This window comes from Chryseobacterium sp. Bi04 (genome assembly GCF_918698085.1).
Taxonomy (GTDB): Bacteria; Bacteroidota; Bacteroidia; order Flavobacteriales; family Weeksellaceae; genus Chryseobacterium.
In genome coordinates this window covers 1-115343 of the sequence record NZ_CAKKLP010000005.1, presented here as the reverse complement: position 1 = coordinate 115343, position 115343 = coordinate 1, and the positions used below count along the sequence as shown (strand labels likewise).

Annotated in this window: 111 protein-coding genes and 1 pseudogene (1 of these 112 running past the window's edge); 64 read left to right on the top strand and 48 right to left on the bottom strand. The window is 36.5% G+C overall.

The window, feature by feature from the left end; all coding sequences use genetic code 11:
- Positions 1–2, top strand: partial view of a hypothetical protein gene (locus LQV47_RS10105; protein WP_230036469.1) — a 2-nt sliver only. Its footprint begins 562 nt before the window's first position; just 2 of its 564 coding nucleotides fall inside the window; its start codon lies off the left edge, out of view; only part of the stop codon is in view: it crosses the left edge, with 2 bases visible at positions 1–2.
- A 391-nt stretch (positions 3–393) separates the two neighbouring features.
- On the opposite strand, the gene infC is transcribed toward LQV47_RS10105, so the two are convergent.
- Positions 394–954, bottom strand: coding sequence for a translation initiation factor IF-3 (gene infC / locus LQV47_RS10100; RefSeq protein ID WP_076352026.1), 561 nt, complete (start codon positions 952–954; stop codon positions 394–396).
- Between the two features lie 105 nt (positions 955–1059).
- Positions 1060–2979, bottom strand: a complete 1920-nt coding sequence (thrS, locus tag LQV47_RS10095; protein WP_230036467.1) for a threonine--tRNA ligase — start codon at positions 2977–2979, stop codon at positions 1060–1062.
- A 382-nt stretch (positions 2980–3361) separates the two neighbouring features.
- On the opposite strand from thrS, the gene LQV47_RS10090 reads away from it, so the two are divergent.
- Positions 3362–4336 (top strand): membrane dipeptidase, encoded by a 975-nt coding sequence (locus LQV47_RS10090; protein WP_230036465.1) that lies wholly within the window; start codon positions 3362–3364, stop codon positions 4334–4336.
- A 534-nt stretch (positions 4337–4870) separates the two neighbouring features.
- Here LQV47_RS10090 and LQV47_RS10085 read toward each other — a convergent pair.
- Positions 4871–6418: a hypothetical protein gene (locus LQV47_RS10085; RefSeq protein ID WP_230036463.1), complete on the bottom strand. Its 1548-nt coding sequence runs from the start codon at positions 6416–6418 to the stop codon at positions 4871–4873.
- Positions 6419–6566: 148 nt separating this feature from the next.
- Between LQV47_RS10085 and LQV47_RS10080 the strand changes: the two genes are divergently transcribed.
- The 4 genes from LQV47_RS10080 to leuB are packed head-to-tail and all read left to right on the top strand — an operon-like array spanning position 6567 to position 10878.
- Positions 6567–7730, top strand: coding sequence for a 2-isopropylmalate synthase (locus tag LQV47_RS10080; RefSeq protein WP_230036461.1), 1164 nt, complete (start codon positions 6567–6569; stop codon positions 7728–7730).
- Positions 7731–7759: 29 nt separating this feature from the next.
- On the top strand, positions 7760–9148 hold the full coding sequence (gene leuC, locus LQV47_RS10075) for a 3-isopropylmalate dehydratase large subunit (RefSeq protein ID WP_230036459.1): 1389 nt from the start codon (positions 7760–7762) through the stop codon (positions 9146–9148).
- A gap of 16 nt (positions 9149–9164) precedes the next feature.
- The gene (gene leuD / locus LQV47_RS10070; protein WP_230036457.1) at positions 9165–9773 is read left to right on the top strand and encodes a 3-isopropylmalate dehydratase small subunit; all 609 of its coding nucleotides are present in this window, start codon (positions 9165–9167) and stop codon (positions 9771–9773) included.
- Complete coding sequence (leuB, locus tag LQV47_RS10065; protein WP_230036455.1) at positions 9754–10878, top strand: 3-isopropylmalate dehydrogenase; 1125 nt, start codon at positions 9754–9756, stop codon at positions 10876–10878. The genes leuD and leuB overlap by 20 nt, the downstream gene beginning before the upstream one ends.
- A gap of 108 nt (positions 10879–10986) precedes the next feature.
- Here leuB and LQV47_RS10060 read toward each other — a convergent pair whose 3' ends face one another.
- From LQV47_RS10060 to LQV47_RS10015, 10 genes are all read right to left on the bottom strand, one after another.
- A complete protein-coding gene (locus LQV47_RS10060) occupies positions 10987–11172 on the bottom strand; it encodes a hypothetical protein (protein ID WP_230036453.1) in 186 nt (61 codons plus the stop codon).
- An 11-nt stretch (positions 11173–11183) separates the two neighbouring features.
- Positions 11184–11789: a DUF4230 domain-containing protein gene (locus LQV47_RS10055; RefSeq protein ID WP_230036451.1), complete on the bottom strand. Its 606-nt coding sequence runs from the start codon at positions 11787–11789 to the stop codon at positions 11184–11186.
- 4 nt (positions 11790–11793) lie between these two features.
- A complete protein-coding gene (locus LQV47_RS10050) occupies positions 11794–12357 on the bottom strand; it encodes a thioredoxin family protein (RefSeq protein ID WP_230036449.1) in 564 nt (187 codons plus the stop codon).
- Positions 12358–12360: 3 nt separating this feature from the next.
- Positions 12361–12828, bottom strand: a complete 468-nt coding sequence (locus tag LQV47_RS10045) for a nucleoside triphosphate pyrophosphohydrolase family protein (RefSeq protein WP_230036447.1) — start codon at positions 12826–12828, stop codon at positions 12361–12363.
- A 199-nt stretch (positions 12829–13027) separates the two neighbouring features.
- On the bottom strand, positions 13028–13447 hold the full coding sequence (locus tag LQV47_RS10040; RefSeq protein ID WP_230036445.1) for a hypothetical protein: 420 nt from the start codon (positions 13445–13447) through the stop codon (positions 13028–13030).
- Between the two features lie 13 nt (positions 13448–13460).
- On the bottom strand, positions 13461–14168 hold the full coding sequence (locus tag LQV47_RS10035) for a TNT domain-containing protein (RefSeq protein WP_230036444.1): 708 nt from the start codon (positions 14166–14168) through the stop codon (positions 13461–13463).
- A 487-nt stretch (positions 14169–14655) separates the two neighbouring features.
- Positions 14656–16896 carry a zinc-dependent metalloprotease gene (locus LQV47_RS10030; protein WP_230036442.1) on the bottom strand — a complete coding sequence of 747 codons (2241 nt, stop codon included), beginning with the start codon at positions 16894–16896 and terminating at the stop codon, positions 14656–14658.
- 193 nt (positions 16897–17089) lie between these two features.
- Complete coding sequence (locus LQV47_RS10025; RefSeq protein WP_230036440.1) at positions 17090–20020, bottom strand: reprolysin-like metallopeptidase; 2931 nt, start codon at positions 20018–20020, stop codon at positions 17090–17092.
- A gap of 215 nt (positions 20021–20235) precedes the next feature.
- Positions 20236–20733 (bottom strand): DinB family protein, encoded by a 498-nt coding sequence (locus LQV47_RS10020; protein ID WP_230036438.1) that lies wholly within the window; start codon positions 20731–20733, stop codon positions 20236–20238.
- Positions 20734–20752: 19 nt separating this feature from the next.
- Positions 20753–21892: an acyl-CoA dehydrogenase family protein gene (locus LQV47_RS10015; protein ID WP_047492802.1), complete on the bottom strand. Its 1140-nt coding sequence runs from the start codon at positions 21890–21892 to the stop codon at positions 20753–20755.
- Between the two features lie 190 nt (positions 21893–22082).
- Here LQV47_RS10015 and LQV47_RS10010 point away from each other — a divergent pair, with 190 nt between their 5' ends.
- The 7 genes and pseudogenes from LQV47_RS10010 (at position 22083) to LQV47_RS09980 (ending at position 29262) form a co-directional block, all read left to right on the top strand.
- Complete coding sequence (locus tag LQV47_RS10010; protein WP_230036436.1) at positions 22083–23963, top strand: endonuclease; 1881 nt, start codon at positions 22083–22085, stop codon at positions 23961–23963.
- A gap of 185 nt (positions 23964–24148) precedes the next feature.
- A complete protein-coding gene (locus LQV47_RS10005; protein WP_230036434.1) occupies positions 24149–24754 on the top strand; it encodes a SatD family protein in 606 nt (201 codons plus the stop codon).
- Between the two features lies 1 nt (position 24755).
- Positions 24756–25451, top strand: a complete 696-nt coding sequence (locus LQV47_RS10000; protein WP_230036432.1) for a DUF3307 domain-containing protein — start codon at positions 24756–24758, stop codon at positions 25449–25451.
- Positions 25452–25487: 36 nt separating this feature from the next.
- Complete coding sequence (purC, locus tag LQV47_RS09995; RefSeq protein ID WP_230036430.1) at positions 25488–26210, top strand: phosphoribosylaminoimidazolesuccinocarboxamide synthase; 723 nt, start codon at positions 25488–25490, stop codon at positions 26208–26210.
- A 32-nt stretch (positions 26211–26242) separates the two neighbouring features.
- Positions 26243–26601, top strand: a pseudogene (locus LQV47_RS09990) (four helix bundle protein).
- A 69-nt stretch (positions 26602–26670) separates the two neighbouring features.
- Complete coding sequence (purF, locus tag LQV47_RS09985; RefSeq protein ID WP_230036428.1) at positions 26671–28170, top strand: amidophosphoribosyltransferase; 1500 nt, start codon at positions 26671–26673, stop codon at positions 28168–28170.
- A gap of 144 nt (positions 28171–28314) precedes the next feature.
- A complete protein-coding gene (locus LQV47_RS09980; RefSeq protein ID WP_230036426.1) occupies positions 28315–29262 on the top strand; it encodes a glycerophosphodiester phosphodiesterase family protein in 948 nt (315 codons plus the stop codon).
- A gap of 109 nt (positions 29263–29371) precedes the next feature.
- Here LQV47_RS09980 and LQV47_RS09975 read toward each other — a convergent pair whose 3' ends face one another.
- The 4 genes from LQV47_RS09975 to aroB form a co-directional block, all read right to left on the bottom strand.
- Positions 29372–30085, bottom strand: coding sequence for a porin family protein (locus LQV47_RS09975; RefSeq protein WP_230036424.1), 714 nt, complete (start codon positions 30083–30085; stop codon positions 29372–29374).
- A gap of 1037 nt (positions 30086–31122) precedes the next feature.
- Positions 31123–31713, bottom strand: coding sequence for a porin family protein (locus LQV47_RS09970; RefSeq protein ID WP_230036422.1), 591 nt, complete (start codon positions 31711–31713; stop codon positions 31123–31125).
- A 258-nt stretch (positions 31714–31971) separates the two neighbouring features.
- Positions 31972–32619 carry a porin family protein gene (locus tag LQV47_RS09965; RefSeq protein WP_230036420.1) on the bottom strand — a complete coding sequence of 216 codons (648 nt, stop codon included), beginning with the start codon at positions 32617–32619 and terminating at the stop codon, positions 31972–31974.
- A gap of 280 nt (positions 32620–32899) precedes the next feature.
- On the bottom strand, positions 32900–33946 hold the full coding sequence (aroB, locus tag LQV47_RS09960; protein WP_230036418.1) for a 3-dehydroquinate synthase: 1047 nt from the start codon (positions 33944–33946) through the stop codon (positions 32900–32902).
- A 101-nt stretch (positions 33947–34047) separates the two neighbouring features.
- On the opposite strand from aroB, the gene LQV47_RS09955 reads away from it, so the two are divergent.
- On the top strand, positions 34048–35235 hold the full coding sequence (locus LQV47_RS09955; protein ID WP_230036416.1) for a pseudouridine synthase: 1188 nt from the start codon (positions 34048–34050) through the stop codon (positions 35233–35235).
- 165 nt (positions 35236–35400) lie between these two features.
- Here LQV47_RS09955 and pncA read toward each other — a convergent pair whose 3' ends face one another.
- On the bottom strand, positions 35401–36006 hold the full coding sequence (gene pncA, locus LQV47_RS09950) for a bifunctional nicotinamidase/pyrazinamidase (RefSeq protein ID WP_230036414.1): 606 nt from the start codon (positions 36004–36006) through the stop codon (positions 35401–35403).
- 215 nt (positions 36007–36221) lie between these two features.
- Between pncA and LQV47_RS09945 the strand changes: the two genes are divergently transcribed.
- The 5 genes from LQV47_RS09945 to LQV47_RS09925 all read left to right on the top strand — a co-directional run bounded on the left by LQV47_RS09945 (position 36222) and on the right by LQV47_RS09925 (position 39533).
- The gene (locus LQV47_RS09945; protein ID WP_230036412.1) at positions 36222–37364 is read left to right on the top strand and encodes a DEAD/DEAH box helicase; all 1143 of its coding nucleotides are present in this window, start codon (positions 36222–36224) and stop codon (positions 37362–37364) included.
- Between the two features lie 207 nt (positions 37365–37571).
- Positions 37572–38108: a YfiT family bacillithiol transferase gene (locus LQV47_RS09940; protein WP_230036410.1), complete on the top strand. Its 537-nt coding sequence runs from the start codon at positions 37572–37574 to the stop codon at positions 38106–38108.
- A complete protein-coding gene (locus LQV47_RS09935; protein ID WP_230036408.1) occupies positions 38105–38563 on the top strand; it encodes a DUF1569 domain-containing protein in 459 nt (152 codons plus the stop codon). Before LQV47_RS09940 ends, LQV47_RS09935 begins: the two co-directional genes overlap by 4 nt.
- Complete coding sequence (gene ytxJ, locus LQV47_RS09930; protein WP_230036406.1) at positions 38560–38937, top strand: bacillithiol system redox-active protein YtxJ; 378 nt, start codon at positions 38560–38562, stop codon at positions 38935–38937. The genes LQV47_RS09935 and ytxJ overlap by 4 nt, the downstream gene beginning before the upstream one ends.
- On the top strand, positions 38937–39533 hold the full coding sequence (locus tag LQV47_RS09925; protein WP_230036404.1) for a Crp/Fnr family transcriptional regulator: 597 nt from the start codon (positions 38937–38939) through the stop codon (positions 39531–39533). The genes ytxJ and LQV47_RS09925 overlap by 1 nt, the downstream gene beginning before the upstream one ends.
- Before the next feature lie 6 nt (positions 39534–39539).
- Here the strand turns inward: LQV47_RS09925 and LQV47_RS09920 are convergent, their stop codons facing one another.
- Positions 39540–40952: a PLP-dependent aminotransferase family protein gene (locus LQV47_RS09920; RefSeq protein WP_230036402.1), complete on the bottom strand. Its 1413-nt coding sequence runs from the start codon at positions 40950–40952 to the stop codon at positions 39540–39542.
- A 95-nt stretch (positions 40953–41047) separates the two neighbouring features.
- Here LQV47_RS09920 and LQV47_RS09915 point away from each other — a divergent pair, with 95 nt between their 5' ends.
- The 12 genes from LQV47_RS09915 (at position 41048) to LQV47_RS09860 (ending at position 51538) form a co-directional block, all read left to right on the top strand.
- Positions 41048–41932 (top strand): DMT family transporter, encoded by an 885-nt coding sequence (locus LQV47_RS09915; protein ID WP_230036400.1) that lies wholly within the window; start codon positions 41048–41050, stop codon positions 41930–41932.
- 97 nt (positions 41933–42029) lie between these two features.
- Positions 42030–42233: a hypothetical protein gene (locus LQV47_RS09910; protein ID WP_230036398.1), complete on the top strand. Its 204-nt coding sequence runs from the start codon at positions 42030–42032 to the stop codon at positions 42231–42233.
- 272 nt (positions 42234–42505) lie between these two features.
- Entirely contained in the window at positions 42506–43102 is a 597-nt protein-coding gene (locus tag LQV47_RS09905; RefSeq protein WP_230036396.1) for a Crp/Fnr family transcriptional regulator, read from the top strand.
- A gap of 412 nt (positions 43103–43514) precedes the next feature.
- Positions 43515–44102 (top strand): ferritin-like domain-containing protein, encoded by a 588-nt coding sequence (locus LQV47_RS09900; RefSeq protein ID WP_230036394.1) that lies wholly within the window; start codon positions 43515–43517, stop codon positions 44100–44102.
- Positions 44103–44168: 66 nt separating this feature from the next.
- Positions 44169–44471: a hypothetical protein gene (locus LQV47_RS09895; RefSeq protein WP_230036392.1), complete on the top strand. Its 303-nt coding sequence runs from the start codon at positions 44169–44171 to the stop codon at positions 44469–44471.
- 13 nt (positions 44472–44484) lie between these two features.
- On the top strand, positions 44485–44865 hold the full coding sequence (locus tag LQV47_RS09890) for a hypothetical protein (protein WP_230036390.1): 381 nt from the start codon (positions 44485–44487) through the stop codon (positions 44863–44865).
- Positions 44866–44920: 55 nt separating this feature from the next.
- Positions 44921–47062 carry a catalase gene (locus tag LQV47_RS09885; protein ID WP_230036388.1) on the top strand — a complete coding sequence of 714 codons (2142 nt, stop codon included), beginning with the start codon at positions 44921–44923 and terminating at the stop codon, positions 47060–47062.
- A gap of 96 nt (positions 47063–47158) precedes the next feature.
- Positions 47159–47659, top strand: coding sequence for a nicotinamide-nucleotide amidohydrolase family protein (locus LQV47_RS09880; RefSeq protein ID WP_230036386.1), 501 nt, complete (start codon positions 47159–47161; stop codon positions 47657–47659).
- 5 nt (positions 47660–47664) lie between these two features.
- On the top strand, positions 47665–48462 hold the full coding sequence (locus LQV47_RS09875; protein ID WP_230036384.1) for an SDR family oxidoreductase: 798 nt from the start codon (positions 47665–47667) through the stop codon (positions 48460–48462).
- A 10-nt stretch (positions 48463–48472) separates the two neighbouring features.
- A complete protein-coding gene (locus LQV47_RS09870) occupies positions 48473–49219 on the top strand; it encodes an SDR family oxidoreductase (RefSeq protein WP_230036382.1) in 747 nt (248 codons plus the stop codon).
- Between the two features lie 101 nt (positions 49220–49320).
- Positions 49321–50844: an FAD-dependent oxidoreductase gene (locus tag LQV47_RS09865; protein WP_230036380.1), complete on the top strand. Its 1524-nt coding sequence runs from the start codon at positions 49321–49323 to the stop codon at positions 50842–50844.
- A 37-nt stretch (positions 50845–50881) separates the two neighbouring features.
- Complete coding sequence (locus LQV47_RS09860) at positions 50882–51538, top strand: DUF6766 family protein (protein ID WP_230036378.1); 657 nt, start codon at positions 50882–50884, stop codon at positions 51536–51538.
- Here the strand turns inward: LQV47_RS09860 and LQV47_RS09855 are convergent.
- Positions 51520–52323, bottom strand: coding sequence for an AraC family transcriptional regulator (locus tag LQV47_RS09855; RefSeq protein ID WP_230036376.1), 804 nt, complete (start codon positions 52321–52323; stop codon positions 51520–51522). The two genes, LQV47_RS09860 and LQV47_RS09855, sit on opposite strands and share 19 nt — an antisense overlap.
- Before the next feature lie 84 nt (positions 52324–52407).
- Here LQV47_RS09855 and LQV47_RS09850 point away from each other — a divergent pair, with 84 nt between their 5' ends.
- Entirely contained in the window at positions 52408–53544 is a 1137-nt protein-coding gene (locus LQV47_RS09850; protein ID WP_230036374.1) for an Atu1372/SO_1960 family protein, read from the top strand.
- 29 nt (positions 53545–53573) lie between these two features.
- Positions 53574–53669: a T9SS type A sorting domain-containing protein gene (locus LQV47_RS09845; RefSeq protein ID WP_230036372.1), complete on the top strand. Its 96-nt coding sequence runs from the start codon at positions 53574–53576 to the stop codon at positions 53667–53669.
- Positions 53670–54005: 336 nt separating this feature from the next.
- On the opposite strand, the gene LQV47_RS09840 is transcribed toward LQV47_RS09845, so the two are convergent.
- Positions 54006–55445, bottom strand: coding sequence for a PLP-dependent aminotransferase family protein (locus LQV47_RS09840; RefSeq protein ID WP_230036370.1), 1440 nt, complete (start codon positions 55443–55445; stop codon positions 54006–54008).
- Between the two features lie 101 nt (positions 55446–55546).
- Between LQV47_RS09840 and LQV47_RS09835 the strand changes: the two genes are divergently transcribed.
- Positions 55547–56002 (top strand): cupin domain-containing protein, encoded by a 456-nt coding sequence (locus tag LQV47_RS09835; protein ID WP_115917919.1) that lies wholly within the window; start codon positions 55547–55549, stop codon positions 56000–56002.
- Positions 56003–56041: 39 nt separating this feature from the next.
- Complete coding sequence (locus LQV47_RS09830; RefSeq protein WP_230036368.1) at positions 56042–56932, top strand: dihydrodipicolinate synthase family protein; 891 nt, start codon at positions 56042–56044, stop codon at positions 56930–56932.
- A 170-nt stretch (positions 56933–57102) separates the two neighbouring features.
- Here LQV47_RS09830 and LQV47_RS09825 read toward each other — a convergent pair whose 3' ends face one another.
- Together LQV47_RS09825 and LQV47_RS09820 are read right to left on the bottom strand one after the other, a co-directional pair.
- Complete coding sequence (locus LQV47_RS09825) at positions 57103–57612, bottom strand: pyridoxamine 5'-phosphate oxidase family protein (protein ID WP_230036366.1); 510 nt, start codon at positions 57610–57612, stop codon at positions 57103–57105.
- A gap of 546 nt (positions 57613–58158) precedes the next feature.
- Positions 58159–58884 carry an IS5 family transposase gene (locus LQV47_RS09820; protein WP_230036364.1) on the bottom strand — a complete coding sequence of 242 codons (726 nt, stop codon included), beginning with the start codon at positions 58882–58884 and terminating at the stop codon, positions 58159–58161.
- A gap of 309 nt (positions 58885–59193) precedes the next feature.
- Between LQV47_RS09820 and LQV47_RS09815 the strand changes: the two genes are divergently transcribed.
- Both LQV47_RS09815 and LQV47_RS09810 read left to right on the top strand, forming a co-directional pair.
- Complete coding sequence (locus LQV47_RS09815; protein WP_230036362.1) at positions 59194–59991, top strand: AraC family transcriptional regulator; 798 nt, start codon at positions 59194–59196, stop codon at positions 59989–59991.
- A 64-nt stretch (positions 59992–60055) separates the two neighbouring features.
- A complete protein-coding gene (locus LQV47_RS09810) occupies positions 60056–61009 on the top strand; it encodes a nitrilase family protein (RefSeq protein ID WP_230036360.1) in 954 nt (317 codons plus the stop codon).
- Positions 61010–61133: 124 nt separating this feature from the next.
- On the opposite strand, the gene LQV47_RS09805 is transcribed toward LQV47_RS09810, so the two are convergent.
- The 9 genes from LQV47_RS09805 to LQV47_RS09765 form a co-directional block, all read right to left on the bottom strand.
- Positions 61134–61550 carry an EamA family transporter gene (locus tag LQV47_RS09805; RefSeq protein ID WP_185204575.1) on the bottom strand — a complete coding sequence of 139 codons (417 nt, stop codon included), beginning with the start codon at positions 61548–61550 and terminating at the stop codon, positions 61134–61136.
- 13 nt (positions 61551–61563) lie between these two features.
- Positions 61564–62361 carry a phosphatase PAP2 family protein gene (locus tag LQV47_RS09800; RefSeq protein WP_230036358.1) on the bottom strand — a complete coding sequence of 266 codons (798 nt, stop codon included), beginning with the start codon at positions 62359–62361 and terminating at the stop codon, positions 61564–61566.
- Between the two features lie 29 nt (positions 62362–62390).
- The gene (locus LQV47_RS09795; RefSeq protein ID WP_185204573.1) at positions 62391–62975 is read right to left on the bottom strand and encodes an HD domain-containing protein; all 585 of its coding nucleotides are present in this window, start codon (positions 62973–62975) and stop codon (positions 62391–62393) included.
- A gap of 20 nt (positions 62976–62995) precedes the next feature.
- On the bottom strand, positions 62996–65419 hold the full coding sequence (locus LQV47_RS09790) for a TonB-dependent receptor (protein WP_230036356.1): 2424 nt from the start codon (positions 65417–65419) through the stop codon (positions 62996–62998).
- A 10-nt stretch (positions 65420–65429) separates the two neighbouring features.
- On the bottom strand, positions 65430–65858 hold the full coding sequence (locus LQV47_RS09785; RefSeq protein ID WP_230036354.1) for a PepSY-like domain-containing protein: 429 nt from the start codon (positions 65856–65858) through the stop codon (positions 65430–65432).
- A 63-nt stretch (positions 65859–65921) separates the two neighbouring features.
- Complete coding sequence (locus LQV47_RS09780) at positions 65922–66674, bottom strand: hypothetical protein (protein ID WP_230036352.1); 753 nt, start codon at positions 66672–66674, stop codon at positions 65922–65924.
- 148 nt (positions 66675–66822) lie between these two features.
- Complete coding sequence (locus LQV47_RS09775; RefSeq protein ID WP_230036350.1) at positions 66823–68109, bottom strand: HAMP domain-containing sensor histidine kinase; 1287 nt, start codon at positions 68107–68109, stop codon at positions 66823–66825.
- A gap of 6 nt (positions 68110–68115) precedes the next feature.
- Entirely contained in the window at positions 68116–68793 is a 678-nt protein-coding gene (locus tag LQV47_RS09770; RefSeq protein WP_230036349.1) for a response regulator transcription factor, read from the bottom strand.
- A gap of 77 nt (positions 68794–68870) precedes the next feature.
- On the bottom strand, positions 68871–69473 hold the full coding sequence (locus LQV47_RS09765; protein WP_185204567.1) for a recombinase family protein: 603 nt from the start codon (positions 69471–69473) through the stop codon (positions 68871–68873).
- A 147-nt stretch (positions 69474–69620) separates the two neighbouring features.
- Between LQV47_RS09765 and LQV47_RS09760 the strand changes: the two genes are divergently transcribed.
- Positions 69621–70949, top strand: a complete 1329-nt coding sequence (locus tag LQV47_RS09760) for a transposase (protein ID WP_230036347.1) — start codon at positions 69621–69623, stop codon at positions 70947–70949.
- 46 nt (positions 70950–70995) lie between these two features.
- On the opposite strand, the gene LQV47_RS09755 is transcribed toward LQV47_RS09760, so the two are convergent.
- From LQV47_RS09755 to LQV47_RS09715, 9 genes are all read right to left on the bottom strand, one after another.
- Positions 70996–71307 carry a rhodanese-like domain-containing protein gene (locus LQV47_RS09755; RefSeq protein ID WP_230036345.1) on the bottom strand — a complete coding sequence of 104 codons (312 nt, stop codon included), beginning with the start codon at positions 71305–71307 and terminating at the stop codon, positions 70996–70998.
- Positions 71308–71348: 41 nt separating this feature from the next.
- Positions 71349–71651, bottom strand: a complete 303-nt coding sequence (locus tag LQV47_RS09750; protein WP_230036343.1) for a DUF3817 domain-containing protein — start codon at positions 71649–71651, stop codon at positions 71349–71351.
- A gap of 2 nt (positions 71652–71653) precedes the next feature.
- Positions 71654–72112, bottom strand: coding sequence for a hypothetical protein (locus LQV47_RS09745; protein WP_230036341.1), 459 nt, complete (start codon positions 72110–72112; stop codon positions 71654–71656).
- Between the two features lie 71 nt (positions 72113–72183).
- Entirely contained in the window at positions 72184–72774 is a 591-nt protein-coding gene (locus tag LQV47_RS09740; protein ID WP_230036339.1) for a TetR/AcrR family transcriptional regulator, read from the bottom strand.
- A 90-nt stretch (positions 72775–72864) separates the two neighbouring features.
- The gene (gene pdeM / locus LQV47_RS09735) at positions 72865–73509 is read right to left on the bottom strand and encodes a ligase-associated DNA damage response endonuclease PdeM (RefSeq protein WP_230036337.1); all 645 of its coding nucleotides are present in this window, start codon (positions 73507–73509) and stop codon (positions 72865–72867) included.
- Positions 73510–73609: 100 nt separating this feature from the next.
- Positions 73610–74212, bottom strand: coding sequence for a 2,3-diphosphoglycerate-dependent phosphoglycerate mutase (locus LQV47_RS09730; protein WP_230036335.1), 603 nt, complete (start codon positions 74210–74212; stop codon positions 73610–73612).
- 148 nt (positions 74213–74360) lie between these two features.
- Positions 74361–76793 carry a ligase-associated DNA damage response DEXH box helicase gene (locus LQV47_RS09725; protein WP_230036333.1) on the bottom strand — a complete coding sequence of 811 codons (2433 nt, stop codon included), beginning with the start codon at positions 76791–76793 and terminating at the stop codon, positions 74361–74363.
- Between the two features lies 1 nt (position 76794).
- A complete protein-coding gene (locus tag LQV47_RS09720; protein ID WP_230036331.1) occupies positions 76795–78375 on the bottom strand; it encodes an ATP-dependent DNA ligase in 1581 nt (526 codons plus the stop codon).
- Positions 78372–79394, bottom strand: coding sequence for a ligase-associated DNA damage response exonuclease (locus LQV47_RS09715; RefSeq protein ID WP_230036329.1), 1023 nt, complete (start codon positions 79392–79394; stop codon positions 78372–78374). Before LQV47_RS09715 ends, LQV47_RS09720 begins: the two co-directional genes overlap by 4 nt.
- Before the next feature lie 201 nt (positions 79395–79595).
- Here LQV47_RS09715 and LQV47_RS09710 point away from each other — a divergent pair, with 201 nt between their 5' ends.
- Genes LQV47_RS09710 through LQV47_RS09700 form a run of 3 tightly spaced genes read left to right on the top strand, consistent with a single transcriptional unit; the run spans position 79596 to position 81615 of the window.
- A complete protein-coding gene (locus tag LQV47_RS09710; protein ID WP_230036327.1) occupies positions 79596–80387 on the top strand; it encodes an SDR family oxidoreductase in 792 nt (263 codons plus the stop codon).
- 4 nt (positions 80388–80391) lie between these two features.
- Positions 80392–80793, top strand: a complete 402-nt coding sequence (locus tag LQV47_RS09705) for a heme-binding protein (protein WP_230036325.1) — start codon at positions 80392–80394, stop codon at positions 80791–80793.
- An 18-nt stretch (positions 80794–80811) separates the two neighbouring features.
- Entirely contained in the window at positions 80812–81615 is an 804-nt protein-coding gene (locus LQV47_RS09700; protein WP_230036323.1) for an AraC family transcriptional regulator, read from the top strand.
- A gap of 243 nt (positions 81616–81858) precedes the next feature.
- Here LQV47_RS09700 and LQV47_RS09695 read toward each other — a convergent pair whose 3' ends face one another.
- Positions 81859–82314, bottom strand: coding sequence for a PPC domain-containing DNA-binding protein (locus LQV47_RS09695; RefSeq protein ID WP_230036321.1), 456 nt, complete (start codon positions 82312–82314; stop codon positions 81859–81861).
- A 135-nt stretch (positions 82315–82449) separates the two neighbouring features.
- Here LQV47_RS09695 and LQV47_RS09690 point away from each other — a divergent pair, with 135 nt between their 5' ends.
- Positions 82450–83076: a chloramphenicol acetyltransferase gene (locus LQV47_RS09690; RefSeq protein ID WP_230036319.1), complete on the top strand. Its 627-nt coding sequence runs from the start codon at positions 82450–82452 to the stop codon at positions 83074–83076.
- Between the two features lie 70 nt (positions 83077–83146).
- Here the strand turns inward: LQV47_RS09690 and LQV47_RS09685 are convergent, their stop codons facing one another.
- Positions 83147–83740 (bottom strand): Crp/Fnr family transcriptional regulator, encoded by a 594-nt coding sequence (locus LQV47_RS09685; protein ID WP_230036317.1) that lies wholly within the window; start codon positions 83738–83740, stop codon positions 83147–83149.
- Between the two features lie 598 nt (positions 83741–84338).
- Between LQV47_RS09685 and LQV47_RS09680 the strand changes: the two genes are divergently transcribed.
- Entirely contained in the window at positions 84339–84680 is a 342-nt protein-coding gene (locus LQV47_RS09680) for a hypothetical protein (protein WP_230036315.1), read from the top strand.
- Between the two features lie 18 nt (positions 84681–84698).
- Here the strand turns inward: LQV47_RS09680 and LQV47_RS09675 are convergent, their stop codons facing one another.
- Together LQV47_RS09675 and LQV47_RS09670 are read right to left on the bottom strand one after the other, a co-directional pair.
- Positions 84699–85430 carry an MBL fold metallo-hydrolase gene (locus LQV47_RS09675; protein ID WP_230036313.1) on the bottom strand — a complete coding sequence of 244 codons (732 nt, stop codon included), beginning with the start codon at positions 85428–85430 and terminating at the stop codon, positions 84699–84701.
- Between the two features lie 83 nt (positions 85431–85513).
- On the bottom strand, positions 85514–86272 hold the full coding sequence (locus LQV47_RS09670) for an NUDIX domain-containing protein (protein ID WP_230036311.1): 759 nt from the start codon (positions 86270–86272) through the stop codon (positions 85514–85516).
- 128 nt (positions 86273–86400) lie between these two features.
- On the opposite strand from LQV47_RS09670, the gene LQV47_RS09665 reads away from it, so the two are divergent.
- Positions 86401–87687 (top strand): MFS transporter, encoded by a 1287-nt coding sequence (locus LQV47_RS09665; protein ID WP_230036309.1) that lies wholly within the window; start codon positions 86401–86403, stop codon positions 87685–87687.
- Between the two features lie 102 nt (positions 87688–87789).
- Here LQV47_RS09665 and LQV47_RS09660 read toward each other — a convergent pair whose 3' ends face one another.
- Positions 87790–88161: a winged helix-turn-helix transcriptional regulator gene (locus LQV47_RS09660; protein ID WP_230036307.1), complete on the bottom strand. Its 372-nt coding sequence runs from the start codon at positions 88159–88161 to the stop codon at positions 87790–87792.
- A 158-nt stretch (positions 88162–88319) separates the two neighbouring features.
- Between LQV47_RS09660 and LQV47_RS09655 the strand changes: the two genes are divergently transcribed.
- From LQV47_RS09655 to LQV47_RS09615, 9 genes are all read left to right on the top strand, one after another.
- On the top strand, positions 88320–89261 hold the full coding sequence (locus tag LQV47_RS09655) for an alpha/beta hydrolase (protein ID WP_230036305.1): 942 nt from the start codon (positions 88320–88322) through the stop codon (positions 89259–89261).
- Positions 89258–90424 carry an MFS transporter gene (locus tag LQV47_RS09650; RefSeq protein ID WP_230036303.1) on the top strand — a complete coding sequence of 389 codons (1167 nt, stop codon included), beginning with the start codon at positions 89258–89260 and terminating at the stop codon, positions 90422–90424. The genes LQV47_RS09655 and LQV47_RS09650 overlap by 4 nt, the downstream gene beginning before the upstream one ends.
- 71 nt (positions 90425–90495) lie before the next feature.
- On the top strand, positions 90496–91197 hold the full coding sequence (locus tag LQV47_RS09645; RefSeq protein ID WP_230036301.1) for a DsbA family oxidoreductase: 702 nt from the start codon (positions 90496–90498) through the stop codon (positions 91195–91197).
- A gap of 619 nt (positions 91198–91816) precedes the next feature.
- Positions 91817–92398, top strand: a complete 582-nt coding sequence (locus LQV47_RS09640; protein WP_230036299.1) for a nucleosidase — start codon at positions 91817–91819, stop codon at positions 92396–92398.
- Between the two features lie 55 nt (positions 92399–92453).
- Entirely contained in the window at positions 92454–93248 is a 795-nt protein-coding gene (locus LQV47_RS09635; RefSeq protein WP_230036297.1) for a helix-turn-helix domain-containing protein, read from the top strand.
- Positions 93249–93316: 68 nt separating this feature from the next.
- A complete protein-coding gene (locus tag LQV47_RS09630; protein WP_230036295.1) occupies positions 93317–94327 on the top strand; it encodes a S41 family peptidase in 1011 nt (336 codons plus the stop codon).
- Between the two features lie 9 nt (positions 94328–94336).
- Positions 94337–94858, top strand: coding sequence for a GNAT family N-acetyltransferase (locus LQV47_RS09625; protein WP_230036293.1), 522 nt, complete (start codon positions 94337–94339; stop codon positions 94856–94858).
- A 6-nt stretch (positions 94859–94864) separates the two neighbouring features.
- Complete coding sequence (locus tag LQV47_RS09620) at positions 94865–95440, top strand: Crp/Fnr family transcriptional regulator (protein WP_230036291.1); 576 nt, start codon at positions 94865–94867, stop codon at positions 95438–95440.
- A 175-nt stretch (positions 95441–95615) separates the two neighbouring features.
- Complete coding sequence (locus LQV47_RS09615) at positions 95616–96425, top strand: alpha/beta hydrolase-fold protein (protein WP_230036289.1); 810 nt, start codon at positions 95616–95618, stop codon at positions 96423–96425.
- Positions 96426–96587: 162 nt separating this feature from the next.
- Here LQV47_RS09615 and LQV47_RS09610 read toward each other — a convergent pair whose 3' ends face one another.
- On the bottom strand, positions 96588–97685 hold the full coding sequence (locus tag LQV47_RS09610; protein WP_230036287.1) for a TauD/TfdA family dioxygenase: 1098 nt from the start codon (positions 97683–97685) through the stop codon (positions 96588–96590).
- Between the two features lie 217 nt (positions 97686–97902).
- Here LQV47_RS09610 and LQV47_RS09605 point away from each other — a divergent pair, with 217 nt between their 5' ends.
- From LQV47_RS09605 to LQV47_RS09565, 9 genes are read left to right on the top strand one after another with little or no spacing between them, the layout of a single operon-like run.
- Positions 97903–99429 (top strand): aspartate aminotransferase family protein, encoded by a 1527-nt coding sequence (locus LQV47_RS09605; RefSeq protein ID WP_230036286.1) that lies wholly within the window; start codon positions 97903–97905, stop codon positions 99427–99429.
- Positions 99401–101809, top strand: coding sequence for a GNAT family N-acetyltransferase (locus tag LQV47_RS09600; protein WP_230036284.1), 2409 nt, complete (start codon positions 99401–99403; stop codon positions 101807–101809). Before LQV47_RS09605 ends, LQV47_RS09600 begins: the two co-directional genes overlap by 29 nt.
- A complete protein-coding gene (locus tag LQV47_RS09595; RefSeq protein WP_230036282.1) occupies positions 101802–103118 on the top strand; it encodes a SidA/IucD/PvdA family monooxygenase in 1317 nt (438 codons plus the stop codon). Before LQV47_RS09600 ends, LQV47_RS09595 begins: the two co-directional genes overlap by 8 nt.
- 9 nt (positions 103119–103127) lie before the next feature.
- Positions 103128–104933, top strand: coding sequence for an IucA/IucC family siderophore biosynthesis protein (locus LQV47_RS09590; RefSeq protein ID WP_230036280.1), 1806 nt, complete (start codon positions 103128–103130; stop codon positions 104931–104933).
- Complete coding sequence (locus LQV47_RS09585) at positions 104930–106336, top strand: MATE family efflux transporter (RefSeq protein ID WP_230036278.1); 1407 nt, start codon at positions 104930–104932, stop codon at positions 106334–106336. The genes LQV47_RS09590 and LQV47_RS09585 overlap by 4 nt, the downstream gene beginning before the upstream one ends.
- Before the next feature lies 1 nt (position 106337).
- Positions 106338–106583, top strand: a complete 246-nt coding sequence (locus tag LQV47_RS09580) for an acyl carrier protein (RefSeq protein ID WP_084084248.1) — start codon at positions 106338–106340, stop codon at positions 106581–106583.
- 4 nt (positions 106584–106587) lie between these two features.
- On the top strand, positions 106588–107976 hold the full coding sequence (locus LQV47_RS09575) for an AMP-binding protein (protein ID WP_230036276.1): 1389 nt from the start codon (positions 106588–106590) through the stop codon (positions 107974–107976).
- Complete coding sequence (locus tag LQV47_RS09570) at positions 107963–110407, top strand: TonB-dependent receptor (RefSeq protein WP_230036274.1); 2445 nt, start codon at positions 107963–107965, stop codon at positions 110405–110407. Before LQV47_RS09575 ends, LQV47_RS09570 begins: the two co-directional genes overlap by 14 nt.
- A 2-nt stretch (positions 110408–110409) precedes the next feature.
- The gene (locus LQV47_RS09565; protein WP_230036272.1) at positions 110410–111597 is read left to right on the top strand and encodes a PepSY-associated TM helix domain-containing protein; all 1188 of its coding nucleotides are present in this window, start codon (positions 110410–110412) and stop codon (positions 111595–111597) included.
- A gap of 477 nt (positions 111598–112074) precedes the next feature.
- Here the strand turns inward: LQV47_RS09565 and LQV47_RS09560 are convergent, their stop codons facing one another.
- A complete protein-coding gene (locus LQV47_RS09560; protein ID WP_230036271.1) occupies positions 112075–113562 on the bottom strand; it encodes a PLP-dependent aminotransferase family protein in 1488 nt (495 codons plus the stop codon).
- A 66-nt stretch (positions 113563–113628) separates the two neighbouring features.
- Between LQV47_RS09560 and LQV47_RS09555 the strand changes: the two genes are divergently transcribed.
- Both LQV47_RS09555 and LQV47_RS09550 read left to right on the top strand, forming a co-directional pair.
- Positions 113629–114252: a hypothetical protein gene (locus tag LQV47_RS09555; RefSeq protein WP_230036269.1), complete on the top strand. Its 624-nt coding sequence runs from the start codon at positions 113629–113631 to the stop codon at positions 114250–114252.
- A partial coding sequence (locus tag LQV47_RS09550; RefSeq protein WP_230036267.1) for an aminotransferase class I/II-fold pyridoxal phosphate-dependent enzyme occupies positions 114245–115343 on the top strand: 1099 nt, incomplete at its 3' end. The genes LQV47_RS09555 and LQV47_RS09550, both read left to right, overlap by 8 nt.

Below are 115343 nucleotides of genomic sequence, written 5' to 3'. Positions count from 1 at the left end.
AATAAACCATCAATTTATTTTGAAGATGAGCAGTGGATCAACGGATCAGTCTTAAAAGTTGGGGGAGAATCTTTAGTGATTCAAAAACTTACCTTTAAAATGATTTACTTGTATAAAAACACAAAATAATATAGGATCATTTTATTCGTAAGAAAGCTATACAGTTATGCATATGCTAACAAAGAATCAATGGGATTGATTTTTACCTTTGAATCCTTAAAAAATACAGCATCAAATACCGTGAAATTTAAATTGCATGAGCTTTCCCAACTTTGACGATTGATCCCGATCAGCTGCCTTTTTCTATATCTCATAAAACTTTTCCCTGAAAACTTTACTATAAAAAAAACCTCAAAGTAATTTGAGGTTTTTATATTAAGATAAATGACTTAATTATTTTGCTGGTTTTTTAGGACTCATCATCATAATCATCCTTTTTCCTTCAAGCTTAGGTAACTGATCTACTTTACCAACATGCTCCAGTTCCTGGGCAAGTTTTAAAAGTAAGATTTCTCCCTGATCCTTAAAGATAATCGAACGTCCTTTAAAAAATACGTAGGTTTTCAATTTTGAACCTTCTTCAAGAAACTTTTCAGCATGCTTTTTCTTAAATTCATAATCGTGATCATCCGTCTGTGGTCCAAAACGGATTTCTTTCACAACTACTTTTACTTGCTTAGCTTTTAGTTCCTTTTGTTTTTTCTTTTGCTCATATAGAAACTTCTTGTATTCTAATATTCTTGCAATGAAAGGTTCAGCCTTATCAGAAATTACTACTAAATCCAATTCCTGTTCCGCAGCAATTTGTCTTGCTTTGTCAATTGGATAAATTCCCGGCTCTACGTTATCGCCCACCAAACGAAGCTCTCTCACACGAATTTTATCGTTGATTAAGTGTAAGTCCTCTTGTACAGGACGTCTTTGTGGGCCCCTGTTGTTAAATCTTTGTGCTATTGTATTATAATTTTATTGGTTAATTACTTAATTTAATTGATTTAAATATTTAAAAACTGAAAGACCCCATTTATTTTTGAATCCTTCCATCTTTTAATTTTAAATTTATATTGCGGCTTCTTTTTTGAAGTAAGAAACGAAATCTTCCATTTTCATTACTCCAAGATCTCCTTCACCACGTCTTCTTACAGAAATTGTACCTTCATTTTCTTCATTCTCTCCTATAACAAGCATGAATGGGATCTTTTTCAATTCAGCATCACGGATCTTTTTACCCGTCTTCTCATTTCTGTCGTCAATCTGACCGCTAATATCGTGATTTTCCAAAAATTGTGAAACTTTTTTTGCATAATCTACATATTTTTCACTGATCGGTAGAATAATAAACTGATCAGGGCTTAACCATAACGGGAAGTCTCCTGCAGTATTTTCTAATAAAATCGCAATAAAACGTTCCATAGAACCGAAAGGAGCTCTGTGAATCATTACCGGTCTGTGCTTTTCATTATCATTTCCAATGTAGTGAAGGTCAAATCTTTCCGGCAAGTTATAATCTACCTGGATCGTTCCCAGCTGCCATTTTCTTCCTAAAGCATCCTTAACCATGAAGTCAAGTTTAGGACCGTAGAATGCTGCCTCACCATATTCAACAACAGTTTTCAGACCTTTTTTCTGAGCAGCATTGATGATGGCATTTTCTGCCTTTTCCCAGTTCTCATCAGAACCGATATATTTCTCTTTGTTCTCAGGATCTCTTAATGAAACCTGGGTTACAAAATCTTCAAATCCTAAAGATTTAAATACATAAAGAGTTAAATCAATTACTTTTTCAAATTCTTCAGAAAGCTGATCCGGAGTACAGAAAAGGTGAGCATCATCCTGAGTAAATCCACGAACTCTTGTCAATCCGTGAAGCTCTCCACTTTGCTCATATCTGTAAACAGTTCCGAATTCTGCATATCTTTTAGGAAGATCTCTATAGCTCCATTGTGAAGTTTTATAAATCTCACAGTGGTGCGGGCAGTTCATAGGCTTTAATAAAAATTCTTCTCCTTCGTTAGGCGTTTTGATCGGCTGGAAGCTATCTGCGCCATATTTATCCCAGTGTCCCGAAGTTACATATAATTCTTTGGCCCCGATATGTGGAGACATTACAAATTCATAACCTCCTTTTTTCTGAGCATCACTAAGGAAGTTTTCTAATTTTCTTCTTAAAGCAGTACCTTTTGGTAACCATAACGGAAGACCGGCTCCTACTTTTTCAGAAAATGCAAAAATTCCAAGTTCTTTACCTAATTTTCTGTGATCTCTTCTTTTAGCTTCTTCTAACCTTTCAAGATATTCAGTAAGTTCTTTCTGTTTAGGGAAAGAAATTCCGTATACCCTTGTCAGCTGAGGGTTCTTTTCATTTCCTCTCCAGTATGCGCCGGCTGCATTTAAAATCTTAACAGCTTTTACAATTCCTGTGTTGGGAATGTGCCCACCACGACATAGATCCGTAAAGTTATCATGAGTCACAAAAGTGATTTCTCCATCATTAAGATTAGAGATCAATTCTACTTTATAAGGATTGTCTGCATAGATTTTTAAAGCTTCATCTTTAGAAACCGGGTATAAAGAGAATGTAGAACCTTTCTTGGCATTTTCAAGAACTTTCTTTTCAATCTTCTCAAAATCCTTTTCAGATAAGCTCTCATCTCCGAAATCTACATCATAATAGAATCCGCTTTCAATAGCCGGACCGATCGTCAACTTAGCATTAGGATAAAACTCAAGGATAGCCTGCGCCAAAAGGTGGGCAGAAGAATGCCAGAAAGCTTTCTTTCCAAGATCATCATTCCAGGTCAATAGCTGTATCGTAGAATCCGTGGTTATAGGTGTGGTTATTTCTACTTGTTTGTCATTAACAATTGCGGAAATGGTATTTCTAGCCAATCCCTCGCTTATAGATTTTGCCACATCTAGGGGAGTAACTGCTCCCTCGAATTCTTTGACACTACTGTCTGGAAGTGTAATTTTTATCATTGTTTACTAAGAAATTTTAAGATGCAAAAATACGCATTTTTTAGATAAAATACTACATCAGTACCTATTTAGATTGATAATTAATATAAAAATATAAAAGATTTCAGCCGTTTTGGATGGGCTTAGTTTTACTTTCAGCAGTTCTTTGAGAGAAATTCTGCTGTTTCATGCCTGTAAACGGTATATTGAGCTTTCTTGCCTGCAAAAATATTTTTAATTAAACTATTAACATAATAGATAATGTAAATGTTGCGAACTCATTTAAAATATGACTTCCTGGTGATTATTAATAGTATTTTTAAAGGTCCGGAAATAAGAAAAAGAAGGATGGGGTATTAGTCCTCACAATGAATACATGAAAATCAAGATATAAATTTCTACTATGAATACTATAAATATCGATCTGCACTGTGATCTGTTGTATTATCTGCTCAATTCAAATGTGAGCCTTGATGATAAGGAAATTGGCTGTTCACTGCCTTATCTGAAGCAGGGAAATGTAAAACTTCAGGTGATGGCCATATATGCCGGAACCGGAGCAGGCAGTACTGGTTATGGATTACAGCAGAGTCAGTTGTTTTCGGAGCTCATTAAAAATGAGAACTTTTTCCTTTTTAATAATAACAATTATCAATCGTCTGAAAATAAAGATCGGATAGGAGTTATTGCTTCCATTGAAAATGCATCCGCTTTCTGTGATGAAAATGAAAGCCTGGATTCCGGGTTTAAAAAGCTTGAAAATATAATCCAAAATACACAGAAAATATTGTATATAGGGATTACTCACCATTCAGAAAACCGTTTTGGAGGGGGAAACAATGCAGAAGCAGGGCTAAAAGAAGATGGAAAAGTTTTAATCGACTATATTGCTGACAGAAAAATTGCAATAGATCTGGCCCACACAAGCGATCAGCTGGCTTATGACATTTTTACCTATATAGATCAGAAGAATTATTCCATTCCTATCCTGGCAAGCCATTCCAACTACAGAAGTATTTATGAGAATAAAAGAAATCTTCCCGATGAACTGGCTAAAGAAGTGATCAGAAGAAAAGGACTTATTGGGCTTAACTTTATCAAAGATTATGTCGATCTGGAGCAGCCGGAAAGATTATATGAACACATTCAATATGGGCTTGATCTTGGCGGAGCAAACAGTATTGCTTATGGAGCAGACTATTTCTATTGGAAAGATCATCCGGATACACCCCGCCACCCATTTTTCTTTCCTGAACATTCTAATGCTTCAGTATATCCATCCATCAATAAAGAAATTGAAGAAAGATTCTCTGCCGGATTGGTAGAAAAAATAAGCCATAAGAATGCTTTACATTTTATAGAAAGTATGTATAAATAATCCTGCTTTAACTAAATAACATGGATTTAGCCCACTTAAGTAAGTACAAAAATTACTGAATACAAGTAAGTTCACTTTAGAAGAAAATCAAAGATTTTCATAAAACTCATGTGTACTTCTCAGCAGTTTGATATTAACTAAAAAAACTCTTAAGTGTCTAAATCTTTTGTGACTTTGTGGTTATATTTCTTTCACAGATTGAGCAGATTTTTATTATGCCTGGATTCCTGCGGAATGACAAGTACTGTTACTCTAATTGAATAAGATAATACCTGCAAAAATTGTCATTCCGCAGGAATCCAGCTACTTAAAATTAGCTTTACAAAACGTAAATAATAGCTATGCTCAGATTCCTGTGATGACAAATATGCCGTTCTAAAGACTGCATATTTTTTAAACACTTAGCTCACTTAAGTAAGTACAATCAGAATCTTAAGTGTCTAAATCTTTTGTGACTTTGTGGTTATATTTTTTCGCAGATTGGAATCCAAACTCTCAAAGATTGTCTTCATAAAGCTGTCTATACCATTTATTCTACTGGTTTTTCCTTTTGTATTTCACTTTTTGCTTAATAATCTCAATGACATCTACATGCTGAACTTTAGATTTTATCCATCCGTGAATATCAATGTAAAATAATGACCTTCTATAATACTCGTTGTTAGAAAACTCTTCCAGTTTTTTATCAAAAGCTTTAAAAGCTTTTTGCTGTTGATCTAAAACCTGATTATTCAGATTTTTAAAAAATTCAATGCTTTCAAAATGGAAAACTTCAGGTTTCTTCATTTTTCTAGCAAATTTAGATGTAGAAGCAATAAATTCATCATAGTCTTCATCATTTCCTGATTCATGTTTGGCCATCAGTATTAGAATCCGGGTGTGGAATAATAAATCTTCCTGCACATTTCCTTTTGATTCTATTACCCTCATAGCGTAATCAATGGATTTTTTAAACATTTTACTTCCAAAAAACATCGCTGCCATCTTAAGATAAAGAATCATAAAGTGATGTTCATCAATTCTTTCTCTAAGTTTATCCATTTTTAATTCAATCTCAGGAATAAGTTTGGTCCCGGTGAAAAACTCGCCCTTTACAAAGTGAATATTCATCAGCGTATTATAGTGAGTCAGGAAAATAAGGGACTGAAGATTTTCGTTTTGGGCGAAGTTTTCAGCATTGACCATTCTGTTAAAGCTTTTAAAATGTTCTTCCAGGATGTCTATATTTCCATAGAGAAACAGAATTTTAAGCAGATACGTATTTCCTTTAATATACCAGACTGGATGGCTATAGATCATTTCAGGGTTTTTATGAAATAAATCTACCCATTGATAGGCATACTTCAAGGTGTATTTATAATCCTGTAAAAGCTGATTTTTCCAGACATGCGCTTTAAAGTACCAGAGTTTTTCAGTGAAATTCAGTTTTTCAAGGCTAATGTTTTTGATCTGGGAATTGAAAAATTCAAGAACCTCCTTCCTGTCCGTATCATTTTTTACATAGCCATGAGTAAGCATTTCACTGTACAGTTTCAGTGAAAGATTGGATAATTTTGTTGTATAACGATTCTGCCTGCTTATTTCCTGAGACTGCCGGATGAGCTCGTCGGCACGTCCTTCAATACTCCTTGTAATAAATTGAGATTCAATCACTTTTTCAAGGTCTATGATTTCTGAAGCTATGCTTTTTTCATCCAGTTCCAGGGCAGTTTGCTTCGTTTTGTCCAGTATTTTCAAGGCTTGTTTATAAAGCCCTTTCTGATAGAGAATATTGGCAAAATCAAGCTGTTCCCTGAGCTGAATTCTATAGTTCTGGTGGCTGGGGTTCATGCGGAGACTCACGAGGATCTGTTTGTAAAGGTGAGCCTTAAGATTGGAAAGCTGCTGTTTCGTTGAAATTTTTTTCTCAATAATAATGCTTTCATCATACTCTTTCATCTTATCCATTTCTGAAAACAAAAGGAGAAATTTGGCATCTACATTAATACCGAGACGGTTGACATACAACTTAAACTGACGTTTTTCGGAGGTGGTCAATGACTTTACCAAGACAAACAAGAAATCTTTCTGCAATTCTGCCATTGTAAATTTTTATAATTTAAAACTTTAATTATCAAATACATACACTTGTTTATTTCATTATTGAGTATTGTAGTTTTTACAAAATATAAACGTCTGAAAATATTTCAAGCTGTAGTTTTGAACCAAAATTAAGTAAAAAACTTCATTTATGAATTCCGAAAAAATTGAAATTTTTGATACCACACTGAGAGATGGAGAGCAGGTTCCGGGGTGTAAACTGAATACGGAACAGAAACTGATTATTGCTGAAAGGCTTGATAAGCTAGGGATTGATATCATTGAAGCGGGGTTTCCAATTTCCAGTCCCGGAGATTTTGAATCTGTTTCAGAAATTTCAAAACTCGTAAAAAATGCTAAAGTATGTGGACTCACTAGAGCCAATAAAAAAGACATTGAGGTGGCAGCTGAAGCACTGAAATTTGCTAAAAGACCGAGAATCCATACGGGAATCGGAACTTCCGAATCTCACATCAGATATAAATTCAACTCCACAAAAGATGATATTCTGGAACGTGCTGCTGAAGCGGTAAGATATGCTAAAACTTATGTGGAAGATGTTGAATTTTATGCAGAAGACGCCGGGAGAACTGATAACGAATATCTGGCGCAGGTATGTGAAGCAGTGATTAAGGCCGGGGCTACAGTTTTAAATATTCCTGATACAACAGGGTATTGTCTGCCTGAAGAATATGGTCAGAAAATAAAATATTTGCGTGAAAATGTAAAAGGAATCGAAAAGGCAGTATTGTCATGCCATTGTCACAATGACTTAGGATTGGCAACCGCTAATTCTATTGCAGGAGTAATGAACGGAGCACGTCAGATAGAATGTACAATCAACGGATTGGGAGAAAGAGCAGGAAATACGGCTTTGGAAGAAGTGGTGATGATTTTAAAACAGCATAAAGATCTTAATCTTCATACCGATGTCAACTCCAGAATGCTGAATGAGATGAGCCTGATGGTTTCGGACCTTATGGGCATGTCTGTACAGCCCAATAAAGCCATTGTGGGAGCTAATGCATTTGCCCACAGCTCAGGAATTCACCAGGACGGCGTGATCAAAAACAGAGAAACTTACGAAATCATTGATCCTGAGGAAGTAGGAGTGAGTACATCTTCTATTATTCTTACAGCAAGAAGCGGACGTTCGGCATTGGCTTACCGTTTTAAGCATATTGGCTTTGATGTCACTAAAAATGAACTCGATTATCTGTATCAGGAGTTTTTAAAAGTGGCAGATCTTAAAAAAGAGATTGGTAATGACGATTTAAGCCGGATTATAGAGACTTTCAACCGAAAAATAGGATAGGATTGATTTAAAATCAAGATAAAATAAAAATGAAGAACGATAAAAAGACACTTTTTGATAAAGTTTGGGATGCCCACGTGGTGGAAACCATTCCGAACGGACCTCAGATTATTTATATTGACAAACACCTTATTCATGAAGTAACCAGCCCTCAGGCTTTTGCAGAACTGGAATCCAGAAATCTTGAAGTTTTCCGACCGGAACAGATTGTAGCAACCGCGGACCACAACGTACCCACTCTTCATCAGGAAGAGCCGATACGGGATGAATTGTCCAGAAACCAGGTTCAGCAGCTTACCGAAAATTGCGAGAAAAATAATATAAAACTGTTCGGTCTTGGACATGAATACCAGGGAATTGTTCACATCATTGCCCCCGAATTGGGAATTACCCAGCCGGGGATGAGTATTGTTTGCGGAGACAGCCATACTTCCACGCATGGTGCTTTTGGCGCTATTGCTTTTGGAATAGGAACAAGCCAGGTTGCCCAGGTTTTTGCAAGCCAATGTCTGCTGCTTAACAAGCCCAAATCGATGAGAATTACCGTAAACGGCAGATTGAATGAAAATGTTCAGCCTAAAGATGTGATTCTTTATATTATTTCAAAAATAGGAACAGATGGGGGAACAGGATATTTCTGTGAATATGCCGGAAACGTATTTGAAGAAATGTCTATGGAGGGAAGAATGACTGTTTGCAATATGAGCATTGAAATGGGGGCCAGAGGAGGAATGATTGCCCCTGATGAAACTACCTTTGAGTATATAAAGGGAAAGGTTTTTGCTCCGGAAGGTGAAGAATGGCAAGAAAAAGTAGCGTATTGGAGAGGTTTAAAAACAGATGAAGAAGCTGTTTTTGATAAAGAACTGACATTTGAAGCTTCAGAAATCTATCCAATGATCACGTATGGAACGAATCCCGGAATGGGGATCTCAATCCGTGAGCTTATTCCTGTTCCTCAGAATGAGTCGGAAGAAAAAGCGTTACGCTATATGGGATTAAAGGCAGGGCAGGCTCCTTCCCATATTAAGGTCAGTTATGTATTCATCGGAAGCTGTACCAATGCAAGGATAGAGGATTTCCGTTCTGCAGCTCAATATATCAAAGGAAAAAGCAAATCTGAAACAGTACAGGCATTAATTGTTCCGGGTTCTCAGCAGGTGGTAAAACAGATCTATGAAGAAGGATTGGATAAAATTTTCAATGAGGCCGGATTTCAGATTCGTCAACCCGGATGTTCAGCTTGTCTGGCCATGAATGATGATAAGATCCCGGAAGGAGAATATTGTGTATCCACTTCAAACAGAAACTTTGAAGGCAGGCAGGGACAAGGTTCCAGAACCATTCTTGCAAGCCCGCTTACAGCAGCTAAAGCTGCCATAGAAGGCAGGATCACTGCTTTTGAAAGTTTAAATTAAACAGATTAACAAGTACATGCAAAAATTAGTTGTTTTAAAATCCCGCGCAGTACCATTGCCGGCAGAAAATATAGATACCGATCAGATTATTCCGGCCAGATTCCTAAAAAGTATAGACAGAAAAGGTTTTGGTGAAAATCTGTTCAGAGATTGGAGGTACAATATGCATTCAGGAGAACCTAATCCTGATTTTGTACTGAATAATCCAAAATTCGAAGGAGAAATTTTAGTGGCAGGAAATAATTTCGGATGCGGAAGCAGCAGGGAACACGCAGCATGGTCTTTAACGGACTATGGTTTTAAAGTCATTGTTTCTAGTTATTTTGCCGACATTTTTAAAGGAAATGCTTTAAATAACGGACTTCTTCCGGTAAAAGTTTCTGAAGACTTTTTAAAAGAAATTTTAGAAGGAATCACTGAAAATCCAAATAATGAAATTGCCATTGATGTAGAACTGCAGTCCATCAGTTTCAAAGATACAACCGAAACTTTTGAGATTGATTCTTACAAAAAAATATGCCTGTTGAACGGCTATGATGATATTGATTTTTTAATCAGCAGAAAACAGGTGATACAAGAGTTTGAACTAAAAACACAAAAGAAAAATGAGCGACAAGTATTTTAAAATTGCGGTTCTTCCCGGAGACGGAATAGGACCTGAGATCATCAAAGAAAGTATAAAAATACTGGATGTCATAGCTGAAGTCTTTCAGTATGAATTTCAGTTCGAACACGGATTGATTGGTGCTGAAGCTATTTTTAAGACCGGAGACCCTTTACCCGAAGAAACGTTGAAGATCTGCAAAAATTCTGATGCCGTTCTTTTTGGAGCGATAGGTGATCCTGTTTTCGATAATAATCCTGAAGCAAAAGTAAGACCTGAACAGGGGCTTCTAAAACTTCGTAAGGAGCTGGGTTTATTTGCCAATATCAGGCCTTTGAAAACCTATTCTTCACTGATTGACAAAAGCCCGCTTAAAAGAGAAATCATTGAAGGGGCAGATATTCAGATCTTCAGAGAATTGGTAAGCGGAATCTATTTTGGTGAAAAGTTTACAGATCCTGAAGGAGCGTATGCCTATGACGTATGCAAATATAGCCGTGAAGATATTCTTCCTATTGCCCATATGGCGTTTCAGGAAGCTCAGAAGAGAAATAAAAAACTGACGCTTATTGACAAAGCCAATGTATTGGATACATCAAGATTATGGAGGAAGATCTGTCAGGAGATTGCTTCAGAATATCCGGACGTGCAGCTGGATTATATGTTTGTAGATAATGCAGCAATGCAGCTGATTCTTAACCCTAAACAGTTTGATGTTATTGTAACTGAAAATATGTTCGGGGATATTATTTCTGATGAAGCCAGTGTGATCGGAGGATCTATCGGATTGCTTCCGTCAGCTTCCATTGGTGAGAAAAATGCATTGTTCGAACCTATCCACGGTTCTTATCCGCAGGCAAAAGGTAAGGGTATTGCCAATCCTATTGCTTCTATTCTTAGCGTTGCCATGATGTTGGATCACCTTAATTTACAGACGGCTGCAGATAAACTGAGGCAATCTGTAGAGCATGCTATTGAAAATAAGTATGTTACCATCGATCTTAATACCAAACAGTATTATTCCACAAGTGAAGTAGGAAGCTTTATTGCAGATCATATAAAATATTCCGAAAAATCTTATTACAATTTTGAAAATGTAAAAATCGGAAAGTCCACCATCGTATAGGTACAAAAAGTTCATTTAGATAGTTAGAAGAAAGGTCCTGCCTCATTAGAGACGGGACCTTTCAATTGTATTCTGTAAAAGAAGTGATAAGACCTTAATGGTTTTACTTTACTCCTTTGTATTATCCGTTTTTCCTGATTTACCTTTAGACGATTTTTGAATATCCTCTTTATCAATCTCAGGTGGATTGCTCTTTTTCGATGATGCAGGAATGTTTTGGAAATCCTCATTCTGCTTTTTGGTTTCTGCGATATTGGCAGGTTCTTTCTTATTGCTTTTTCCTTTTGAGTCCATAGCTTGAATTTTTAGAGTCCTAGAAGACCGATCTTTCCGGTTTTATCTTCTATGGTATAATTCAAAGCCTTTGCCAAAACAAAAACATTATTAAGATTTTCCATTAATTGTTTGCGTCCCTCACTTCTCAATTGATTTTCATCAATAGATTTCATCGCAGTTTGCTTAGCTTTTTCCGTTACATTCTTAATGTCTTTTTCCGTAATCCTATTAAAAAAGGAATCGTCCAAAGATTGGATTTCAACACTGGGAGTAATTCTTATGTCTGCATCAGGAAGTTCGGTGATCACCAGCTTTTTGTTGATGGAATCTACCTCAATCTTCATCTTATTAAGATCATAAGAAACCTGTGCCGTGGTTTTGGTATAGGTAATGATGCTGTTATTTGAAACCTCTTTTCCGAATACTTCATAACCCATTTTGGTCTTCTGCATACTGGACGTATTCTGCTCCATTACCACCATCTTATTCATCTTGGAAATCTGGTTGGTCAGAATATAATAATCCGACTTCTCAGTTTTATTAGTGAGAGTAAGACAGGACTTAAGCCCGAAAAACAGAAGCACCATGACCCCTGCGCCTGCTACAAATGATAAAATTGTTTTATAATTTCTCACAAATCTATTTAAAAATTTCTTTTATTACAGATGTATCATTCTTTTTCAAAATCTCTGCCAGATCTCTTTCAATATATCCTGAAGTAGGCATTTCTACAATTCTTCCAATTTCTTTTCCATATTTTTTCAAAATAATGGTAGGCACTTTCTGGATATTGTAAAGACTTTCGTCTCCCGTAGGAGATTCTTTTTTACGGTTTACCGCAATAATGGTAAGCTTAGAGTCCGGATAACTTACTTCTTCCAATATTTTCATCAGCCTTGGGATATCTCTGTGGCTGTCTTCACACCATGTTCCCATGAAAACAATAATGTCACAAGAACCCAGTCTTTCTTTTTTAAGCTCACTGATGGCTTTTGCGTCAAGAGCATATTCATCATGTTCCTTTACATACCAGTCGGCATAAGGAGCTTTCAGAAACTGTTCTTTCAGCTGATGTCCCAAAAGCATTTTACCGTCATTCTGAGTTTCAACCTCCCGGTTAACCACTACTTTTTGAGCGCTAAATTGCTGGACAGCTAAAAAGATGCTTGAAAAGGCAACAATATTCGTAATAAATTTTTTCATATGTTATTTCTCAATGATTGATTTTAAATCAGCAGGAGAGTAGTATTTGTTTTTTAATACTTTATGATCAGCCTGTCTGTAAACATTGAATTTTTCTCCAGATTTTTCATAAAAAGAGGCTACTTCCTTTTCTTTATAAAACTCAACCGTTTCCTTTGCCTGTTCTTCATTATCGCAAGCTTTAGACATATTGGAACGCTGAACTTCGTTGAATAGCTCTACAAATTTGTTGCCAAGTCCGAATTCAAGCACGGCACCACTTAAAACATACTGAAGATCACAAAGTGCATCTGCAATTTCTACAATGTCATTATCTGCAATCGCTTGTTTCAGCTCATTTAACTCTTCCTGAAGAAGCTCTACTCTAAGGTTGCATCTTTCCGGAGAAGGAATTTGTGGGGTATCTAAAATAGGGGCTTTGAAAGTAGTATGGAATTCTGCTACTTGGTTCAGACTATCAATTTTATCCATGAATTTTTTTATTTATGGCAAAGATAGAAAACGATTTGGAGATTGTAAAATGTACAGCGTAAAATGTATTAATGAAGGGGTAGGAAGAGCAATATTCCTGATCATCCTTTTAAAAATATAATTTCCCAAACAAAACAGAAAAACCCACAATTTTAGTTGTGGATTTTGTTTTAAATTCATGGTCTGTATTCAGATGTGGTTATTTTAATTCTTCATATTTCCAGATTCCTGAGATACTTAAGATCGTTAATCCCGGCTGTTTTTCACCATAGCCAAATACACAGAGGTATTTTGAATAACATGTCTGGCAGCTGGTTCCAAAATATAGGGTTGGCAGATTGTTTACCGTTAAAGGACCGAAATGTGACATTCCGGGTAAAGTTTCCTGTACCATCCCGTTTTTTAATAATTCATTTCCGGATAGTATCTGCTCATCGTGATAAAGCTGAAGGATAGGGAATCCTGATTGGTAAGGAATAATTTCCACTGTATTTTCATGATTGCAGTTACAGCATATGAATTTTACGACAGCGGAAGGAACGGTTTCATTATTAGTGAAAATATCCTTTTGAATGATGGCTTTTTTACCAATATTTATTTTTTTTGATATTGAATACATCTGAATTTATTTATTACTGAATAACGGTACCTACCAGGTTATTGTATTTCCCGCTTGGACTTTTTTTAATAGTTACTTTTATATATCCCTCTTCAGCTAATTTATTCCATGTTTTTGGATATCCTGTGGCAATATCAATGGGAATTTTCCACATGGTTTGTTTTCCATTGCCAGCCTGATTAAACCAGGGAATAATATCTGCCGTTTGGGATTTGAAAGATAGTAAATTATTCAAAACATCTATCTCATAATAGAAATCATATTTGTTTTCAGGTTGGTTTAATGCTCTTTGCGTGAAAGTATATACATATCCATTGATAATAGGGCTTGTAAAGCTGCCGCCTAAAGTAGGAACTCCCGTTCCGTCATAATTTCCTACAGCTCCGCTGTATCGGTCGAATTTTTGTCCTGCCAAAATAGGAACATTATCAACGATATTATAACCACCATTGGCAGGAGGCCATCCTCCGTTCAGACTATTAGCTTTAAACAACGCTTCCAGTTCATTCCATTTACCCTGTTTGTACAGGTCAAATGCCTGGTTTCTTATCGTTTGGTTTACAGCTCCCGGAGCATCATAAGTTAATGCAAAATCATCAGCGTTTTTGTAGAATACAATTTTAACGGGATTAGTGTCTATTACTTCATCATTGTCTGAGCTACAGGCAACCGAAAAGAAAGTAAATGATAAAAGAAAGATGTACTTCAATAAATGTTTCATATAAATAATTTTAATTATGTAAAAATTTAATAAAGTATTATTGGGATTGTATCAATGTTTCTCTGGTAAAAAATGCCTGCTTGAATGTGTCGGTAAGATCGGTGTTTTTCTAAAGGATATTTTCATGAAAAGCATTTGCTGTTAGGCTGGCTTTTAAAGATATGACAATCAGTTCCCATCAAAGAAGTGGCATTAAAGAAGCAGTATGATGAATCGTTGAAACGATTTCTCAGCTCCCTCAAATACTGGCTGGACAAACGGTACAATAATAAACAGTATTGAGTGATAAATTTAAATTAAAAAACCTGAATATTAATTATTTTATTTAATAAAAATTAATTATATGTAAATTAAATATATTGATAAATGGATTATTGAAGGATGTTTTTATTCGAATAAGATTATGGATATGTACTTAAAGAATAAAAAAAAGGCTACTCCTGTGCAGAGCAGCCTTTTCCATCGCGTTATTTTAAAATTAAGGTGATTAATCCTTAATGAATCGTTTTGTTGTTTCTCCTATCTGAATCATATAGGCTCCTTTTATAAGGTTGCTTATATTGGCAGAACCTCTTTGAAGTTTTCCTGTATGTACTAATTTTCCAGACATATCGAAGATTTTATATTCTTCTGTATCCGTATTGGAAACCGTCAGAACATCTTTCACCGGATTAGGGTATAGTCTCATATCGGCTGATGTTTCTTTTGGTGCTTCAGTCACGGATTTTGCTGCCGTAGCAGTTACCGAAATATTGGCATTATTCACATCAAAGAAAATATGATTGGTTCCTTTTACCATAATTCTTCCTGAAGTAGTAGAAGCATTGGGAATCGTCACGGCCTGTGAACCATCATTTGGAGTTCCTGCCAATAGGGTAGTCCAGGTATTTCCGCTGTTGGTTGACCAAAGGATATCTACATTAGCAGTGTTTACACCATTTGCGGTAGTTCCTGCCACATTCCAGGTGATGGTTTGTGTACTTCCTCCGGCATAAGAGGCTGCAGTATTCTGTGAAGTAATATTGAAAGGACCTGCAGTAGCATTAACGGTGATTTTTGCATCATCTGAATTATTCCCTGAACCTCCAGCTCTGTTATCACGAACGGTAAATCTGAAATTCAGGGTTCTTGCTACTGAAGAAAGTGCTTCGACAGTAATTTCCGAACTTGCGGTAGTGGTTGCTCCTGCTAATACGGAAGCCATTCTTGGAAAGTATCTTACCGGGGAGGCTGTGGGTGTCCATGATCTAAAATTAGGACCTGATGTTTTAGTAGCTTTGGCTGCAGAACTGGCTCCTGTCTGACTAGATGTAGCGCTATCCATCTGCTCCCAAATATAGGTAAGGATATCTCCGTTAGCATCAGTTCCTGTTCCTGTCAGCATAAACGGTGTGCTTTTAGGAATGGTATAATCTAATCCCGCGTTAGCTGTAGGAATTGTGTTTCCTGTAAGGGTATTTACAGAGCAGGTTTTAGTTTTAATATTATTGGTGATCTGTTGAATGCTTATGGCATGGAAAAAAGCATCAGAGTTCATTTGGACATCCTGGTCGGTAATTCCTGCGTATCCCATAATAGTAGAACCTGAGCCCGGTTCCATATTATTACCCGTTCTTTCACTATCATGAGACCAGGTATGGTTTCCACCAAACTGATGTCCCATTTCATGAGCTACATAATCGATATCAAAAGTATCACCTGATGGTACGCCATTCGAAGGGGAAGTATAACCGCTTCCTTTATACGCACTAGGATAGGTTGTTCCCAGGTATACATAAGTAGACATATCATTACTGCATATACAGCCGATGCAGCCTGCATTACCACCTCCGCCATCTCTTCCGAACAAATGGCCTACGTCAAAATTAGCATTACCAATAGTGGAACTTAAAGTATTCATTAATTGCAGATTCCAGTTATTCATTGCTGAAGAGGGAGAATAAGGATCTGTAGAAGCATTGGTATAAATAACTGCATCAGTATTGGCAATAAGGACCATTCTTGCTGCAAAATCTTTCTCGAAAACACCATTTACACGGGTCATGGTATTGTTCATTGCTGCTAAAGCCTGTGCTTTTGTTCCTCCAAAATAGGAAGTGTATTCTCCTGTGGTAGACAGCGCCAGTCTAAATGTTCGCAGTGTGGAGTCATTAGCATTTCTGGCAGCAATAGTTGAAGAAGTGCCTTTTTGAGCTGCATCTAATACAGTACATTCAAATTTATTTAAGTTGTCTTTTCTGTCAGACTTCTTATAGATCACATAGGAAGATAAATCTTTAGTATAGGGCTCTATAAAAGTAGCCGATTTATCCCCATAAATTTCCATAAAAGAAAGTCCTAAGGAAGAGATGCTAAAGTAAACTGTTGAAGCAGAATCATCTATGCCCTCTCCAATATAAGACTTGATGTCCGGATACTTTGCTGCCAGTTCAGGCTCAAAGTTTGAATTTTCTGTTACCTTAAACTTTTCCATCTTTCCTTCCGCATTGGGAAAAGAAATAATAATTTGAGATTTTTCATCGGCTGCCAGCCTTTTAGGGGCGCTTGCCAGTGCATTTTTCAAACCATTGATATTTAATTGGTAAATTTTCGGACCATCTATATTGGTCATGTTTTCGAAAACTGGTGAGGCGTTTTTTTGAGATCCCTGAGTCCATAGACGATCTGTCTGTGCGAAGGAAAAACCTGATAATACAAGCATTCCCATCATCAATAATTGTTTTTTCATATAAAAGTGTAATTTTTTACGTTATGTCAAATCTAACGAAAAAACCTTTGTTAAAAATTTAATATTATCATAGAATACATCGATTATTACCAATAGAAATTATAATTAAATGAAAATTTTCAAATAAAATACTAAAAAAAAATAAAGACTGTCCTATACAGAACAGTCTTCACATTAATTTAATTTTAAATTACTAATTCTTAACGAATTTTTTCGTGATCTCTCCAATCTGGATCATATAAGTACCCTTGATAAGGCCGCTTACATTTACAGAGCCTCTTTGAAGCTTTCCGGAATCAACTATTTTCCCTCCCATGTCAAAGATTTTATAATCTTCAGATGCTGTATTTGAAACATACAGTATATCTCTTGCAGGGTTAGGATAGAGCTTAATATCGGTGATCAGATCTTTTGTATTGGATAAGTCTCCTTTTCCGGAAGAAACAATATGCAATGTATAATCTTCAACCTGTCCATACGTGTAAGCTTCACAAGATGAAGTAGGAATAGAGCTGTATTTCATCATGACTCTCATTCTTGTTGATCCAATACCAGCTGTAGCCGGAATAGTAATGGATCCGGTAACAGGAGTTGTAGTAGAGCCAGCTTTAGACCATGCTAATTCTCCACTGTCTGTAAAATCCCCATCACCGTTATAGTCTATGTACACCGCATAAGCTTCGCTGTATTTTGTAGAAGTCCAAACCGGAGTTATAGAAATGGTATAAGCGCTTCCTCTTGTAACATTGGTAGAAACAGAAGTGAAGTTTTCATAACCGGCAGTTCCTGTTGATGTGTTGTTAATGGTTCCGAATTTCACATTTCCGATTCTCTCGTCAGCAGTATTGGATGCAGAAGAAGAACAGTAAGTAACCGTTCCGCCGCCTAATGTTGTAACACTCACTGTATTACTTGAAACAGAAGCATTTCCTGCTGCGTCTTTAGCTTTAACAGAGAAAGAATATGTTGTGGATGGTGTTAATCCTGTAACTGTATACGTGGTAGAAGCAGAAGAACCAATTAATGAAGCACCCTGATATACATCATAACCTGTAACACCCACATTGTCTGTAGCTCCGGACCATGAAAGGTTTGTAGTGGTAGAAGTAGTTCCAGAAGCCGCAAGGGTAGGTGCAGTAGGCGCTACAGTATCAGGAGTACCTGAACCTGCATTTACTGTGATGTTTGCATTATTTACATCAAAGAAAATATGATTGGAACCTTTTACCATAATTCTTCCTGTACTGGTAGAAGCATTAGGAATTGTTACAGCCTGAGAACCGTCATTAGGAGTTCCTGCCAGCAGAGTAGTCCAGGTGCTTCCGCTGTTGGTTGACCAAAGGATATCTACATTGGCGGTGTTTACACCGTTTGCAGTAGTTCCTGCAACATCCCATGTTATCGTCTGGGAGCTGCCTCCTGTATAGGTAGTGGCTGAGTTTTGTGAAGTCACAACAAATGGCCCTGCAGTACTGTTCACAGTAATTACAGCGTCGTCTGAATTGTTTCCTGAACCTCCGGCTCTGTTGTCACGGGCTGTAAATCTGAAGTTTAATGTTCTGGCGACTGATGAAAGGGCCTCAACCGTAATCTCTGAACCGGCTGTAGTCGTTGCTCCTGTTAAGACAGAGGCCATTCTGGGAAAATATCTCACAGGTGCCGTTGTAGGTGCCCATGATCTGAAATTAGGACCTGATGACTTTGTGGCACTGGCTGCAGAGCTTGCTCCGGTTTGGGAAGAGGAAGCATTATCCATCTGTTCCCAGATATAAGTTAAAGCGTCTCCATCAGCATCAGTACTGGTACCTGTAAGCACAAAAGGTGTTCCTTTTGGAATGGTATAATCCAGTCCTGCATTGGCAGTAGGAATTGAATTCCCAGTGCTTGTGTTTACAGAGCAGGTTTTAGCTTTAATATTATTGGTGATCTGCTGAATGCTTATGGCATGGAAGAAAGCATCGGAATGTGGCTGGATATCCTGGCTCGTAATTCCTGCATACCCCATAATGGTTGATCCCGATCCGGGTTCCATATTAGCTCCTGTTCCTTCATTGCTCATAGAGAACGTGTGATTTCCTCCGAACTGATGTCCCATTTCATGAGCTACATAATCAATATCGAAATTATCACCTGAGGGAATAGCATCTGCCGGAGAAGTATAACCGCTTCCTTTAGAACCGTTAACACAGATACAGCCGATACAGCCTGCATTTCCTCCACCTCCGGAAGCTCCGAACAAGTGTCCGATATCATAATTGGCTTCACCAATTACAGATGTTAAGGTGCTTTGTAGTTGAGAATTCCAGCTGCTCATTCCTGAGGCTGCAGAATAAGGGTCTGTAGAAGCGTTGGTGTATACTACGGCATCATTGTTGGCTATTAAAACCATTCTTGCTGCAAAATCTTTTTCAAAGACACCGTTTACACGGGTCATTGTGTTGTTCATGGCTGCTATGGCCAGAGCTTTTGTTCCTCCGAAATAGGTGGTGTATTCCCCTGTACAGGATAATGCCAGTCTGAATGTTCTTAGCTTGGCATCATCGGCATTAGGTCTTGCCGCAAGACCTGCATTGGCAGCGCCTTTTTGTGCAACATCAATTACTGAGCATTCGAACTTGCTGAGATCATCCTTTTTGTCAGATTTTCTATACACTACATAAGTGGAAAGATCTTTGGAGTACGGCTCAATGAATACCGCAGACTTGTCACCGTAAACTTCCATTGAGGATAATCCGAGTGGAGAGATGCTGAAGTATACTGTGGATGCAGAATCGCCAAGCCCTTCTCCCACATAAGATTTAATGTCCGGATATTTTGCAGCAAGCTCAAGTGCAAAATTGGAATTTTCCCTCACTTTAAAATTTTCCATTTTCCCTTCAGAATTTGGAAAAGAAATAATGAGTTCTGATTTTTCGCCGACAGCCAGTCTTTTGGGTGCTTTTGCAAGTGCGTTCTTTAATCCGTTAATATCCAGGCTGTATACCTTTGGGTTGCTGATGCTGGATTTGTTCTCAAAAATCTCAGATGGATTTTTTCTTGAATTTTCGGACCAAAGACGATCTGTCTGTGCGAAAGAAACACCCGTAATCAGGAGCATTCCAATCAGTGTTAATTGTTTTTTCATATTAAATATTAATTTTAATTGTGGAATATCAAAGCTAATAAAAATTATATTACGAAAAATAAAAATATTTAAGAAAAATTTAGAATATCTGTTCAAAATATTATGCAATACATTAAATATGATTTAAAATTATTCGCCAATAGTGTATGAATAAAGAAAAATGACATGTACGATCGTACATGTCATTTTATTTATAAAGGTAAATTAAGTTTTACTTACATTTTATCATCAGCAGTAGGTCCGTACAGTCCGGGAACCTTATTACCGGTTGATCTTAAATAAACAACCAGTTCACCTCTGTGATGGTACAAATGATTATACAAAAAGCCTCTCACTACCTGGATTTTCGGTGAAGGAGGAAAGAGAACATTGCCGTTCATTTCCATTTTCCATTCGTTGAAATAGGTATTTTCATCAGAACCTTCCAATACTTTTTGCGCGTTAGCAACATTTTCTTCAAATTTAGCGAGAATATTTTCAGCTTTGGAAATATCCCCTTTATCATACTTATACTTGCCCATATCAAACGTATCCTGATTGAAAGTAGGGTGGTACCAGTTATAGACTTCCGCAATATGAGAGGCCAACTGACCGGTTGTCCAGTTTTTTTCAGACGGTTTCCAGTCTAAAGCGCTGTCAGGAATTGCTTTTAAAATTTTTCTAGTGTTTTCAGCTTCATGTAGAAACTCACCTAAAAGAGCCTGTTTAATCATTTGTATTGAGAGTTTAGGGTTATCTTGTAATATCTCTTCCGATAACCAGTCTCTGGATCTCAGAAGTACCTTCACCTATAGTACAAAGCTTTGAATCTCTGTAGAATTTTTCAACAGGGAAATCCTTGGTATATCCATATCCTCCAAAGATCTGCACAGCATTATTAGAAATTCTTACACAAGCTTCAGAAGCATAGAGTTTTGCCATAGCCCCTTCTTTAGTCATTTTTTGCTTGGCATTTTTAAGAGTAGATGCTCTCTGGATAAGAAGTTCAGCAGCATCAATTTCTGTAGCCATATCAGCAAGCATAAAGTTGACAGCCTGGAAATCTGAAATAGGTTTTCCGAACTGGTGTCTTTCTTTAGCATATTTTAAAGCCGCTTTATAAGCTCCTCTTGCCGTACCTAAACTCAGCGCGGCAATAGAAATTCTACCACCATCCAAAATTTTCATCGCCTGTTTGAAACCTTCACCCACTTCGCCTAAACGGTGAGAATCCGGTACACGTACGTTATCAAAAATGAGCTCTGCCGTTTCAGAGGCACGCATTCCTAATTTATTTTCTTTTTTTCCGGAACTAAAACCCGGCATGCCTTTTTCTAAAACAAAAGCTGTAGAATTGTTTTTAGCCCCTTTTTCACCTGTTCTTGTCATTACCACAGCAATATCTCCTGAAATAGCATGGGTAATAAAGTTTTTTGCTCCACTGATAATCCACTCATCGCCGTCTTTTACAGCAGTAGTAGACATACCTCCTGAGTCTGAACCTGTATTATGTTCTGTTAATCCCCAAGCTCCGATTACTTTTCCGGAAGCCAGTTGAGGAAGCCATTTGTGTCTTTGCTCTTCATTTCCAAATTCGTAAATATGGTTGGTACAAAGAGAGTTGTGCGCCGCTACAGAAAGACCAATCGATGGATCTACCTGGGAAATTTCGTCCAGAATAGTAACATACTCATGATAACCTAAACCGGAACCGCCATACTGCTCAGGAACTACAACCCCCATAAATCCCATTTCTCCAAGTTGGTGGAATAAGTCTTTAGGGAATGTCTGGCTTTCATCCCACTCCATAATATTCGGTCGGATATTCTTCTCTGCAAATTCTCTAGCTGTCTCCGCTATCATTTTGATGTTGTCAATAGTCTCTGTATTCATATAGATAATAGTTAGTTCCCAAAGATAAATAAATTGACGGAAAGCCAAAGAAATTATTTTAACCGTGCCGCTTTAGCTTCAACCTTTTAATTTTCAAATTTTTATGAATTGAAAATTAATGTTTTCGTAATAAAATATCCCCTCTTTTACGTATTTTATTTTACTATTTTAGCTTCCCAATTTTTATGGTATGAAAAAACTTCTACTTCCTATTATTTTAATTTCCTCTTATATTTCGGCACAGGCTCCCGCCGGATATTACAATGGAACCACCGGATTAACGGGCTATGCTCTGAAATCTAAGCTTCATGATATAATTTCTGAAAAGAATATCAATTGGCATTATGGTGATCTTCCAGGATATTATAATCAGACCGATCTTGATACATATTATGATCATGATGCTTCCAATACTCAGTATATGCTGGATATCTATTCGGAAATACCTTCGGGACCGGATGCCTATGAATATACATCTGGTCAGCTGATCGCATCGTCCAGTGCAGAAGGAATGGGGTATAATAGAGAACATATGATGCCTCAGAGTACATTTAACAGTAATTATCCAATGTATTCCGATTTGTTTTATGTAATTCCAACCGATGCGAAAATTAATCAGTTAAGAAGTAATTATCCTTATGGGATTTCTACCACAGTACCGGCTAATATACTTTATACATTCACGAATACTTCTAAAATCGGACGAAGTGCTATACCCAACCTACCTTATACAGGCTATGTATATGAACCTATTGACGAATTTAAAGGAGATGTGGCCAGATCTTTATTGTATTTTGCAGTAAGGTATGAAGGCAAGCTGGGAACTTTTAAATATAATACCAATGCTAATCCTGCTTCGGACGCTAATGCACTTGACGGTACGGAAGAGAGGGCATTCGAACCTGCTTATATGGCTATGCTTCTTCAATGGAATCAGCAGGATCCTGTATCGCCAAGAGAAATTGACAGGAATAATGCGGTATATGCTATTCAGAAAAACAGAAACCCGTTTATAGATAATCCTGGTTGGGCGAATGTAATCTGGAACCAAACGCCGGACACTGTAGTGCCTCAGGCTCCATCCAATTTAACAACTACACAAACGAGTGCCTATTTTGTAAATTTAAGCTGGTCACCTAGTCCTGATGCTGATGTACTCGGCTATAAAGTATATCAAAACGGTACTTTGGTGGCTGCCACAAAAGGAACATCGGTCATCATTGATCATCTTACACCTTCTACTGTTTATAACTATACGGTAAAAGCATATGATAGTGGTTATCTTATTTCTCCGGATACTAATGTTGTTTCTGTAACAACATTGGCTTCAGATTCTTATGCTAAAGATCTTTTTGTTTCAAAATATATTGAAGGATCAACGAATAGTAATAAAGCTCTTGAAATCACCAATAAAACCGGACATCCCGTGAATTTGAGTGATTACAGATTATCCATTCAGCTTCAGGGGAACAATAATAGCCTGTATTTTCCAGCTCCTTTTGAAATGGAAGGAACCGTTCAGGATAACGAAACATTTGTTGTTTTAAACCCTTCAGCTACTTTTTCCTGCTATACAAAAGAGCAGGCAAAACTTGTAACTGCTGCTCCCCAGCTGACTTTTTATGGATATAACTATATTGAGCTGAGATATAAGTTTTCCACAGTAGATGCATTGGGAGTTGTTGGACAGAATAACTCTTCAGTATTAAAAGATGTTTCTTTATATAGAAAAGCTTCCATCAATCAGCCAACAAATACATTTAATACCACTGAGTGGGATTCTTATCCGATTGATTACTGCCAGAATTTAGGTGGAACATTATCTGCCACAGAACTTATCACTGCAAATAAAGAATTTAAAATATATCCCAACCCGGTATATGATAATCTTTTTGTAAGCGGTGAAGCTGAGAAGGTGAAAACAGCTCAGATTATAGATCGTTCAGGAAAAGTGATTTATACTGAGCAACACCCCTTCAGAAATAAGAAGAATATTTCCGTACAGACTCTTCCAACGGGTTCTTATTTTCTGAGACTTGATGATCAGGTGCATCACTTTATTAAAAAATAAAGTGCAAGAAAATTTTTATGTAAAAGGTTTTTTTTCGTTTTTGTAATTTTTTAATAGGACTTAAAACGTTTAAAAGTCTTATGTTTACTATATAATTGATATAAGCAGATTCACTAATAATCAATATCTATAAGTGTTTCTGCTTATATTTTTTATTTATAAGTAATTATGCTTATATTTGCAGTATGATAGCGGTCATTACCGGAGATATTATAAATTCACAGCATGCGGATACCGAAGTTTGGATTACCAAGCTTAAGAATCTTCTCGACAATTGGGGAAGCGCTCCTCAAGTATGGGAAATCTACAGAGGTGATGAATTTCAATTCAAATGCAATATCGATGACGTTTTCTGGCATTTTCTAGCCATAAAATCTATTATTAAAAGTCAGGAAAATTTAGATGTAAGAATGGCCATAGGGATTGGTGAAGAGAGTTTCTCATCCGAGAAAATCACCGAATCTAATGGTTCAGCTTATGTGAATTCCGGAAGACTGCTTAATGATCTGAAGAGTGACGGCCACACCGTTGCTATTAAAACTTCCAATGATGCTGTAGACAGAGACCTGAATATTCTTTTAAAATGGTCATCAAAAGATTTTGATAACTGGACTATGGCTACCTCAGAGATCATCCACGAAATGATCATGAACCAGGATATTACCCAGGAAGATCTTGCCCGGAAGTTTGCTATTTCACAGTCTTCGGTAAGCCAGAGACTGAAACGAGCCAATTATGAGCTTATCGTAGAAACGAACCAGTATTTCAGAAAGAAAATCTCAGAACTATAGCATGATCTTTATAAAACTCATATTGGCACATCTACTCGGAGATTTTGTTCTTCAGCCAGATTCATGGGTTGCAGATAAGGAAAACTATAAACTGAAAAGTAAATTTTTATACTTCCATGTTCTGATTCACACGGTGTTAAGCTTTGTTTTTCTTTGGGATTTAAAACTTTGGTGGGTAGCCCTTCTGATTGGGGTTTCTCATTTCGTAATTGATGCTGCAAAACTTAGCTTTCAAACAATTAAAACAAAGAAAACCTGGTTTTTTATAGACCAGTTGCTGCATATTATAGTGATTGCAGGAGCTTCTTTTTATTTCCGGGAATTTGATTTCAGCTTTTTAGGAAACCAGGAGTTTTTAAAAATCATTATGGCGGCTCTGTTCTTAACAACCCCAGCTTCTATTTTTATCAAAATATTATTGTCATCATGGACTCCCGTTCCTGATGCACAGAATGCTATACAAACCGAATCTTTATCAAGTGCCGGAAAATATATCGGAATTTTAGAACGCCTGCTGGTTTTCACTTTTATTATGGTGAATCACTGGGAAGGTGTGGGCTTCATGGTTGCTGCCAAGTCTGTTTTCAGATTCAGTGACCTTGCACAGGCAAAACAGAGAAAACTGACAGAATATGTGCTTATAGGTACACTCCTAAGTTTTGGACTGGCTGTCTTAACAGGAATAATAATTAAATAAATCAATAAATCTAACTACAATTTAGAAAGTAAAATTATGAGTCAAAAGAAAGAAATGTTGTACGAGGGTAAAGCGAAACAAGTATTTGCTACTGATAATCCTGAAGAAGTAGTAGTACGTTTTAAAGACGATGCTACAGCATTTAACGCTCAAAAGAAAGGCCAGGTTGACCTGAAAGGGGAGATGAATAATGCTATCACAACCCTTATCTTTGAATATTTAAATGAAAAAGGGATTAAAACTCATTTCATCAAACAATTAGACGAAAGAGAGCAATTAGTAAGAAAAGTGTCTATTATTCCATTGGAAATGGTGGTAAGAAACTACTCTGCAGGAAGTATGGCACAGAGATTAGGAGTGGAAGAAGGAATCAAGTCTCCGGTAACAATTTTTGATATCTGCTACAAAAAAGACGAATTGGGAGATCCGCTTATCAATGATCACCACGCAGTTTTCTTAGGTGCAGCTACTTATGAGGAGCTTGACGAAATGTATGAACTGACTTCAGATATTAACGAAATCCTGATTGACCTGTTTGACAAAATAAATATCATCCTTGTTGATTTCAAAATCGAATTAGGTAAAACTTCAGACGGTGAAATTATCTTAGCTGACGAAATTTCTCCTGATACATGCAGACTTTGGGATAAAGACACGATGAAGAAACTGGATAAAGACAGATTCAGAAGAGATTTGGGCGAAGTTACTGAAGCTTATGTTGAGATCTATAACAGATTGAAAAATTTACTTAGTAAATAAGAGATGTTAGAAGTTAGATATTAGAAGTTAGTATGAAATCGCACAGAATAGAGGATCTAAAAGTTTGGAGTAAATCTATGGCTTTGGTAAAAGAAGTTTATTTAATTTCTACTGAATTACCCATAGAAGAAAAATTTGGACTACAATCTCAAATCAGAAGATGTGCTGTATCAATACCATCTAATATTGCTGAAGGAGCGGGAAGGAATAACAAAAATGAGTTTTATCAATTTCTTGGAATTGCATTTGGTTCTACTTATGAACTACAAACTCAGCTCCAGTTATTAATTGATTTGAACTTTATTTCTGAACAGAAATAGTTCCTTTAAAAGAACTTTTAGCAGAAATTCAAAAAATGATATATTCATTAAAGTCAAGTTTAAAATTATAATTTGAAGTTAACTTAGACTAGATTCTAACATCTAATATCTAACTTCTAAAATAATTAGAAAAAATAGAAATGAAAAGTTTAGACATTCATAAAAGTGAATATTTAAAACAGTTTAAAGACCAAACCTACGGTAGAAATCTTTTCAGAACACAGGAAGAGGAAAGACTGGATGCTCCAAATGAGGAGTGCGGCATCTTTGGAATGTATTCAGATACTGACCTGGATACGTTTTCTCTTTCACAGTTCGGGCTTTTTGCATTACAGCACAGAGGCCAGGAAGCTTGTGGTATTTCCGTCCTTAAAGATGGAAAAATTACCAATATGAAAGATGAAGGCTTGGTTTTGGACGTTTATAAAGACATTCAGGAACCTGAAGCTTTTATGGGAAATTCTGCAATCGGACATACCCGTTATACGACAGCAGGAGATAAAAAGAAATATAATTTTCAGCCATTTTTCGCAAAAAACGAATATGACCAGATTATACTTTCTATAGCACACAACGGGAACCTTACCAATGCCCGAGAATTGAAAAATGAACTGGAGGCTGAAGGGGTGGTTTTCAGAGCTACTTCAGATTCTGAGGTCATCCTGAGACTGATCCAGAAAAACCTTGATTTAGGACTTCGTGGAGCGATAAAAGCTACGATGGAAAAAATTAAAGGAGCTTATTCTGTGGTAGGGATGACCAGAAATAAATTCTTTGCCTTCAGGGATTTCAACGGTATCCGTCCTTTGGTTCTGGGAGCTATTGACGAGAGATCCTATGTGGTGGCTTCAGAATCTGTAGCATTAGATGCAGTGGGAGCTCAATATGTACGTGATATTCTTCCGGGAGAAATTATCTATACCAATGAAAACGAACCTGGAAAACTTCATTCTTATATGATGGATGAGGCTAAAGGAAAACAAAGGATATGTTCTTTCGAATATATTTATTTTGCAAGACCCGATTCTACGTTAGAAAATATCAATGTTTACGAAATCAGAGAGAAATCCGGTGAGAAAATCTGGGAACAGGCTCCTGTAGATGCTGATATTGTAATTGGAGTTCCGGATTCCGGAGTTCCGGCTGCTATTGGATTCTCAAAAGCTTCAGGAATACCTTTCCGTCCTGTATTGATTAAAAACAGATACATTGGAAGAAGTTTTATCGTTCCTACCCAGGAAATGAGAGAAAGAGTAGTTAATCTGAAGCTAAACCCGATTATTTCTGAAATTAAGGATAAAAGGGTTGTTATTATTGATGACTCTATCGTTCGTGGAACAACCTCTAAAAGGTTGGTTAAAATTTTGAAAGATGCAGGCGTGAAAGAGATTCATTTCAGAAGTGTTTCTCCACCTATTATTGCCCCATGTTATTTAGGAATTGATACCCCTTCAAAGGATGATTTAATTTCAGCTAATATGACTACGGAAGAACTTAAAAATTATTTAGGAGTAGATTCTTTAGAGTTTTTAAGCACCGAAAACCTGAAAGAAATTTTAGGATCTTCTAACCACTGTTTTGGATGTTTTACAGAAGAATATCCGGTAGGAAAAGGAGAGGAGATAGAATTATTCAATTAATTAGATTAATAATAAAAAATAAAAGGGTCAGGTATCATAATTACCTGGCCCTTTTTATTGATATAAATGTAGCAAAAGCTTAATATTCCTGTATCATATACTCTGTAAGCAAGTTTTAATTTTGTCAGATTAAAATTTGAAGATATGAAAAGCACCTTGTGTACGTTTTTTTTTCTTGTAATGGCCCAGCTGTCTTGCGCCCAGTCTTTTGATAAGCAGGCACACCGTGGAGGAAAATCGTTGTTTCCGGAAAATACAATTCCGGCTATGAAAAATGCTTTACAAATGAATGTTACCACGTTGGAAATGGATTTGGCTATCACAAAGGATAAAAAAGTAATTCTTTCCCATGATGCTTTTCTTTCCCCAGAATTGGTAACAAAGCCTGATGGAACTTATATACCCAAAGACTCCAGCTTTTATTATAAAATCTATGAGATGCCTTATGCAAAGATTCAGACATTTGATGTAGGCCTGAAAACACTGAGCAATTATCCTGACCAGAAGAAAATGGAGGCCCGGAAACCTCTTTTCTCAGAGGTTATAGAGACATGTGAAAGCTATGCCCGGGAATTGAAGAGACCTTTGCCTTTTTACAATATAGAAACTAAAACACGCCCTTTCTCAGATCATATCTTTCATCCGGAACCAAAAGAATTTGTAGCATTAATGATGAAAATTATTACAGAGAAAAAGATCGGGGACCGGGTTATTATTCAGTCTTTTGATCCCAGAACTCTGGAGATTATTCATAAAGAATATCCTAAAATAATGACTGCCTTACTGGTAGAAAAAGTAGATGACAAAAAGCTGGAACAACAAAGATATTATTTCAAAAATATACCTGTAGAAAAATTCAGACTCTATCCCGATCATTTGAGTGGTGTAGCAGGAGATATGAAGTTTTTAAGCTTTACCCCTACCATTTACAGCCCGGATCAGAGTCTTGTTACCGCTGAGTTGGTGAAAGAATGTCATGCACTCGGCATGAAGGTAATCCCATGGACTGTTAATACCAAAGAAAGACTGCAGGAACTAAAAAGTATGGGAATAGATGGAGTGATCAGTGATGATCCCCGGATATTTGAATAAATACTTATTTTACTTTTAATTTTTCAATAGAAATGGCCGGAAAAATTCCGGCCATTTTTACAATGCAGAAAACTGCATCTGGGAGTTAAAAAATTGGTTTATTTTTTAATTAAAATTTATAGTTCACACCTAACTGGAAAACCCTGTTGTTGTTTTCAGCTGCCGGTCTGCTTTTATCAATCTTAGTTAAGCTGTTTACGTATCTTGCGTTGATACCGATATTAGAAGTAATATCATATCCCAGACCAAGACCTAACCCAAAGTTGAATTTGTTGATATAATCTTTATTTACATCTTCAGAGTGAGTTTCTGTTTTAGTGGTAGTAACACCTCCTGTAGTACTTGAAACTGTAGACTCTCCTTTGTTTTTTCCATTGATGAAATAACTGAATTCCGGTCCTGCTTCAATATAAAACTTATCAGTGGGTCTCATTTGAACCATTAATGGAACTGAAATATAATTCATTGTTAATTTATCCTGTCCCTTTGTCTTAATAGTAGTTGATCCTATAGTATTTTCTGTTGAATAAGCTACATCTCTTGCACCCATTTGGTTGTACAATACCTCCGGTTGGAAGCTGAATTGCTTAGAGATTGGAATATTAGCAAATACACCTGCATGGAAACCGATTTTTTGGCTATTGGCACCAAAACTTTGTTGGCTATAGTATGCTGAGTTTCCACCTGCTTTAATACCAAACCTAATAGGTTGAACATCTGTTTTAAGTGGGGAGGTTGTGCTTGCAGTAGTTACAGGTTGTGTTTCTTGAGCAAAAGCCAATGTCCCGGCTGTTAACGCCAGTCCTAAAAATAACTTCTTCATAATTTTATTTTTTAATTTTACTATTTGCTTCATTATTTTGCAAAATGCTTGCCAAACTTATGGGACCCTGATTAACAAGCAGATGCATGATGTTTTTATACTTTAAAAATACCATTTATATCCTCTTTTATGTGAAATATTTTCATGTATATTCAATATTTGTGATAAATTTTAAGTTAAAATTCAGACATACGTAAAATGACCCTTTACTATGAATAATATGTATGATATGAAACAGGAAGCTGAATGTATGTCTATTTAATAAAGCCTTATTTGAATATACAAGTTTTTAGGTCGGGAGAGTCAGACTGTGACGTAACGGGATGTTCATGCAAATCTATGTGGATAGGGTTATAAACTTGGGTGCCAAGCAAATTAGATTAAATCTAAAACCTTTTGTTTGGATGATACTCAGGAATTAGGCTGCATTTATTCACGCAAAGGAAAAATAATTCGGATGCTCTATTTTAAGAAAGCAAAGAAAGGCGACTTTGTCGCTGAATAAGCGATATAAAAAGCTAGCTTCATCAAAATCGATTTCTAATCGATTCATTCTTGGCTCACTTAAAAATCAAGCGTAATAAAAATAGAACTTTGCGTCAAAGAAAGGTGTATTGAGGTAAATTTATATTATCCCAAACTTTTGCACCTGATCCATTTATGATGTTATACGTGGTAAGGAGAAGAATTATAAAAGTGAAAAGGTCAGACTTAAAATAAAGTCCGACCTTTTCTATTGAAATCAAAATGTATTACTAATGAGTGTATAGAAATGTATTTCCGAATATTCCTGACAATATTTGTTCAATATTGTTTTTTTAAAGTTGATACTTAAATAATATTGGGATTTTTAGTTATCAGGTTGAAAAACGTGTTTTCAAATGAAATAATTATAATTCAGAAATAGTATAATGGTACAAGTGTTAAGTCTATTTGCAAATTCCTTGCCAAAGAATACTGAAAATAAAAAGTCAGGTTAAATAAATAACCTGACTTCTTTATTGAATATAAAAATTTGTTAGCTATGCTGGTGCTTATTAGAATTTATAAGCTAATCCTACCTGGAATACTCCATTTTTAGAAGAATCAGCACCGCTAGGTCTGTCTTTTGCGATATCAGATAAACCTGCAACATATCTTACGTTAACTCCGATGTTAGGAGTGAAGTAATACCCTGCTCCAAGTCCAAGTCCAAAATCAAAAGATTTAGTGCTGTCTTTAACATCTAAAGAATTTGAGTTTGCTTTAATTTTTGAACTTACTAAGAAGCTAAATTGAGGACCTGCTTCTAAATATAGGTTAGGAAGTGCATTGTACTGGAACATTACCGGTACAGAAATATAATCTAAGTTAAGCTTAACATCGCTGTTATAATCATCTTTTGCACCCATACCGCTGTATAAAACTTCCGGTTGAACCGAGAAATCCTGAGCTACAGGAATATTGGCAAATACACCACCATAGAATCCAGCTTTAGCTTTCATACCATCTCCGGAAAGAGTAGATACATTAAGACCTGCTTTTAAACCAAATCTAACTGGTGAAGAAGCTGAAGTATTAGTAGATGTTTTTTGTGCGAAAGTGAAAGTACCTGCTACAAGGGCTAGGCCTAAAAGAATCTTTTTCATAAGTATTTATTTAATAGTTTTTAAGTTTTGTTTAACATTTTGTTTACTATCAAATAGTATGCCAAAGAATTTAAAATATTGTCAAATTATTAATAATCGTTGGTATAGAATGGATATCCTCACTACTTTTTTATTCTTTAAAAAAGGAAGAAATTATTTTTTTAACAAAATTTTAGAATTTTAAATAAAAAAAAGATCAGATTACTTATAACCTGATCTTTTTATTGATACAAAATTTGTTGAATGTGAAACTACTGCTTATCTAAATTTATAAGCTAACCCTACCTGGAATACATTATTTTTAACAGCATCACCAGAGTTATTTTTATAAATATCTGTAAGACCTGCTGTATACCTTGCTGTAAGTCCTAAGTTAGGTGTAAAATAATAACCTGCACCGATACCAATTCCAAAGTTAAATGTCTGGAAGTCATCTTTATCAAGCGTAGCTACCTGAGTGTTGGTATTATTATTTGTTGAATTTTTAAATTTATCCTTAGCACTTACTAAGAATCCGAATTCAGGACCTGCTTCAAGGAAAAATTCCGGAGTCGCATTATACTGGAACATTACAGGTACTGCAATGTATCCTAAATTTCTTGAATACTCATTTTTGAAAGTATTTCCTCCTGCTGAAATTTCTCTTGTTACTTTTGAGCCCAAATCATTATATATAACCTCCGGCTGTACACTGAATGAACTTGCTAACGGAATATTAGCAAAAACACCTGCATTAAAACCAATTTTGGATTTTGAATCACTTAAGTCTGCTCCATTAGAAAGCGATGATACGTTCATCCCACCTTTTACCCCGAATGTTACCGGATTTGTGCTGGTAGAAGGTTGCTGTTGTGCGAACGCTAATGTACTTGCAGTTACTGCTAATCCTAAAACTAACTTTTTCATAACTTTAATTTTTTAATATTTACTCTTTCTTAATTTTAAATTTTACTACTGTCAACGTTTTCAGTTGAACGCAGAGTATCTTCCAAATTGCTTGCCAAAAATAATTTTCACTTCCAAAATACACATGAAAACCACCTGTTTTATAGGTGGTTCTAAAATCTATATATTTGATTTATAGTTGGTTAAAAAATTAAATAAACATTTGTTTGAATAGTCCTTTTTTTATTGAAAAACTGACTCAAAATAAGAGCTTTTTTTGTAAAAATGGTTAAAGAATGGATTATGCATCGTTCAATTTTCTATAAAAATCTAATGATTTAAGGATGTTTTTCTGACTGCATTGATAGTCATAATTGCATGCTCCAATCTCGGAAAGCAGAGAAAAATTGATTTTACTGTCTGTATTCTTTTTGTCGTTCATTAGTAATGCAGTAATATCATTGTCTTTAAAATCACTGATATCTAAATAAGGATAGTATCTCTGGATATTTTCAATAATGGCCTGGGAGTCTTCTTTAGAAATAAGATTTTCAAGATAAGCTAAATAGGATTCACAAATCATTCCCATAGCTACTGCTTCTCCATGAAGGATGGGGTTTTTCTGCTGCAGACACAGGCTTTCAACAGCATGACCTATAGTATGGCCGAAATTAAGGGTTTTTCTGATGTTTTTTTCATGAAAATCTTTCTCTACCACGTCCTGTTTAATATCCATTGAAGTCTGGATATGTGGAATTACCGTTTCTACCTCAAGCTTATGAATCTGGATCAGTTGTTCCCAATGTGCTTTATCAGCAATCAACCCGTGTTTTAGCATTTCTGCAAATCCGCTTCTTAATTCTTTGAACGGTAATGTTTCTAAAAATTTTGGGAAGATAAAAATCTGTTCCGGAAAAGCAAAAGTGCCTACCATATTTTTATAATGCATCAGATCAATTCCTGTTTTTCCACCAATAGAAGCATCACACATCGATAAAAGGGTAGTAGGGATATTAATAAACTGTATTCCTCTTTTATAAGTAGAAGCCACAAATCCACCCATATCAGTGATTACACCACCACCAAGATTAATGACCAGTGCTTTTCTGTCCGCCTGCATTTCCGTGAGAATTTCCCAAAGCTGGTTAGCCGTCTGAATATTTTTCATCTCTTCACCAGCCTCAATTTCCAGAATTTCAAATCCCAGATCTGTTTCCATATTTCCTAAGAGGATGGGAAGACAGTATTCATGGGTATTTTCATCTACTAAAATAAAAATTTTACTAAAAGATTTTTCATGCAGAAATTCGTTTAACTGAGAGAAATTATCATTTAATATTGTTATCATCTTCAAATTTTTGTAAAGTTAAAAAGTAAACTATATTGCAAAGTTATGATTCTTAATTTTTAACTCGTAACTAAATTACTATCTTTGCAGAAATTTTTAGAATGAGCAGAGATAACAATAATTCAGACAGACCAAAAAGACCAAGAGTTTCAACACGAAAAAGCTCTGATGATTCTCGTGCTTCTAGATCTGGAAATTCCTCAGGATCAAAACCTTTTAAGAAATCTTTCTCTAAAGACGGAGATAAGAGAGGTCCGGAACATAAAGGGTCCAATTCAAAATTTGATAAAAAACCTTTCAAGAAAAATACAGAAAGCTTTGAAGGCTCAGGTGATGAGAATAGCTCAAAATCCGAGAAAAGAGCTTACATTACTAATAAAAGCGAGAGCTTTGAAAGAAAATCTTTTGGAAAATCTGCCCCTAAAAGAGGAAGCAGAAGTTTTGATGCAAGAGATAAGTATGAAAGAGGCAGTTTAAAGTATGGAAGAAGGCCATCTGGTGGTGATGAAAGAAATGAAGACCGAGCAAAATCTTTTGTACAGAAGAGAAGACTGAATAAAATTGAAAAAGACGTCCATAAAGACAGCATCCGTCTTAATAAATATATTGCTAATTCCGGAATATGCAGCAGGAGAGAGGCTGATGAACTGATCACTCAAGGATTGGTGGAAGTGAACGGAAAGGTAGTAACGGAAATGGGATATCAGGTAGAGAAAACCGACAGAGTAGTTTTTGACGGACAAAACATTACTCCTGAAAAACCTGTATATGTACTTTTGAATAAACCTAAAGGCTATATTTCTACTACGAAAGATGATAAAGCAAGAAAAACTGTAATGGATCTTGTAGCTAATGCATCGCCTTACAGAGTTTTTCCGGTGGGAAGATTGGACCGTTCAACAACCGGGGTTATTTTGTTGACTAATGACGGACACATGACTAAAAAATTGACGCATCCATCTTTTGATGCTAAAAAGATTTATCATGTAACACTTGATAAGAAATTAACAGGTGAAGATTTACGTCTTATTGCAGAAGGAATCCGTCTTGATGAAGGGATAGCCGTTGTGGACCAAATTTCATATATTGAAGGTAAGCCGAAAAATGAAATCGGAATTGAAATTCATATTGGATGGAACCGTGTGATCAGAAGAATATTCCAAAGGTTAGGATATGAAGTAGAGGCTCTGGACAGAGTAATGTTTGCAGGATTAACGAAAAAGAATATCAAGAGAGGACACTGGAGAATTCTTACAGAACTGGAAGTAAATAACCTTAAAATGCTTTAAATGATAAATAATAAGCGCTCATGCTTGAGATTTATTTATTAATTGTAATTTAAGTTTTACATAAAAAGCGCAGAATTTTTTCTGCGCTTTTCTTATTGAATCAGGTAATGAATTCTACTATTTAAACATGCCTAAAACTCATAACCTATAAATCACAACTCCTCACTATCCCAATACGGTTACCCCTTTCTGGATCATTTCATAAATGGCATCTTTACCGTTATCCGGTTTTACATTTACAGCACGGGTTCCGTTGAAGTGTAAGCAGGTAACATATCCATTGGCAACGGCATCCAGGCTGGTGAATTTCACACAATAGTCCATGGCCAGTCCAACGATTTCTACCAGTTGGATATCATGATATTTCAAGAAATCATCCAACCCGGTTTTCATAAAATGATTGTTATCCTGAAAGCCGCTGTAACTGTCTATTTCAATATTTTTTCCCTTTTGTATGATATGAGTTACTTTGTCTCTGTTCAGGTCTTTATGGAACTCTGCTCCGAAAGTTCCCTGGATACAGTGATCCGGCCACATAAACTGGGGAACACCATTTAAAATGATACTTTCTCCAACCTTTCTATTGTTGCTGCTTGCAAAACTTTTATGGCCTACAGGATGCCAGTCCTGTGTCAAAACAATCTGGTCATATTCATTTTCTTCCATCAAAAGGTTGATATAAGGAATAATTTCTCCAGATCCAGGTACTGCAAGTGATCCGCCTTCACAAAAATCATTCTGTACGTCGACTATTATTAGCGCTTTTTTCATATTTAGATTTCTCGAATTTTTGATAAATTTACAAAACTAAGAGGCAAAAATTTATCCAAAATAGAATTATCGGACAAATAGGCAAAATATTTTTTTTATACTGATAGAATGGAGCGGTAAAAATTTGGAATCATTAAACTTTATCTCCGGGGTATTCTGTTTGAAGGCGTAAACCAAATTTCAATAGCTTATCTTTGCAGTAAATAAGTATTTTTATGTCATTTGAGTCTTTAGGATTATCACACAATATTATTCGTTCTGTTAACAAACTGGGGTATTTAAAACCGTTTCCCATTCAGGAGCAGGCTGTTCCTGTTATTTTACAAGGTAAAGATCTGATGGGAATTGCACAGACAGGTTCCGGGAAAACAGCTTGTTTTGTAATGCCAATTTTAGAAAAATTGCAGAATGCAGAAGTAAAAAAAGACCGTAATGTTCAGGTTTTAATACTGGTTCCTACGCGTGAATTAGCTATTCAGATTGATGAAGTTTTCAGAGCTTTTACAGAAAACCTGAAACGGGAAATCCGTACAATGGCTGTGTATGGTGGTGTTTCTATCAATCCACAGATGAAAGGAATGTTTGGAGTGGAAGTCCTGATTGCAACTCCGGGACGTTTATTAGACTTAATTGATCATAATGCATTGAGTATTTCGGGTATTCAGCATTTGGTGATTGATGAAGCAGACAAAATGTTTCAGCTGGGTTTTGGAGAAGAAATGAATAAACTTTTCGCTCTGATGCCTGTAGTAAAGCAGACCATTTTGTTCTCAGCGACTTTAAATGACAAGGTTTCTGAAATGAAAGAACGTTTGTCAATTAATCCTATTCTAATTGAAATAAAAAAAGAGGAAGTTGAAATTGATCATATTGAGCAACTGGCCTATCATGTTTCTCCGGAAAATAAAGGTCCTTTTTTGCGGTATTTAATTAAAGAAAAGAAAGTGGAAAAAGCTTTGATTTTTGTTTCCTCTACAAGATCTGCTGATAATTTAGTTGAAAAGCTTAAAAAAAATAAAATTAAAGCGGTGGCTGTTCACAGTCAGAAGTCACAAGGTGCCCGTAGAAATAATTTAGAGGAATTTAAAGTAAACGGCGCCCAGATTTTAGTGGCTACAGATTTAATTGGCCGTGGGATTCATATTGAGTCTCTGCCTTGTGTGATCAATTATGAGTTGCCACGTTCGCCTTTAGATTACATTCATCGTATTGGTAGGACAGGCCGTGCCAATGAAAAAGGAACAGCTATTACTATTCTGACGGATGATGAGCTTCAGCATTTCAGAGTAATTCAAAAGAAAATGGGTAAAAAAGTAACCCTACAACGAACAGAAGGTATTGATCTGCATGGTTATTAGTACATCAATTAAATAAAATGGGCTTCAATTTTAGAATTGAAGCTTTTTTATTCACTGAAAGTATCTTTGTAATACGTACAATTAATGCTTTTTTCATATTTAGATTTCTCTATTTTTGATAAATTTACAAACCTAACAGATAGAAATTAGTCCAGAACCGGACAGTCAGACAAATAAGCAATATTTAAAAAATTAAAACTATGAATAATGAGTGATTTAGAGAATAAGAAATTTCCAATAGGGCAGTTTGAAGTTCCCGAAAACATTTGTGATACAACTTTGGATACTTATATCAAAGTGATTAAAGATTTTCCTGGCAGGCTGAAAAACCTTATCGAAGACTTTACAGATGATCAGTTGGATACTCCGTACAGAGAAGGAGGCTGGACGGTAAGGCAGCTTGTAAATCATCTTTCAGACAGTCATATGAATAGTTTTATCCGGTTTAAACTGGCACTAACAGAAGATAATCCAACCATTAAACCTTATAATGAGGCTCAGTGGGCAGAGCTTCAGGACAGCTTTCATATGCCTGTAAAACCGGCAATGAGAATGTTGAAAGGAACTCATCAAAGATGGGTTGTTCTTCTTAAAAGTCTTACCAATAAACAGTTTGAGAGAACTTTTCATCATCCGGAGCATCATAGAAATTATGACCTAAGAAGCAGCCTTGCCCTGTATGCCTGGCATTGTAATCATCATTTTGCTCATATAGAAAATCTGAAGAAAGAAAAAGGCTGGTGAAAAAAAGCTTTAATAATCCCCTTTATTTTGAGGAAATTATAGAAAGGATTTCCAAATTATCCGAAAATTCCCCTGCAAAATGGGGAAAAATGAATGTGTGTCAAATGTTCAGGCACTGCGATCTGGTTCTTCAGGTAGCTTTAAAAAGAGTTGAGCTTCCGCGCATTAATCCTTTTTTCAGGGTAATTGGGATCGTTACTAAAATAGAAATGTATGTTTTCAATAATGGAATTCCCAGAAACATGCCTACTTTTCAAAAACTAATCGTTAATTTTGAGTGTGATTTTGATGAATCAAAAACCAATCTGCTGAAGACGCTGGAGGAATTCCGGAAGGCCTGTACAAATAAAGAGCTGCCGGACTATCACAGACTATTTGGCAACATGACTGAAAAAGACTGGAAATTTTTAGAATATAAACATCTTGATCATCATTTAAAACAATTTAATGTATGAGTTTTTTTGATAAAATATTCGGTGGAAAAAGCGAAACCCCTGATCAAAAATCTTTCTGGAAAAAGATAGAATCTGCAGAAGATCTGGCGAAAGCCATTGAGCGTTCTCACCACCATAAAATAGCTGTATTCAAACATTCAACAGGCTGCTTTATCAGCAGGACTGTTTTGAAGAATTTTGAAAAGGAAGTTGAAAATTCAGATCCGAAAGTAGACTTATACTACCTGGATCTGTTAGCTCACAGAGATCTTTCAAATAAAATTGCGAAAGATCTTGAGGTAAGACATGAAAGCCCACAGTTAATTGTTATAGAGAACGGAAAGTCCGTTAAAAGTGCTTCGCACGAGGATATTTCTTTAAGCCAGATTATATAATGAAGAATATTAATAATTATTTAGCCAAAGTATTAAACGTTCCTCTTCAGAACGTAAACACCTGCAGTCTGCATTATGAAGCAAAGAAAATTCCTAAGAATCAGTTTCTCCTTCAGTATGGTGAAATATGCAGGCATATATTCTTTGTGGAAAAAGGACTTATTAAAATGTATTCCATTGATAAAAACGGAAAGGAACATATTATACAGTTCGCCCCTGAAAGTTGGTTGATCTCTGACCGGAGCAGTTTATATTTCAATGAAAAATCCAATTATTATATAGAAGCAGTGGAAGATTCGGAAATACTGTTTTTGCATCCCGATTTCTTCAATAAGCTGGTAGAGCAATTTCCGAACAGTATTGAAAGAAGTGATTTTTTATTACAGAAGCATATCCGAAGTTTACAGAACAGGATCAATTCTTTACTGGGTGAAACAGCAGAAGAAAGATACATGAAATTCATCAAAATGTATCCGGATTTACTGCTGAGGGTCCCTCAATGGATGATCGCTTCTTATCTGGGAATTACCCCTGAGAGTTTAAGCCGTGTAAGAAAAGAACTGGCGAGAAAAAATTTTGTTCCGGATAATAAATAACAGGTATTAAATTTTTTTTGCAAGATTTCCGACCTGCCTGAGTTTGGCCTGGGTTTCTTCTGACCATGGAAGACCTATACACAGTCTCATACAGTTTTCAAACTGCTCCTGAAAGGTAAACATCCTGCCGGGAGCAATACTTATGTTCTGTTTGATGGCGAGATCATACAGTTCTGTAGTGCGGATTTTCTTATCAAATTCTACCCATAGAGACAATCCTCCCTGTGGACGGCTTGTTTTGGTGCCTTCGGGAAAAGATTCTGCAATGGTCTGCACATAATTCTGGTAATTAGTCTGCAGTGTTTTGCGAAGCTGCTGAAGATGTTTTTCATACCTTCCGGATTTCAGGAAATTGGCTACGGCTTCATTGACAATAGAGATGGAAGAGGTAGAGTGCAGAAGTTTAAGCTTAAGTATTTTATCTTTATATCTTCCGGGAGCAATCCACCCCACACGATAGCCCGGAGCCAATGTTTTGGAAATAGAGCTGCAGTAGAGAACATTTCCGTCTTTATCAAAAGATTTACAGCATTTTGGTCGGGAAGCCCCAAAATAAAGATCTCCATACACGTCATCTTCAATGAGTGGAATATTGTTTTCTGACAGAATTCTTACGACTTCTTTTTTGTTTTCATCAGGCATACAGCTTCCCAGAGGAGAATTAAAGTTGGGAATTAACAGGCACAGATCAATTTTGGGAATGAGTTTTTTTAAGGCTTCAATTTCTATTCCTGTTGTAGGGTGAGTGGGAAGTTCCAGCACTTTTAACCCTAATCCGTTGGCTAATTGCAAAATCCCGGGATAACAAGGACTTTCAATGGCAATAGTATCCCCGGGTTTTCCCAAGGCCATGAGACAGAATGATAACGCATTCATTCCACCGTTTGTGGTAATAAGATCTTTTTCATTAAGGTTTCCGCCCCATTGTAAAGAGCGTATAGCAATCATCCTTCTGAGTTTAAGATTTCCCTGAAGTTCCTCGTATTCTGTTCCTCCGTCTTTTAATTCCCGTGTTGCATTAATGATTTCCTTTTTCAGTTTCGCCTGGGGAAGAAGTCCTCCGGATGGAATACCGATCGAAAAGAAGGTAAGATCTTTCCTTCCCATATTTTCATATACTTTACTGATCAGCTCATCCGGTTCATCATTATTAGCCATTAAAGAAGGGCGGCTTACTTCAGGTAAAGGGAGTTTTACAGATAGCAGCTGACTGACAAAATAACCGGATTGAGGCTTGGATTCAACCAGTGACTGTGATTCAAGTTCCAGGAAAACCCTTTTTGCAGTATTCATGCTTACCTGATGTTCACTGCATAGCATTCTTACGGAAGGAAGCTTGTCTCCAGCTTTTAAAACACCATTCCTGATTTGATTGGCTATACCGTCTGCAATTTCTGTATATAAAAATTCTCTGCTCATTTTTTTAAACTGTGTTCATGCAAATATACAAAACTGAGACTGTGTTTATTGAATTTACCTTTCTAATTTTGAACCATCAATTAAAACGTATTATAATGATGACAGATACAATTTCAAAAGACCAGGCAGTAAGTGGCTGGATTAATGGTTTTATAGGAGTTTTGCTTTTCAGTGGCTCTATGCCCGGAACCAAACTTGCAGTAATGGAGATGGATCCTATATTTGTAACTATTGCCCGTGCGGTTATTGCAGGAATTCTGGCTCTTTCGGTTCTGCTTATTTATAAAGAAAAACGCCCTGCCAAAAATCAGATCTTTTCCCTTGTGTTGGTGGCAATAGGTTGTGTAATAGGATTTCCGCTGCTTTCTTCGTTGGCATTGCAATATCTTACTTCTGCACATTCTATTGTATTTTTAGGAATGCTGCCCATGGCTACGGCTATTTTTGGAGTATTCCGTGGCGGAGAAAGACCGCATCCTATATTTTGGTTCTTTTCAGTGGTTGGCAGTCTCTTGGTAATCGGCTATGCTTTTTCTCAGGGCATTTCAGCCTCCCCAATTGGAGATATTCTAATGCTTCTGGCGGTTATTTTATGTGGAATGGGTTATGCTGAAGGAGCTAAACTTTCCAAAACCCTGGGCGGATGGCAGGTTATTTCATGGGCATTGGTATTATCCTTACCAATAATGATTCCTTTATTTTTCTTCTATTTACCAAATAATCTTGAAACGGTAAGTTTTAAAGGCTGGTTTGGATTGGGGTATATTTCTTTGTTCAGCATGTTTATCGGCTTTATATTTTGGTATAAAGGGCTGGCGCAGGGTGGTATTACCTCTGTAGGGCAGCTTCAGCTACTTCAGCCTTTTTTTGGACTTGCTCTGGCAGCCTATCTTCTTCATGAGCAGGTGAGCATAGGAATGCTGGGAGTTACTGTTGGGGTCATTTTATGTGTAGTTGGGACTAAGAAATTTGCGAAATAATTAAAAATAAATGATTATGACCTAAATCATAAAAAATTATTTCATAATAATCTACTTTTGTAAATACACACCATCTAATATTATTATTATGAAATTTATGATGTCACTAATGCTCATCGGATTCCTCATGAGCTGCAAAAAAGAAACCCGGACAGAAACTACAGTTACAGATACTGTAAGTGTAGATACTACAACGAATATTGCACCTATGCCATCTGATACTGTACGTGCAGATACTGTTATTTCGCCAAATAATAAGGATACTGCTAAAACAATACAGAATAAAACTATTAAAAAATAGCAGTATTTACATACCCTAACAAAACCCGTTTCATCAATGGAACGGGTTGTGAAATTTATCTCCACTTGTTAATTTTTAAAATAAATTGCTTCAAATTTTTATAAATCACACTAATTTATACAATATGAATTTAATAAAAATTAATATCATTTTAACGTAATTTAACAATTTTAACAAGTGATAAGGTTTAATATTTGTATCTATAAAGGTAACTTTCCAATGAATATTTTACTTAGATAAATTTTAAAATTAACATTTTAAAAAAGAGTATTATGGTTATTGACGAAAATATTTTGTACTCAGCAGGTGCAGAAATCAAAAATTATAATCCTTCTGAAAATTTATTTATTCAGGGAGATATACCCAATTATTATTATCAGATTATTAAGGGTAAAGTAAAGCTTAATAATTATAATGAAGACGGGAAAGAGTTTATACAAAATCTCCTATATGAAGGACAAAGCTGCGGAGAATCCATACTTTTTATAAACAAACCTTACCCGATGAATGCTGAAGCCATTACAGAATGTAGTGTTTTAAAACTTCATAAATCAATATTTTTCAATTTATTGACCCAGTCTCCGGACTTATGCATGGAAGTGAATAATTTCCTTTCCCAGCGTCTGTATTATAAATTTATTATGATGCAGAATATTTCATCTCAAAATCCTTCTATAAGACTTAAGGGGCTTATGGATTATCTTAAAAGCTCCCAAAATGATGAAAGGCCGTACTCATTTACCGTTCCATTAACGAGACAGCAGATGGCTAGTCTTACCGGTTTATGTGTAGAGACAGCTATAAGAACTATTAAACACATGGAAAGGGAAAAAATAGTTAAAATTCAAAACCGTAAAATTTTATATTAATATTTGCAACATGACTCAAGTCATAAAAAAGTGAGTTATTCTATTGTACATTTGAAATATAGCGTTTCAGTACAATTCTCAAAACCCCAGGAACAAAGCATATGCTTTTATGTTCAAGTGAAATTATCACGAGTCCGTTGCCGTCTGATACTAGTGAATGAAGCAATGCATCACTTAATAGTAATTATATAAAATTCAGTTATGGACACTAGAAGTGTAAGAAAAAATATAACGTAAGGATACTCATCTGAAAACCTTTTGCCAAAATAGGCAGACAGGCATCTCACGGAGGTGGAAGGTCTTAAAAAAAACGGGATTCGGAGGCAGACATAATTCATAATTCTTTTTCCAAGATTGCCTCTTTGATTTGATGAAGAGGCAATCTTTTCAACACTAAACACCACTTTATATCATGGCAAATAAAATATTAAAACCTACTGATCCTGAACCGATAGCAAAAAAGACTATCGTAAAAAATGGCAGTATAATAACTGAGGAGATGAAGAATTCACCCCTTCACCAATTTTTTGTAAATGCTCTTAAGGATATTTATTATGCTGAAAATACTATCCTTGAAGCATTAGATAAAATGCAGGAAGCCGCTACAGCCGAAGAGCTTAAAGAAGCTTTTGAGGATCACCATCTTCAAACCCAAAAGCATGTAAAACGTCTGGAAAAAGTATTTCAGCTTATTGAGGAAAAGCCTGAAAAGAAAGAATGTAAGGCTATAAAAGGGATTATTGAAGAAGGTGAAGAAGTAATCAAAACAACCGAAGAGGGTACTGCAACAAGAGATGCTGCATTAATTATTGCTGCACAAAAGGTAGAGCATTATGAAATTGCTACCTATGGAGGGCTTGCTCAGCTTGCCATTACTATGGGACATGATAAGGCCGCAGATCTGCTTGAAAGAACCCTTCAGGAAGAGGAAGATACTGATTATCAGCTTACAGAAATTGCAGAAACATCCATCAATTTTGATGCTGAACAAGAAGATTAAGCTGCTATATAATAAGCCATATAGCTTGTTTTACAGGGCTTATTTTAACCACGAACACTTACCATTATGGACTGTCAGAAAATAATAAAAACGCTGAAGCACAAAGATTTTGTAAAAGTCACCAACAAAGGTAAATGGTTTGAGAATGGAGCAGCTGTCTACGCAAAAGAGATCAAAGAGAATATCTTTTTGTTATTTATAATCCTGAAAGATATAGATATTGAAAATATTCAGGCATTAATCGCCCATTTCGACTGTTTCAACAGTATAGGGCTGAAAGAACCGGAACAGATCATGTTTTATCTTTCCATTAAGGATAAGGATGACCTCCATTATTTTGAGCAATATTTAAAAGCTTCTAACAACTAATAACTCTTTACATATGATATTTGAAAATGATGTTTTAAAATATTCCGAACTGAATAATAAAAATAATGCCCTGGAAAATGAGTCATTATTTCCGGTTGTTATTAATTCTTACGGAGTTACCGCTTTTCTGATTAAGTCTCTGGAAAAGATTAAAAAAAATGCTAAATGTGAGATCCTGAAAAAAGTAATTGACAATTATATACAGGAATATTTACTTCATATCCGTGAATTTCATAATCAAAGTACACTGGATACTTCAGCTCTGGATTCTGAGATCAGAATTGAAACCCCATCCTTCACTTTATATGCAAAAACAGCCTATTATAAAGTAGTAAAGGAGGAAGAGTATATCAACAGGATTCTCAATATGTTTGAGAGTGACAATACAGAATGATTGTACCAAAATAGCTATTAAAGTACCTTAAAACCTATCATCAACCATAAATCCTATGAATATGAATACCAATGAACAAAACAATAAAAAAGCAGAACAACTGGACGTACACAGTACTTCTAATGCAAACGAAAAGCTTACTACAAATCAGGGTTTAAAGATCAATAACAATCAGGATTCTTTAAAAGCGGGAGAAAGGGGACCTTCTTTATTGGAAGATTTTATTCTGAGAGAAAAAATTACCCATTTTGATCATGAAAGAATTCCCGAGAGAGTGGTTCATGCACGAGGTTCAGGAGCACATGGCGTTTTTAAACTTACTAAAAGTCTGGCAGCCTATACAAAGGCCGGTTTTTTATCTGAAGTAGGAAAGGAAACGCCAGTTTTTGTGAGGTTTTCAACGGTTGCCGGAAGCAAAGGCAGTACTGACCTGGCAAGAGATGTACGGGGTTTTGCGATAAAATTTTATACTGAAGAGGGTAATTATGATATGGTGTGCAATAACATGCCTGTATTCTTTATTCAGGATGCGATTAAGTTTCCGGATCTTGTTCATGCTGTAAAACCTGAGCCAGACAATGAGATTCCTCAAGCGGCTTCTGCTCATGATACCTTCTGGGATTTTATTTCGCTGATGCCCGAAAGTATGCATATGATCATGTGGCTGATGAGTGACCGTGCTATTCCCAGAAGTCTTAGAATGATGGAAGGCTTTGGCGTACATTCTTTCAAATTCATCAATAAAGAAGGGAAAGTACACTTTGTAAAGTTTCATTTTAAACCAAAACTGGGAGTGCATTCCGTAGCCTGGGATGAAGCTCAGAAAATCTCCGGAGTTGATTCTGACTTTCATAAAAGAGACCTTTGGGAAGCCATTGAAAACGGAGACTATCCGGAGTGGGACCTGGGAGTACAGCTGATTCCTGAAGATAAAGAAGACCAGTTTGATTTTGACCTTCTGGATCCCACGAAAATTGTTCCTGAAGAAGAAGTTCCTGTAGAAATTGTAGGAACGCTGACACTGAACAGAAATCCGGAGAATTTTTTTGCGGAGACAGAGCAGGTGGCTTTCCATCCAGGCCATATTATTCCGGGAATAGATTTTAGTAACGACCCTCTTCTGCAGGGCAGGTTATTTTCATATACAGATACCCAATTATCCCGATTAGGATCTCCGAATTTTCATGAAATTCCGATTAACAGATCTGTGAATACTGTTCATAACAATCAGAGGGACGGACATATGAGACAGCAGATTGTTAAAGGAAAAAGTAGTTATGATCCCAATTCTATTGGCAGCGGATGCCCTTTCCAGGCTATGATGTCTGAAGGTGGTTTTACCTCTCACGGGGAAAGGATATCAGGCTCAAAAATCAGGGAAAGAAGTAAAAGTTTTGTAGATCATTATTCTCAGGCAAAATTATTCTATAACAGCCAGTCGAATCCTGAAAAAACTCACCTTCAAAATGCACTGATCTTTGAACTGTCAAAAGTAACAATTCCGGAAGTCAGGGAAAGACTGGTGGGACAGCTTGCTTATATCGATATGTTTTTGGCACAGAAAGTAGCTGAAAAATTAGGTGTTGAGGTTAAAAAACTTGAATGGCCCAATCAAAGCCTACCCGCAGACAGCAATATTGTAGAGCTACAGAGTGAGGAAAAAGAACCGAGAACAAAAATATCGGAAGCACTTAGTATGGAAAATACGGTCAAAAATACTATTAAAAGCAGAAAAATAGGCTTTATACTGGCTAACGGTGCAGATAGTGGAGCAGTAGATAACCTTAAAACCCAACTGGAGGAAAAAGGAGCAAAAGTGGAGCTGATAGCACCAAGTTTGGCCAAAGTAATAACTAATGATGGGAAAGAACTGACTCCTAAACATTCTTTTACTAGCACTGCAAGTGTTTGTTTTGATGCCCTTTTTATCTGCTCCGGCGAGGATTCTGCAAAAGAACTGATGACAGCAGTAAACAAACATCTTGTCCTGCATTTCATCAATGAAGCCTATAAGCACTGTAAGGCAATTTATTTCGGATCAGGTACAGACCTGGTGTATCACAATTCTAATGTTGCTGCGAAGCAACACCAGGATCCGGGAATCATTACCGGAGAAGATGATTCTCCGGCAGAAAATTTCATAAATGCTATTGCCAAACACAGAGTCTGGAATCTGGAAATAGAGAGAAACTCTTAATCATAAAAACCTTTCACACCACACATCATCTATCTAAAGCTGCTGAATGTAAAGACAGCAGCTTTTTAAACCTTCAATCATTCAAAATATAATGCTATGGAATTTCAGAAAAGTCTTCTTGAATATATAAGCCAGTCTCTGATAACCACAGATGAAACCATTTCAATTGCGGAAAGTGTTACATCAGGATGTTTACAATTAGCTTTTTCACAGATGCCGAATGCTTCTCTGTCTTACAAAGGAGGAATAACAGCCTATACCTTACCGGAGAAAGTGAGATTATTGAAAGTAAACAGACAGGAAGCTGAAGAATGTGACTGCGTTTCAGAAAATATTGCTGAAACAATGGCATTAAACGTTGCCAGTCTATTTGAATCCGACTGGTCTATTGCTACCACAGGTTATTGTACTCCGATCCGTAATTCTTCATATAAAATTTTTGCCTACTTCTCATTCTCATACAAAGGAGAAATCATTCTTACCAAAAAATTGGAACTGCATCCTAAAACACAGGCCCTCAATGCACAGCTGTATTACACGGAATTTATTCTGGGATGCTTTAAAAGTGAAATCAACAGGCTTTTAATTTTAAAATAGAACCTATGGAACATAAGAATCAATATGTACTGATCACAGGGGGTACCAGTGGAATAGGGTATGAACTGGCGAAGCAGTTTGCTAAGAATAAATATGACCTTGTTATCGTTGCCAGAAACCATGAAGAGTTGAAAAAAAGAGCGGATGAGTTTAAAGGGTATGGAGTAAACGTCATTACGATATCGAAGAATTTATTTCTTCACGAAGAAGTTTATTCTCTTTATTCGGAATTAAAATTAAACGGAATAAGCCCTGAAATTTTAATTAATGATGCAGGGCAAGGTGTTTATGGTAAATTTCAGGAAACCGATATCCATCGGGAAATTGACATTGTCAATTTAAATATTGTTTCCATTATCATATTAACCAAATTATTTTTAAAGGACCGGTTACCGCTGGGATCAGGAAAAATTTTGAATCTGGCTTCTGTAGCCAGTAAGGTGCCGGGTCCCTGGCATTCGGTATATCATGGTACCAAAGCATTTGTCTTATCATGGTCTGAAGCAATTCGTGAGGAACTTAAAGATTCTGGGATCACTGTAACAACACTTTTACCAGGTCCTACAAATACGGATTTCTTTAATAAAGCCGGAATGAATAGGAGTAAAATTGCTGAAGATAAAGATCATTTTGCTTCTCCTGAAGAAGTAGCGATTGACGGATATAATGCTTTGATGAATGGGGATGGCAAAATTGTATCAGGATTGAAAAATAAATTATCTGTAGCTATGGCCAATCTCTCTACAGACAGTATGGCTGCTCACAGAATGGCTGAAATGCAGAAACCTGCAGATAACAAATAAAAAGATAAAGATGGGAAAGCTAGAAAACAAATCCGTTCTGATCACTGGTGCTGATAGTGGTATAGGCAAAGCGGTGGCTCTTCTTTTTGCATCGGAAGGGGCAGATATTGCCATTATCTTTCATTCCAATGACAGGGATGCTGAAAATACTAAAAAGGAGATCAGAAACCTGGGCCGGAGATGCTCCATTTTTCAGGGGGATATCAATGACTATGATTTCTGTGAGGAAGTGACACAGAAAATAATTTCTACATTCGGTAAAATTGATATACTGATTAATAATGCAGGTGTGCAGTTTCCTTCTGACAATATTGAAGAACTGGAAGAAAAAAATATCAGAAAGACATTTGACTCCAATATCGTTGGAATGATTTTATTAACAAAAATTGTTTTTCCTTACCTGAAAGAAGGAAGCTGTATTATCAATACAACATCTGCTGCAGCCTATCAGGGACATCCTGAGCTATTGGATTATTCTGCAACCAAAGGCGCTATTGTTTCTTTTACACGATCTCTGGCCTTGCAGGCAAAGCCAAAAGGAATACGGATCAATGCTGTAGCTCCGGGACCTGTGGCTACACCGCTTACCAAGAAAACTTTTGATGAAAAAGAGGAGAATCCTGATCAGCCGCCTTTGGAAAGAAACGCTACTCCTGAAGAGATAGCCACCAGCTTTCTTTTTTTAGCAAGTGACGATGCAGTACAGATTACAGGGCAGGTTCTTCACCCTAACGGAGGAATGATTGTCAATGGATAAATGTGATACAGTCAATTGATTATAAAAGAAATCAATATGGATATTACATTATTTTCAAAACCTGATACCATGAAATATGTTTAACTTTAAATATTCTGATCATGTATAGAGACGGAGCAAGAAAAAGTATATGGCAGGAGGAAATCAGAAAATTTTCTACCGGAGCTGATCTTTACCAGCTATTTGACGTTGCCATCATAGGAGGAGGAATTACCGGGGTATCCACTGCTTTAAAATTACAGGAATCCGGAAAGAATTGTATTATTCTGGAAGCTGCTAATATCGGATTTGGAACAACAGGAGGAACAACAGCCCATTTAAATGATTTCTTTGATACAACCTTTGCTCAGGTTATTGAAGATTTTGGGCTGGACTATGCCCAACAATATGCTGAATCCGGCAAAGATGCAATCAGCATTATTGAGAATAACATTGAGAAGTATAGCATCAGTTGTGATTTTACCAGAAAGTCTGCCTATCTTTTTGCATTGGATGAAAAACAGGAGAAACAGCTGAGGACCATTGTAGAAGGTGCCGCTAAAGTAGGACATGAAATGTCTTATGTGAATGAAATTCCTTTCCCCATACCATTTAAGGAAGCTGTACTAATTCCCGGACAGGGTCATTTTCATCCTGTAAAATATATCAAAGGGCTTTGTGATGCTTTTATAGAAATGGGAGGTTCAATTCAGGAGAACTGTGTTTGTGAAAGCCATGATGAGCAGGAAAATTATGTCATCTTAAAAACTTCAGAGGGAGAAATAAAAGCAAAAAATGTTATCTATGCCACACACATTCCGCCAGGAATCAATCTCCTTCATTTTACCAATGCTCCTTACCGAAGCTACGTAATGGCTTTTACCCTTAAGGATAATAAATATCCTTGGGAAATGGGTTATGATCTCAATGATCCATATCATTATTACAGAATTCAGGAAATTGATGGTGAAAATGTACTGATTGCCGGAGGTGAAGATCATAAAACAGGGCATGCTGAAGATACAGGAATATGTTTTTCAAATCTTGAGAACTATGTCCGTCAGTATTTTAATGTCGAAACAGTATTTTGTAGCTGGTCCAGTCAGTATTATGAACCTGTTGACGGGCTGCCTTATATTGGAAAGCTTCCGGGCAGTAAAGAAAAGATATTTGTGGCTACCGGTTTCAGGGGTAACGGAATGATCTTTGGAACACTTTCTTCACAGATTTTGCATGACTTAATTGTTACAGGAGCCAATAAATATCAGGATATATTCAATCCATTAAGAATAAAGCCAATTGCGGGATTTTCAGACTTTGTCAAAGAAAATGCAACGGTTGCATTTGATTTTATAAAGGATAAGATTTTCATAGAGAAAATTGATTCTTATTCAGAAATCAAAGAGGGAGAAGCAAAAGTGATCCGTTATGAATCTGAATCTTATGCACTTTACAAAGAAACCGGCGGCATATTACATCTTTTGAAAAGTACGTGCCCGCATGCAGCGTGTGAAGTACGCTGGAACAGTGCAGAATTGAGTTGGGACTGCCCTTGTCATGGATCAAGATTTAATGTTAACGGAAAGATGCTGACGGGTCCCACTACAAAGAATCTGCAGAAAATATTTCCTTTTCAAAAACAGTAAAGAGTAGATCTTTTTTATCATTTTAAATTAAGAAAATATGTCTCGATCAAGTTTCTTTTATCGTAACAGCCTGAGTATTGTTTTGATAGCTTTAATGTTATGCTCTCTTCTCGGTCAGTTTTTTACGGGATGGAGCGTTGAAAATAAAGAATTGGCTGAAAATGGGCAAAAAGCTTTGACACTCACTCAATATATATACAGCGGTCATTTTATACAGGCAACTTTCGAAAACTGGGAAAGTGAATTTCTGCAGATGATGTTATATGTTTTGTTAACAATATCCCTGAGACAGAAAGGTTCCAGTGAATCAAAATCAATGGAGGGAAAGGAAGATGTGGACCGAGAGCCCATCGTACATCCCAAAGCTCCATGGCCTGTTAAAAAAGGAGGGATATGGCTGAAAATTTACAAACATTCTTTGTCATTGGCTTTTGGGATTTTGTTCCTTGCCAGCTTTATACTGCACTTCTATGGAAGCTTAAAAGATTTTAATAATGAGCAGATTATGAATGATAAACCTCCGGTAAGCACAAGCCAGTATCTCACAGAATCCCGGTTTTGGTTTGAATCTTTTCAAAACTGGCAAAGCGAATTTTTAGCTGTTGCCTCTTTAGTGATCCTGTCTATTTGGTTTCGTGAAAAAGGGTCTCCGGAATCTAAGCCTGTAGATATGCCCTATGATGAAACCCCCTGATTTTTATTCAGTTTAGGCTTTACTTTCATTACCGCAAAGTAAGAGGTGGTAAATGCAGAAAGACTTTGATAACCTACTTTATAGGCCACTTCACTCAACGTAAACTGTCTGGTATCTATAAGTTCAATACTTTTAAGAATCCTTGTCAGCTGAAGGTATTTCTGTAATGTTATTCCAGTTTCATTTTTAAAGATTCTCTGCAGGCTTCTTACTGACATCTGTGCTTTTTCTGCCAAAGCGTCAATATCCAGATTGTATTTAAAATGAGAATTGATTTCATTACAAACAGGGATTAGTCTGGTATCCATTGGAACGGGAATTTCCAACCCATTGCTCTCCCTGCAGAAATTGGGAAGACTTTTTAAAATAGCTTTGAAAAAAATGTCCTGTTCTTCATTTTCTACTAATAACTGGTTCCATTTGGAGGCATAGAGGAGCATTTCTTTGAGAACGGGAGGAACTGCAAATACCTGAACATGCTGGTAAAATTCATCCTCAAAAACAGATTTAAATAAAAACAGCATCAGGTTAACCGTTTTTGCTTCGGAAGTTATTTTGTGTGCTTTTCCGGAAGGAACCCAGATCACATGATACTGAGGAACAAGATAGATTTTCCGGTCAATATGAAAATACTGATAGCCTTCCTCTACAAAAGTAAGCTGGGCACGGCTATGTACATGTTCATATTCATCATGCTTCCAGTTTTTTTCACACCATACATAAGCTTCTTTTTCGATGGTATCTACAAACTGGCTTTCTGTTTTTTCAATCAGTCCACATTTCATATTGACGTTTTGTATATATTTTTTGGCAAATTTAATAAAAACGACAATACTAAATTTGTATCATAAACTTATATCTTATTCAGAATGAAAAAAATATGTTCTTTTTTTATTTTAATTTTACTATTTAACACCGTCAACATCATGGCACAGAATAAAGCTAAAGTATTGGTTCTCATCCATTCGGATAATGGGGGAACTTACGAGCTGGCTAAGGAAATAGCTAAAGGAATTGAAAGTGAAAACAATGCAGTTCCCTATATTAAACTGGTGAAAGCCTCTCAAAACCCGATTTTAAAAAATATACCGGTAGCAACAGTAGATGAGCTTAGTGCTTATGACGGAATTGCTTTTGGTTCTCCTGTTTATTTTGGAAACATAAGCACCGGAATGAGTGAATTTTTATCTAAAACCGTTCAGCTCTGGACCAGCCATGCTTTGGAAGGAGTTCCAGCAACTGTTTTTATGTCCGCAGGAAGTGGTGCCGGAAAAGAGCTTGCCCTTCAGGCATTCTGGAACAGTCTTGCCGTACATGGAATGATTTTGGTCTCCAACGGAATCCGTGGTACCGAAGAACTTAACAAAGCAATCCCACAGGGAAATACAGTCTTAGGAGTAACCAGTATGGCTTCTTTAAAAGATGTGGAAAGACCTACAAAAGGGGAGCGCCATCTGGCAGAGCTGCAAGGGCAAAATTTTGCAAAAGTAGCTTTGGCGTTGAAAGATACCCATTCAAAAAAAGGTATGCCTGTTGTTGAAAACCACCAGGATTTCAATGAAATTTTAAAACAAAAAAATATTGTTCTTCCTCAGGTTCCCAAACCTGCCGGAAATTATCAGCCATTCGTACGTTCCGGAAACCTTGTATTTATCAATCAGGTGGCTTTAAAAGACGGAAAAATAGTTAATCCCGGGAAACTGGGTGTTGAGGTGAACGAACAGCAGGTAAAAGAGGCTACCAAAGTTACCATGCTTAACGTACTGTCTGTCCTGAGAGAAGCTGTAGGAGGAGATTTAAGCAGGGTGAAACAGTGTGTTCAGCTTACGGGAATCTTTAATACGAAAGATGATTATACCAAACATGCTGACCTGATGAATATTGCTTCGGATCTTAGTGTTGAGGTTTTTGGAGAAAAAGGAAAACATGCCAGAGGTACATTGGGAGCTTCCTCTATTCCAGTAAACTCTTCCGTTGAAATTCAGGCTATTTTTGAAGTAGAATAACCACTTGTGATGAACAAATCTTCGGTTCTATGGAAAACCTTATTTCTATTGATGTCGAAGGGCTTCCTAAAGGGACTTATTTTTATAAAATAGGGGCGCTCAATGCTAAATTTATCAAAAACTAAATATAAAAATCCCGTTTTAAGCGGGATTTTATTTTTTACGGGTATATGTTTGTCATACCGTAGGAATTCAAGCGTAGTAGGTTAGGATTTTTTTGTAACCACAAATCGAAGATTCGACATAGTCAAAAGTTACAAAATTTTTTAAACACTTAAATTATTAAAGTTTCCAGCTTTGCGCATATAAAGTACACTAAAGTTTTAAAAAGATCTTGATTTTCATCTTAAATGCACTTACTTATGCGCTATTATTTTAAACTTGCTAAAATGTTCTAATGTGTTTTAAATATTTGAAATGTTGAGATTCATATAGACTGATGTAGGATAGCATTCTACGTATCATGTTTTTTGAGAAAGCGAGGTCAGGATCTCCGAAATAATCTGTATACTTTGCTCCAATTGCTCTTCTGTAAGCGTACCATAGCTCAATCTAAAGCCATTGACGTCATTTTGACTGTATTGCTTAGGATGAATAATTCTGATATTTTTTTCAAGCAATAAAGTGGTGGCCAAATCCCAGTTCAACGTTGTTTTAGGGACAATCCAAAATGCCAGGCCGCCTTCAGGCAATGTAAAGTCGGCAACTTCAGTCATGTACTTTTTCAAAATCCTAAACGTAAAATCTCTTTTATTTTTATAATGAACGGTTGCTTTTTTAATGTGTTTTTTTACGGCTCCTTCTTTGATGAGCTGAAGCACTGCCTGTTCCATGATCACATCTCCATGAACATCGATAATCTTTCTAAGATCACCAATTTTTTGTAATAAATCCTGATTTTTAGTCGCCAGATAGCCAATCCTTAATGCCGGCGCTACGACTTTACTTAATGTTCCGATATATACATACTGCCGGAGTTCCGGGAAGCTTGAAATAGGCAGGATGGGGCGGTAGCCAAAATGAAATTCATTGTCATAATCATCTTCAATGATCGTAATGTCATATTGATTAGAGAGTTCTATTAACCTTAGTCTTCTGGATAAACTTAAAGTAACCGTGGTGGGATATTGCCTATGGGGCGTAATATAGATCGCTTTTATATTTTTATGTTGAACCAAGAGTTTCTCAATAGTTTCAACATTAATTCCTTCCTTATCTACAGATACGGGTAATAACGTGGCTCCTGAATATTCAAAAGCCCGCCATGCAGGGTTGTAGCCCGGATCTTCTACAATCACATGGTCACCTGAGATAAAAAGACTCTGAGCCGTTAAAAACATGGCCATCTGACTGCCTCTGGTAATGGATATTTCATGGTCATGGATCTGCATTCCACGCTGATGGTTCAGCATTTTGGCAATCATATTCCGGAACTCTATATCTCCGTGTTCATCTCCATATCCCATCATCTGCCATTTGGCCTTTATACTGAATATCTGTCTGTATGCTCTGGCTAATTCCGTTACAGGAGCAATTTTACTGTCCGGATGACCGTCATCAAAATTAATAAGTATGCCTCCTGACTTCATGGGCTGATCCTGATTATCGGTGCTTTTATTTATCCTTTTATGATGTAAAGCAGGCAGTTGATCCGATACAAAAATTCCTTTTCTTTCTTTGGAAATAACCCATTCTTCATTAATCAGCACCTGATAAGCTTCTACCACAGTATTTCTGTTTATTTTTAAGGTTGTAGCCAAGTTCCTGCTGCCGGGAAGAGCATCTCCGGGTTTCAGCCGTCCTGAGCGTATATCAGTTATAATACTATCTGCAATCTGCAGATATACTGCTTTATCAAGCTTTCTGTCAATTTCAAACTCTAATTTCCAAGGTCGTAGCATCTGGACTATCTGTTTATGTAAAAACTGAATCATTTAAACAGTCCAAATATAGAATAATTTTGTCATGCAATAAAGCACAAAACCATTATAATTTTAAAATCATGAACAAAAAAGAATTCAGTTCTAAAGATTTTCACGAAACATTTGCAAGACCAAAATATGCAAAGCCAAGCCATTTAATCCATAAAAATGTAGAAAATGCAGGTGAACACAATCAGTTTTCAACCGAAAGAAAACATCCTGTTTTTTTTGTTGATCTTCCCAGTAAGAATGTGAGTATGACTATTGGAGGGTTATTACCCGGTCAACAGACCAACAGACACCGTCATACTTACGAAACGGTATTGTATGTGATTGAAGGAAAGGGATGGACAGAAGTGGAAGATGAAAGAGTACATTGGGAGGCCGGAGATGCTGTTTATATTCCTTCATGGGCATGGCATAAACATCAGAATCTAAGCGACACAGAACCGGCTAAATATATTGCCTGTGAAAATGCACCCCAACTACAGAATTTAGGAGTTGCATTAAGAGAGGAAGAGGGTAGAGACCTGTAACTGTATCATCAACCATTATTAATTTTAAATAAAATAAATATGAAAAATGTTCCGTTTAAAGGGATCATCGCTTATCCGATTACTCCTTTTGATGACCATGAAAAAGTGAATGTTCCTCTTTTTAAGCACTTGGTAGAAAGACTGATTACATCCGGAAGCCACGGAGTTGCTCCTTTAGGAAGTACAGGTGTAATGCCTTATTTATCTGATGAGGAAAAGGAAGCAATTACGGAAGCTACTATAGAACAGGTAAAAGGAAGAGTTCCTACGCTGGTAGGAGTATCCAATCTTACTACAGAAAAAACAATTCACCATGCCCGGTTTGCAGAGAAGGCCGGAGCAGATGCGGTGATGATTATTCCCATGAGTTACTGGAAACTTACCGATGATGAAATTGTAGCTCATTATGATGCTGTAGCCAAGAAAATCTCTATTCCGATTATGGCTTATAATAATCCGGCAACCAGTGGAGTAGATATGTCTCCGGCTCTTTTGAAAAGATTGCTTGAAATTCCTAATGTGACCATGATCAAGGAAAGTTCAGGGGACATTCAGAGAATGCATTATTTAAGAAGGGAACTAGGGGAAGATGTAGCCTTTTACAATGGTTCAAATCCTTTGGCATTGGCTGCCTTTTCTGCGGGTGCCAGAGGTTGGTGTACTGCCGCGCCTAATCTTATTCCTGAATTGAATGTCAGTTTGTATAATGCTGTTGAAGAAGGAAATTTAGGAAAAGCTAAAGATATTTTCTATCAGCAGTTTGATCTTCTTAGATTTATTGTCAGTAAAGGCTTACCAAGAGCGGTTAAGGCCGGACTCAGTATTCTGGGTGAAGAAGGGGGCAATCTGAGAAGCCCTTTACAACCTTTAACAGAAAATGAGTCTGAAGAATTGAAAAAGATTCTTTCGGAGCTAAAAAATCAGAATTGATAGTTATTCATTCTTTTCATACCGGATAAACCGGGTTCAAATAATTTGTATCATTTGTAAGCCAATTCCCACAGATTCCACCGATTTTTCTGCTCTGTGAAATTCGTGAGATCTGTGGGAATTTTAATTTAAGATGCTTCGGACTTATATTTTCCGGCTTTTATATACAATTATATAACTGCATTTCCTTCTACACCGTCAGAATTATCTGTTTTGTTTCCTGTAATCGCTGAGCTTACAAATTTAAAAAGACTGACAAGCTTGCCTGCTTTTGTATCCCAATAATAAGTTTCCTTAGGCTCTACACGAATGATGGTAACGTTCGGGTCATCTTTTCCGTCAAACCATGCTTTTGCCAAAGGAGACCATTTGTCTTCAATGGTTGCCTTGTCTTTGTAAACAGAAGCCTCCCCGTAAACAGAAAGATATTGAGTATCGCTGTTATTCATGAAAAATAACTGTACTCTGCGGTCTTCTTTTATTTCAAAATTTTTATTACTGGTTCCACTGCTGATAAACCACAGATTACCGCTGTCATCCGTTTCCTGAAGTGTCATTGGCCGTGAATTGACAGGAATGGTATCCAATTCTGTACAGAACATACATATTTTTGCATTTTCCGACAGTTCCTTGATCTTTTTGATTGCTTCGAGATGGGTAAGATTTTGTGTTGACATCATATTATATTTTAGTGATTGGTTGATTGTTAAAAAGAAAATTCTTTTACAGAATTATCATGAATAATATTCAGTAAAACATTCAAATACCTGACCAAACCTAAATGAAATGTGGTATCATAGGTTAAAAATATATTTTTAGTAAGAGCCTGTTTAAATTTTATTCAGGAATTCTTATATATTTTGTTATCAGTTGTATTTTGTTGACAAGACTCAATAGTCAGTTTGAAATTATTTTTTGATTAAAAAGATTAATACAAAGCTTATGAATAATTCCGCTTTATTTTAAGCGGGCAAAGTGATGCGGCTTCGTCACTGATGAAGATATATGCTTATCCATACGCTTCGACGAATCAACGAAGTTGATTCTACCCTTTGCTCTCTGAAAATATGGATAATGAGCTACAGCTTTGCATTAGAAACACCTCATCAGTACATTATCTTTTTAATCAAAAAAATCCTTAAAGAATGTGATTTGGATAAAGATTTGAATGGTATACAAAAAATCAAATTTAGAAATTTAAACAGGCAAGTATATGAAGAACTTGTCTAAAGTTTCCTGATTAGAATAAGGCAAAAAGCAATGATGTGAATACATTTCCAATGTAAAGCTCTAGTTTCAAACCGCATTAATAAGGCTTTGAATCCGTCTAACCATGCATTCATACGCTCAATAACAAACCTTCTTGTGTATAATTTTTCATCAAAAATAACATTCCTGTCAGCGATATTTCCATTTCTTTTATTAAAGGCAATATTGGGCACTAACTCCTTTTTTGTACAAAATTTTCTAAAGTGCTCACTGTCGAAGCCTGCATCTGCATTGATAAACAAATAATCAGTCTTTATGGATGATCTTTTGAGACTGGATAAAATTTCATCTACATGATTTTCAATTTCAAAAAGGTCATTGTGGTTCCCATCAATAGCTTGGCTACATCCCAATGGAATACCTTGATTATCACATAAGAACAACATATTGGTGGTTTTGCACCTTTTTCGACCTTGGTAGCCAACTCTTTCTCCACCTTGCTTTGCCGGGGTATGAGAACCATCAAGCTGAACACAGGATAAATCCAAATACGTTTTGTATTTCTCAAAAAGACCCTCCTTTAACCGTTCCCAATTCCCGTTTCTGCACCATTTTCTGAAATGATAATATACACTTTTCCAGGAATAAGTCGAATGGAAAAATTGCTTTATTGGAAGTTCTCGCCATTGGCACCCTGTCTTTAAACGATACAAAATTGCACTTACAACCGCTTCTAATGGCACTTTACAATTATTTTTTGAGTGCCCTAAATCCAAATAAGAGCTAAACTCTTTTTTATTATATCTTTGTCTAACACAACTTTTTTGAAAGAATGATACAACTTTTTAGGAAATATCATTCTTTCTTTTACTTTAGACAAGTTCGAAATTAATATGATGAATTGTTGCATGATAAAAGTGTCTTTTTTTATACATTTTGGCTGAAGCCACGCTTCTAGTGAATAGGCAGATTTTTACAATCTATGAAGTTTCAGAAATGCTGTGATTTTAAGAATTTAAGGAGTTGAAAAAGATTTTATGTACATTTGAAAGATGCAGATTTCGCCACCTACACATTTGGCGCCTTTCATCAGGCATTATATCTTTTTGGAGAATTCTGAAGAGGATAGTAAGAATGTAAGGCTATTTACCGATGGCAGTACAGGCCTTATCCTGTCGGGTGATATGAATTTGCATTCCAATAGTTCGGTCGAGCGGATGCCTCTTTCTTTTTTTTATGGAGCTTTACACAGCTACAGGGACTTTTATTCGAAAGGGAGCTTTTCTTTAATGGCTGTGGTGTTTCAGCCCTATTTTTTCAATATTCTTTTAAAGATTTCTGCAAAGGAGATCCAAAATCAAATTATTTCCGCAGAAGATATATTACAACATCAGTTACATCCATTTCAGGAAAGGCTTTTCAATAAAGCAGATCCTTTATCAGTAATCAGCAGCCTTAATATCTTTTTTACTGAATTTTTGTCTGCAGAAATAGGCCCTGACTATCATTTTATAAGAGGAGTACAGCACTATATTCTTCAGAATAGAGGTTCTGTCTCATCCAAAGAACTGGAAAAATTTACAGGATATTCAGAGCGCCATCTGGAAAGGAAATTTGAAAATTATATGGGAATATCTCCTAAAAAATACAGTGGCATTACCAGGCTTCATTATTTCTTAAGTCTTATCAATAAAGGAATTGGGGATGAGAATATGACAAGCCTATCTTATGATGCAGGATATGCAGATCAGTCTCACCTGATCCGGGATTTCAAAATAAATACAGGGCTCACTCCCAAACAGTATGTGAAGACAGAAAATAAAATGGCTGTTAATTTCATTGAGCTCTAAATCAAAATGTCGGTTTTATACAATTTTTCAGTTATGCTGTGATCTAGTTTTGCTGAAAAAAATAATGAATATTAAAATTTCTACCGCACAATTTGAAAATAAAAGTGGAGATAAGGAATACAACCTTTCCATTATAGAAAAATTAGCTGCTCAGGCCGCTGCCAAGGGATCACATGTAATTGCTTTCCATGAATGTTCTGTTACGGGATATACCTTTGCCCGGAAACTTTCCCGGGAACAGCTTCTTGATATTGCTGAATTCATTCCCAACGGAGAAAGTATTCAAAAGCTGCAGCATATTGCAGGCCTATATAATATTACCATCCTGGCCGGCCTTTTTGAAAAGGACGAAAATAACAACCTTTTTAAAGCTTATGTCTGTGTGGATAAAACGGGATTAAAAGCCAAATACAGAAAGCTGCATCCTTTTATCAATCCTCACCTTACGCCAGGCAGTGAATATTGTGTATTTGATATATTAGGATGGAAGTGCGGGATTCTAATCTGCTACGATAATAATATTATTGAAAATGTGAGAGCGACCAAACTTCTTGGTGCCGATATTATTTTCATGCCTCACGTTACCATGTGTACACCTTCTACAAGGCCAGGGGCAGGGTTTGTGGACCCTGAACTTTGGTATGAAAGGGAAAATGACCCCACCTCATTACGGTTAGAATTTAATGGGATGAAAGGCAGAGACTGGCTGATGAAATGGCTTCCGGCAAGAGCCTACGATAACGGAGCTTATATTGTTTTCTCAAATCCTATTGGTATGGATGATGATCAGTTGAAAAACGGATGTTCAATGATTATAGATCCTTTCGGGGATATTATTGCAGAATGCCATTCATTTGAAGATAGTTTTGAATCAGCTGTGATTACTCATGAAAAACTTACCCAGGCTGGAGGTTTCAGATATATGAAAGCCCGCAGACCTGAGCTGTACAGAGATATTATAGGAATGGATCATGAATCTCAACAGAAAGTGGTCTGGCTGCCGGAAAAGAATAGCTGAATACTACAAATCTCCCGCAGGTCAACGGGATCTGTGGGAGATGATGTTTCCTTTTTTATTGGGTTCAAACCAAAAATGGGGCAAAATGTCCACTTCGTTAAATAATTTGATGATGAGAACCCAACTATTTCATTGCAAACAAAATAGTTCCGCCAATGATTAACAAAGCTCCGATTGCTGTTTTTAACGTTAATGTTTCTTTGAAAAATAATACAGATAAAATAATGGCAATAGCCACACTTAATTTATCTACAGCGGCTACTTGCGACACTTTTCCTATTTGCAATGCTTTAAAATAAAACAGCCACGATAATCCGGTTGCAATCCCGGAAAGAACAAGAAAAATAATATTAAATTTTGACAGCGAACCTATATCTTTCGCTTCACCTTTTATGAACACGATACTCCATACCAACACAAGGATAATCACAGTCCTTATCCCGGTTGCGAGGTTAGAATTGACATTGGAAACTCCCATTTTGGCAAAAACAGCTGTAAATGCCGCAAATAATGCCGACAACAGCGCATAATAGAACCACATATTTCTTATTAATTTAAAAAGTTTTAACCAAACCTATTCCCATACTTTTATCCTGATAAAATGGCATTACCATCGTCGCTGTACTTTTATTTTTACCTCCCAACAGATTATTAACTTTAGGACATAACCAATAGGCTAATTCTGTAGAAAGTATCCCAAAACCAGCACCTGCAACGACATCCCCTACCCAATGTTTATCATTTAACATTCTGTAAACTCCTGTAAAAACGGCAAATGAATATCCTGAAACTCCCAGCCAGAAGTTGGTATCCTTATATTCCCTGAACATAAATTGAGCAGAAGCAAATGCTATAGCCGTATGCCCCGAAGGAAATGATAGATTATTGGATCCATCCGGTCTTTCTTCTTTAACAATATGTTTTAAAGGAACTATAATTGCTGATGTAATTAACATTGAAGTTCCGTAGATGATACTTCTGTCTTTAAAATTATGTTTTCCCTTCAGTCCGATTGCATTTAATCCGTACACCAAAACTGCAGGGGCAAACTGTGTATAATTATCCAATCTGATATGATCGGGTTTATGCTCATTAATTTCGTCTCTGGTGGAGAAGTTTAATTGCTTAAGACCATTCACAGACAAACTGGCGACTCCGTAACCAATAAGTGCGGTAGGAATGATTAAGCTTTTATAATTTAAATGACTTTTTTCAGTGCTTAATGCAATAATACTGTTTTTATTTGGTTCCTGAACCTGAATGGTATCATTGCTTGTTTGTGCAGACATTTTTCCACAAGCAAAAATTAATACGAAAAGGCGGAATGCTGTTTTTTTAGTAAACTTTGACATCTTAGTAAGTTATTAATTGATTTTAAAATTTATTCGGAATACTTCTTTAATTGAATATTCACTTCTTTAAACTTTGTAAGAACTTTTTGACCGTAGTCTGTGTAATATTCATGATCCGTTAAGAATTTGCAGTTCTTTACCAGCCATTCTTCATCTGTATAAGCCAGTCCAAGATATTTTTCAAACTCTTGTCGTATTGCTTTTTCATACTTTGGATAGTTCGGACATGCCAAATGATATAGATCTGCATCACACAGCACTTTTTCAATTAAAGAAGAAGGTTTTGGAGGATATTTTGTAGAATCAATACAGCTTAAAACAGTATAAATAAAATCTTTTTCGCATCCGAAATTTTCTAAAAAATTCTGTGCTATTTTTTTACTTTCCTCTTCATGACCAATATAAAGATTCACATATCCGCAATCATGAAACCAGGCTGCCACCTGTAAGACAAGCATTTCCTCCTCCGAAAGGTTACTTTGTGCACCAATTTCCCGTACCGCATTTACTACATCATAGGTATGCCCCATACAGTGAAAAGAAAAATCCTCTGAAAGATTTTCTGAAAGAAATAATGTTACATAACTGCTTACAGCTTCTACTAAATTATCCATGATCACTGTTGAGTTTTTTATTAAAATTTATAACTATAGCCTAATCTTACAACTTGAGTTTCATAATAATCATCACTTGTATAAGTAAATCCATTCCCCTGTATTTTCTTCTTAATTACCATTGTATTCAGCAAATCTGTGGCGTTTAAGAATATTTCTCCTTTTCCGTTTTGGATCGATTTTTTCGCTCCCAAGTCCATTGAAAACCTTGAGCCTATTTTCCCTTGCGGAATAATATCTGGAGCCAGATAAACAGCTGTCAATTGAGCGTCAAAACCTTTAGAAAGCTTAAAAGTGTTATTCAATTTTACATTTCCTGAAATGGCCGTTTTCCGATTAGCAGAAAATATATTGGGTTTTGGATAAAGGTTTTCTACCGAAAATGCATCAATCTGATTTCTGTATATATTTCCATTAATATTAAAAGAATATGTTTTCGAAACTTTCTGATTCCAGATCATTTCCAGCCCTGAATTATAACTTTTCCCTGCATTTTGAAATACAGCATAAATCAGTGTACTTTCAGGAACAATACTTGAAATTCTAGTAATTGTTCCATTAGCAAAACGGTGGTATAAAGCTGAATACAAATATCCTTTATCCCAATTATATTTGTGTCCAAACTCAATCGAATTGGTAAACTGAGGTCTTAACTGTGGGTTTCCGACTTTAATGATTTCAGCATCATCATATTTTGGGAAAATACGGATATCAACTTCATTTGGCCTATCAACTCTCCTATTATAAAATACAGATAACTTGTTTTGATCGTTTAATTTATAAGCCAGTCTCAGGTTTGGAAATGGTTGTGTATAATTATAGCTGTCACTTTTGTACGTCGGATGATTGGGATTCACATCATACTGAATTTTCACATATTCCAGTCTTACACCAAGTTCCGCTTCCCACTTTTCGTTTTCGAAAATATAATTACCATAAACAGCAGGAATCAACTCTTTATAAGTTGCCCAACCTCCTGCATTGGCATCCAAAACAGAATTTGTACCAGGAATAAAATTCATATCCGTAGGAATACTTCTGTTTCTCAGTTTAATTCCTGTCTCAATGCGTCCGTATTTCAGAGGTTTCACATAATCAATATTAAAATCATAAACCTGTTCGTCAGACAATAATTTAAAGGCATCTGTTCCGGTTGAAGCCGGCAAATAATTGTCGTAAAAATATTTCTCGTCTTCTCTGTGGAATGTATAATTGAATCCGACATTCAATACATGTCCTACATCTTTGAATTTATGCTGATAAGAAGCAGTTCCCATAATCGTGGTTTTCAACTCATCTTCTAAAAACTGCCAAAGTCGAAGACGTTGAGAGAGATCTCCATTGAAAAATGGCTGGTCTCCACGATCTATAATTTTCTCACTTCCATACAATCCTGAGATTGTTATTGTATTTTGAGCATCTATATTCCAGTCGATTCCGGCTTTTGTGGTAAGATAATTTGTGTTTCTATTTCTTTTTAATTGTGAATTAATGATTGTTCCATCGTCGTAAGTTCTGGTTACAAATTCATTTTTATTCAATGTTTCCGTGTATAAATTATCAGCCTGAAGGAAAATATTAACCTTATCTTTTCTATAGTTAAGCGAAACCGAAGGATTTATTTTTGGTGTAATCGTATATTGAGGTCTTATCGTTGGCAAGTTTTCTTTTCTTACCCAATAGGAACCTGTACCATAAATAAAACCAACTTTCCCGTTCCAGCCGTTCTGTTTATTTTTCTTCATAATAATATTAATGATTCCGGCATTTCCGTTGGCATCATATTTTGATGAAGGATTGTTGATGATTTCAATTTTATCAATTGCAGAAGACGGAATATTATCCAGTCCGCTTTGGCTTCCAAAACCAGTCAATGCCGTTTGTTTACCATCAATTAAAACAGTTACTTTATCGTTACCGCGCAGCTGCACTTTTCCGTCCTGGATAGTTACTCCGGGAAGATTTTGCATACTTTGTAAAACCGAACCTCCGCTTTGGCTGATATTATCGGCAACAGAATATGTTTTTTTATCAAGCTGATTGCTGATTTCATTCTTTTTAGAACCAGTTAAAACAATTTCTTCAATTTTTGATTCTTTTTCTTCCTGCGGTTCAAGTTCTACAACAGAAATTTCCAAAAATTCTGAAAGGCTTCCCACAAAAAGAGATTGAGCTTGCTTTCTAAATCCTGAATGTGAAAACTCCAGCTGATAGTGTCCAGGTTTGATTCCGGTTAATGAAAACTTGCCTTCTTCATCAGTTATCGTTCCGGCAACAAATGTGGAATCTTTTGCATTTTTTGCCATTATATTAACATAAGACAACCCTAACAATTTCATCTTATTTTTTACATTTCCGGAAATGGTAACAACAGCCACCTGTGCAAAAGCTATGGAAGAAAATAGCAGCATTACTAAAAACGCTAAGAGCTTGATTCTATTCATATTATTAAGTTTAGTCTTTGTTTTCCTTTAAAAATTTTCCATTTTTGTCGAAAATCAGATCTTTTCCACTTATTTCTGCCTCATAGGTAATAATATCTTTTGCATCTTTAATTTTCGCGGCTTCTTTTATTTTCTGATTGGGGTAATTTTTAGTGATATATGCTTTGATTGGTGCAGAAAGAGAATTGATACTCATTTCTGTTTCTGTTTCAAGAATGTTGCCTGAAGGAGTGATCACAACAGAAGTTTCCGTTCCTTTTACTTTAAAACCTGCTTCATAATTACCATCTTCTTTTACCCATTTTACCTCTTTAATAGTTGGAAATTGTTTTTGAAAACCTTTCTGGGCAGATGTAGGAACATCTTTCTGCTGAACTTTTTGAGCATTAACAAAAGCTACAGCTGAAATCACTGTCAATAGGAATGCTAACTTTTTCATTTTAATTAAATTTTTAATTTGTAAGGCAATATTCAGGAATGATTTAGAAGAAATTTTGAATTTTTAGTTTTGAAGATCTAATTCTTTCTTTTGCTTTTGATGTGATATAATAATCATCAGAAATAATAGACCTAAAGAAATCAATGAAGCGTATAGTGTACTTAGATTTAATCCACCTTTTAAAATAGATTTAGTAAGAAAATCTCCGAAAGTTGCTCCAAAAGGCCTTGTAAAAACAAAAGCGACCCAAAACAGCAGAACATGATTAAGCTTTGTAAAATAATGAAGCAGAACAACAATAAGTATGATAACACCCGTAATTACAGCTCCTGCTAAATAGCTATATCCTAAATTATCACTCAGGTAATCTCCAAACGCTGTTCCCAGACTGTTGGAGAAAAGAATAGCAACCCAGTAAAAAATTTCTTTATTTCTTTCAAAAACCGGATATACTTCAAGAGTATTATATTTTTTATACCATAGAAAAAGCGTCGTCAAAAGACCGCTTACCAGCATTAAACTACCCAATAAATATCCGGTTTTCAGGGTTCTGTCTATAAAATCTGAAATTTCCGTTCCTAATGTGGTTGTTCCTATAATTACCAGCCAGTAAATGACCGGAATGTATTTTTTTACATTCAGCTGTATTGTAATAATAATGATGAAAAATAAGAGGGTGATTCCTATTCCAACAGTGTAACCAAGGTTGAGCGTCATAGAAATAAAATCTCCCAAAGTTTCTCCCAGTGTGGTTGCTGTTATTTTCATCAGCCAGAAGAGAAGGGTTACAGCTGCTACCTTATTTAGCGTTTTCATATTTTTCTTACAAATTTGATATACAATTTTGTAGAAATTTAGAATGCTTATTTTTTGTAAAAGTATTTAGCTTTCATTTTGCCATTTTTTTAACTATGGTTTTCTCTTGGTGTTCGAAATGAATTTTCCTAAATCATAATTTAAATTTTTATAATACGATAGAAAAAATATGCATACTATTTTCAAATTTATAGCTGATTTTCCATTGATGAAATTTGCAAATTTCACTAATTATAGCCAATCCTAAACCACTACCTTTATGATCCGATGAAAGCTTTGAAAACCTCTTGAATAAAAACTCTGTATTCAATTTTTCTGTTCCGGAATTAGCAACCTCAAGCACAGAACTTGTTAGTTTAACCGAGATTGATCCGTTAGGTGAAGTATGCCGAATTGCATTTAGTATCAGATTATTAATAAGAACTTCCGTTAAACCGCTGTTTCCGTTTACTTTTATATCAGAAGAAATATTTTTATCAACAGAAATATTTTTATGATCGAAATGTTCCTGTAATATTTCCATACTTTGATCTAATAAGCCATCAAATTGAATAATTTCAGCGTTATCAAACTGACTATTGTCGATTTTGGCCAGCAACAAAAGGTTTTTATTAATTCTGGAAATTCTTGTTAAAGCCCTGTACATTTCTTCAGCAATCTGATATTGTCTTTCTGTAAGATCTTCGCTTTGCAGTAAAATATCCAACTTGTTTTTCAAAATTGCTAAAGGAGTCTGTAATTCGTGTGAAGCGTTTTCGGTGAATTCTTTTTGAGTTTTAAAAACCGAAATATTGTGGTCTATTAATTTTCTTAAAGATTGGTTGAGTTCTTCAAATTCTGTTATGTCAGTTTTATCAAATTCGATTTTTGTCTGGCTGTTAAGATTAAATCTTTTAAGCTTATCCAAAGTATTTCGGAATGGCTCCCAGACTGAAGCTGAAAGCCTTTTGTTTAAAAACAATAAACCAACAACGATAAGAATAAAGAAGAAAATGGTTACTAAAGCAATGGCAGCAACGGTTTCCTGAGATTCTTCAATATTGGTTTCAACGGTAAAAAGGAAAGGCTTATTATTAATATAAATCACTTTCATTAAGCATCTATATCGTTCTATCTCAGGTTGCGATATAAACGTTTTCTGCTTTTCTACAGTAAAAAACACATCTTTTTTTGTACTATTGGATAATGCTTTTTTAATATCGGTTCCCGGCTGGATCTGATTCCAAAGCACTAAACTTTTTTCTAACTCCTGATCAGAAAGCTTTAGACTATTAAATTCATAAGCAGTTTTTTCCGCGATTGTTCCATTATGTTCGTCCAATTCACCTTTCCAAATAGTATCAATTACAACATAATATACAGGAATACTAATGACCAGAATGATAAGGACATAAATAATAAATGGCTTTGTAGTCTTGCTTAATAATGGTTTCATAGATATTTAGTTACTTTCCCATTTATATCCTGTTCCATACACTGTTTTCAGATAATGATCGCATCCGGCATCATATAATTTCTTTTTCAGATTCTTTACGTGTGCATATACAAAATCATGATTGTCAAGCATATCTGCAAAATCACCAGACAAATGTTCTGCTAAAGTGCTTTTGGAAATTACCTTATTTTTATTTCCTATAAAATAGAGCAACAGATCGAACTCTTTTTTGGTAAGAGTAATGGTCTGATTATTAATTGAAACAGTTTTTGCTAAAAGATCAATCTCTACTTCATTCTGCCTTACAACATTTGAATTATTAAATTGTTTTCTGCGGATGATAGAATAGATCCTGGCCATTAATTCGGAAAGATGAAAAGGTTTGGTAAGATAATCATCTGCACCTAATTGTAAACCTTTTACTTTATCATTTAAAGCATTTTTCGCAGAAATAATGATAACACCATCTTGTTTATTTTGCTTTTTCAATTCTTCTAAAATAGTAAGTCCGTTTCCATCTGGAAGCATGATATCAAGCAGAATACAATCATAATTAAAAGTCTCTATTTTGTCCATTGCGTCACCAAATGTCGTTGCAAACTCACATAAATAGTTTTCTCCAGAAAGATATTCGGAGATACTTTTTGCCAATTCTGTTTCGTCTTCTATTATTAAGATCTTCATATTACAAATCTATATCTCCAATTCTGAAGAAATTTTGAATTAATTGTTTACTGTATAATGGTAGGCAGTTATAGAAATTATTTGTAATGGATATATTTTTTAACTTTTTGTACTGTATTTTTAGAGCAATCTGTGAGTTTAGCAATTTCTATAATGGTTGGTGGATTTTTTTTGTTTAAATAATGAATAACATTCGGGTACTTGGCTAGAAATTCGTCCACAGATTCTGTTGTATTTTTTAATCTCCCTTTATAGGTTCCTTTAGCTTTTGCAATTGCAATTCCTTCTTTTTGTCTCTCTAATAAAGAGTTCCTTTCCATTTCACTGATATTGGCTAAAACACTTATGATCAATTTGAATGTTGGATTTTCTTTTCCATTAACCCAACTTTCCAGCCCTAAATTATCTACCTTCAAACAAATATTATTTTTGTGCAATTTCTCAATAGTCTGTAATACATCCAATGTATTTCTTCCTAATCTGTCAATACTTGAAACACTCATGTAATGTATCTTATTTTCTTCAACGGCTTTTAGAAGCTCTTTTGCATGGACTCTCTCACTAAATGGAATTGAGCCACTAAGTTTATCTATATATATTTTTTCATCAGGATATTGTTTTTCTAACTGCCGTTCAATTTTTTGGTTTAATGTAGATACTCTTATATATCTTGCCTTCATGTTAGAATTTTTTTGTTAATAAATATAAATAAATTTTACCAATTTTAGAGTGGGTGTTTTTGGTATGTGATTAATACTGTTAATTTGTCTGAAATTATTGTATTCTACTACCAATGTTAAACTATAGTCTAAGTAACCACCCCAAAATTGACCGAAGTAACAAGTCATTTTGTTCATGAGGCTATTGGAGAAAATGTTTATATTCCTCTTACAAAAATATTATCAGACATAAATTATTCGACAGATTTTACTTCATCTTTTTTACACTACAGCCGAAAATCAAGTAAAGATTCTCCTGCAGGAAGTATTATTTATGCAGCAGTTATAGCTTTAGGATGCAATATTGGTGTAAGGAAAATGGGTAAAATATCTACAGGTATCGGAGCTGATAAATTAGAATATGTAGTAAGGTGGTTTTTTAGTAGGGATAATATTGATGAAGCGAATCAAATGATTTTAGAAATTACGGACAAACTTTCACTACCCAAAATATACCTTCAGAAAAAAAATTCATTACACACTTCAAGTGATGGACAAAAATTTAACGTAACTGTTCCTTCAATCAATGCAACACATTCTTTTAAATATTTTGGAACCGGAAAAGGTATTTCCGCTTATAGTTTTATTGATGAAAAAAGTAAACTTTTTTATAACAGTGTAATTAGTGCTTCTGAAAGAGAAGCTGGATATATACTTGATGGACTTCTCCATAACAAAGATATAGAGAGTGACATGCATTCTACAGACACCCATGGATATAGTGAAATCATATTTGGGGTATGCAATTCTTTAGGAATTTTATTTGCTCTAAGAATAAAAAATTACAATGGTCAACTTTTATACACATTTAAAGATTTTCCAAGAAATACTTATGAAAGCAAAGGTTATAAAATTCTTCCTTCAAAAAGTATGTATATAGATGAGAACATCATTAAAGAGCAATGGGAAAATATATTGAGATTATTATGTTCAATTAAGTTGGGAGAAGTTAAGGCTTCTATTATTTTGAAACGATTAAGCTCTTATTCAAAGCAACATCCTTTATATAAAGCAATGAAAGAAATTGGTAGAATTCATAAAACTTTATTTTTATTACGGTATTTTGATGAGCCTTCTTTAAGACAAAGCATTGAAAAACAATTGAATAAAATTGAACTATCACATCTTTTTGCTAAAGCTGTTTTTTTTGGCAACAATCAAGAATTTAAATATGAGACAAAAGAAGAGCAAGAAATTGCTGTAGCATGCAGACATTTAATTCAAAATGCAATTATCTTATGGAACTATCTTTTTATCTCAAATAAACTTTCCGAAATTGAGCAGAAGGAGAAAATACAAGAGAATATAGAATTAATGAAAAATAGCTCTATAATGACTTGGCAGCATGTTAATATGCATGGGGAGTATGATTTTGTAATTGATATTGAGAAACCACCATTCGATATGATTAAGATTAACTCATTAAATATTAATTAATTATGGCTTGAAATGAACATTTTGTCCCATTTTTGGTTTGAACTCTTTATTGTTGTATCATATGCTGGAGGTCACTCCAGGCACCCCCATTGTAAACATGTTTGAAACCCTTCTCTTTTAATATATTTTCTGCTTTTACACTTCGGAGACCATGAGAGCATACTGTAATATATGTTTTTTCGGGATTCAGCTCAATATAGCGCTCCCTGATGGTTCCCAAAGAAATATTGACAGAGCCTGCTATATGGCCCATAGCATATTCTTTCTCCGTTCTCACATCAAGGATTACAGCTCCTTTTCTGATCAGCTGATTCAGATCTTTGTCCAGGGTCTGATATTGATAAACTCTGTAGATCACATATACTGTAAGAACGATTCCTCCTAATATCAGTAAGTTTCTTATAGTTTGCTTAAAATTTTTCTGTCAATATAAAAAGTTCCAAAGGGAATAAAACAGGCTAAGATAACTTTCCATGTTGTCTCCTTAAATTTCCAGCCCTGTTCTACACCCACACTCAATGTATTGAATAGAAAAAGTAGAAATAAAGTACCATGAACCGGCCCTAGCGTGCTTACAAGGAAAGGAGCATTCAATCCGTATTTAACAGGAACTGCAATGAAAATTAAACTTAATAAAGAAATACCTTCAAGGATGGCCAATATTCTCAGGCGTCCTATTTTAGTTTTGAATAAATGTATCATAATTATCTGAAATAAGGTCTGTTAACAAAAGGAGAGAAGGGCCAGGGAATGGCAATGAAAATCATGACTAATGCAGCTATAAACCATATCATCATTATTTTAAACTTTTCCCGGTCTTCCGGTTTTCTCTTAGCCAAAGCTGATCCAATAGTGATCAGGATAACAGCAGTAATCATCATTGTGATATGAATAAGTCCGAAGAACAACAGATCAAATGATTCTTTGGCTTCATAAAAATTTTTCCAGAAGTATCGGACAATGGGACTTTTAATATACAATATCATCCCAAGAACCAGTTGGATATGAGCTATGGTAGCAGTCCAGTGTCTTACAGAATTATCCGTCTTTGTAAACTGACCTGCGGAAAAATATCCCTTATAAGCCCGGAATATTGAATAAATAAGGCTTAATAGAACGAGCCATCGGAAGGTTGAATGCAGGAAAGTAAGTGTCTGATACATGCCTAGTTATTTTTGAACAGAGCAAAGGTATAATAAAAACATACTAATTAGTATGTTTTTGTTTAAAAAAATTATTGAAGAGTTTCAAAATAGGCTTTAAGTCCTTTTAAATAAATAAGATACACTGATTTGGAATTTTCGAGTTTTCCAAGATTTCTTACTCCCCAGTACCCAGACATCACAAAGACTGCAATTTCTTTTGCGTTAACGGTTTGTTTAACGGTACCTGCTTCTTTACCATTATTTATACTCTCTGTCATGGCATGTTCCCACTGTTCAGACAAATCATTCAGAGCTTTGGTGAAATTTATATTCCATGGCGCCATTTCCTGTGTGAAATTAGAGGCAGGACAGCCATATTCAACTTTTAGAAATTCATTGTCCATCAATACTTCATGCATCAGCTTATAAATGCTATCCAATGGATTGTGGCTTTGCTGAAGAGGTTCTACAAAAGTTTTTTTAAATGTAGGTTTAAGAAGTTCATTGATAATAGCAATCCCCATTTCATCTTTCGTTTTGAAGTGATAATAGAATGCTCCTTTTGTTACCTGTGTTGTAGCAATAATCTCATCAATACTGGTGGTTTGATATCCTTTTACATAAATGAGTTCAAAGGCTTTCTGAAGAATACTAAGACGGGTTGCTTCTGATTTTTTCATTCAAGTACTGAGTGTATACTGCAAAGGAACAAATTTTTAATAAGAAACAAAACTATCCTTATTCTACTTTAATAGAATTTAAATTATTTTTTAAACCTCGTAAATTTCAGCGTCTGTAAAAGCGTAGAACTTACTTTTCTCAGGCAGATTTTTAGTATCCAATCCTGTAAACCTGCTAAAGGCCGGTAACAATAACTGGTTGCTGCTAAGGGCAAAACAGGGGAGTCTGATACTTGTTACAGCAGAATTCAAAATAATTCCCGGGTGAATATGCCCTGTAACCTGAAATCCTGATGTTGCTGCATCAAAATCGTGAATAAAGGAAATTCCATTCATAGTGAGTACCGGGGTTTTATAATGTAAGCAAAGTTTCTTCTCAAGAGATTTTGAAATCCGGTCATGATTTCCTTCAACAAGATAAAACTCTATATCAGGATATTGATTTCTCCAGGTACAGAATTCATCTACATCAGAATTATCTCCTGCATGAAGCAGGTCACCGACTACAATAAATTTTTCCGGCTGAAAGCATTCAATAAGTGCTGATAATCTTTCCAGATCGCTCTTCATGATATGGTTGGCCAGGGCAATCCCGTTTTTACGGAAATGAGCCGTCTTTCCTATATGAAGATCAGAAAGGACCAATGCTTTTTCCTTTTCCCAAAATGCTGCCCGTTGATTGGTTAAAGTAAAAGTCTCGTTTTGTATAAAAATATTTCTGGTAGCTATAAACACGGGTGATGAGTTAAGAGTTATGAGTTAAGAGTTATGAGTTATGAGTTATGAGCTAAGAGTTTTAAAGTGTAATCTGCAGGGAGTTATAAGATCACAAATATCAGGTATCTTTTCTGCTTACATGAAAATATTCATCGAAAATATATGTGACGGGAATTCCTGTAGCAATTTCCCTTTCCAGAATTTCTTCCGGTGATAAATGTTCCAGGTACATAATAAGTGAACGGAGGCTGTTTCCATGAGCTACGATCAATACATTTTTCCCTTCTTTCAGCAAAGGGGCAATTTGGGTTTCAAAGTAAGGAATTACCCGGTTGTAGGTATCTTTAAGGCTTTCTCCGCCCGGAGGAACCACATCGTAAGATCTTCGCCAGGTGTGCACCTGTTCATCTCCATATTTCAATGCTGTCTCAGCTTTATTAAATCCTTCAAGATCTCCGTAGGAACGTTCATTAAGTGCTTTATCTTTTATAACCGGAATATTGGGTTTTCCTATTTCATCCAGAATGATGGTAAGGGTATGCTGTGCTCTGATCAGTACAGAGGTAAAAGCGATATCTATTTTTTCTTTTTTTAAGATAATAGCAGCCTTTTTAGCTTCTTCAATGCCTGCATCAGTAATATCTATATCTTGCCAGCCTGTAAATCTGTTTTCAAGATTCCAGAGTGACTGCCCGTGACGGACCAGGAACAATTTTGCCATTATTTATACAATATTTAATCTTCAAAGAAGGTACTCTAAGGTACGATGATTATTAAACGTATCAAAGATTTTTAACTATAAAAAAGCATCACAGTTTCAGAGATGTTCTGTTAGACTTGTAATAGGTTTTAATGTAAAAACATCTCCGTTAAAGTTTCAGCATTCTTCTGATCCTTGCATCCAGCCCTTCACTGGAAAGCGTTTGCCTCAGGCTGTCTACTTTTATCGGAAAGCTTAGCGGGGTGAATGAACGGGAATGTTTTAAAATAATTTCAGATTTTTCAATTCTTTTGAATGCCTCTACAAGACGCTGTTCCTGAAGCTGCATATTAAAAACCTCAGTATAAGCCTGTTTGATAAGGAAATGATTGGGATCATAATCTTCAAGTACTTTAAAAATAAGACCTGCAGAACTTTGTAATGATTTGTTGGACCGTTGTTTACCTGCATAATTTTGAATAACCATTCCTGAGATCACTGCAATATCCCGGAATTTCCTTCTTGCCATTTCTGCGGAATTAATACTGGCAATCACATCATTCATAAGGTTATCCCTTGTTAAGATAGAGGGTAGATTTTCATCGTTAAGAGGGATTTCCTTATCGCTGAATAGCTCAAATCCATAATCATTCATGGCCATTGAAAAGGAAATAGGAGCCAGCTTGGAAATACGGTAAGCAATTAATGCTGCCATTACTTCATGAACCAGCCTTCCTTCAAACGGATACATAAATAAATGATACCCTTCACGATTCCTGATCATTTCCACCAAAAACTCATCTTCTTTGGGAATATGAGAGCTGGTTTCCTGGTTTACTAACAGCGGATGCAGGAATTTCAGTTCTTTTTCCGAAGCTTTAGGACTTAAAGCATGCGAAAGTTTCTCCCTCAAAAAATGTCCCAGATTGGAGCTTAAAGGTAATCTTCCACCCAGATAGCTTGGCACCAGGGCTTTTCCTTTTGCTGACCTTACATAGACAGTCATATCTTTTATCATGGCTACTTCCAGTGTACGGCCTGCTAAAATAAATTTCTCTTCTTTTTTCAGTTTTGAGATAAAATATTCCTCAATCATTCCCACATACCCACCGGAAATAAATTTTACCTTCAGCATGGCATCACTCACAATTACTCCCATATTCATCCGGTGAAGCATGGCTATTTTCCGGGAAGTTACTTTGTATAAACCGTCTTCCATAATAACGATTTTGTGGAATTCTTCGTAGTTTTTTAAAACGTTGCCACCGATAGTAAGAAATTCAAGAATACCTTTCCATTCTTCGTCCATTATTTCCTGAAAAGCATATACTTTTTTGATCCTCTCATATAATTCATCAGGATAAAAGCCATCACCTACTGCCAGAGTCATCAGAAACTGAACCAGAACATCAAAACAAAGAACCTGAGGTTCTCTGGGTTCTACAACTTTCTGTTTTACAGCTTCTTTTAAAGCCGACACTTCAATCAGTTCTAAAGAATGCGTTGGGACACAATAGATTTTAGAAGTTTCAAAAGGGGAGTGTCCGCTTCGTCCGGCACGTTGTAAAAACCTTGCTACACCCTTTGCTGAGCCAATCTGAATGACGGTATCTACGGGTTTAAAATCTATTCCCAAATCTAAAGATGAAGTAGAAACTACGGCTTTTAACTTTCCTGAGCTTAAGTTTTCTTCAATCCAGATTCTGAGATGGGCATCAATAGAACTGTGATGAATGGCTATCTGTCCGGCAAAGTCCGGATAAGCGTCCAGCAGCAATTGGTACCACATCTCACTTTGGCTTCGGGTATTGGTAAAAACAATGGTTGATTTTGAATCGAGAATAATAGGGACTACTTTATCTGCCAATTTATTCCCAAGATGCCCGGCCCACGGTAATATTTCTATTTCATCCGGGAACACTGGAATGATGTCTATTTTTTTGTGTTCCTTGGCGGTAATTTTTACTTTTTTTATGCCATAGGGAATAAGAACTTCCATGGCTTCATCAAGGTTTCCAATGGTAGCCGTGATTCCCCATATTTTAATTTTGGGAACATACTTTCTAAGCTGTGAAATCCCCAATTCTATCATTACCCCGCGTTTTGAACCCAGAAGTTCGTGCCATTCATCAGTAACAACAGTTTTCAAATCCCGGAAAAAAGCTCCGTTATTTTTCTGTGCCAGCAGAAGATGCAGGCTTTCCGGAGTTACCACAAGAATTTCGGGCATTTTTTTTACCTGTTGTTGCCTTACTTTTGGATCTGTATCCCCATTTCTTACTCCTACGGCCCAGTCCAGCCCAATTTCATCAACTGCTTCCTGCATAGCTTTTGCAATATCTTTAGACAAGGATCGGAGAGGAGTAATCCATATCATCTGCAAGCCCTTTCTGTAATTTTCAGGGTGATTCAGGAAATCGGAAACCAAGGCTAAAAAAACAGAAAATGTTTTACCAAAACCAGTAGGGGCTATCACCATTCCGCTATATCCGCTTCCAAATTTCCGCCATGTATCCGTTTGGAACTTAAATGGTGACCTATTTTTTCCAGCCATCCATTGCTGAATGATTGTAAATCCGTCGGTATGTTCAAAAGCTGCCAAATTACTGTATTAATTTTTTTATTTCTTCAAGACTATCAATTTCATCTACCGTTTTATCTTTCCGCCATCTTACAATTCTGGGAAACCTTAACGCTACACCACTTTTATGACGGTTACTGAACCCTATTCCTTCAAAAGCGATTTCAAAAACAAGCTCTGCTTTTACGGTTCGCACCGGACCAAATTTTTCAATCGCATTTTTGTTTACAAACCGGCTGACTTCCATAATTTCTTTATCCGTAAGCCCGGAATAGGCTTTTGCTATGGTTACCAGAGCATCTCCGTTTTTTACAGCAAAACTGTAGTCGGTATAGTAAGCACTTCTCCTGCCACTGCCTTTTTGGGCATAGATTAAAACGGCATCAATGGTAAACGGATTAATCTTCCATTTCCACCAATCTCCTTTTTTCCGCCCGGAGTGATAGGGAGAGTTCATTTGCTTCAGCATTAATCCTTCACTGTTAATAGCCCTTGAATTTTCCCGTATAGCATTTAATTCTTCCCATTTCTCAAAATCAATATTTCTGGAAATGGTAATGTTTTCAGGATCTTCATTGAGTATTAACTCTTCCAGCATTGCCCTTCTTGAAGAAATAGGTTTCTCCCGCAGGTCATTATTTTCAAGCTCCAGGAGGTCATAAACGAATACTTCTACAGGGATTTCCGATATCATTTTTTTAGTTAAATTCTTTCTGTTTAATCTTTTCTGTAACTCATTGAAATTTAAAACTTTACCATCCTTTACCGCAAGTATTTCTCCATCTAAAACAAAGTTGCCTTTCATGGCTTTTACAGTATCTGCAATTTCCGGAAACTGTTCTGTGACAAGCTCTTCTCCTCTGGACCATATAAAGACTTCATCATTCCTGCGGATGATCTGTCCCCGTATTCCATCCCATTTATATTCCACCAGCCATTCATGAGGGTCTCCCAGCTGGTCAGGTTCTTTTTCTAATGGATAGGCAAGGCAGAACGGATAGGGTTTTGAATTATCCGGGTTGATATTTTCAGCAGAAATTAATTCTTTAAAAGAAACTTCATCAGGCTTCCATTTTCCCATAAGGCTATGCATCAGTACACTGGATTCTTGTCCCGAGAATTTTGTCAGGGCATTGATTAATGTTTTATCTGAAACACCGATGCGGAAGCTTCCCCCTATTAATTTATTGAAGATCAGCCGTTCCGTATAGTCCAGACCGTTCCATGAGTTCAGAACAAATGCTTTCTTTTCTGCCTCTGTTTTATCTTTTAAATGAACAATTTCGTTCATCCACTGTGATAAAGTACGGTCAATTTTTTCCTGAGGCGGAGGAAGGATCAGTGAAATTGTTTCTCCAAGGTCTCCTACAGAAGAATAAGATTCCTGAAATAGCCAGAATGGAAGTTTAGTTATTTCCAAAACCCATTCTTTCATGTAATTGGTGTTAACATTTCTCTTGGGCCTTTTGCCTGTAAATAAAGCAATAAACCATAGCTTATCATCATCCGGAGAACGTTCCAGATAATCAAGGATGGCCTCAATCTTAGCATTGGTTTTATTGGTTGTTTCCAAAGCATTGATCAGATCTGCAAAATGTCTCATACTTCAGGGTTTTCAGGGTTTACCTTTTCTGTTTCTTCATCATCTTCACCAAAAAGAGTTTCCACCACATCGGCATGAATGCCAATTTCATTCAGATATTTTGAAAATATTTCAGTCTGTCCATGGGTAACATGAACAATTTCGGCTTCTGTAGCTTTTACGGTCTGCAAAAGCCCCTTCCAGTCTGCATGGTCACTCATAGCAAATCCTGCATCTGCACTCCGCCATCTTCGGGCACCCCGCACCTGCATCCATCCTGAACATAGGGCCGTTGCCGGATCAGGAATTTTTTTAATGATATTGCTGTCCAGTAAAGCCGGCGGAACAATAACAATTTCGTGTTCCATCTCTTTTGGACGTTCTTTAAAATCTGCAATGGTATAATCGGGAAGCTTGATTCCGACAGTTTCAAAAGCCTCATTCAATTTTCCAATGGAGTAATGGACATATATTTCTCCCAATCCTTCCACAGCTTTCATAATCCGCTGGGCTTTTCCTAAAGAATATCCAATAAACACCGAAGTTTTATTATTTTCTTTATTCTTTAGCACCCAATTCTGAAGTTTTTTATTTAAATCCTGAACTTCTAACCAATTGTAAATAGGCAGTCCAAAAGTACTCTCTGTAACAAATTCATTACATCTTACCAGTTCAAAAGGGGTACTCAGCCCATCATACTGAACTTTATAATCACCAGAAATAACTGTTACATATCCTTTATATTCAAGTCTGATCTGTGCAGAACCAATAATATGGCCCGCAGGATGAAGGGACACTTGTACACCGTTCATATTAATTTTTTCTCCATATTCTACTCCCTGGCATTCAATATCCAATCCTATTCTTTGATACAGGATCGGTTTTGTAAAATGATGACAGAGGTATTTTTTCATTCCCCAACGGGCATGGTCAGCATGTCCATGGGTAATGACTGCCATATCTACAGGCCTCCAGGGATCTATATAAAATTTTCCCTGTGGACAGTAAATACCTTTTTTAGTAAATGTGATTAATTTCAATGGTGTGATTGGTTTTATAGAATGACCTTCAAAAACTTAACCAAATTACAATAAACCGTTTACTTTTAAACCGGAATATGAAAAAATACCTTGTAGTCGCAATACATCAGATGAACTTTCCAGCAATAAAAAATTGAACTTTACAACAATAGTAACCTTTCGCAAATCTTTGAAATTTGTATCATCATAAAAAAGAATACAATGAGTAAAACAATTTTGATTACAGGTGCAGCAAGCGGATTTGGGAAGATTGCTGCTTTTGATTTGGCAAAGAAAGGACACAAAGTAATTGCCACAGCTCAGGTTTATCCTCAGATGAGTGATTTAATCAGAGAAGCTAAAGAAAAGGGAATCGATCTTACAGTTGATAAACTGGATGTCACCAATTCCCGTGATATCGCTTATATCCATCAAAAATATGATATCGATATTTTAATCAGCAATGCCGGGATTATGGAAGGAGGCCCTATTGCTGAACAGCCACTGGAATTGATCCGTTCTATGTTTGATGTGAATGTATTTGGTGGGCTGGAGCTGGCTCAGGGGTTTGTCAAAAAGTTCATTGAACAAAAGAAGCCGGGTAAAATCGTATTCACCACTTCTATGGGTGGGCTGTGGACTGTACCTTACGTTGCTGCATACTGTGCCTCAAAACATGCAATGGAATCTATTGCAGAAGGTTTAAAAACAGAACTGGCCCAGTTTAATATTAAAATTGCAACCTGCAATCCTGGAGTATTTGGAACAGGCTTTAATGACCGTGGGGTAGACTCTATTTTCCGATGGTATAATCCTGAGACCAACTTTACGCCTCCATCTGTCTTTGACGGTACTGCAGAGTCACTGGCTCATCAGTTAGATCCACAATCTATGGCAGACTGCATTGTGAATGTAGCTTTAGATGATCATTCCAATTTTAGAAATGTACATCCCAAAGAAACGGAGGATTTTGTAAAACAGCTTCAGGCTGAGGCATGGACGGCAAAAAGTTAATCATATGGGAATCAGTTATGATCTGGCAGAAAAAGCATTAAAAGCAGCTGTCCGGAAAGCAAAAACGCTGAATATTCCTGTAAGCATTGCCGTGGTGGATACCGGGGGACATCTGGTTTCTTTTGCAAGGTTAGACAGTGTATATGGGGTGATTGATTTTGCAGTGAAAAAGGCAAAGACTGCTGTTATGTTTGGTGTTGACAGCGATATTATGGGCAGTATTATTACCGGAGCTGACATGCATGGCTATGGAATGCTGAATTCTAATGGGGGACTGTTAACAATTGGCGGAGGAGTAGTTATTAAAAATACTCAGGGAGAAATTATCGGAGCAATCGGCTCTTCAGGCGGAAGTCCCGAGCAGGATAAAGAGATTGCAACGGCAGGCGCTTCCGGTATCGCTTAATTTTCAGATATTTGTACAATGGAGAATACTTCTGAAATCATCTTTGATAAACTGGTTTATTCATGTGCTTTTGAAACGTACAGGGGACATGAAGAATTTATTCCGGATCATTTTCTGGGATTTCAGATATCCGGAGAAACGCATGCTTTTCATGATCAGGGAAAAACTGTTGTTAAAGAAAATACCGTGGTGCTGGTCAGAAAAAATCAATTGATCAGAACTATTAAATATCCTTCAGAAAAAGAGAAGTATCAGTTTATATCAATTACCCTTGATCTTGAAACATTGCGGCAATATGCTACAGAAAATAAAATTGTTATGGATGTTCCGTTTGCGGGTAATCAAAGATTATTTTTTGAACCGGATGATTTTTTCAGAGGTTATTTTCAGTCTCTTCTTCCGTATGTTGATAAAACAAAAGAAGTGACGCTGAGACTTGCTATTTTAAAGATCAGGGAAGCTATAGAGCTTATTTTACAAAGCAATCCGGATTTTAAGAATTTGCTGTTTGATTTTTCAGAACCTCATAAGATCGACCTGAAAGAATTTATGAATAAAAATTTCATGTTCAACGTCTCTGTAGAGGCTTTTGCCAAGCTTACAGGGCGAAGTCTCTCAGGATTTAAGAGAGATTTTAATAAAACTTTCAGTAAAACACCCAAACAATGGCTCAAGGAAAAAAGACTGGAAGAAGCGTATTATCTGATCAGGTACAAACAAAAGAAGCCATCAGATATCTATCTGGATCTTGGTTTTGAAAATCTTTCCCATTTTTATTATTCCTTTAAAAAAAAATACGGGAAGACAACATCTGAAGTTTAGCTTAAAATAAAATGATGGTGAAAATTCTATTGTTAAAAGACACAGCAATATAAAAAGGGAGCGGGAATAATCGCTCCTTTTTCTATAGTAAGGGATCATTTTTCTGCTTTAAACATATCAGACATCGCCTCAAATTAAGATCGCCATGCCGTGCTGAAGATAATCTGTTTAGATAATCTCAAGCAGAGCCTCAAACCTCAAATAATATTTCATCAAATAATACTGTCAGCAACAACTGGCAACTTATTTCTCAAAATCATAGAGGTTAATCCCTATTTCTTGATTTCTAACTTTTACTACCCTGGTAGACAGCGGGTAAAAAATAAATTCTGCAGCCCCCTGAATAGTTGCTTCTAACAGATGGCCGGCAAGAGCCGTATAATCTTCTCTCCCCAGGGTAATATGGAGGTGAAGGGTGAGTTTTTCTTCTATTTCAGCAACATTTCCTGAAATATTGGTTACTTCCATTTGTTCTTTAAAAGTTGTATCAACATAATTTTTTGTTGAAGGATTAAAGAAACGAAGGGTAGCCTCACTTACAGCTCCTATTCCTGTAATTTCTCCTGTCTGAATATTCTGGTCCCGTACAAAATCTGTTAAAGTTTCAACAATTTTAGAATGGTTTTTAAGGCTTACAATATAAATATGATCAACTTTTCTGGCTGACCAATGAGTTCCTTTTACGTTGTGGATATCCATGATCTTATTTTTCTTATTCTGAAGCAAAAAATTAACCAACCAGGGAACTTTACCGAATAAGTTTTTATTATATTTTTCACAGGAAATTTTTAAAAACCGAGAAACTTTCTGAAATTTGCAGCAAATAAAAAATAAATGAAGATCGTCGATATTGAAAGTTGGAACAGAAAGGAGCATTTTGAATTTTTTTCAGGTATGGCAAGTCCGTACCTTGGCTTTACAACGGAGGTAGATTGCACAAAAGCCTATGAAACGGCTAAAGAAAACGGGTATTCTTTCTTCGCTTATTATTACCATAAATCTATGGTTGCTATCAATACAGTTGAAGAATTAAAGCTTAGAATAGTAGAGGGAGAGGTCATTCAGTTTGATACAGTTCATGCGGGAAGTACTATTGGGAGGCCTGACGGTACTTTTGGCTTTTCTTTTACTCATTTTTCGGAAGATTTTGAAATTTTCAATGCTGCCCTGCAGGAAGAAATAAAAGGAGTACATCAATCATCAGGGCTTCGGTTAAGCAATGAAAGGCTGGGAAAAGATCATGTAAGGCATACGACTATTCCATGGAATTCTTTCACCGCTATTTTACATCCTACAGATTTTAATACAACAGAATCGGTTCCGAAGGTTGCTTTTGGAAAATTTAATATCCGCGATGGAAAAAAATACATGCCGGTATCTGTTGAGGCACATCATGGGTTGGCAGACGGTATTCATCTTGCAAAATATATAGAGGAATTTCAAAGACAGCTTGACCTGTAAGAACAGTCTTTACACCCAGACTACTCAGTTGATTTAAGGGAAAGGAAGCTTCTTATAGATGTTTTCTTTCCTAATAATAGATTTTTCTTTTCTCAATCTTTACAATATTATCTTTTTCCATTTGCTTGATGGTACGTATAACAGTTTCTACACATAATCCGGTAAGCGAGGCAAGCTGTTGACGGGTAAGCGGTACCTGAAATGAATAGGCTGCTTTATCATCGTGATAACTTTTCAGGTAATCCAGCAGCAATTTTAATTTTGAAACGGGGCTTTGAAAAGAGAGATTGTAAAGCATAATATATTTATAATACATCCTTTCCGCAAGACATTGATAAATATTCAGCGAAATCTCAGGATTGCCCCTTATTAAACTTAAAAACTTTTCTCTGGACATTTTGAAGATAGAGGATTTTTCCATGGCTACGGCGTTCATAGGATAAGGACGGTCTACAAATAACAGTGACTCACCAAAACTGTGGCCGTCAGAAAATAGGTTCTGAATAAATTCTTTTCCGTCTTCAGTATAGTTGTTAAGCTTAATTTTTCCTTTTTCAATCTGATAATAATACATCGGATATTCCTGCTCACGGAAAATGAGATCTCCCGCTTTATAGTTTATTATTTCGGCTCCAAAAAAAGTTAATAAATCTTCATTGATCATATTCGTGACTATAGCTGATTAAACTTCAAAATATTCCTAAATACCTTTTTATAGATAACAGGAATGCTGCATTTAAAAAAAATAAAGAAACATCTATTTTATTTGTTTTTATCACCATGTGGTACCATATATCTACCACAAATATTCATTTTTATGAAATCAATAAATTGAAAGGTATTGATCAGGATCATAAAAAGTGAACAAAGAATCTGCTACTTTTACATTATGTTAAAATAAAGAGACATAAACAATGGTAAACCGCCTGATGAAAGCGGTTATGATATTTTGCTTAAAAACATAACGTGGTATGTATGTGGTACACTGTTTTAATAGAATTTTAATCATTTTTTCTTTCTTTGCTCTGTATAAAAATGATAGTAATCCTATATGTGTAATATTTTAACATGATAGCTCAATACTGGTAAAATATAATTGCTGTTATTGAATTGTATTTAGAAAAAAGAATAAAACTTTTAATACATAAAATTATTTAATTTCTGTACTGAATGGTAAAAACAGAAATTGATAAGAGAAAAAGATATTGTACTGATGCATACAATAATGCTGCATCAGACTTTAGTAGAGATGAGAACGTACTATGAAAAACAAAAAACCTGAATCCAATTTAGAGGATTTGAATCAGAAGATTCTTGTAGAAGACGAAATTATGGCACTTGCTAAAGCAAACTCTCCTCGTTTACTTAGTAAGTTCAGGTTAGTCTATCCTGATTTTTTCGAAAAATTGTCTGCTATACAGCCTGGCCTTAAAAATTCTGAAGCTATTTTTTGTATTTACCTGAAGCTTAATATGACGACAAAAGAAATAGCCACATGTATATTTGTTACTCCAAAAGCAATACAAAACAGGAAAAACAGGATCAGAAAGAAACTCAATATTCCTTCTGAGCTTGATATTTATAAATGGTTTAATGAAATTTAAACCATTTTTTTTTTGAACTTAAATTTCTATAATAGCTTTGTCCAGATCATGGTAAAGGAGTATTTTCCAACGGTTTTCTTTTGCTTCTTTTTCCCATGTAAGCCTTAACTCCATTGCCTTTCTGCCGTCGAAATCACTTTTGTAAGCCAGGTGATATTTTAAATAGGAGGCCTGGGGAAGATCATCAGCACCGTAAAAAGCCGTTTCTCCGTTTTCCCGGATCCAGAAAACCTGCATAAAAGGGGTATGACCGCCAACCACTTCGTACGCTATCTCATCGGTAATCTGCCCTTTATCTTCATGCATCCATACAATATTAGGAAATTGGATCAGTTTTTCCAGGATCCCGAAATCGAAAGAAGGATTCCCTTTATTCTCCATGGCAAAATCCAGCTCACGCTTTTGAATGTAAATTTCAGCATTCGGAAAGGTAGGTTCAAAACCATAATCCGTAGCTGTTACAGCACCTTCTATATGGTCTTTATGGAGATGGGAGAGCAGTACTTTTGTAACCTGTTCCGGTTTGATATTTTCTCTATTCAGGATTTCAGAAACAACAGTGACTTCATTCTCATTTTTCCATCCAATACCAGTATCCAGAAGGATATAGTCATTTTCCGTGATAATCAGAAAAGGCTGTACAGACATTTTGATCCCTTTGGCCGTATCAAAATTTTCTGATGTTAAAAGACTGAAATCTTTTGTTTTGCTTGCTGAGAAATTACCTTCTTTGAGGGGAATGATTTTCATGATGCAAATTTCTTCAATATTTCTAAAAGTTCAAAGGTTTTTCATCAATCAGGATCATCAACAAAAGCAATCGTACAGATGATCTACCAGTTATTCAATCCATTTTTCAACGCTTTTGTATAGTTTTCCTGATCAAAAGAATAAAGGTCAGGAGATTTGTGGGCTCCTCCACGTCTTTGTTCTTCTAGTTTTCTTAATATGCCTAAGTTTTTAATCTTTCTGTAAAAGTTTCCGCGATTAAGTGTTTTACCCAATATCGCTTCATAGAGTTTTTGCAGTTCGGGAAGGGTAAACTTTTCAGGAAGCAGATTATATCCGATAGGTTTATAGGAAATTTTTTCCCTGAGAGTCAGCAGTGCCTTTTCAATGATTTCCCGGTGATCCATAGCAAGCTCAATTTCCTGAAGCTGCCTTAAATAAATCCATTCACAGGTTTCACTCATTTCGTCAGCAACCGGATTGATTTCAGAAGAGTGGTACAGGGCATAATAGCCCACCGAAATAAACCGCTGTTTCTGGAAAAGACTGTCATCAAAATCTTCAAAATAAGACTCACTTCTGTTTTTCTTTCCGAAGACCCCGAATTCTTCAAGAAAAACATGGGTTATACCTGTCCGGGATTCCAGGATTCTGAGTACGGCTTCATCCAGATCTTCATCCTTACGTACATATCCTCCGGGAAGAAGCCATTGTTTTTTATAATTCATTTTTGCCAGCAAAACTTTCAGCTCATTCTGATCAAAACCAAAAATAACAGGATCCGCTGAAAGGTGAGGGAGGTAAATTTCTTTTGCTTCTGCAGACCGTTTTAGAATCTGCCCTTTAGAATCGATATCATTCATAAATAAGTGTGTATGGCAAATGTAAGATAAAAACAGATTGATACTTCAAAAATACTTTATTAAAGGCAGTTTTGAGAAAAATCATCTATTACACCGACAGATTAAATAGATGATTTCCTTGTATTAAAATGACTACCTTTGAACTCTTAAAAAAAGAATATATTTCTGACGGATCTGACAGGCTCCATCATTCGAAATCATTTTCTACCCACTCTAATTTTATTTGTAATATGCAGGAGAACGCTTCTAACGGTATTTCAAGGACTGTAATCTGGCTGATGGCCATTATTTCCGGGCTTGTGGTAGCTAATAATTACTATAACCAGCCTTTGCTGGCCCTTATTTCTGAAGATCTTAATGTTTCGGAAAGTGCAGCGAGCAGGATCTCGGTACTTACCCAGATTGGGTATGCGCTGGGATTATTGTTGCTTGTCCCATTGGGAGATAAATTTTACCGTAAAAAACTGATTTTAATTGATCTATTTCTTGTTTTTGGATCCCTGTTATGGATGACTTTTGCCACACAGTTATGGATGCTATACGCAGCCAGTCTACTGATCGGAGCAACATCTGTTATCCCGCAGCTATTTGTTCCCATTGCGGCAGAGCTATCATCAGATAAGGAGAAAGCTGGCAATATCGGGCTTGTAATGTCCGGTCTGTTATTAGGAATTCTACTTTCCCGTTTTGTGGGCGGAATTGTAGGGGAAGTCTGGGGATGGAGAGCTATGTTTGGAATTGCAGCAGGCTTAATGATTTTAGTTTGGGTGGCTGTTTATAAAATGCTTCCGGAACTGCATCCGAATTTCAAAGGCACTTATAAAGAACTGATGCGTTCTGTGGCTCATCTTGCCAAAACACAGCCTATTCTTCAGCTGGCGTCATTCCGGGGAGCAATGGCTTTCGGGTCTATGTGTGCTTTGTTTACTACTTTGGTTTTTCATATGGAAAAGCCGCCTTTTAATGCTGGCTCTTCAGTGGTAGGAAGTTTCGGACTGGCAGGAGCGGTAGGCGCATTGGCAGCTGCGAAAGTAGGAAAGTTGCAAAAATATCTGGATCTCAACCGGATTATACTGTATTCGTTATTGATTGTCATTGGAAGCTGGGGGTTTACCTATTTTGCCGGAGAAACCTATTGGGGACTGATTGTAGGAGTAATTCTTGTAGACCTAGGGGTACAGTCCAGCCATATTATGAACCAAACCAATTACTTTTTGATAAAATCCAATGCTGTCAACAGACTCAATACGGTGTATATGGTTTCTTATTTCATTGGAGGATCATTAGGTACCTGGCTGGCTTCTGTTGCATGGCAGAAAGCACAGTGGGCAGGGGTTTGTTTTGTAGGAACAACCTTTGGCGTTTTAGCACTGATTGCCCATATCCTCTTTTGTCAAAGAGTCAACAAAAACTGAGATCACACTCATACAATAATAAAAAATCGCTGATCAATATTGATTAGAGATTTTGTTTTTATAAGAAGAAGTTCTATACTATCCTGTGATATAAAGCTATTCCTAAACTTCTACCTGTTCCTGTAGCAATTCCCGATGTTTTCCTCCCCATTTACTTAGCTCGTTCCAGATAGGGATAAGCTCTCTGGCAATATCAGTGAGTTCGTAATCTACTCGGGGTGGTACCTCGGCATGAACTGTTCTTTTTAATAAGCCTTCTTTCTCCAGTTCTCTCAGCTGCAGGGTAAGCATCCTTTCTGTTATTCCTGAAATTGATTTCCGAAGTTCACTGAAACGCAGTTTTCCGTCTTTAAGCTTATCCAGAATCAGAAGTTTCCATCTTCCTCCAATCTTACAAACAGCATAGGTGAGATCACATTCATGAATATACTGCCTGTTGATATTATTGGTTGAATTTTCTTTTATTTTTCCCATTACTTACAAATTTGTTAGTACCGTACAATTCACTGTATACAGTGCAAATGTAAGGCTTGAAATTTAATTTTGTATCATCAAAGAGAAAAACACAGCAATAAAGGAATGATAGCGCTACAGTTCCCTGCTGAAATAATGTAATTCAAAATTAAATAACAATGCAGTTTACACCACAAATCAATCGGATTTTAAATCAATTAGAAAAGATACAGTCATTTAATGCCCAGAGCCCATTAGATGATACCCGAAAATACCTTGAAACAATGACGCTTCAGCTTAGCGGGAAAAAGGAAATCGTGACTATGATTGAAGAATTGAATATTCCGAAGGAAAATTATCAGATTCCCATCCGTATTTATCGCCCTAAGGGAAAAACAGCTCAGAAATCATCCGCCATTATTTATGTACACGGGGGTTGGTTTATTGCCGGAGGATATGAAACTCACGATGCTGTTGCCCGTAAGCTAGCCAATAAAACCGGTTCTGTCATTATTTTTGTAGATTACCGTCTTGCTCCTGAGCATCCTTTTCCTGCGGGACTTAATGATACTATTGATGCTGTAAAATGGGTGGCAGACCATGCTGATTCTTTAGGAATCGATCAAAATCAAATTGGAATTATAGGCGACAGTGCCGGAGGGGCACTTGCAGCAGCTGTTTCAACGGAGGTAGGAGCGCTGCTGAAGTTTCAGGTATTAATTTACCCTGCTGCAGACAATACATTCACTTCCAATTCCTGGAAAGTGTACGAAAACGGCCCTGTTTTAAATAAAGAAGGAGGAATACAGGCGTGGAACTGGTATCTTCCTGAAGATCAGGCCAACAATCCTTTGGCAATCCCTGTTTTATTGGAAAATTTTAAAAAGACTCCACCCACACTGATTATTTTAGCAGAACACGATCCGTTGATTGATGATGGAAAGCAGCTTGCCGGCAACATGGAAAATGCAGGTATTGCTGTCAAAAAAAGCCTTTATAACGATATGGTTCATGGATTTATGCATATGGGAGAAGTATTGGATGAAACACAATCCGCAATTAATGAAATCGCTGAATTTGCCCAGCAGAATTTTAAAACGATTAATGAAAATCAGCTATGAAAAAGTATGCTTATATAGGCTGTCTGGGATTTATTGCAGTTATCACAACAGAGTTTGGGGTCATTGGTATTCTTCCTCAGATTGCAGAACATTACAGTATCAGTATTGATAAAGCAGGCTATCTGTTGAGTGCTTTTGCCCTGGTAATTGCTCTTACGGGACCCTTTATGACATTGCTTACCTCAGGGTTTGACCGGAAAAAAATAATGTTGGCTGCTATTTTTATGTTTTTGGTTACAGGATTTGTTTCTTCATTTTCACCGCCATTTTGGCTGCTGATGATTGTTAGAATTCTTCCTGCATTTCTACAGCCTGTGTATATTGCATCTGCTCTGTCTGTAGCCGTATCTCAGGCCGAAGAACATAAAAAAAACGGGCTGATGAGCATTGTTTTCAATGGAGTTGCTATCGCTATGGTAACCACAGTTCCCTTTGCTACGTGGGTTTCCGGCCTTTGGTCATGGGAATATTCTTTTATGATTCAGACTGCAGTAAGTTTAATAGCACTTATTACGATTCAGTTTCTGTTACCGTCAATGCCGGTACAGGAGAAGAAATCTTTTGGAAGTCAGGTAAGTATACTTACTCAGCCTTCTTTTGTCTTAAGTACATTGACTAATTTTTTTATGATTACAGCCTGGTTTTCTACGTACAGCTATTTTGCAGACTACCTTAACAAAGCAAAAGGCATGGATACTACAATGATAAGTTATATGCTGCTGGTTTTTGGAACGATTGGAATTTTCGCCAACTGGATTGCCGGGAAAATGCTTAATAAAAATGTAGCCGTAACAACGGCATTTTTCCTCTCCGGAACCATTTTAGTGCCTATCCTGTTATACATTTCAGACGGAAATATGATAGGCACTATTCTGGTCATAGGGATTTGGGGATTTCTTTATTCCCCAAGCTTTTTGAATGCTTCTACTTATATGATATCAGCAGCTCCGGGTTCTTTAGAATTTGCCAACAGCCTGGCAACATCATTTGGAAATTTAGGGGTTACTTTAGGAACAACTATCGGAGGTTGGATTATTGTCACAAAAGGAGTCGTCTTTACACCCTGGGTTGGAGTTATTTTTGGACTTCTTGCATTTTCCATGATGATCTTAAAAGGACTGTATGAAAAACGGAGCCAGCCTACAATACCCTGTAAAGAATAAACTGTAACAAATTTTATTACATTAAAATAAATTCGTATCTTTGCAGTAGTAAATTTCATAAAATACCTACAATGAAAATAGAAATATGGTCGGACGTGATGTGTCCGTTTTGTTATATCGGAAAAAATAATTTTGAACAAGCGCTGAACAAACTTCCTTTTAAAGATGAAGTAGAAGTAGAGTGGAAGAGTTTCCAACTGGATCCAAGTCTGGACCCAAAGCAAACTCAGAATACAATTGAATATTTTAGAGAAAAGAAAGGATTTCCTGAAGCACAGGCAACCCAAATGATCAGCCAGGTTGCCCAGATGGGAAAAGGAGCAGGAATTGATTTTAATTTTGAAAAAGCTCTGATCACCAATACTTTCAGTGCCCACAAATTGCTTCATTTGTCTAAGAAGTACAACAAGTCTAATGAGATGGAAGAAGCTTTATTCATCGCTCATTTTATCGATGGTAAGAATGTAGGGGACACGGAAGTTTTGGTTTCTCTTGCAGAAAACTTAGGAATTGATAAAGAAGAAGCAAGACAGGCTGTCACTTCAGATCAGTTGGATTATGAAGTGAACCAGGATATTCTGGAAGCCAGAAATAACGGGGTTTCCGGCGTTCCGTTCTTTGTTCTGAATGGAAAATATGCTGTTTCCGGAGCACAGCCGGTAGAAGCTTTTGAAGAAGCACTTCAGCAGACTTATAAAGAAACGGTAAGTCCTTTTAAGGATATTTCAGGAGGCAGTGGTGCTTCGTGTGATGCTGATGGATGCAGCATTTAATGATAAACCTATTTAAACTAAGTAAAAATTTAGTCACAAAAGCTGAATGAAACGCTATAAACACTTTAGTTATTTTAAGTTTAAAACTGATTGAAAATATAAAAGTGCACTTAAGCAAAAAATCTTTGATTTTTTAAAAACTTACGTGAGCTTTAGTGAGGCTTAGCTTCACAGCTTTATTAAACTTAAGTATTCAATAAACTTTGTGACTTTTGAATATGTCGAATCTTCGATTTGTGGTTAAAAATAAAAAGTTTAAACAAGTTCAATATTAACCCCGGAATAGTTCAGAACTTTCCGGGTTTTATTTTTGCTAACTTGCATAACAAAACAGTTAATAGTGATTATGAAAATTATTAACAACCTGAGAATAGTCCATTATTTCTTATTTACATACGCTTAAGAAAATCAATTCTATTGATTTTAATCTTTGCTCTCTCAAAGTCTTACACTTAGATATAAAACTTTGCGTTTAAATTATCCTTAACAGATATCATTTATGGAAACTCCCCAACCTATAACTAATTAAAGAAAAGTTTCAGGGTTTATAATATTTACAAAATACAGGAAAACTGTATCTTTGTAAGACTCTATAAACAGGTATACATCTCATTTCTCTATGATAAAAATTAATAACGAAGCTCATTATCCCATTGCAGATACCCTTTTTGTTTTTGCATTAGACTCAGAAGCAGGAACTGTATTTGACGAAAAAAATAAATTGGTAACAGGAATTGGAAAGGTCAATGCAGCTATAGAATTGACCAAAGAAATTCATCTTAGAAAACCAAAACTGATTGTCAATTTGGGTTCGGCAGGGAGTAAAGGATTTCATAAAGGAGAAGTGGTATGCTGTACAAAATTTATCCAGCGGGATATGGATGTAAGAGGTCTTGGATTTCAACTCTATGAGACTCCGCTGTCAGGAGTACCTCCTGTATTGGAATATGGACTTAAAATGGATGCTTTACAAGAAGGAATCTGTGGGAGTGGCGACAGTTTTGAAATGAATCATTCTGAGACAGATTATAATATTGTGGATATGGAAGCCTATCCGTTGGCGCTTATTGCCCAAAAAGAAAACATTCCGTTTCTATGCCTGAAATACATTTCTGATGATGCAGGAAGTGATGCAGCTGATGACTGGAGTGTACAGGTACATTTGGCTTCGGAGGCTTTTAAGAAAATATTATTTTCATAAATATCAATCCATAAGATTATTAATTGTAAGATTCTGTTTTTAAACCTTCGATTATATGAAAGTTACTTTTTACCAGCCGGTACATCCTGTTCTTAAAAAATATATTGAAGGATATTATTTTATAGAAAAAGATGACAATCACCAGCCGGTCAGGTATCTTACGTTTCCTGATAACTATTTCATTCTGTCAGCTTGCCAGGATGTATCCATTACTCAAAATAAAGCAAGGATGGAAATTAGCAGGTCTTTATCAGAAAATGTAGTGATTGATTTTGTTTTCAGATGCTCAGAACCTATAGAGATCTTTTATAAGCAATCTGTTAATGAAGTCACGCTTTACTTTAAGCCACTGGGGATTTATCACTTTTTTGATGCAGATGGCAGTGAAGGTCTGGAAAAAAATATTCAACTTTCAGATTTTAAAGAGATTGTTACTGCCGTTTTAAAAGAACCCAACAGAAGTAATCAAATTGAAATGCTGGAACATTACTGGCTTTCAATATTCTCTCAGAAAGATGTAAAGTTGGCCTATACAATCCTGGCCGATTTTGAAACAGAACTTAGTATCGAAGAAATTGCGGCAAAAAATAAAATAACGAGACAGTATGTCAATAAAGTCTCCAAGAAGTATTTGTTTAAACCTGCCTCAGAATTCAGAAAGATCCAGCGGTTCCGTAATGTGCTCATCTCAAATAAAAAATCCAAAAGTCTTACAGAACTGTCATATGAGCATCTTTTTTATGATCAGTCGCATCTTATTAAAGACTTTAAGGAGCTGACAAGAATAAGTCCCGGGAAATTCTTTGACAACGTAGATACTGAAAAGAATAATATCTGGTTTTATATCTAAGTTTCCATTTTTACAATTTCTACGATTTCCATTGAGATACTTTTACTGAAATATTTAAACTTATTTCTATGAAAAAATTATTGGCAGGAATTTTCCTTTTCCATTCTTTATATTCTTATGCGCAGAAAGATGATATGATAGCAGTACTTTCTGATATTACAGAAAAAGTAAAGAGCTATTATATTGATAAAACAACTTATAAAAAGGTAGATTCCTTGTTTCAAAGTGACCTTAAAAAAGGAACTTATACTACCTTAAATAAAAAAGATTTTGCGGCACTCCTCACCCAAAAGTTGAGGAAAGATATCAAAGACGGACATTTTTTTGTTAAATATCTCGAAAACTATAGTCCTGAAAAACTGGTTGATGAAAAGGAAAAGGTGAGATTAAACAATTTTCATAACAGTCTTGAAAATTTTGGCTTTGAAAGTGTCCGGCGGCTGGAAGGCAATATAGGCTACATTAATTTTAAAGGTTTCGCATCCCCTGAAGCCAGTGCAGCTACGTTGGCCGGAGCAATGAATTTTGTTGCCAATACCAATTCCCTGATTATTGATCTTAGAGAAAATGAAGGCGGGGACAATGGAATGCTTCTATTATTCTGCAGTTATTTTTTTGATAAAAAAACAGATCTTTATACCACCTATTTCAGACATGATGATAAGACTGTAATGAACAGTACTCAATCTAATGTTGCCGGGACAAAATATCTCCATAAAAAAATCTATATTCTTACCAGTGGAACTACTTTTTCTGCCGCAGAAGGCCTTGCCTACTTTTTGCAGCAACATAAATTAGCGGAAGTAATAGGTGAAAAAACGGGTGGTGCTGCCAATCCGGTAGATCATTTTATACTTCAAAATCAGTATTTACTCCTTGTTCCGGCGGGAAAAATAACCTCTTTAACCAGCCATACCAACTGGGAACATATCGGAGTACTACCTGACCAGGAAGTAAAAGCTGAAAATGCTTTAAAAACTGCCCATATCAGAATTTTAAAGAATATTGTAAAAACAGAAACAAAAACAGAACTCAGCATACCTGAAATAAAAAATCTTATTAATAAATTAGAGCAATAAATATATACTATGTCATCAATAACGATCCTTAAAGCCGGAATAGACGACCTGGAAACTATACAAAACCTGGGAATACAAACTTTTACTGAAACTTTTGCAGAAGATAATACTGATGAAGCTATGGAAAAGTACCTTGAAGAAAGTTTTAATACTCCCCAATTAACCTCTGAACTCAAAACTCCGGATTCTCTGTTCTATATTGCCTGGGAAGAAGACAACCCTGTGGGTTATCTTAAAATCAATTCAGGTGAAACACAGACCGAATTAAAGGATGAAACCGGTCTTGAAATTGAGAGAATCTACGTCAAAAAAAGCCATCATGGTAAAAAAGTGGGGCAGCTTTTATATGATCAGGCATTGGAAACGGCTCAACAGTTAAGCAAATCCTACCTTTGGCTGGGAGTTTGGGAGGAGAATCTGAGAGCTTTGAACTTTTACAGAAAAAACGGATTTGTTGAATTTGACAAACATATTTTCAGACTTGGTGATGAGGAGCAGACCGATTTAATGATGAAGAAGATATTGGATTAAAAAACAATGAACAAATCAACATTCTTAGAGCAGATTAATCAGTATTATCCTTTATCCGGGGAAACAGCTGCTGCTTTGTTAGACATTTGTACTGAAAAGCAATATCATAAAAATGAGCTTCTTCTGGAATCCGGGAGCATGGCAAGATATTATTACTTTTTACATTCAGGATTGATAGGGTATTATACCATTGATGAACAGGGAGATTATATCTACAAAATCTTCTTTGAAGAAAACAGCTTTGTAGCATCTACTGCAGCCATTATTAAAAACGAACCCAGCGATTTTAATATCATTGCTCTTGAAGATTGTTCAGTGATACAGTATCCGGTCAAAGCCTATCGGGAATTACTGGAAGAATACCATGATCTCGCTCTCTTTCACTTGCATTATTTAGAGAAAAACTGGGTGGTAAAAAAAGAGCCTTTGGAAGTATCTTTAAAATATGAAACCGCGAAGAAACGTTATTTGCAGCTTCTTGAAAATAAGCCTCTTCATAACAGGTTGAAACAGCATCACATAGCCTCTTATTTAGGCATTACACCCACTCAGCTCAGCAGGATCAAAAAAGAAATAAATTAATAAAGCTTCAACATATGTTGAGGCTTTTCTGTTTTTTCCGGCACAAATTTGTACTGTCAAAAGATCAGAGATGCCAAAGTTTAAATAATGGATTATAATGTTTTGTTTAAAACTATAAGCGTCTTACATTTATACAGATACATTCTGATATTATTAATTAAATATTTTTTACAACATGAAAAAATTAATCAGCATTGTCATTGTGCTTACCGCTTTCGTACAGGGATCAGCACAAAAAATTATTCATCAGGAAGTTTTCAGTCCGAAAATGAATAAAAAGATCAAAACCATTATCATTACTCCCAATATTCAGCCGAATACAACCTATCCATCAGTGTATATTCTTCACGGTTTCAGTGGTAATCCCGAAAGAATCATCAAGCAGGATATCCCTGATTTGGTTCAGAAAGCTCAGGAATATAAAACAATTTATGTATTGCCGGATGGAAATTACAGCTCGTGGTATGTTGATAGTCCTATTGTCAAAGATTCACAATATCAAACCTTTATAGGGAAAGAATTAGTGGATTTCATCGACAAAAATTATCCCGTAAAAACTGAAAAAAAATACAGAGGAATTATGGGCTGGAGTATGGGAGGGTATGGAGCGACTAACATTGGGGTAACCTACCATAAAACGTTTGGTATTGTCGGAAGTTCTTGCGGTGCTTTAGATTTCAATTCGTTCGGTGAAGGCTACCAAAAATATATGGTCAATAAGGTATTGGGTTCTTTTGAATCCCTTAACCCTGCTTTCCTTACTGATACTAAAGTAAAGCTAATGGCAGGAGCCGGACAGCGTTATATTTTTGATTGCGGTACCGAAGATGTTCAGATGATCGGGCAGAACAGAAAGTTTCATAATAAACTTACAGAACTTAAAATTGAACATTTATATATTGAATCTTTAGGCATCCATGATCCTGCTTATTGGAGCCTGTCATTATCCAATCAGTTAACTCTTTTTGATAAGCATTTTAAGTAGTAAAAACTACTTTATATAAATTTATGTATTAAGCATTATATCAATTTGTTAAACAATATATTCTCTACGATATTCTCTATTTTAAATTTATAAAAAATCCTTTTTAAGAACGGGTCTTAAAAAGGATTACTGTCAAGTCATAGTAAAATGTTTTGAAGCATTTTATAGGTTGGTGAAATTTTTACCGAGATGTTCTTCAATGACAAAAAACGGATCTTCCGTAAGGGTATGCGCTCTCATATCGATCAGGCTTACCTTACTCATCATGCGGAGCATAATTCTTCTTTCACATGGATATTCTACACCATCAATATTCCTCACCCCGGCACGGAAAGCAGACCTTCCATGAGCACACAAATGATTGTTGACCAGAATAACATCTCCTGCCTGGGGAGTAAAATCTGAATAGATAAGATGTCTTGCTTCCTCCCAGAATTCTTTCAGATACTGATGGGCATCTTCGGATTGCTTGATAGACGGGTTGAAGAGCTGTTCAGCTGCATCAAACCTCATAAAAGGAAGCTCAAAATTACCATACAAAACAGAATCCAGCGTATCTTCCTCGTTCGTTGCCGTTTCCAGATTGGCATCTTTAGGTATTTTATAAATACGCTCAAAAAGAGGCCTGTAGTTTTCACCTATAGATTCATGGGAACGGATAGAATATAGGGTAGAAGGGACCTGTTCTTCATTTCGTAAATACATAAAACTCAGAAAGTCGGCCTGATGTTTCAAAAAAGCATCTTCGGTATGCACATACAGGTCAGTGGAAGATCCCGATCCTGTTTGGGTTTCCCGCATTTTCTCATCGGGTATAATAGCATGAATTAATCCACCTCCTTTACGTTGGGAATAATACTGTACCGGCTTGGAAGGGAGAGCCCCATGGATTAATGCACAGGCAAAGCCATAAAGATCAAATTTAGAATAATCAGCAGACTGCCAGTTGGCCGGTGTTCTGCCAATACTTTCCTGGTCGACATCCATTAATCCCTTGAATACCAATGCACCATATTGATTTTTTGAAAAGTCACTCGCAAAATCAGCCGCTATATGTAAGATTCTCTCGGGTAAGAAATAGGAAGCCAGCTGGTGTACGTGTCTTATAAAGTCACGATTTTCATAGCTACCATATTTTCTTTGAAGATGCACCGCTGCATCATTAATCATTCTTCGTTCCTGAGATGTGAGCTCAATGACTGTAGGAAGCAGTTTTACCTGCGTCATACGGTCGTTATCTAAAATTTCTATAGAATTCATTAAAAAAAAATTTGGCGTTAAATAATAATTTTTATATTTGTTTTTAATTATTCTAAATAACAATAACGAGTTCAAATTTATGAATATTTAATGAATCACCAAATAAAAAAGTAAAAAAATGTAAAATTTAAAAACCTGACTGTCAGATATATAAATCTATATATCAAAAAACCACATACAACCTATTGATTTAAAAAATCACCTTACAAATACATATATGAGTAACAATTTTATGTCCCTGGAAGAGCCGGTAACCACCACTTCACATCACATTTCGGGGAATTTTGGAAATATTTTCCATCCTGACAATTACGATCATTATCGTAATGCTGTCAACAGCACCTTAGACCTTGTACAAGAATTTCTTTATAGAAACGACAAACCTTTCAGCGGCATAGAAGCTAAAGAAATGAAAGGAATGGTACAGCAGATTGATCTTAATCAAAAACTTTCCAATTACAAGGAACTTCTTAGTGAAGTAGATGATATTTATGTAAAGCATGCTACGGCTTTTCACCTGCCACAGTATGTAGCCCATTTGAATTGTCCGGTTGTTATTCCGGCTTTGGCTGGGGAAATCCTTGTGAGTGCCATCAATTCTTCTCAGGACACTTATGATCAGAGTGCCGGAGGTACATTTATGGAAAGAAAACTGATAGACTGGACTGCTGAGCAATTAGGCTATAAAACCAATGAAAGCGATGGTGTGTTCACTGCCGGAGGTTCACAAAGTAATCTGATGGGATTGGTGATGATGCGCGATTGCTTTTCTCAAAAGAACTACAATCATAATATCAAATTAGATGGTCTGCCAAGAGAAGCCGCCCGTTTCAGAATTTTTGTTTCCGATAAATCGCATTTTAGCAATTTGAAGAATGCATCTATCATGGGGCTTGGTGAAAAAGCCATTATTAAAGTGCCTACAGATGAAAGATTCCGTATGGATATTGCTTTACTGAAAAAATATATCAAAAGAGAAGAACAGCTTGGAAATATCCCTATTGGTATTGTAGCCACTGCCGGAACTACAGATTTCGGAAATGTAGATCCATTGGAAGATATTGCCAATATTGCAGAACAGTATAATATCTGGATGCACGTAGATGCTGCTTACGGATGTGCTTTATTATTAAGCGATAAGTACCGTAATCTGTTAAACGGAATAGAAAGAGCCGATTCGGTAACAATAGATTATCATAAATCCTTTTTCCAGCCTATCAGCAGCAGTGCCTTCATTGTTAAAAATAAAAAAGAGCTCCTGATTCTTAAGCATCATGCTGATTACCTGAATCCTAAAGAAATGGATGAAGAGGAAATCCCTGCACAGATCAACAAATCCATTACACAAAGTACCCGCAGGTTTGATGCGTTGAAGCTTTGGTTTACTTTAAGAATGATGGGTAAGGAACAGCTTGCCGAATATACCGACACGGTAATAGATCTTACAAAAGATGTAGCCTCCATGATTACTGAAGATACAGATTTTGAACTTCTTTCCGATTCTGACCTTAGCGTGTTGGTATTCCGTTACATAAGACCTGAGGTTAAAGATCTTAATGCTTTGAACCAGTATATTAAGACGAAACTTTTCTACAGCGGGGAAATTCTCGTTGCCAGTACAAAAGTAGATGGACATTTCTATCTGAAATTTACTTTCCTGAATCCGATTACCACTACTGAAGATGTACATCAAATTCTCAATAAAATAAAAATGCATGGAAAAGACTTTGATAGAGAAAAATAAAACAGGGGATAAAGCACAGGAAATTACTTTCCGTATCCTTCTTAACGGAATGCTCAGAGAACTTGGAAATGGTAAATTTTACCAGGGAGTTCCCCAATATGATCTTCTTACTGCAAAGGCACTTCAAAATACCAAGTATCCGTTGCATCTAAGATTTGAATTGAAGAAAAGCGGATTGTTTCTGTTTGCCCCGATTGTTTATCGTTCCGAAAGTGCTTTTCATGACTATGGATTTCCTGTATGGGCTGTAGATCATGAAAATCAGAATGTATTTGAAGTAGATATGGAAAAACTGATAGAGTTAATTTATACAGAATTTTCTGATACTTCAAATGAAGGAGGGCTTGCCCACTTTTCTGAGAGAATTCAAAGCAGCTTGAAAAATCTGGAATTAACCGCGGAAGCCTGTTTACAACAAGAGAAAGAATTGTCTTATTCCTTCTTAGAATCCGAACAGCGGCTGCCTGTAGGCCACAATCTACATCCTTTTACCAAATCTAGAATGGGATTTTCCGAAGAAGAGCAACTTTTGTATAGCCCGGAATTTGGGAAGGGATTTCAGCTTGATTATTTTCTGATTCATAAAAGCTGCATCACTGAAAAATCACTTCCCGGAATTTCAGCGAAAGAGATATTCGAGAAATTAGTTTCGATACCGGAAAGTTTCGATTTTGAAAACATCAATGATTATTATATTGTTCCATGCCATCCCTGGGAAGCGCAATATCTTCTGTCAACGGAAGAATATCCGGAAATGCTTGGCTCCGGACAAATCATTCATATCGGACCATTAGGTGATGACTTTTATGCCACATCATCGATAAGAAGTCTTTACAATCCTGATTTCAGCTGGATGTTAAAATTTTCTTTACATGTTCTGATGACCGGATCTGTAAGGACAAACAGTTTAAAAGACCTCAACAGAGGATATGCTTCTGCGGTATGGTGGCAGCAAGAAAAGACTTCTTTTGAAAACAGCTTTCCCCATTTCAAACTTCTTCTGGAGCCTGTCACTTTAAGTGTTCAGTATGAAGGAAATACGATTGACAGTTTCAATATCCTGATCCGTGAAAATCCCTTTTTAGGGGAAGAAAAAGTTCTTTTACTGGCAAGACTGTGCCAGGATGAGCCGGCAGGGAGTTTCAATTTTACCAGGCATTTTTTCAAAGAAGTAGCCGGTCAATTGGGAACTGATCCTGAACAGGCAGCGATCACCTGGTTTAAGAAATATATTCATCTTTTGCTTTCTCCTCTAAACAGGCTCTTCAGCCAGTATGGAATGGCTCCGGAAATTCATCAGCAGAATTTGCTTATAGGACTGGATGACCAGCTTCTCCCGGAAACCATTTTTGTAAGGGACGGACAAGGCTATCTGTTAAGAGAAAGTATCAAAGAAAAATATCAGGAGCTTATCAGGAACTGTCCTGAGATTGAAGAACTTTTCATCAGGGATGAACGCCTGATGAAAATTATTTCCCACCATCTTTTAGTGAGTAATCTGGGAGCTCTTATCAGCTCAATGGGTAAAACAGGATGGGTGAAAGAAAGGCAGCTCATCAGCATTCTGTATCAGGAATTTGAAGATCTTCACAGGACAGAACCATCAGATCTGACAGGTTATGCTCTGGAAGAGCAGTATTGGGCTGTAAAATCAAATCTGCAGTCGGCAGTATTTGATGTAGACGGAGGTATAAATGCCTCAGCCGTTTCTTATGCAAAAGTACCCAACCTTCTTTATGAGCATTTCTTCTCAGAACAACTGATTCAGCCAAAGGGAAAAGACATATTCTTTAAACGTTATTTTGAAAAGGAAGATGTCACGATTACCATCAGACCTATAGATCTTGAAAATGACCTTGAAATGCTTCATGAATGGTTTAATCGGGAGCATGCCGTAAAGATATGGCAGATGAACTGGCCGATTGATGAACTGGAAACCTACTATCGTGTGATGCTTCCGGGTAATGAAGCCCACAGCTACATTGTAATGAGCAATGGTGAGCCTTCCTGTAATATCGAAATTTATTGGGCCTGCAGAGACATCGTAGGAGATTATTACGAAGTATTACCTACAGATTATGGTACACATCAGTTTATAGCACCTATAGATCCCAAAAAGAAATATGTTTCCCCTTCTACACAATCTATGGTGGATTATGTCTTTGCACAGCCACAGGTAGGTAAAATGGTGGGAGAGGGTTCCGTAGATTCTCTTGCATCAATGATGAATAAGGCCCACGTCGGTTTCAAAGTAGATAAAGTAATTGAAATGCCTCATAAAAAAGCAAATCTCAATTTCTGCTACCGGGAATGGTATTGGGAAAAATTCCCTCAAAACAAAGACGTACAATTCACCACAAACACCACAGAACATGAATAATGACCCTATTTATAATGTAATTGGCATAGGAATCGGTCCTTTTAATCTTGGGCTTGCCGCTTTATCCCATCCAATTACGGAACTGAAAACACTTTTCCTGGATCAGAGGGATGGTTTCGACTGGCATCCCGGCTTAATGATTGACCATGTAACCCTGCAGACTCCATTTTTATGCGACTGTGTATCTATGGCAGATCCTACCAACCCATTAAGTCTGCTTAATTACCTCAAGGAAACAGGGAGGCTTTATAAGTTCTTTATCAGAGAAAGTTTCTTCATTCCAAGAAAGGAATACAACCGTTACTGCCAATGGGTGATTGAACAGCTGCCCCAATGTCGTTTTTCAACACAGGTAGTGGATATAGACTATGAAGATGGTATTTACCTGGTAACAACAGTTCACACAAAAACGAAAGAAAAAGTAGTTTTTAAAACGGAGAGACTTATTCTTGGTACCGGAACACAGCCTCATATTCCTTCTTTTATCCCTAAAGAAGATTCCCGGATTATTCATACCAGTTCTTATCTCTACAGAAAAGAAGAGCTTTTAGCTGAAGGTAAGAAAATAGCCATTATAGGATCGGGACAGAGTGCGGCTGAAGTTTTTTATGACCTCCTTCAAAGCAGAGATGAAAAGACCGAATTAGGATGGTATTCCCGCCCGGACAGATTCTTCCCGATGGAATATTCTAAACTGACTCTGGAGCTGACGTCTCCCGATTATGTAGAGTATTTTTATAACAGAACAGAGTCTGCAAGAAAAGATATTTTAAGCAAACAGCAAAGCCAGTTTAAAGGAATAAACTATGACCTCATCAATGATATTTATGATTTCATTTATGATCTGAATATTGACAACGCTGATCCTAACCTTAAAATCATTCCTAACAGCCAGCTGAACAGGATAGACACTACCAACCAGGAGGTTATCAATCTTGAATTTACGCAGCTGGAACAGGACGTTCCGTATGAGCAGGAAGCTGATTACCTGATTCTGGGAACCGGATACCGCTATCATGAACCTTCATTTCTGAAAAATATACAGTCCAGAATCAAAAGAGATTCAAGCGGACTGTTTGATGTCAACAGAAATTATTCTATAGATCACAACGGAGGCGAAATTTATGTCCTCCATGCTGAAGTACATACCCACAGCTATATTTCTACAGACCTTGGAATGGCTGCCTACCGTAATTCCTACATCATTAATGATATTCTTGGAAGAGAGCATTATAAAATTGAGAAGAAAATTGCTTTCCAGGATTTTGATGTAGAAAAATATGCTGATTTACCAACTGCCCAAATTTAATACTAAAAAATGAACACCAATTTAAATACTATAGTAAACCACGAATACTGGTTACAGGCCAATAAAAATCTTATGGCTAAAACCATTGCAGAATTAATGCACGAAGAACTGCTAAAGCCTGTTGTTTCTTTTCAGGCTGAAACAGGCTATACCGTCTTCAAGCTGGAAACAGGATTCGACAATATTGAATACAGCTTTCGCGGTCAGGAAAGAATGATGGACTATTGGCATATCGATACAGACAGTATCACCAAAACAGACCATTCTCAGGAAGTACCGGTAGATGTTGCTGCATTTTTCCTGGAGATGCAATCTGTATTTGATTTAGATGCCTATACACTGGCAAGGTATACGGAAGAGCTTTTACATACATTATACTGTGATGCTATGATTTTATCCAAAGGGGTGATGTCTTCAAAAGATCTTGCTTCATCAGATTATCAGACGGTAGAGCATCAAATGACCGGTCATCCATGGGTAATTGTTAACAAAAGCAGATTAGGATTTTCTCCCCGTGACCTGAAAGCATTTGCTCCGGAATCTGATCAAAATCTGAAACCTATCTGGCTGGCATCCCATACCAGCAGGTCTGCATTTCAATCATTGGATCATATCGACAGAGAAGACTTTTACCGTTCCGAGATTGGCGATCAGCTCTATCACGATTTTCAGCAGAAACTGATAAATGAAAGAAAATCAGTGGAAGATTATCATTTTATTCCTGTTCATCCATGGCAGTGGGAAGAAAAGCTGAAAATTCATTTTGCCGGAGATATTGCATCCGGACTTCTTATTCTATTGGGAGAAGGAAACGATACTTACAGTCCACAGCAGAGTATCCGTACCTTATTCAACGTAGATCATCCTAAGAAAAGATATCTTAAAACAGCTGTTTCTATCTTGAGTACAGGAAATATCCGTGGATTGTCTCCAAAACAGATGAAAATAGCTCCTTCTATTACAGAGTGGGTAAAAAGCCTGATAAAGGATGATGCTTATCTTGATGCCAAAGGAACGATATTCCTGGGAGAAGAAGCCTCTATTGCTTACCTTCATCCACAATACGGAGCGATTACCAATGTTCCTTACCAGTATAATGAATTCCTGGGAGCCTTATGGCGTGAAAGTGCGGAAAACTATCTTAAGGAAGATGAGCAAATGGTAACGATGGCTTCCTTACTGTATGTAGACAATAACGGAATCCCTTTGGTACAGGCCTTTGCGGAAAAAGCAGGAATGAGTATCAGAGAATGGGTGGCAAGTTATCTTGATGCCTATCTTACACCGTTGCTTCATATCTATTACACCCATTCTTTATGTGTGACTCCCCATGGCGAAAACATTATGGTCGTGCTGAAAAATGGAGTGCCTCAAAGAATTGTAATTAAGGATTTTGTAGATGATATTGTCCTTACTACAGAAGCAAGAGAAAAGCTTCCTGCTCATCTTGCAGACGGATTGATACAGTCTTCCAACAAAGAAAATATTCCTTTGTTTATTCTTTTGGGAGTTTTTGATGCTTTTTTCAGATATATGTCTAATGTACTTCATACCTATTCAAACTGTAAAGAAGATGTATTCTGGACACTTGTGCATGACTGCATAGAAAGTTATAAAGCAGATAATACCCATCTACAGGAGAGATACGAAAAATATGACCTTTATGTTCCTACGTTCAAAAGGTTTTATATCAACAGCCTGCGTCTGAAAAATAATGGCTACAGTGAAAATAAAGCTTTTGCTATTCCAAGAAAGGATGGAGCATTGCCTAACCCTCTGTATCAGATCGCCAATAAAAATTCTGTAGCTGTATGATGAGGAAATTCCTGCATATACTAAAAGAAGGGACGGTTTTTGCTTACGGAGCCTTAGCCGGGAAAAAGGCCGAGCTGACTTCCGGTAGTATCAACCGTTCCATCTTTAGCTTGGCAATTCCCATGGTGATGGAGCTGGTGATGGAATCTGTTTTTGTGAGCGTCAATCTTTTGATTATTGCCAAACTGGGCGATAAAGTCCTTGGCCTTGTTGGGATTACCGATAATTATATCAATTTCGCTTATGCTATCGCAGTAGGTCTTGGGATTGCTGCAGCAACGCTTACCGCAAGGAGAGCCGGCGAAAAAGATAAAGAAGGCATGGGTAAAACAGCTCATTATATTATTATGCTTGCCTTATTCTTTGCCTTACTGATTGGCGGGCTGTCATGCTATTTCGCTGGAGAGATTGTAGGTTTTCTTGGAATCAATGCAGGAATAGTAAATGATGGCCTTTCTTTTTCCCGACTGGTTTTTATCAGTATCGGGCTTGTCATCCTCCGTCTTTCTATTAATGGACTGTTCAGAGGAGCAGGGGATGCAGATCTTGCCATGAAATCACTTTGGCTCTGTCATATTTCAAATATTGTGTTTGCCGTAGTGCTTGTTTTCGGGGTAGGGTTTATTCCTGCTTTCGGATTGCTGGGACTGGCCTATGCTACTATTTTGTCCAGGCTATTGGCAGTTTTATACCAGTTTTTTATCCTGTTGACGGGTAAAACGAGCATTAATATCCTGATGAAATTTGACTTTGATAGGCCATTGCTCCAAAAGATTCTTAAAATAGCTTTTGGGGGCCTGGTTCAGTATATTATTCCTACATCCAGCTGGCTGATTATGGTGAAGATCATATCTACTTTTGGAACGACAGCGCTTGCGGGTTACATTATTGCACAACGTATTGCTTCTGTTGCCACGATGCCTGCCTGGGGAATAGGAAATGCTGCCGGTGTTCTTACAGGACAGAATTTAGGAGCAGGAGATCCTGTCCGGGCAGAAAAAACAGTGTGGAGAGCAGGTACCATTAATATGAGCTACCTTATTGCAGTGGCCCTGTTCTGGCAGCTGGCCGCAGAGCATGTGGTGAAGTTTTTTACTGTAGAATCGGAGGTAGCAAGGTACGCCGTTCAGTATATCCACGTGGTATCTATGGCTTATCTCTTATTAGGTTTTACCATGGTGATCAGCCGTGCATTGAATGCAGCCGGTAACATCATGCAGGTAACCCTTCTCTATATCATCATGTTCTATATTATTCAGCTTCCTCTGGCTTATCTGCTGGGCGTAAGGCTTCAATGGGAACTAAAAGGAATATTTACAGCTATTGTTTCTTCAGAAATTGTACTGGCTGTACTTTTCCTAATGATTTTCAAAAACGGTAAATGGAAAACTATAAAAATTTAAAATGAACACAACAGAAGAGTTTTATGAAATAATTGCCTCTGCAATTGCTATAAAAAAAGAATTGGTAGATGAAAATCTTACCTATCAGGAAATTCCGGAATGGGATTCTATGTCCCACCTGCTTATTGTAGAAGCGCTGGAACAGTTTTATCAGATCAAGTTTGATTTTAATGATATCCTGGAGATGGGTAACGTCGGAAAGATCCGTGAAAAAATGAAAAAATACGATGTATTCGTAGAAAACTAAGTATATGAAAATTTTAGAAAATGTAATTGCCAACAAGAACCTGTTGTTTACAGATGCTTCCACCGGTACTACCATACCGGTTGGAATGCTGTATCGGTCTTTAGGCTTGAATCCTGTAGAAAAAGGATTGATCTTTTTGTACAATGACAATCAGCTCTCCAGTATTGAGGTTCTTCTCAATTTTTACGGAACAGCCCATACGATTGCTTTATTGGGACAGAAACTGCATTCGGAATTCAAAGACCGGATGGAGGCAGAATACCGTCCGAAATATATCTTTGATCCATCCAGAGATGAGGTAGAAGGATACAGTATCAGAGCATTCTCTGATACTGTAAAAATCTTTATGAAAGATGATTACAAAAGTGAGATTACGATCCATCCGGAAATTAAGCTTCTTTTAAGTACTTCAGGAACTACGGGAATTCCCAAACTCGTTAAGCTATCTGATGAAAACCTGTATCAGAATGCGATAAGCATTCTTCAGTACATGCCTATCCTGGAATCTGATGTGGTACCATTGAATGTACCCATCAATTTTGTATATGGCTTTTCTATTTTTACAACCAACTGTATGCGTGCCGGAAGAATGGTATGTACGGATAAAGATATTATGCAAAAGGCATTCTGGGATGAAATGGAGGAATATGGATACAGTACTTTAGGAGGAGTTCCATTTTTATACGAGAATCTTAACAGGATAGGCTTCTTCAGAAAAAACAGCCAGAGTTTACGATACCTTACGCATACGGGAGGGGTAATCAATGGTGAGCTGAGAAAAACCATCTTTGCTTACTGTCTTGAATTTGAAAAACAATTCTTTGCACAGTATGGTCAGACGGAAGCTGGTGGAAGAATGGCTTATCTTACTACAGATGGACTCTTAGAAGAAGAAACTTCTATTGGTACTCCTGTATATGGAGGGAATTTCAGCATAGATCCTGATACCGATGAATTGCTGTTCTCACATGCCAGTATTTTTGGAGGCTACGCCCATACCCTTCAGGACCTCACTTCTTACGAACAGCCTGCAGTACTGCGTACAGGAGATACTGCAAAAAAAGAAGACAACGGAATTTACTCTATCACAGGAAGAATAAAACGTATCATGAAGCTTTTCGGAATACGCCTTAATCTGGATGAGGTAGAATTTATTCTTAAAAATGAGCTGGAAGGAAATACGTTTATATGCCTGAATTCCAATGACAAAAAAATCATTGTGCTGTATGACAATCAGGAGATTGATCCCCAGGTCATCACTGAAATTATTAAAAATAAACTGCGCATTAACCCTCAATACGTCCACACCGAACACATAGAGTCATTTCCATTATCACAAAACGGTAAAATAAACTATCCACTGTTACAAAACTTACAGCATGAAAACATTTAAAACCCCTATATTACTATTAGCTTTTGCCTTACTTCCTCATTTTATTGATGCTCAGCAAAATGAAAGGGTAAACGGCAAGGTCATGCTGTCTGAGAAAGTGCCGGTAAAAAATGCACTTTTAAGAATAGTCAATACTTCATATCAATCAAAAACAAACAATTTAGGAGAATATTATTTTGATAATGTGCCACCTGGGGAATATACTCTTCAGGTGGTTTTAAATGATATCGAACTGATGCGCGAGACCATCCGCATTGAGAAAGATGTCTATGAGATTCCACCTATTTATACAACAACAGAAAACAATGTTATTGAAGGAATCACCGTGTATGCTTTCAGCAGAAACAAATTCCTGGATAAAGACAGTACTTCCGTTTCTAAAATGCCTTTAAGGAATTTAGAAAATCCGCAGGCTTATACGAGTATCAACCAGCAATTACTGAAGGAGCAGATTACTTATGATATTTCAGAAGTTTTAAAAAATGTGCCGGGGATGGTAAAAATGCAGGGGAGTCCGGGAAGAGGGTCCGGGGACGGAAGTTTCTACTACAGCCTTAGAGGATTCCCTACAAAAGTATCCATGGTAGACGGTCTTCCTGCAACTACTAATGGAGAGATTGATCCTGCTGATATTGAACGTTTAGAAGTTATTAAAGGACCGGCAGGAACTTTATATGGAGGTGCTGTAACCTCCTTTGGAGGACTCATAAATGCGGTAACGAAAAAACCTAAAGATTACTTTGGTGGAGAAGTATCCTACCTTATGGGAAGCTATAACCTGAACCGTATAACGGCTGATGTATACGGTCCCATTACTGACTCCAGGAAAACATTATTCCGTCTGAATGCGGCCTACCAGTATCAGAATGGTTTCAGAGATTCTGAATTCAGAAAATCATTTTTTGTGGCCCCTACCTTAAGCTATCAGGTAAATGACAGGCTGAAGTTCAGCTTAGGAGCCCAGATTTATAATTATGAGGGAACCAATACCCCTATTATTTTTCTTCCCAGAACGAGAGCATTTTTTGCCCATACACCGGATGAACTTGGTTTCGACTGGAAAAGATCGTATTCCAACAATGATATGACCCTGAAAGCTCCGTCAATCAATGTAAAAGCTGAGGCTAATTATAAAATATCAGATAGCTGGAGCTCACAAACGTCACTTTCCCGAAACTTCAGAAAAACGGAAGGACTCTATCAGTATCAGTTTATCAGAGGAACTACCAGTGATGCCATGCTGGAGCGTAATGTACAATGGCAGAACTCCGAAGCTTCTTCCACCAGTGTTCAGCAAAACTTTAATGGAGAATTCAATATTGGAAAAATCAAAAATAAGGTATTGATCGGATTAGATTATTTCAATCAGTCTATCAATAACAACCATTCACCGATTGTTGTATTTGATTATGTTGATGGGCAAAACTTAACAAGTGGTTACGGAAATATTTCCAAAGATCTGGCTCTTCAGAAAATACAGGCTGCTACCCAAGCTGCTATTGATGCTAAAAAAGCACCGTTGGTAAGGAATACATCTTCAGCTAATCTATATGGAGCCTATGTTTCCAATGTAACCTATATTACTGACCGCTTGATTACTTTACTAAGCTTACGTCTGGATCATTATGAAAGCAAAGGACAGCTTAACCTGAACAGCAATGTGCGTGCTGGTGAGTTTAAACAAACAGCGTGGTCTCCAAAAGTAGGATTAGTCTATCAGGTGGTGAAAGACCGTTTGTCAGCTTATGCCAATTATATGAATGGTTTTAGCTATACCGCACCTGTAGTACAGCAATTACAGGACTATAGCGGAGATATGAAACCGCAGACTGCCAATCAGTGGGAAGTGGGAGTAAAAGGAAATCTTTGGAGAAACAAATTCAACTTTACCGTGGGATATTATGATATATTGGTGGATAATATACAGCGCGGAACCGGAGTTATCCGTGATGGAAAAGAATACGCTATTGTTGTTCAGGATGGACAGCAAAGAAGTAAAGGGATTGAAATAGAAACGATCATGAATCCTGTTCAGGGATTGAATATTATCGCAGGATATTCATACAACCACAGTAGAATGGAGAAAGCGGATGCTGCTGTAGAAGGACGCCGTCCGGAATCGGCAGGTCCTGCTAATGTATTTAATTCATGGATCAGTTATATCATTCCTATTAAAGGACTTCAGGGACTGGGAGTAGGTTTTGGGGTCAACCGTGTAGGTAAACAGATTACCGGAAACAAAACCACTACCGGACAGTTTGCGTTTCCTGCATATACGCTGATTAATGCCTCTATTTCCCTTGAAAAAGAAAAATACAGAGTAGGATTTAAAATGAATAATTTAGGCAATGCGCAGTATTTTGCAGGGCAGGGAGTGGTAGTCGCTCAAATGCCCCGTAACTTTGTCGCTGAGGTAAGCCTTAAATTTTAATAATGAAGCTTAAATTTAGAAAAATCGCCTATCAGTTACATCTATGGCTCGGACTAATGTCCGGGCTTATAGTTGTCATAATGGCAGCTACGGGATGTATTCTCGCCTTCGAAAAAGAATTAAAACAATGGGTACATCCGGAAAGATATTTTGTTGAGGTTATAGGAAAGAAAAAACTACCTCTATCCGAGCTTTCCTCAAAAGCTGAAAAAGCCCTTCCGGAAGGGTTGAAAATTAAAAGAGTGGTCATGTCTTCTGACCCTTCACAAACCTATGTTTTCCGTACCTTAAAAATGGATAATGATGCTTTAACGTATTGGGGAACCTATCTTTATTATTATCGGGTTTATATGGATCCTTACACTGGAAAAGTACAGGCCGTAGAAGATGCTAAAAAAGACTTTTTTGAAATTGTGCTGGACCTTCACCGAAGGCTTTTGTTGGGAGAGAAGATAGGAAAAACCATCACAGGATATTCCACTCTCATCATGACCATCATTTTATTCTCGGGATTAGTGATATGGTATCCGAGAAAGATGAGCAAGAGCATGTTGAAAGGGATGTTCTTTATTAAAACTTCCGCCAACTGGAAAAGAATCAATTATGACGTTCACAATGTATTGGGATTTTATGCTGTAATTCCTTTGTTGATCATTTCTTATTCTGCCATGATCTGGAGTTTTGAAGATGTAGATAAATGGATGAAAAAGACATTAAATGGAAGCGTACCTACGGAACAGAAGGCCAAAAGTAAAATACCGGCAGAAGAATTTTCGGATCAAAAAAACATTTTGGATAGGATTGGAAACAAAATGGAAAAAGGTCTTACCGATAAAGAATCTGCCCTTATTAATTTTCCAAGAACGGAGGAAGGAACTTATTATGCTGAGCTTACCTATGACAACAGGCTCTACCGGAATGATCAGTATAATTTTGACCAGTATTCGGGTGAGATGGTAAAACAGCAATCGTATAAAGACAAAAATATTGGATATGGAACTGCATTAAGAGAAAGAAATTACGACCTGCATACCGGAAGTATCTTTGGAATGACCAGCAGAATTATTTATTTTTTAGCAGGGATCATTGCTGCATCACTCCCTATTACAGGTTTTATCATCTATTTAAACAGGAAAAAGAAAAAACCAAAGCATAAAAAAAATAAGGTGGTATTTCCATCCCATCATTAAATTTTCAATAAGCCTCTATATTTTAGGGGCTTTTGCTTTTTCTCCCATAGATTTTAATCCTCTTCATCTACTCAATCCGCGAGGTATTTCAATTAAAAATAACTGGGTGAATCACGCGGAACCTTAATCAGATCAACCTGTTGATCACTACTTTGCTTACTTCAAAAATCATAGTCAGAAATTATTCTTTGCGTTAAAGAATTAAGAAAACAGATTTATTTCTCCCGCAGATTGAGGAGATCACACAGATTTTTTAATGCCCTTTAATCTGCTAAATCCGTTTAATCTGCAAGACATTTTAATTAAAAATACAGGATAAATCACACGAAACCTTAATCATATCAACTTGTCGATCACTACTTTGCTTACTTCAAAAATCATAGTCAGAAATTATTCTTTGCGTTAAAAATTAAGAAAAACAGATTTATTTCTCTCGCAGCTTGAGCAAATCACGCAGATTTTTTAATTTTCCCTATATCAAATCAGCAGCTTTACTGTCTTAGAAAAAATTTCAACACTTTTTTCCATCTCTTCGGCATTGAGGTCTCCGAAGCCTAATCTCATTGCTGTAAGATGTTTATTCTGATATAATAATGTTTTAGGAATAAACAGATCATTCTGAGCACAATTTCTGCTAAGCTGCATAAGGTTGATAGGAATATTCCACTCCAGCCAGATAGCCAGACCTCCCGAAGGCTTTTGGAAATGGATATATTCTTTTAGATGCTCATTCAATAAAACACTGAAATAATCCCGTCTTTCCTGATATACTTTCAAAGATTTTTTCAGATACCGGTTAATTTCCCCTTCTTCAATCATTTCTCCCAAAGCTCTTTCCATTAGAATATCACCCTGGCGGTCAATAATACCGAGGTATTTACGCATTTCTATCATCAGATTTTCCGGAGCCACAATAAATCCGGTTCTGAATCCCGGAGCTAAAGATTTTCCAAATGAACCAATATAAATAACCATTCCGTTCGTATCCGCACTGGCCAGAGGAAGGATAGGGCTTTTATCATAATGGAATTCATAGTCATAGTCGTCTTCAAGAATAATAAAACCATACTCATTGGCCAGCTCCAGAAGCTCCAGTCTTCGCTGTGCACTTAATGCCATTGTTGTAGGGTAGTGGTGATGTGGAGTGAGGTAAAGCATTCTTATCTTTTGCTTTTTACAGGCTTCTCTCACACTTTCAACAATAATTCCTTCCTCGTCTATGGGGATAGAAACCATTTGAACTCCGGCTTTCATAAAGATCATATTGACGGAGAAATAACTTAAAGCACCCACTAACACCACATCTCCGGCAGAAAGAAGGATTTCGGAAACAATATAAATACTCATTTCCGTACTGCGGGTAATCAGGAGGTTATTTTTAGAAATAGGCAATCCACGGGATAAATTGAGATATCGGGATAAATGTTCTTTAAAAAACTCACTCCCATCCTGGTTATAATGTCCCTGGATTTTCTGATTAGACTTACGTTTGAGGATAGAGCTGTAAAACCGGGAATGCTGCCCAATCTGGGTCAGTCTGATATCAGGCACTCCATCATTAAAAACATATCCACAGTCTGAATGTTCAAAAGGATTATCTAAAATATTGGAGGCTTTGAAGGAAAAGCCTGTTGTTTGTGGGTAATTTTGAAGATTATTGGATTTAAAATCATTCATTTTTGCCGGTTTTTCCTGATCATTTCCAATAATAAAAGTTCCTTTATTCGGTAAACTTTCCGTCCAGCCCTGAGCAGACAATTCATCATAGACGGCCACAGCTGTATTTCTATGGATTTCCAGCATTTCACTGAAAGTTCTTGTTCCCGGTAGTTTAGTTCCAAAAGGTAAAAAGCCTCTTTGAATAGCATTGATCAGCTGATTAGCAATCTGTAAATAGATAGATGTTTCTGATTTTCTATCAATTTTTATAAAACTTTCATAAGGAATTCTAACCGGACTATCCATAATATCAAAACTGGCACCATATGACCATCCGGCAATATACTACTTTTGACATCAAAATAAAAATCAATGGAATTTCAGCACTTATTACAAAAGGTGGTACAGGATCATACCACTCATGCCAAATGGCTGAACACACTTTCCTTTATGGAGAATGCAGGAGCCAGAAAAATATCAAAATGTGAACATCCGGTTTCAGTAACGCTTATTCAGCTTAAACATGCCGCTGAAGAACACCGTCACGCTTATTATCTTAAGAAACAAATCGGAAAGATTGATCCTGAATTATGCAAAACTTACGAAAATAAAGAACTTCTTGCTCCCACGGCAACCCGGCACTACCTTCATGCGTTGGATATCAAAGCCTGCAGGTATCTTCAGCAGGTTTTTCAGCTTAGCCAGGAAGAGCTCAGGTTTGCAGCCTACCTCTTTGTAACCTATGCTATTGAAGTTCGGGCCGATGAATTGTACCCGGTGTACCAGGATATTCTTACCCAGGAATCTTCCCGGATCATGGTGAAATCTATTATTCTTGAAGAAGAAGGACACCTGGAAGAAATGATCAATCAGCTCAATGAATTTTCCGTTGACTGGAAAATACATGCTGAAAATATACTGACCATTGAGAAAGAGCTGAATCATCAATGGATTAATGCGATTACAAAAGAAGTGGAAGAGTTGGATTATGCGTAACAGTATTCATCGTTTTCAGGAATCACTCAATACAAGAAAAGAAGAAGGGAGGCTAAGAAAATTAACGCTTCAGCCTGAGGGAATTGATTTTTATTCTAATGATTATCTGGGATTGGCAAGAAATACAGAATTTCAAAAAATACTGTTGCAAAATATCAATGATAACCCTCAGTTGCTTTCAGGCAGTACAGGATCAAGATTAATCAGTGGAAATACCGGCATAGCAACTTCTGTAGAAAACTGCATTGCAGAAAGGCATCATTTTCCTGCAGCACTTCTTTTCCCATCAGGGTATAATGCTAATCTTGCTCTGTTCTCAACACTTCCCAGCCGTCATGATACGGTGATTGTAGATGAGCAAATCCATCGCTCCGTCCATGATGCCTGCAGAATGTCAAATGCCAGAAAAGTAAAATTCCGGCATAACGATCTGAACGATTTGGAAAACCTATTGAAGAAACAGAAAACGCATTGTTATATCGCTATAGAAAGCCTTTATTCTATGGAAGGAGATTGTGCTCCCATCCGGGAGATTGCCGCTCTTGCTAAGCAATATCATGCAGATTTGCTGGTAGATGAAGCGCATGCTTTTGGTGTTTTTGGAAATGGATTGATTGAAAAGTATCAGTTACAAAATCAGGTGCTGGCAGCTGTGGTAACGTATGGTAAAGCATTGGGAGCCCACGGAGCCGCAATTCTCTGTAATGAAACCGTGAAATCTTATCTTATCAATTTTGCATCTCCGTTTATGTATACCACTTCAGCGCAGGATTTTCAATGGATGAGTATCAAAACTGGTTATGAATTTTTAGAAAAGAAGAAAGAGCTGTCAAAAAAACTTCAGGAGAATATTACAATTTTCAGAAAACAGGGACTGAAGACACCTTCTTCTGAAGTCAGCCCGATTCAGGCTATTGTAATTCCGGATAATCAAAAACTGAAAACGGTACAGAATACTTTATCTGATGAAGGATTTTTAACCTATGCCGTATACAGTCCAACGGTAAAAGAAGGAAGTGAGAGAATCAGAATATGCCTTCATAGTTTCAATACAGAAGCAGAAATATTAAAACTTACAAGAATTATTAAAG

Excerpts from the sequence above, each read along its gene's own strand:
- pncA (WP_230036414.1), bottom strand. The coding sequence starts at position 36,006 with ATGAAAAAAGCGCTAATAATAGTCGACGTACAGAATGATTTTTGTGAA.
- LQV47_RS10010 (WP_230036436.1), top strand. The coding sequence starts at position 22,083 with ATGAAAAAACTTCTACTTCCTATTATTTTAATTTCCTCTTATATTTCG.
- LQV47_RS09865 (WP_230036380.1), top strand. The coding sequence starts at position 49,321 with ATGTATAGAGACGGAGCAAGAAAAAGTATATGGCAGGAGGAAATCAGA.
- LQV47_RS09830 (WP_230036368.1), top strand. The coding sequence starts at position 56,042 with ATGAAAAATGTTCCGTTTAAAGGGATCATCGCTTATCCGATTACTCCT.
- LQV47_RS09910 (WP_230036398.1), top strand. The coding sequence starts at position 42,030 with ATGATGTCACTAATGCTCATCGGATTCCTCATGAGCTGCAAAAAAGAA.
- LQV47_RS09555 (WP_230036269.1), top strand. The coding sequence starts at position 113,629 with ATGGAATTTCAGCACTTATTACAAAAGGTGGTACAGGATCATACCACT.
- LQV47_RS09710 (WP_230036327.1), top strand. The coding sequence starts at position 79,596 with ATGAGTAAAACAATTTTGATTACAGGTGCAGCAAGCGGATTTGGGAAG.
- LQV47_RS09580 (WP_084084248.1), top strand. The coding sequence starts at position 106,338 with ATGAACACAACAGAAGAGTTTTATGAAATAATTGCCTCTGCAATTGCT.
- LQV47_RS09785 (WP_230036354.1), bottom strand. The coding sequence starts at position 65,858 with ATGAAAAAGTTAGCATTCCTATTGACAGTGATTTCAGCTGTAGCTTTT.
- purC (WP_230036430.1), top strand. The coding sequence starts at position 25,488 with ATGAGTCAAAAGAAAGAAATGTTGTACGAGGGTAAAGCGAAACAAGTA.
- LQV47_RS10080 (WP_230036461.1), top strand. The coding sequence starts at position 6,567 with ATGAATTCCGAAAAAATTGAAATTTTTGATACCACACTGAGAGATGGA.
- LQV47_RS09975 (WP_230036424.1), bottom strand. The coding sequence starts at position 30,085 with ATGAAGAAGTTATTTTTAGGACTGGCGTTAACAGCCGGGACATTGGCT.
- LQV47_RS09925 (WP_230036404.1), top strand. The coding sequence starts at position 38,937 with ATGAAGAATATTAATAATTATTTAGCCAAAGTATTAAACGTTCCTCTT.
- LQV47_RS09945 (WP_230036412.1), top strand. The coding sequence starts at position 36,222 with ATGTCATTTGAGTCTTTAGGATTATCACACAATATTATTCGTTCTGTT.
- LQV47_RS10045 (WP_230036447.1), bottom strand. The coding sequence starts at position 12,828 with ATGGATAAAATTGATAGTCTGAACCAAGTAGCAGAATTCCATACTACT.
- LQV47_RS09980 (WP_230036426.1), top strand. The coding sequence starts at position 28,315 with ATGAAAAGCACCTTGTGTACGTTTTTTTTTCTTGTAATGGCCCAGCTG.
- LQV47_RS09825 (WP_230036366.1), bottom strand. The coding sequence starts at position 57,612 with ATGATGTCAACACAAAATCTTACCCATCTCGAAGCAATCAAAAAGATC.
- leuB (WP_230036455.1), top strand. The coding sequence starts at position 9,754 with ATGAGCGACAAGTATTTTAAAATTGCGGTTCTTCCCGGAGACGGAATA.
- LQV47_RS09685 (WP_230036317.1), bottom strand. The coding sequence starts at position 83,740 with ATGATCAATGAAGATTTATTAACTTTTTTTGGAGCCGAAATAATAAAC.
- LQV47_RS09835 (WP_115917919.1), top strand. The coding sequence starts at position 55,547 with ATGAACAAAAAAGAATTCAGTTCTAAAGATTTTCACGAAACATTTGCA.
- LQV47_RS09635 (WP_230036297.1), top strand. The coding sequence starts at position 92,454 with ATGAAAGTTACTTTTTACCAGCCGGTACATCCTGTTCTTAAAAAATAT.
- purF (WP_230036428.1), top strand. The coding sequence starts at position 26,671 with ATGAAAAGTTTAGACATTCATAAAAGTGAATATTTAAAACAGTTTAAA.
- LQV47_RS09670 (WP_230036311.1), bottom strand. The coding sequence starts at position 86,272 with ATGAATGATATCGATTCTAAAGGGCAGATTCTAAAACGGTCTGCAGAA.
- LQV47_RS09605 (WP_230036286.1), top strand. The coding sequence starts at position 97,903 with ATGAGTAACAATTTTATGTCCCTGGAAGAGCCGGTAACCACCACTTCA.
- LQV47_RS09745 (WP_230036341.1), bottom strand. The coding sequence starts at position 72,112 with ATGTATCAGACACTTACTTTCCTGCATTCAACCTTCCGATGGCTCGTT.
- LQV47_RS09585 (WP_230036278.1), top strand. The coding sequence starts at position 104,930 with ATGATGAGGAAATTCCTGCATATACTAAAAGAAGGGACGGTTTTTGCT.
- LQV47_RS09565 (WP_230036272.1), top strand. The coding sequence starts at position 110,410 with ATGAAGCTTAAATTTAGAAAAATCGCCTATCAGTTACATCTATGGCTC.
- LQV47_RS09665 (WP_230036309.1), top strand. The coding sequence starts at position 86,401 with ATGACTACCTTTGAACTCTTAAAAAAAGAATATATTTCTGACGGATCT.
- LQV47_RS09675 (WP_230036313.1), bottom strand. The coding sequence starts at position 85,430 with ATGAAAATCATTCCCCTCAAAGAAGGTAATTTCTCAGCAAGCAAAACA.
- LQV47_RS09920 (WP_230036402.1), bottom strand. The coding sequence starts at position 40,952 with ATGAGCAGAGAATTTTTATATACAGAAATTGCAGACGGTATAGCCAAT.
- LQV47_RS10090 (WP_230036465.1), top strand. The coding sequence starts at position 3,362 with ATGAATACTATAAATATCGATCTGCACTGTGATCTGTTGTATTATCTG.
- LQV47_RS09770 (WP_230036349.1), bottom strand. The coding sequence starts at position 68,793 with ATGAAGATCTTAATAATAGAAGACGAAACAGAATTGGCAAAAAGTATC.
- LQV47_RS09625 (WP_230036293.1), top strand. The coding sequence starts at position 94,337 with ATGTCATCAATAACGATCCTTAAAGCCGGAATAGACGACCTGGAAACT.
- LQV47_RS09840 (WP_230036370.1), bottom strand. The coding sequence starts at position 55,445 with ATGCTACGACCTTGGAAATTAGAGTTTGAAATTGACAGAAAGCTTGAT.
- LQV47_RS09940 (WP_230036410.1), top strand. The coding sequence starts at position 37,572 with ATGAGTGATTTAGAGAATAAGAAATTTCCAATAGGGCAGTTTGAAGTT.
- LQV47_RS09740 (WP_230036339.1), bottom strand. The coding sequence starts at position 72,774 with ATGAAAAAATCAGAAGCAACCCGTCTTAGTATTCTTCAGAAAGCCTTT.
- LQV47_RS09850 (WP_230036374.1), top strand. The coding sequence starts at position 52,408 with ATGAAAAAAATATGTTCTTTTTTTATTTTAATTTTACTATTTAACACC.
- LQV47_RS09905 (WP_230036396.1), top strand. The coding sequence starts at position 42,506 with ATGGTTATTGACGAAAATATTTTGTACTCAGCAGGTGCAGAAATCAAA.
- LQV47_RS10050 (WP_230036449.1), bottom strand. The coding sequence starts at position 12,357 with ATGAAAAAATTTATTACGAATATTGTTGCCTTTTCAAGCATCTTTTTA.
- LQV47_RS09690 (WP_230036319.1), top strand. The coding sequence starts at position 82,450 with ATGAAGATCGTCGATATTGAAAGTTGGAACAGAAAGGAGCATTTTGAA.
- LQV47_RS09810 (WP_230036360.1), top strand. The coding sequence starts at position 60,056 with ATGAATATTAAAATTTCTACCGCACAATTTGAAAATAAAAGTGGAGAT.
- LQV47_RS09805 (WP_185204575.1), bottom strand. The coding sequence starts at position 61,550 with ATGTGGTTCTATTATGCGCTGTTGTCGGCATTATTTGCGGCATTTACA.
- LQV47_RS09875 (WP_230036384.1), top strand. The coding sequence starts at position 47,665 with ATGGAACATAAGAATCAATATGTACTGATCACAGGGGGTACCAGTGGA.
- LQV47_RS09655 (WP_230036305.1), top strand. The coding sequence starts at position 88,320 with ATGCAGTTTACACCACAAATCAATCGGATTTTAAATCAATTAGAAAAG.
- LQV47_RS10085 (WP_230036463.1), bottom strand. The coding sequence starts at position 6,418 with ATGGCAGAATTGCAGAAAGATTTCTTGTTTGTCTTGGTAAAGTCATTG.
- LQV47_RS10060 (WP_230036453.1), bottom strand. The coding sequence starts at position 11,172 with ATGGACTCAAAAGGAAAAAGCAATAAGAAAGAACCTGCCAATATCGCA.
- LQV47_RS09570 (WP_230036274.1), top strand. The coding sequence starts at position 107,963 with ATGAAAACATTTAAAACCCCTATATTACTATTAGCTTTTGCCTTACTT.
- LQV47_RS09765 (WP_185204567.1), bottom strand. The coding sequence starts at position 69,473 with ATGAAGGCAAGATATATAAGAGTATCTACATTAAACCAAAAAATTGAA.
- LQV47_RS09680 (WP_230036315.1), top strand. The coding sequence starts at position 84,339 with ATGAAAAACAAAAAACCTGAATCCAATTTAGAGGATTTGAATCAGAAG.
- LQV47_RS09720 (WP_230036331.1), bottom strand. The coding sequence starts at position 78,375 with ATGAGACATTTTGCAGATCTGATCAATGCTTTGGAAACAACCAATAAA.
- LQV47_RS10020 (WP_230036438.1), bottom strand. The coding sequence starts at position 20,733 with ATGATTAAACAGGCTCTTTTAGGTGAGTTTCTACATGAAGCTGAAAAC.
- LQV47_RS09590 (WP_230036280.1), top strand. The coding sequence starts at position 103,128 with ATGAACACCAATTTAAATACTATAGTAAACCACGAATACTGGTTACAG.
- LQV47_RS09575 (WP_230036276.1), top strand. The coding sequence starts at position 106,588 with ATGAAAATTTTAGAAAATGTAATTGCCAACAAGAACCTGTTGTTTACA.
- LQV47_RS10030 (WP_230036442.1), bottom strand. The coding sequence starts at position 16,896 with ATGAAAAAACAATTATTGATGATGGGAATGCTTGTATTATCAGGTTTT.
- leuC (WP_230036459.1), top strand. The coding sequence starts at position 7,760 with ATGAAGAACGATAAAAAGACACTTTTTGATAAAGTTTGGGATGCCCAC.
- LQV47_RS09855 (WP_230036376.1), bottom strand. The coding sequence starts at position 52,323 with ATGAAATGTGGACTGATTGAAAAAACAGAAAGCCAGTTTGTAGATACC.
- thrS (WP_230036467.1), bottom strand. The coding sequence starts at position 2,979 with ATGATAAAAATTACACTTCCAGACAGTAGTGTCAAAGAATTCGAGGGA.
- LQV47_RS09860 (WP_230036378.1), top strand. The coding sequence starts at position 50,882 with ATGTCTCGATCAAGTTTCTTTTATCGTAACAGCCTGAGTATTGTTTTG.
- LQV47_RS09955 (WP_230036416.1), top strand. The coding sequence starts at position 34,048 with ATGAGCAGAGATAACAATAATTCAGACAGACCAAAAAGACCAAGAGTT.
- LQV47_RS09700 (WP_230036323.1), top strand. The coding sequence starts at position 80,812 with ATGGAGAATACTTCTGAAATCATCTTTGATAAACTGGTTTATTCATGT.
- LQV47_RS09630 (WP_230036295.1), top strand. The coding sequence starts at position 93,317 with ATGAAAAAATTATTGGCAGGAATTTTCCTTTTCCATTCTTTATATTCT.
- LQV47_RS09845 (WP_230036372.1), top strand. The coding sequence starts at position 53,574 with ATGGAAAACCTTATTTCTATTGATGTCGAAGGGCTTCCTAAAGGGACT.
- LQV47_RS09610 (WP_230036287.1), bottom strand. The coding sequence starts at position 97,685 with ATGAATTCTATAGAAATTTTAGATAACGACCGTATGACGCAGGTAAAA.
- ytxJ (WP_230036406.1), top strand. The coding sequence starts at position 38,560 with ATGAGTTTTTTTGATAAAATATTCGGTGGAAAAAGCGAAACCCCTGAT.
- LQV47_RS09695 (WP_230036321.1), bottom strand. The coding sequence starts at position 82,314 with ATGGATATCCACAACGTAAAAGGAACTCATTGGTCAGCCAGAAAAGTT.
- LQV47_RS09600 (WP_230036284.1), top strand. The coding sequence starts at position 99,401 with ATGGAAAAGACTTTGATAGAGAAAAATAAAACAGGGGATAAAGCACAG.
- LQV47_RS10040 (WP_230036445.1), bottom strand. The coding sequence starts at position 13,447 with ATGTATTCAATATCAAAAAAAATAAATATTGGTAAAAAAGCCATCATT.
- LQV47_RS10015 (WP_047492802.1), bottom strand. The coding sequence starts at position 21,892 with ATGAATACAGAGACTATTGACAACATCAAAATGATAGCGGAGACAGCT.
- LQV47_RS09730 (WP_230036335.1), bottom strand. The coding sequence starts at position 74,212 with ATGGCAAAATTGTTCCTGGTCCGTCACGGGCAGTCACTCTGGAATCTT.
- LQV47_RS09915 (WP_230036400.1), top strand. The coding sequence starts at position 41,048 with ATGATGACAGATACAATTTCAAAAGACCAGGCAGTAAGTGGCTGGATT.
- LQV47_RS10005 (WP_230036434.1), top strand. The coding sequence starts at position 24,149 with ATGATAGCGGTCATTACCGGAGATATTATAAATTCACAGCATGCGGAT.
- LQV47_RS09965 (WP_230036420.1), bottom strand. The coding sequence starts at position 32,619 with ATGAAAAAGTTAGTTTTAGGATTAGCAGTAACTGCAAGTACATTAGCG.
- LQV47_RS09900 (WP_230036394.1), top strand. The coding sequence starts at position 43,515 with ATGGCAAATAAAATATTAAAACCTACTGATCCTGAACCGATAGCAAAA.
- LQV47_RS10000 (WP_230036432.1), top strand. The coding sequence starts at position 24,756 with ATGATCTTTATAAAACTCATATTGGCACATCTACTCGGAGATTTTGTT.
- LQV47_RS09775 (WP_230036350.1), bottom strand. The coding sequence starts at position 68,109 with ATGAAACCATTATTAAGCAAGACTACAAAGCCATTTATTATTTATGTC.
- LQV47_RS10035 (WP_230036444.1), bottom strand. The coding sequence starts at position 14,168 with ATGAAACATTTATTGAAGTACATCTTTCTTTTATCATTTACTTTCTTT.
- LQV47_RS09890 (WP_230036390.1), top strand. The coding sequence starts at position 44,485 with ATGATATTTGAAAATGATGTTTTAAAATATTCCGAACTGAATAATAAA.
- LQV47_RS09645 (WP_230036301.1), top strand. The coding sequence starts at position 90,496 with ATGAAAATAGAAATATGGTCGGACGTGATGTGTCCGTTTTGTTATATC.
- LQV47_RS09800 (WP_230036358.1), bottom strand. The coding sequence starts at position 62,361 with ATGTCAAAGTTTACTAAAAAAACAGCATTCCGCCTTTTCGTATTAATT.
- LQV47_RS09660 (WP_230036307.1), bottom strand. The coding sequence starts at position 88,161 with ATGGGAAAAATAAAAGAAAATTCAACCAATAATATCAACAGGCAGTAT.
- LQV47_RS09790 (WP_230036356.1), bottom strand. The coding sequence starts at position 65,419 with ATGAATAGAATCAAGCTCTTAGCGTTTTTAGTAATGCTGCTATTTTCT.
- LQV47_RS09970 (WP_230036422.1), bottom strand. The coding sequence starts at position 31,713 with ATGAAAAAGATTCTTTTAGGCCTAGCCCTTGTAGCAGGTACTTTCACT.
- LQV47_RS09870 (WP_230036382.1), top strand. The coding sequence starts at position 48,473 with ATGGGAAAGCTAGAAAACAAATCCGTTCTGATCACTGGTGCTGATAGT.
- LQV47_RS09895 (WP_230036392.1), top strand. The coding sequence starts at position 44,169 with ATGGACTGTCAGAAAATAATAAAAACGCTGAAGCACAAAGATTTTGTA.
- LQV47_RS10025 (WP_230036440.1), bottom strand. The coding sequence starts at position 20,020 with ATGAAAAAACAATTAACACTGATTGGAATGCTCCTGATTACGGGTGTT.
- LQV47_RS09780 (WP_230036352.1), bottom strand. The coding sequence starts at position 66,674 with ATGAAAACGCTAAATAAGGTAGCAGCTGTAACCCTTCTCTTCTGGCTG.
- LQV47_RS09750 (WP_230036343.1), bottom strand. The coding sequence starts at position 71,651 with ATGATACATTTATTCAAAACTAAAATAGGACGCCTGAGAATATTGGCC.
- LQV47_RS09880 (WP_230036386.1), top strand. The coding sequence starts at position 47,159 with ATGGAATTTCAGAAAAGTCTTCTTGAATATATAAGCCAGTCTCTGATA.
- LQV47_RS09885 (WP_230036388.1), top strand. The coding sequence starts at position 44,921 with ATGAATATGAATACCAATGAACAAAACAATAAAAAAGCAGAACAACTG.
- LQV47_RS09815 (WP_230036362.1), top strand. The coding sequence starts at position 59,194 with ATGCAGATTTCGCCACCTACACATTTGGCGCCTTTCATCAGGCATTAT.
- aroB (WP_230036418.1), bottom strand. The coding sequence starts at position 33,946 with ATGATAACAATATTAAATGATAATTTCTCTCAGTTAAACGAATTTCTG.
- LQV47_RS09615 (WP_230036289.1), top strand. The coding sequence starts at position 95,616 with ATGAAAAAATTAATCAGCATTGTCATTGTGCTTACCGCTTTCGTACAG.
- LQV47_RS09705 (WP_230036325.1), top strand. The coding sequence starts at position 80,392 with ATGGGAATCAGTTATGATCTGGCAGAAAAAGCATTAAAAGCAGCTGTC.
- leuD (WP_230036457.1), top strand. The coding sequence starts at position 9,165 with ATGCAAAAATTAGTTGTTTTAAAATCCCGCGCAGTACCATTGCCGGCA.
- LQV47_RS09650 (WP_230036303.1), top strand. The coding sequence starts at position 89,258 with ATGAAAAAGTATGCTTATATAGGCTGTCTGGGATTTATTGCAGTTATC.
- LQV47_RS09795 (WP_185204573.1), bottom strand. The coding sequence starts at position 62,975 with ATGGATAATTTAGTAGAAGCTGTAAGCAGTTATGTAACATTATTTCTT.
- LQV47_RS09560 (WP_230036271.1), bottom strand. The coding sequence starts at position 113,562 with ATGGATAGTCCGGTTAGAATTCCTTATGAAAGTTTTATAAAAATTGAT.
- LQV47_RS09640 (WP_230036299.1), top strand. The coding sequence starts at position 91,817 with ATGATAAAAATTAATAACGAAGCTCATTATCCCATTGCAGATACCCTT.
- LQV47_RS09620 (WP_230036291.1), top strand. The coding sequence starts at position 94,865 with ATGAACAAATCAACATTCTTAGAGCAGATTAATCAGTATTATCCTTTA.
- LQV47_RS09595 (WP_230036282.1), top strand. The coding sequence starts at position 101,802 with ATGAATAATGACCCTATTTATAATGTAATTGGCATAGGAATCGGTCCT.